102 protein-coding genes and 1 pseudogene (2 of these 103 only partly in view) are annotated in these 113,052 nt (G+C 73.3%); 46 read left to right on the top strand and 57 right to left on the bottom strand.

Annotated features, from left to right (window positions below):
- A protein-coding gene (ctaD, locus tag OIE12_RS02920; protein ID WP_329131365.1) for an aa3-type cytochrome oxidase subunit I crosses the window boundary here: on the bottom strand, positions 1-1,245 show its 5' portion. Its footprint begins 453 nt before the window's first position; the window shows 1,245 of its 1,698 coding nt (coding positions 1-1,245); it begins with the start codon at positions 1,243-1,245; its stop codon lies off the left edge, out of view.
- 196 nt (positions 1,246-1,441) lie between these two features.
- Positions 1,442-1,798: a hypothetical protein gene (locus OIE12_RS02915; RefSeq protein WP_030378065.1), complete on the bottom strand. Its 357-nt coding sequence runs from the start codon at positions 1,796-1,798 to the stop codon at positions 1,442-1,444.
- Positions 1,799-1,918: 120 nt separating this feature from the next.
- Here OIE12_RS02915 and OIE12_RS02910 point away from each other — a divergent pair, with 120 nt between their 5' ends.
- Both OIE12_RS02910 and OIE12_RS02905 read left to right on the top strand, forming a co-directional pair.
- Positions 1,919-3,097, top strand: a complete 1,179-nt coding sequence (locus tag OIE12_RS02910) for a spore photoproduct lyase family protein (RefSeq protein WP_329131361.1) — start codon at positions 1,919-1,921, stop codon at positions 3,095-3,097.
- A gap of 211 nt (positions 3,098-3,308) precedes the next feature.
- Positions 3,309-3,758, top strand: coding sequence for a flavin reductase family protein (locus OIE12_RS02905; protein WP_329141709.1), 450 nt, complete (start codon positions 3,309-3,311; stop codon positions 3,756-3,758).
- 109 nt (positions 3,759-3,867) lie between these two features.
- On the opposite strand, the pseudogene OIE12_RS02900 reads toward OIE12_RS02905, so the two are convergent.
- The 4 genes and pseudogenes from OIE12_RS02900 to OIE12_RS02885 all read right to left on the bottom strand — a co-directional run.
- A pseudogene (locus tag OIE12_RS02900) lies at positions 3,868-4,158 on the bottom strand (DUF1232 domain-containing protein); the annotation flags it as partial.
- A 117-nt stretch (positions 4,159-4,275) separates the two neighbouring features.
- On the bottom strand, positions 4,276-6,711 hold the full coding sequence (locus OIE12_RS02895; RefSeq protein ID WP_329131358.1) for a SpoIIE family protein phosphatase: 2,436 nt from the start codon (positions 6,709-6,711) through the stop codon (positions 4,276-4,278).
- Positions 6,712-6,832: 121 nt separating this feature from the next.
- Positions 6,833-7,213: a hypothetical protein gene (locus OIE12_RS02890; protein ID WP_329131357.1), complete on the bottom strand. Its 381-nt coding sequence runs from the start codon at positions 7,211-7,213 to the stop codon at positions 6,833-6,835.
- Positions 7,214-7,311: 98 nt separating this feature from the next.
- Positions 7,312-8,238, bottom strand: a complete 927-nt coding sequence (locus tag OIE12_RS02885) for a MurR/RpiR family transcriptional regulator (protein WP_329131356.1) — start codon at positions 8,236-8,238, stop codon at positions 7,312-7,314.
- Positions 8,239-8,451: 213 nt separating this feature from the next.
- Here OIE12_RS02885 and OIE12_RS02880 point away from each other — a divergent pair, with 213 nt between their 5' ends.
- The 5 genes from OIE12_RS02880 to OIE12_RS02860 all read left to right on the top strand — a co-directional run bounded on the left by OIE12_RS02880 (position 8,452) and on the right by OIE12_RS02860 (position 11,559).
- Entirely contained in the window at positions 8,452-8,613 is a 162-nt protein-coding gene (locus OIE12_RS02880; protein ID WP_329131353.1) for a hypothetical protein, read from the top strand.
- 15 nt (positions 8,614-8,628) lie between these two features.
- The gene (locus OIE12_RS02875; RefSeq protein ID WP_329131351.1) at positions 8,629-9,045 is read left to right on the top strand and encodes a DUF3662 domain-containing protein; all 417 of its coding nucleotides are present in this window, start codon (positions 8,629-8,631) and stop codon (positions 9,043-9,045) included.
- A gap of 66 nt (positions 9,046-9,111) precedes the next feature.
- Positions 9,112-9,498, top strand: a complete 387-nt coding sequence (locus OIE12_RS02870; protein WP_329131349.1) for a hypothetical protein — start codon at positions 9,112-9,114, stop codon at positions 9,496-9,498.
- A 176-nt stretch (positions 9,499-9,674) separates the two neighbouring features.
- Complete coding sequence (locus OIE12_RS02865; RefSeq protein ID WP_329131347.1) at positions 9,675-10,514, top strand: DUF1206 domain-containing protein; 840 nt, start codon at positions 9,675-9,677, stop codon at positions 10,512-10,514.
- Positions 10,515-10,575: 61 nt separating this feature from the next.
- The gene (locus tag OIE12_RS02860; protein ID WP_329131345.1) at positions 10,576-11,559 is read left to right on the top strand and encodes an aldo/keto reductase; all 984 of its coding nucleotides are present in this window, start codon (positions 10,576-10,578) and stop codon (positions 11,557-11,559) included.
- A gap of 119 nt (positions 11,560-11,678) precedes the next feature.
- Here the strand turns inward: OIE12_RS02860 and OIE12_RS02855 are convergent, their stop codons facing one another.
- The 7 genes from OIE12_RS02855 to OIE12_RS02825 form a co-directional block, all read right to left on the bottom strand.
- Positions 11,679-12,068: a hypothetical protein gene (locus tag OIE12_RS02855; protein ID WP_329131343.1), complete on the bottom strand. Its 390-nt coding sequence runs from the start codon at positions 12,066-12,068 to the stop codon at positions 11,679-11,681.
- A 140-nt stretch (positions 12,069-12,208) separates the two neighbouring features.
- Entirely contained in the window at positions 12,209-12,634 is a 426-nt protein-coding gene (locus OIE12_RS02850) for an SsgA family sporulation/cell division regulator (RefSeq protein ID WP_030378077.1), read from the bottom strand.
- Positions 12,635-12,743: 109 nt separating this feature from the next.
- Positions 12,744-14,423 (bottom strand): serine/threonine protein kinase, encoded by a 1,680-nt coding sequence (locus OIE12_RS02845; protein ID WP_329131341.1) that lies wholly within the window; start codon positions 14,421-14,423, stop codon positions 12,744-12,746.
- 146 nt (positions 14,424-14,569) lie between these two features.
- Positions 14,570-15,817, bottom strand: coding sequence for a 4-hydroxybenzoate 3-monooxygenase (locus OIE12_RS02840; protein WP_329131339.1), 1,248 nt, complete (start codon positions 15,815-15,817; stop codon positions 14,570-14,572).
- An 82-nt stretch (positions 15,818-15,899) separates the two neighbouring features.
- Entirely contained in the window at positions 15,900-16,871 is a 972-nt protein-coding gene (locus tag OIE12_RS02835; protein WP_329131337.1) for an LLM class F420-dependent oxidoreductase, read from the bottom strand.
- A gap of 38 nt (positions 16,872-16,909) precedes the next feature.
- Positions 16,910-18,349 carry an ATP-binding protein gene (locus OIE12_RS02830; protein ID WP_329131335.1) on the bottom strand — a complete coding sequence of 480 codons (1,440 nt, stop codon included), beginning with the start codon at positions 18,347-18,349 and terminating at the stop codon, positions 16,910-16,912.
- A gap of 31 nt (positions 18,350-18,380) precedes the next feature.
- Positions 18,381-20,057, bottom strand: coding sequence for an FAD-dependent oxidoreductase (locus OIE12_RS02825; RefSeq protein ID WP_329131333.1), 1,677 nt, complete (start codon positions 20,055-20,057; stop codon positions 18,381-18,383).
- A gap of 220 nt (positions 20,058-20,277) precedes the next feature.
- Here OIE12_RS02825 and OIE12_RS02820 point away from each other — a divergent pair, with 220 nt between their 5' ends.
- A complete protein-coding gene (locus tag OIE12_RS02820; RefSeq protein WP_329131331.1) occupies positions 20,278-21,150 on the top strand; it encodes a universal stress protein in 873 nt (290 codons plus the stop codon).
- 10 nt (positions 21,151-21,160) lie between these two features.
- On the opposite strand, the gene OIE12_RS02815 is transcribed toward OIE12_RS02820, so the two are convergent.
- From OIE12_RS02815 to OIE12_RS02790, 6 genes are all read right to left on the bottom strand, one after another.
- A complete protein-coding gene (locus tag OIE12_RS02815; protein WP_329131329.1) occupies positions 21,161-22,468 on the bottom strand; it encodes a DUF4032 domain-containing protein in 1,308 nt (435 codons plus the stop codon).
- A 74-nt stretch (positions 22,469-22,542) separates the two neighbouring features.
- On the bottom strand, positions 22,543-23,745 hold the full coding sequence (locus OIE12_RS02810) for a thiolase family protein (protein WP_329131327.1): 1,203 nt from the start codon (positions 23,743-23,745) through the stop codon (positions 22,543-22,545).
- A complete protein-coding gene (locus OIE12_RS02805; RefSeq protein ID WP_329131325.1) occupies positions 23,742-24,407 on the bottom strand; it encodes a CoA transferase subunit B in 666 nt (221 codons plus the stop codon). Before OIE12_RS02805 ends, OIE12_RS02810 begins: the two co-directional genes overlap by 4 nt.
- A complete protein-coding gene (locus OIE12_RS02800) occupies positions 24,407-25,162 on the bottom strand; it encodes a CoA transferase subunit A (protein ID WP_329131323.1) in 756 nt (251 codons plus the stop codon). The genes OIE12_RS02805 and OIE12_RS02800 overlap by 1 nt, the downstream gene beginning before the upstream one ends.
- A complete protein-coding gene (locus tag OIE12_RS02795) occupies positions 25,159-25,863 on the bottom strand; it encodes a carboxymuconolactone decarboxylase family protein (RefSeq protein WP_329131321.1) in 705 nt (234 codons plus the stop codon). The genes OIE12_RS02800 and OIE12_RS02795 overlap by 4 nt, the downstream gene beginning before the upstream one ends.
- Positions 25,860-27,212, bottom strand: coding sequence for a hypothetical protein (locus OIE12_RS02790; RefSeq protein ID WP_329131318.1), 1,353 nt, complete (start codon positions 27,210-27,212; stop codon positions 25,860-25,862). Before OIE12_RS02790 ends, OIE12_RS02795 begins: the two co-directional genes overlap by 4 nt.
- 215 nt (positions 27,213-27,427) lie before the next feature.
- Here OIE12_RS02790 and OIE12_RS02785 point away from each other — a divergent pair, with 215 nt between their 5' ends.
- The 9 genes from OIE12_RS02785 (at position 27,428) to OIE12_RS02745 (ending at position 36,130) form a co-directional block, all read left to right on the top strand.
- Complete coding sequence (locus OIE12_RS02785; RefSeq protein ID WP_329131316.1) at positions 27,428-28,252, top strand: SDR family NAD(P)-dependent oxidoreductase; 825 nt, start codon at positions 27,428-27,430, stop codon at positions 28,250-28,252.
- Positions 28,245-29,186, top strand: coding sequence for an amidohydrolase family protein (locus OIE12_RS02780; protein WP_329131314.1), 942 nt, complete (start codon positions 28,245-28,247; stop codon positions 29,184-29,186). Before OIE12_RS02785 ends, OIE12_RS02780 begins: the two co-directional genes overlap by 8 nt.
- Entirely contained in the window at positions 29,183-30,556 is a 1,374-nt protein-coding gene (locus OIE12_RS02775) for an FAD-binding oxidoreductase (protein WP_329131312.1), read from the top strand. The genes OIE12_RS02780 and OIE12_RS02775 overlap by 4 nt, the downstream gene beginning before the upstream one ends.
- A 185-nt stretch (positions 30,557-30,741) precedes the next feature.
- The gene (locus OIE12_RS02770; protein ID WP_329131311.1) at positions 30,742-32,094 is read left to right on the top strand and encodes an FAD-binding oxidoreductase; all 1,353 of its coding nucleotides are present in this window, start codon (positions 30,742-30,744) and stop codon (positions 32,092-32,094) included.
- Between the two features lie 103 nt (positions 32,095-32,197).
- Positions 32,198-33,220 carry an ABC transporter substrate-binding protein gene (locus OIE12_RS02765; protein ID WP_329131309.1) on the top strand — a complete coding sequence of 341 codons (1,023 nt, stop codon included), beginning with the start codon at positions 32,198-32,200 and terminating at the stop codon, positions 33,218-33,220.
- A 19-nt stretch (positions 33,221-33,239) separates the two neighbouring features.
- Positions 33,240-34,082: an ABC transporter permease gene (locus OIE12_RS02760; RefSeq protein ID WP_329131307.1), complete on the top strand. Its 843-nt coding sequence runs from the start codon at positions 33,240-33,242 to the stop codon at positions 34,080-34,082.
- A gap of 16 nt (positions 34,083-34,098) precedes the next feature.
- Positions 34,099-34,923, top strand: a complete 825-nt coding sequence (locus OIE12_RS02755; RefSeq protein WP_329131305.1) for an ABC transporter permease — start codon at positions 34,099-34,101, stop codon at positions 34,921-34,923.
- On the top strand, positions 34,920-35,723 hold the full coding sequence (locus OIE12_RS02750) for an ABC transporter ATP-binding protein (RefSeq protein ID WP_329131303.1): 804 nt from the start codon (positions 34,920-34,922) through the stop codon (positions 35,721-35,723). Before OIE12_RS02755 ends, OIE12_RS02750 begins: the two co-directional genes overlap by 4 nt.
- Positions 35,720-36,130: a VOC family protein gene (locus OIE12_RS02745; protein ID WP_329131301.1), complete on the top strand. Its 411-nt coding sequence runs from the start codon at positions 35,720-35,722 to the stop codon at positions 36,128-36,130. The genes OIE12_RS02750 and OIE12_RS02745 overlap by 4 nt, the downstream gene beginning before the upstream one ends.
- A 147-nt stretch (positions 36,131-36,277) precedes the next feature.
- Here the strand turns inward: OIE12_RS02745 and OIE12_RS02740 are convergent, their stop codons facing one another.
- Positions 36,278-37,057: an SDR family NAD(P)-dependent oxidoreductase gene (locus OIE12_RS02740; protein WP_329131298.1), complete on the bottom strand. Its 780-nt coding sequence runs from the start codon at positions 37,055-37,057 to the stop codon at positions 36,278-36,280.
- 74 nt (positions 37,058-37,131) lie between these two features.
- The gene (locus tag OIE12_RS02735; protein ID WP_329131296.1) at positions 37,132-37,893 is read right to left on the bottom strand and encodes an SDR family NAD(P)-dependent oxidoreductase; all 762 of its coding nucleotides are present in this window, start codon (positions 37,891-37,893) and stop codon (positions 37,132-37,134) included.
- A gap of 126 nt (positions 37,894-38,019) precedes the next feature.
- Between OIE12_RS02735 and OIE12_RS02730 the strand changes: the two genes are divergently transcribed.
- From OIE12_RS02730 to OIE12_RS02705, 6 genes are read left to right on the top strand one after another with little or no spacing between them, the layout of a single operon-like run.
- On the top strand, positions 38,020-38,904 hold the full coding sequence (locus OIE12_RS02730; protein WP_329131294.1) for a fumarylacetoacetate hydrolase family protein: 885 nt from the start codon (positions 38,020-38,022) through the stop codon (positions 38,902-38,904).
- Positions 38,905-38,908: 4 nt separating this feature from the next.
- On the top strand, positions 38,909-39,742 hold the full coding sequence (locus OIE12_RS02725; protein WP_329131292.1) for a fumarylacetoacetate hydrolase family protein: 834 nt from the start codon (positions 38,909-38,911) through the stop codon (positions 39,740-39,742).
- Positions 39,739-40,971, top strand: a complete 1,233-nt coding sequence (locus OIE12_RS02720) for an amidohydrolase family protein (protein ID WP_329131289.1) — start codon at positions 39,739-39,741, stop codon at positions 40,969-40,971. Before OIE12_RS02725 ends, OIE12_RS02720 begins: the two co-directional genes overlap by 4 nt.
- Complete coding sequence (locus OIE12_RS02715; RefSeq protein ID WP_329131287.1) at positions 40,968-42,329, top strand: carboxylesterase/lipase family protein; 1,362 nt, start codon at positions 40,968-40,970, stop codon at positions 42,327-42,329. Before OIE12_RS02720 ends, OIE12_RS02715 begins: the two co-directional genes overlap by 4 nt.
- A gap of 20 nt (positions 42,330-42,349) precedes the next feature.
- Complete coding sequence (locus OIE12_RS02710) at positions 42,350-42,910, top strand: carboxymuconolactone decarboxylase family protein (protein ID WP_329131285.1); 561 nt, start codon at positions 42,350-42,352, stop codon at positions 42,908-42,910.
- Positions 42,907-43,698: an SDR family NAD(P)-dependent oxidoreductase gene (locus OIE12_RS02705; RefSeq protein ID WP_329131281.1), complete on the top strand. Its 792-nt coding sequence runs from the start codon at positions 42,907-42,909 to the stop codon at positions 43,696-43,698. Before OIE12_RS02710 ends, OIE12_RS02705 begins: the two co-directional genes overlap by 4 nt.
- A gap of 59 nt (positions 43,699-43,757) precedes the next feature.
- Here the strand turns inward: OIE12_RS02705 and OIE12_RS02700 are convergent, their stop codons facing one another.
- The 10 genes from OIE12_RS02700 to OIE12_RS02655 form a co-directional block, all read right to left on the bottom strand.
- Complete coding sequence (locus OIE12_RS02700; RefSeq protein ID WP_329131278.1) at positions 43,758-44,498, bottom strand: GntR family transcriptional regulator; 741 nt, start codon at positions 44,496-44,498, stop codon at positions 43,758-43,760.
- Positions 44,499-44,724: 226 nt separating this feature from the next.
- A complete protein-coding gene (locus OIE12_RS02695; protein WP_329131276.1) occupies positions 44,725-46,767 on the bottom strand; it encodes a hypothetical protein in 2,043 nt (680 codons plus the stop codon).
- A gap of 242 nt (positions 46,768-47,009) precedes the next feature.
- A complete protein-coding gene (locus OIE12_RS02690) occupies positions 47,010-47,270 on the bottom strand; it encodes a WhiB family transcriptional regulator (RefSeq protein WP_329131274.1) in 261 nt (86 codons plus the stop codon).
- Between the two features lie 112 nt (positions 47,271-47,382).
- Complete coding sequence (locus tag OIE12_RS02685; protein WP_329131272.1) at positions 47,383-50,064, bottom strand: SpoIIE family protein phosphatase; 2,682 nt, start codon at positions 50,062-50,064, stop codon at positions 47,383-47,385.
- Between the two features lie 93 nt (positions 50,065-50,157).
- Positions 50,158-50,901, bottom strand: coding sequence for a metallophosphoesterase family protein (locus tag OIE12_RS02680; RefSeq protein WP_329131270.1), 744 nt, complete (start codon positions 50,899-50,901; stop codon positions 50,158-50,160).
- Positions 50,898-51,242 carry a BON domain-containing protein gene (locus OIE12_RS02675; protein ID WP_329131268.1) on the bottom strand — a complete coding sequence of 115 codons (345 nt, stop codon included), beginning with the start codon at positions 51,240-51,242 and terminating at the stop codon, positions 50,898-50,900. The genes OIE12_RS02680 and OIE12_RS02675 overlap by 4 nt, the downstream gene beginning before the upstream one ends.
- Positions 51,242-51,952, bottom strand: a complete 711-nt coding sequence (locus OIE12_RS02670; RefSeq protein ID WP_329131266.1) for a nucleotidyltransferase family protein — start codon at positions 51,950-51,952, stop codon at positions 51,242-51,244. Before OIE12_RS02670 ends, OIE12_RS02675 begins: the two co-directional genes overlap by 1 nt.
- A 79-nt stretch (positions 51,953-52,031) precedes the next feature.
- Positions 52,032-53,126 carry a winged helix DNA-binding domain-containing protein gene (locus tag OIE12_RS02665; protein ID WP_329131264.1) on the bottom strand — a complete coding sequence of 365 codons (1,095 nt, stop codon included), beginning with the start codon at positions 53,124-53,126 and terminating at the stop codon, positions 52,032-52,034.
- Positions 53,127-53,303: 177 nt separating this feature from the next.
- Positions 53,304-55,649 carry an FUSC family protein gene (locus tag OIE12_RS02660; RefSeq protein WP_329131263.1) on the bottom strand — a complete coding sequence of 782 codons (2,346 nt, stop codon included), beginning with the start codon at positions 55,647-55,649 and terminating at the stop codon, positions 53,304-53,306.
- A gap of 66 nt (positions 55,650-55,715) precedes the next feature.
- Positions 55,716-56,057 (bottom strand): hypothetical protein, encoded by a 342-nt coding sequence (locus OIE12_RS02655; RefSeq protein ID WP_329131261.1) that lies wholly within the window; start codon positions 56,055-56,057, stop codon positions 55,716-55,718.
- A gap of 261 nt (positions 56,058-56,318) precedes the next feature.
- Between OIE12_RS02655 and OIE12_RS02650 the strand changes: the two genes are divergently transcribed.
- Positions 56,319-57,962: a catalase gene (locus OIE12_RS02650; RefSeq protein ID WP_329131260.1), complete on the top strand. Its 1,644-nt coding sequence runs from the start codon at positions 56,319-56,321 to the stop codon at positions 57,960-57,962.
- A gap of 152 nt (positions 57,963-58,114) precedes the next feature.
- Here OIE12_RS02650 and OIE12_RS02645 read toward each other — a convergent pair whose 3' ends face one another.
- Positions 58,115-59,011: a Gfo/Idh/MocA family protein gene (locus OIE12_RS02645; protein WP_329131258.1), complete on the bottom strand. Its 897-nt coding sequence runs from the start codon at positions 59,009-59,011 to the stop codon at positions 58,115-58,117.
- Positions 59,012-59,320: 309 nt separating this feature from the next.
- On the opposite strand from OIE12_RS02645, the gene OIE12_RS02640 reads away from it, so the two are divergent.
- Positions 59,321-60,646: a PucR family transcriptional regulator gene (locus OIE12_RS02640; protein WP_329131256.1), complete on the top strand. Its 1,326-nt coding sequence runs from the start codon at positions 59,321-59,323 to the stop codon at positions 60,644-60,646.
- Between the two features lie 110 nt (positions 60,647-60,756).
- Here OIE12_RS02640 and OIE12_RS02635 read toward each other — a convergent pair whose 3' ends face one another.
- The gene (locus OIE12_RS02635; RefSeq protein WP_329131254.1) at positions 60,757-61,530 is read right to left on the bottom strand and encodes an NPP1 family protein; all 774 of its coding nucleotides are present in this window, start codon (positions 61,528-61,530) and stop codon (positions 60,757-60,759) included.
- Between the two features lie 245 nt (positions 61,531-61,775).
- On the opposite strand from OIE12_RS02635, the gene sthA reads away from it, so the two are divergent.
- From sthA to tgmB, 5 genes are all read left to right on the top strand, one after another.
- Complete coding sequence (gene sthA, locus OIE12_RS02630) at positions 61,776-63,164, top strand: Si-specific NAD(P)(+) transhydrogenase (protein ID WP_443054015.1); 1,389 nt, start codon at positions 61,776-61,778, stop codon at positions 63,162-63,164.
- A 79-nt stretch (positions 63,165-63,243) separates the two neighbouring features.
- Positions 63,244-64,263 carry a permease gene (locus tag OIE12_RS02625; protein WP_329131250.1) on the top strand — a complete coding sequence of 340 codons (1,020 nt, stop codon included), beginning with the start codon at positions 63,244-63,246 and terminating at the stop codon, positions 64,261-64,263.
- Complete coding sequence (locus OIE12_RS02620; RefSeq protein ID WP_329131248.1) at positions 64,260-64,997, top strand: TIGR03943 family putative permease subunit; 738 nt, start codon at positions 64,260-64,262, stop codon at positions 64,995-64,997. Before OIE12_RS02625 ends, OIE12_RS02620 begins: the two co-directional genes overlap by 4 nt.
- Positions 64,998-65,226: 229 nt before the next feature.
- Positions 65,227-65,418: a putative ATP-grasp-modified RiPP gene (gene tgmA / locus OIE12_RS02615; protein ID WP_030381134.1), complete on the top strand. Its 192-nt coding sequence runs from the start codon at positions 65,227-65,229 to the stop codon at positions 65,416-65,418.
- A gap of 15 nt (positions 65,419-65,433) precedes the next feature.
- Positions 65,434-66,429: an ATP-grasp ribosomal peptide maturase gene (gene tgmB, locus OIE12_RS02610; RefSeq protein ID WP_329131245.1), complete on the top strand. Its 996-nt coding sequence runs from the start codon at positions 65,434-65,436 to the stop codon at positions 66,427-66,429.
- 11 nt (positions 66,430-66,440) lie between these two features.
- Here tgmB and OIE12_RS02605 read toward each other — a convergent pair whose 3' ends face one another.
- The 5 genes from OIE12_RS02605 to OIE12_RS02585 are packed head-to-tail and all read right to left on the bottom strand — an operon-like array spanning position 66,441 to position 71,412.
- Positions 66,441-67,751: an ABC transporter substrate-binding protein gene (locus OIE12_RS02605; RefSeq protein ID WP_329131243.1), complete on the bottom strand. Its 1,311-nt coding sequence runs from the start codon at positions 67,749-67,751 to the stop codon at positions 66,441-66,443.
- Positions 67,748-68,905, bottom strand: a complete 1,158-nt coding sequence (locus OIE12_RS02600) for a branched-chain amino acid ABC transporter permease (RefSeq protein ID WP_443053750.1) — start codon at positions 68,903-68,905, stop codon at positions 67,748-67,750. Before OIE12_RS02600 ends, OIE12_RS02605 begins: the two co-directional genes overlap by 4 nt.
- Positions 68,898-69,794, bottom strand: a complete 897-nt coding sequence (locus OIE12_RS02595) for a branched-chain amino acid ABC transporter permease (RefSeq protein ID WP_329131241.1) — start codon at positions 69,792-69,794, stop codon at positions 68,898-68,900. The genes OIE12_RS02600 and OIE12_RS02595 overlap by 8 nt, the downstream gene beginning before the upstream one ends.
- Positions 69,791-70,615 (bottom strand): ABC transporter ATP-binding protein, encoded by an 825-nt coding sequence (locus OIE12_RS02590; RefSeq protein WP_443053749.1) that lies wholly within the window; start codon positions 70,613-70,615, stop codon positions 69,791-69,793. The genes OIE12_RS02595 and OIE12_RS02590 overlap by 4 nt, the downstream gene beginning before the upstream one ends.
- Complete coding sequence (locus OIE12_RS02585) at positions 70,612-71,412, bottom strand: ABC transporter ATP-binding protein (RefSeq protein ID WP_329131239.1); 801 nt, start codon at positions 71,410-71,412, stop codon at positions 70,612-70,614. Before OIE12_RS02585 ends, OIE12_RS02590 begins: the two co-directional genes overlap by 4 nt.
- A 218-nt stretch (positions 71,413-71,630) precedes the next feature.
- On the opposite strand from OIE12_RS02585, the gene OIE12_RS02580 reads away from it, so the two are divergent.
- The 3 genes from OIE12_RS02580 to OIE12_RS02570 all read left to right on the top strand — a co-directional run bounded on the left by OIE12_RS02580 (position 71,631) and on the right by OIE12_RS02570 (position 74,434).
- On the top strand, positions 71,631-72,116 hold the full coding sequence (locus OIE12_RS02580) for a DUF5709 domain-containing protein (RefSeq protein ID WP_329131236.1): 486 nt from the start codon (positions 71,631-71,633) through the stop codon (positions 72,114-72,116).
- A gap of 126 nt (positions 72,117-72,242) precedes the next feature.
- Complete coding sequence (locus OIE12_RS02575; RefSeq protein ID WP_329131234.1) at positions 72,243-73,361, top strand: right-handed parallel beta-helix repeat-containing protein; 1,119 nt, start codon at positions 72,243-72,245, stop codon at positions 73,359-73,361.
- Complete coding sequence (locus tag OIE12_RS02570) at positions 73,358-74,434, top strand: methyltransferase (RefSeq protein ID WP_329131231.1); 1,077 nt, start codon at positions 73,358-73,360, stop codon at positions 74,432-74,434. Before OIE12_RS02575 ends, OIE12_RS02570 begins: the two co-directional genes overlap by 4 nt.
- An 84-nt stretch (positions 74,435-74,518) precedes the next feature.
- Here OIE12_RS02570 and OIE12_RS02565 read toward each other — a convergent pair whose 3' ends face one another.
- Genes OIE12_RS02565 through OIE12_RS02535 form a run of 7 tightly spaced genes read right to left on the bottom strand, consistent with a single transcriptional unit; the run spans position 74,519 to position 79,815 of the window.
- Positions 74,519-74,875 (bottom strand): TcmI family type II polyketide cyclase, encoded by a 357-nt coding sequence (locus OIE12_RS02565; protein ID WP_329131229.1) that lies wholly within the window; start codon positions 74,873-74,875, stop codon positions 74,519-74,521.
- A gap of 38 nt (positions 74,876-74,913) precedes the next feature.
- Positions 74,914-75,393, bottom strand: a complete 480-nt coding sequence (locus tag OIE12_RS02560) for an SRPBCC family protein (protein WP_329131227.1) — start codon at positions 75,391-75,393, stop codon at positions 74,914-74,916.
- 1 nt (position 75,394) lies between these two features.
- Complete coding sequence (locus tag OIE12_RS02555) at positions 75,395-75,664, bottom strand: acyl carrier protein (protein WP_329131225.1); 270 nt, start codon at positions 75,662-75,664, stop codon at positions 75,395-75,397.
- A 14-nt stretch (positions 75,665-75,678) separates the two neighbouring features.
- Positions 75,679-76,929 carry a beta-ketoacyl synthase N-terminal-like domain-containing protein gene (locus OIE12_RS02550; RefSeq protein WP_329131223.1) on the bottom strand — a complete coding sequence of 417 codons (1,251 nt, stop codon included), beginning with the start codon at positions 76,927-76,929 and terminating at the stop codon, positions 75,679-75,681.
- Entirely contained in the window at positions 76,926-78,194 is a 1,269-nt protein-coding gene (locus tag OIE12_RS02545; protein WP_329131221.1) for a beta-ketoacyl-[acyl-carrier-protein] synthase family protein, read from the bottom strand. Before OIE12_RS02545 ends, OIE12_RS02550 begins: the two co-directional genes overlap by 4 nt.
- Positions 78,191-78,628 (bottom strand): cupin domain-containing protein, encoded by a 438-nt coding sequence (locus OIE12_RS02540; RefSeq protein WP_329131218.1) that lies wholly within the window; start codon positions 78,626-78,628, stop codon positions 78,191-78,193. The genes OIE12_RS02545 and OIE12_RS02540 overlap by 4 nt, the downstream gene beginning before the upstream one ends.
- Before the next feature lie 53 nt (positions 78,629-78,681).
- Positions 78,682-79,815, bottom strand: a complete 1,134-nt coding sequence (locus tag OIE12_RS02535; RefSeq protein ID WP_329131216.1) for a SchA/CurD-like domain-containing protein — start codon at positions 79,813-79,815, stop codon at positions 78,682-78,684.
- Positions 79,816-80,261: 446 nt separating this feature from the next.
- Between OIE12_RS02535 and OIE12_RS02530 the strand changes: the two genes are divergently transcribed.
- A complete protein-coding gene (locus tag OIE12_RS02530; RefSeq protein WP_329131214.1) occupies positions 80,262-81,899 on the top strand; it encodes an FAD-dependent oxidoreductase in 1,638 nt (545 codons plus the stop codon).
- Positions 81,900-81,920: 21 nt separating this feature from the next.
- Here the strand turns inward: OIE12_RS02530 and OIE12_RS02525 are convergent, their stop codons facing one another.
- The 5 genes from OIE12_RS02525 to OIE12_RS02505 all read right to left on the bottom strand — a co-directional run bounded on the left by OIE12_RS02525 (position 81,921) and on the right by OIE12_RS02505 (position 88,026).
- Positions 81,921-83,078: an ROK family transcriptional regulator gene (locus tag OIE12_RS02525; protein WP_329131212.1), complete on the bottom strand. Its 1,158-nt coding sequence runs from the start codon at positions 83,076-83,078 to the stop codon at positions 81,921-81,923.
- A gap of 115 nt (positions 83,079-83,193) precedes the next feature.
- The gene (locus tag OIE12_RS02520; RefSeq protein WP_329131210.1) at positions 83,194-84,693 is read right to left on the bottom strand and encodes a glycoside hydrolase family 36 protein; all 1,500 of its coding nucleotides are present in this window, start codon (positions 84,691-84,693) and stop codon (positions 83,194-83,196) included.
- Positions 84,694-84,770: 77 nt separating this feature from the next.
- Positions 84,771-86,114 carry an ABC transporter substrate-binding protein gene (locus OIE12_RS02515; RefSeq protein WP_329131208.1) on the bottom strand — a complete coding sequence of 448 codons (1,344 nt, stop codon included), beginning with the start codon at positions 86,112-86,114 and terminating at the stop codon, positions 84,771-84,773.
- Positions 86,115-86,166: 52 nt separating this feature from the next.
- Entirely contained in the window at positions 86,167-87,063 is an 897-nt protein-coding gene (locus OIE12_RS02510) for a carbohydrate ABC transporter permease (RefSeq protein ID WP_329131206.1), read from the bottom strand.
- A 9-nt stretch (positions 87,064-87,072) separates the two neighbouring features.
- Positions 87,073-88,026: a carbohydrate ABC transporter permease gene (locus OIE12_RS02505; RefSeq protein ID WP_329131204.1), complete on the bottom strand. Its 954-nt coding sequence runs from the start codon at positions 88,024-88,026 to the stop codon at positions 87,073-87,075.
- A 228-nt stretch (positions 88,027-88,254) separates the two neighbouring features.
- Between OIE12_RS02505 and OIE12_RS02500 the strand changes: the two genes are divergently transcribed.
- Complete coding sequence (locus OIE12_RS02500; RefSeq protein ID WP_329131202.1) at positions 88,255-90,267, top strand: DUF4832 domain-containing protein; 2,013 nt, start codon at positions 88,255-88,257, stop codon at positions 90,265-90,267.
- A 59-nt stretch (positions 90,268-90,326) separates the two neighbouring features.
- Positions 90,327-91,535, top strand: a complete 1,209-nt coding sequence (locus OIE12_RS02495) for a Gfo/Idh/MocA family protein (RefSeq protein WP_329131200.1) — start codon at positions 90,327-90,329, stop codon at positions 91,533-91,535.
- 26 nt (positions 91,536-91,561) lie between these two features.
- Here OIE12_RS02495 and OIE12_RS02490 read toward each other — a convergent pair whose 3' ends face one another.
- The 5 genes from OIE12_RS02490 to OIE12_RS02470 all read right to left on the bottom strand — a co-directional run bounded on the left by OIE12_RS02490 (position 91,562) and on the right by OIE12_RS02470 (position 100,865).
- A complete protein-coding gene (locus tag OIE12_RS02490; RefSeq protein WP_329141706.1) occupies positions 91,562-92,458 on the bottom strand; it encodes a DMT family transporter in 897 nt (298 codons plus the stop codon).
- Between the two features lie 92 nt (positions 92,459-92,550).
- The gene (locus OIE12_RS02485; RefSeq protein ID WP_329141705.1) at positions 92,551-94,083 is read right to left on the bottom strand and encodes an MFS transporter; all 1,533 of its coding nucleotides are present in this window, start codon (positions 94,081-94,083) and stop codon (positions 92,551-92,553) included.
- A 133-nt stretch (positions 94,084-94,216) separates the two neighbouring features.
- Complete coding sequence (locus OIE12_RS02480) at positions 94,217-97,405, bottom strand: amidohydrolase family protein (protein ID WP_329131198.1); 3,189 nt, start codon at positions 97,403-97,405, stop codon at positions 94,217-94,219.
- Between the two features lie 463 nt (positions 97,406-97,868).
- On the bottom strand, positions 97,869-99,359 hold the full coding sequence (locus OIE12_RS02475; RefSeq protein ID WP_329131196.1) for an AMP-binding protein: 1,491 nt from the start codon (positions 99,357-99,359) through the stop codon (positions 97,869-97,871).
- A gap of 87 nt (positions 99,360-99,446) precedes the next feature.
- Complete coding sequence (locus OIE12_RS02470) at positions 99,447-100,865, bottom strand: MFS transporter (protein WP_329131193.1); 1,419 nt, start codon at positions 100,863-100,865, stop codon at positions 99,447-99,449.
- A gap of 247 nt (positions 100,866-101,112) precedes the next feature.
- Between OIE12_RS02470 and OIE12_RS02465 the strand changes: the two genes are divergently transcribed.
- Positions 101,113-103,002, top strand: a complete 1,890-nt coding sequence (locus tag OIE12_RS02465) for a helix-turn-helix domain-containing protein (protein WP_329131191.1) — start codon at positions 101,113-101,115, stop codon at positions 103,000-103,002.
- Positions 103,003-103,011: 9 nt separating this feature from the next.
- Here the strand turns inward: OIE12_RS02465 and OIE12_RS02460 are convergent, their stop codons facing one another.
- Positions 103,012-103,920, bottom strand: a complete 909-nt coding sequence (locus tag OIE12_RS02460; protein ID WP_329131189.1) for a PDR/VanB family oxidoreductase — start codon at positions 103,918-103,920, stop codon at positions 103,012-103,014.
- Between the two features lie 74 nt (positions 103,921-103,994).
- A complete protein-coding gene (locus OIE12_RS02455; protein ID WP_329131187.1) occupies positions 103,995-104,624 on the bottom strand; it encodes an MSMEG_1061 family FMN-dependent PPOX-type flavoprotein in 630 nt (209 codons plus the stop codon).
- Between the two features lie 182 nt (positions 104,625-104,806).
- Between OIE12_RS02455 and OIE12_RS02450 the strand changes: the two genes are divergently transcribed.
- The 9 genes from OIE12_RS02450 to OIE12_RS02410 all read left to right on the top strand — a co-directional run.
- Complete coding sequence (locus OIE12_RS02450) at positions 104,807-105,535, top strand: TetR/AcrR family transcriptional regulator (RefSeq protein WP_329131185.1); 729 nt, start codon at positions 104,807-104,809, stop codon at positions 105,533-105,535.
- Position 105,536: 1 nt separating this feature from the next.
- The gene (locus OIE12_RS02445) at positions 105,537-106,121 is read left to right on the top strand and encodes a sigma-70 family RNA polymerase sigma factor (RefSeq protein WP_329131183.1); all 585 of its coding nucleotides are present in this window, start codon (positions 105,537-105,539) and stop codon (positions 106,119-106,121) included.
- The gene (locus tag OIE12_RS02440; protein WP_329131181.1) at positions 106,118-106,876 is read left to right on the top strand and encodes an anti-sigma factor; all 759 of its coding nucleotides are present in this window, start codon (positions 106,118-106,120) and stop codon (positions 106,874-106,876) included. Before OIE12_RS02445 ends, OIE12_RS02440 begins: the two co-directional genes overlap by 4 nt.
- Before the next feature lie 231 nt (positions 106,877-107,107).
- Positions 107,108-108,757, top strand: a complete 1,650-nt coding sequence (locus OIE12_RS02435; RefSeq protein WP_329131179.1) for a molybdopterin-dependent oxidoreductase — start codon at positions 107,108-107,110, stop codon at positions 108,755-108,757.
- 118 nt (positions 108,758-108,875) lie between these two features.
- Positions 108,876-109,535, top strand: a complete 660-nt coding sequence (locus OIE12_RS02430; RefSeq protein WP_329131177.1) for a fasciclin domain-containing protein — start codon at positions 108,876-108,878, stop codon at positions 109,533-109,535.
- 128 nt (positions 109,536-109,663) lie between these two features.
- A complete protein-coding gene (locus tag OIE12_RS02425) occupies positions 109,664-110,143 on the top strand; it encodes an ATP-binding protein (RefSeq protein WP_329131176.1) in 480 nt (159 codons plus the stop codon).
- A gap of 200 nt (positions 110,144-110,343) precedes the next feature.
- The gene (locus OIE12_RS02420) at positions 110,344-111,282 is read left to right on the top strand and encodes an ANTAR domain-containing protein (protein WP_329131174.1); all 939 of its coding nucleotides are present in this window, start codon (positions 110,344-110,346) and stop codon (positions 111,280-111,282) included.
- Positions 111,283-111,524: 242 nt separating this feature from the next.
- Positions 111,525-112,376 carry an SDR family NAD(P)-dependent oxidoreductase gene (locus OIE12_RS02415; RefSeq protein WP_329131172.1) on the top strand — a complete coding sequence of 284 codons (852 nt, stop codon included), beginning with the start codon at positions 111,525-111,527 and terminating at the stop codon, positions 112,374-112,376.
- Positions 112,377-112,498: 122 nt separating this feature from the next.
- On the top strand, positions 112,499-113,052 hold the 5' portion of the coding sequence (locus OIE12_RS02410) for an alpha/beta hydrolase (RefSeq protein ID WP_329141704.1). It continues 250 nt past the right edge of the window; 554 of the gene's 804 nt are visible here — the first part of the coding sequence; the start codon lies at positions 112,499-112,501; its stop codon lies beyond the right edge, outside the window.

The raw sequence follows: 113,052 nt of genomic DNA, 5'->3' as shown, positions 1-113,052 counted from the left end.
GAAGCCGGCGAACATCGCGAAGACGACGGTGCCGAAGACGACGTAGTGGAAGTGCGCGACGACGAAGTAGGAGTCCGACACCTCGAAGTCCAGCGGAGGAGAGGCGAGCAGGACGCCGGTCAGACCGCCGAAGAGGAAGGTGACGAGGAAGCCCGTCACCCACAGCATCGGTGTCTCGAAGGTGAGGGAGCCCTTCCACATCGTGCCGATCCAGTTGAAGAACTTCACCCCGGTCGGCACCGCGATCAGGAAGCTCATGAACGAGAAGAACGGCAGCAGTACCCCGCCGGTGACGAACATGTGGTGCGCCCACACGCTGACGGACAGCCCGGTGATGGAGATGGTCGCGCCGACCAGACCCATGTAGCCGAAGATCGGCTTGCGGGCGAAGACGGGGATCACCTCCGTCACGATGCCGAAGAACGGCAGCGCGATGATGTACACCTCCGGATGCCCGAAGAACCAGAACAGGTGCTGCCACAGCAGTGGTCCGCCGTTGGCGGCCTCGAAGACGTGCGCCCCGAACTTGCGGTCGACCTCCAGGGTGAGCAGTGCGGCGGCCAGCACCGGGAAGGCGAACAGCACCAGCACGCTGGTGAGCAGGACGTTCCAGGTGAAGATCGGCATCCGGAACATCGTCATGCCGGGGGCACGCATGCAGATGATCGTGGTGATGAAGTTGACCGCGCCGAGGATCGTGCCGAAGCCGGACAGTCCCAGGCCCAGGATCCACATGTCGTGGCCGACGCCCGGCGAGTGCACCATGTCGGTCAGCGGGCTGTAGGCGAACCAGCCGAACGAGGCGGCGCCGTCCGGGGTCAGAAAGCCGCCGACCGCGATGAGCGAACCGAACAGGTAGAACCAGTAGGCCAGCATGTTCAGCCGGGGGAACGCCACATCGGGCGCGCCGATCTGCAACGGCATGATCCAGTTGGTGAAGCCGGAGAACAGCGGGGTCGCGAACATCAGCAGCATCACGGTGCCGTGCATCGTGAATGCCTGGTTGTACTGCTCGTTGGAGAGGAGCTGCAACCCGGGGCGGGCCAGTTCGATGCGGAGGAAGAGGGCCATCACCCCGCCGAGCAGGAAGAACGCGAACGACGTGATCAGGTAGAGGGAGCCGATGGTCTTGTGGTCGGTCGTCGTCAGCCACTTCACCACCACCGCGCCGGGACGCGGACGCGGAGGGGGTGCGGACTCACCCGGGACAGACGTGACCTGCCCGGCTTGCTCGGTGTGTGTCATCGGCGGCTTGCTCTCGTGGGACGCCAGGGAGACCTGCGCGGGCGCCGGGGCGAGGCCCCGGGCACCACATGTCGCATCCTCTCCGTGCGTCCGGGGCGCCGGGGCGTTCATTGCCCCCAATGGGTGCCCCGCCGCCGCTAATCCACCCGAAAGGCCCAACGGGACGGGGCCCGGTACCTCCTGAGCCCGGTACCTCCTAGGACTCGTCCGTCGCGCGCGACAGCCGCAGCGCCAGATCCTGGAGCAGCGACGCCGTCGTGACGTCCGTCCGGCCCGCGTCATGGACCTCCGCCAGTTCGGAGAAGAGGAAGGCGAACGCTCCCACCAGGGAGATGGCCGCCGGCAGATACGCGTCCGCGACCGCCTGCCCGGCCTCCGTGGGCCCCGCGTCCGCGGGCACCTCCACCGTCGGGAAGACCTCCGTCACCAGCGAGCCGAGCTGGCTCTCCGCCGGGTCCAGCTCCGCGTCCTGGTCCTGGGCGATCCGGCGCGTCAGCGCGTTCGTCTCGGTCAGCACGCCGATGGCCCGCAGGATGATCTCCGTCTGCTTCATGGGGAGAGCGTAGGGGCAGGAAGCCGCACGGGGGACGGGGCCCCTCGTACCCTGGGGGCGAAGGGGTCGACATGTCGACCCCGTCCGTTCCCCCCGCCCACCTGGTCCCGGAGCCCGACGATGAGCACCCCCGCATCCCGGCGGCCCGCCGGAGAGGCCGACGCCCTGTTCGGCCTCGACGAGCTGCCGGCGCCTCCGGCGTCCCCGGCGGGCGCCGCCCCCTTCCGGGACTCGCCCGAGGCGCGCCGCATGCTCGCCGTCCGGGAGATCCACGCCGAACCCGCCGCGGCCGCCTCCCCGCGCGGCCGGCAGATCCTGGCCCGCTTCCCCGACGCCCGGGTGACCGAGGTCGACTCGCACTGGCGCATCCCTGACCTGCACGGCAACGCGGGCAACGTCGAGCGGTGGGTGCGCGTCAAGCGCGAGACGCTCGTCCTCGGCGTACGGAAGAAGCTGGTGACGCGCCCCAACGGCCGCTCCGCCGACTGGATCGCCCCCGGCCCGTCCAACGGCTGCGCCATGGCCTGCGCCTACTGCTACGTGCCGCGCCGCAAGGGCTACGCCAACCCCATCACCGTCTTCACCGACATCGAGCGGACCGTCGCCCACCTCGGCCGCCACGTCGCCGCGCAGGGCCGCAAGACGGAACCGAACCAGTGCGACCCCGAGGCGTGGGTCTACGACATCGGGGAGAACGGCGACTGCGCGGTCGACGCCCTCGTCTGCGACAACACCGCCGACCTCGTCGCCGCCTTCCGCCGCTGGCCCACCGCCAAGGCCTCCTTCGCCACCAAGTTCGTCAACCCCGACCTGCTGGCCCTGGACCCGCGCGGGCGGACCCGGATCCGCTTCTCGGTGATGCCGGCGGAGGACTCCCGGGTGCTCGACGTGCGCACCAGCCCCGTCGCCCGGCGGATCGCCGCCGCCGGGGACTTCCTCGACGCCGGGTACGAGGTCCACTTCAACCTCTCGCCGGTGGTGATCCGGCCCGGCTGGCGGCAGGCCTGGGCGGAGCTGCTCGAGCACATGGACGACGTCCTGCCGGCCCGGGTCAAGGAACAGGCCCGCGCCGAGGTGATCATGCTCACGCACAACGCGCCCCTGCACGAGGTCAACCTCGGCTGGCACCCGCGCGCCGAGGAACTGCTCTGGACGCCCGCCATCCAGCAGCCCAAGCGCTCCCAGAACGGCGACACCAACGTGCGGTACCGCAACGACGTCAAGCGCGACGCGGTGGACACGCTGCGCTCGCTCGTCGCCCGGCACGCGCCCTGGCTGGACGTCCGCTACGCGTTCTGAGCACGTTCCATGAGCGGGGTGCACGCTGCCGTGCCGGTCACGGGCGTGGGGTGACCGCTGGGCGCGCCGATGTCCGCGCCGGGCCTGCGGGGAGCGCCCCGGGTCCGGCCGACGACTGAGTTCGCGGGGGCGGTTCCCGGGCAGGGAGGGAGGTGAGAGGGAGGGGATCGTCGTGGACCTCGACGCGTTCATCGGCCGGCTGGACCCCGAGATGTACGTGGTGACCGCCGTCGCCGGCGGGGAACGGGCGGGGTGTCTGGTGGGGTTCGCCTCCCAGACCTCGATCGAACCGGTGCGGTTCATGGTCTGGCTGTCCAAGCGGAACCGCACCTGCCGTGTGGCCCGGTCGGCCGACCGGCTCGCCGTACACCTGCTCGGCCGGCACCAGCGCGCGCTCGCCGAACTGTTCGGGGGCGAAACCGGGGACGACACGGACAAGTTCGCCCGCACCGGCTGGGACCCCGGCCCGGACGGCACCGCCGTCCTGCGGGAGCCGGTCGCGTGGTGCGTCGGCGCCGTCGAGCGGCGCGTCGACGGGGGAGACCACGTCGGTCATCTGCTGACCCCGCTGTGGGGCGGCGGACGGCCGGCGGAGGAGGGGGAGCGGGTGTTCCGGCTGTCGGACGCGGCGGGCATCACGCCCGGGCATCCGGCGGACTGATCCGCTCGGTCGCCGCCCGCCCGGTCTCGCGTCCCGTCTCCCACTCGGTCCCAGGTCCGGTCTCCCGCCCGGCCCCGCGTCCGGGGAACCGCCCGGTGCTCCCCTGCCCGGGGAGCCGCCCGGTGCGCCGCGCCGCCCGCAGCGGCGCGCTCACCGAGCGCAGAGCGAGGAGCAGGACGCCGATGTCGTCCAGGTAGACCGGGTCCGGCAGCACGTCGGTCGGCAGGACCAGGTAGAGCACCGCGCCCCAGAAGACCCAGCGCGGCCCGGTCGGCAGCCCCGCCCGCCGCAGCTCGCGGCGCGTGCGCACAAGGCGCAGCAGCAGAGCGACGGCGACACCGAGAACGGCCGCGCAGACGAGCGCGACCACGACGATCAGCGTCCAGGTACTGGAATCCATGCGCCCTTCCCGGGGTCCGTCTCCTGCGGAGGACTTCCGCGGCCCGACCGTACGGCCCGCTCTCCTCGCGCCTTCCCCGCCGGGCGCCGGTTATCGCACGCGGGTGGGCCGCACGGGTCAGCCGGCGTCCGGTGGCAGGTGGACGTCCAGCACACAGACGTCGTCGCGCAGTTCGCCCTCCAGCATGGCGTCGAGCAGCGGCCGCAGCGGGCCGGGGCCCTCCGGGTGCAGGGCGGCGGCGGCCCGGGCGAGCCGGTCGAAGCCCACGTCCAGCCCCTCCGCGGGCCGCTCGACCAGACCGTCGGTGTAGAACAGCAGATGGTCGCCGGGCTCCAGACGGAACTCCGCCTCGGCGAACGACGGATCGTGCCGCGCGCCGAGCAGCACCCCGGCCGGCCGGTCCAGATAACCGGCCGCGCCCTGACGCAGCAGCAGCGGCGGTGGATGGCCCGCCTGCGCCCAGACCAGCCGGCGCCGCCCGGGTTCGTAGCGGGCCAGCACCAGCGTCGCCGTCGTCTTGGCGTCGCGTGTGTGCAGCAGCAGCGCGTTGAGCCGGATCAGCGCGCCCGTCAGCGTCGAACCGGTGATGATCATGCCCTTGGCGGTGAACCGCAGCTGGGCCATGGTGGCGACCGCGTCTATGCCGTGCCCGGCCACGTCACCGACCACGAACAGGGCGGAACCGTCGGGCAGTTCGATGGCGCTGAACCAGTCGCCGCCGACATGGATGCCGGACTGGGCCGGCCGGTACGCCACATCGACCCGCAGTCCGGCCAGGGACAGCGGCCGGCGCGGCAGCGGCAGCAGCGTGTGCTGCAGCCGGTCGGCGAGCGTGCGCTCCGCCAGCAGCGCGCCGTGCTGGGTCAGCATCGCGCGTTCGCTCTCCACCAGGGCGAGTTCGGCGCTGCGCTGCGCGGTGTGGTCCTGGAGGAAGCCGTGCACCTCCAGCGGGCTGCCGTCGGCGTCCGTCACCGGCTCGGCGACGAGCCGCAGGTGCCGTACACCCCGGACCGTGTGGACGCGGAACGGGATGTCGAGCGGCCGGCCCTTCGCCAGCAGCTCGCCCACCGCGTGCCGCAGGACGGGCGCGTCGTCGGGTGCGACGTGCTCCGGGAGGTCGGTGAGCGAGAGCGTGCCCCGGGCCGGCTCGCGGGCGAGGATGGTGAAGACCTGCGGGGACCAGGTGGCCCGCCCGCCGACCAGGTCCCAGTCCGCCCACCCCAGGTTGCCCAGCCGCTGCAACTCCGCCAGGCGCTGCTCCTCGCGGTCCGAGGAGTCGTGCCGGATCCAGGTCACCACCAGCGCGTCGCCGGAGCGGACGGCCCGCACGGAGTACGTCGAGCTCTCCGGGACGCCCGCCGCCACCTCCTGGTACACGAAGGGCTCGCCCTCGTACGGCTCCCCGGTGGCGAGCGCCCGGTGGTACCCCTCCCACAGCGGCTCGCCGACGACGGTGGGGTAGCACTCCAGGACCCGCAGCCCGACCAGCTGCCGCCCCCGCCGCCCGGCGACGTCGACCGCGCGCGGGGCCGCCGCGGCGATGCGGAAGTCCTCCACCTCGCCCGCCGCCGAGCGCAGCGGGACGAGGAGGACGGCCGGGCCGGGCAACGCGTCGAACACCGTCTGGACGGTGTCCCGCAGCGGGTCGGCGGCCACCAGGTCCGGCGCCGCGAGGAAGCCGCGCAGCCGGTCGGCGCAGAGCAGCGCCGTCGCCCGCAGCAGCGCCTTGGCGGCGGGGGTGAACGCCGACGGCGTGGCCCGCAGTATCCCCAGGGAGGCGGTGGTCCCGCCCTCGGTGAGCACCGGCAGCCAGGCGCGGGTCGGCCAGCGCTCCGGGGCGCCGATCAGCGACCAGCTCTTCTCGTCGCGCCCGGGGTCGTCCAGCCAGTAGGGCCGCCGGGTGCGTATCGCCTCCAGGGCCGCGATGCCGCTGAGCGGCGGCACGTGCCGCCACTGGGCGGCGACGGTCTCGGTGACGCCCGCGTGCGCGGCCAGCCGCAGCCCGCCCGCGGGCAGCCCGGCGTAGATCAGTACGCCGTCCGCCATCACGGCGCCGGCGAGGTGCTCGCGCAGCCGGTGCGCCAGCTCCTCGGGGCCGGACACCCCGACGAGGGCCTCGGCGATGCCCGCGAGAACGGCGGCCCCGGCGGAGTCGACGTCACCGGCCGGACCGGTTTCGGAGGTGGCCGCGGCCTCGATGGCGCTCGCGCCGTACTCGGCCGGGACGTGCACGGCCGGTTCCGTGCCGGGGCAGGGCGCGGGCTCCTGCTGTTCCGGTCCGCACCCCGCCGTGCCGCCGAGCGTGATCCAGCACTCCTCGACGAGCGTGCGGCCCGCGGCCTCGGCGCGGCGGAGCAGTTCCTCGTGGGCGGCGTCCGCGGAGCGGCCGGTGAGGGCCATCACCGCGCCCTTGGCCCGTTCGAGGACGGCCGCCAGCGTCGTCGCGCTCCGCAGCCGGTCCAGTTCGGCCCGCTGTACGGCCACCACCTTGGCCAACGCGACCACATCGGGTTCGGCGCTCGACTCCTCGGGGAGCGCGGACTCGCTCGTCACGCGACGAGCATGTCACACCCCGGGCGTTCCGATCACGGTCCTGCGCTCCGGATTTCTCCGCCGCGCGAGCCCTTCCCGGGACGGTGCCCCGGGGCGCCGGGGACGGGGGAGGGGCGAGGGCTCAGCGAGGGCCGCCGGAGGCGTCGGCCAGGGCCTGGCTGACCGCGCGGACGCTGCGGGCGATGTGCTGGAGCTGCAGTACCTCGGCCGCGTACAGCTTGATCGTGTGTTCGATCACCGATTCCGGCAGTCCCAGCGCCGGCAGCTCCGCCCGGGCCGTTTGCAACGCGGTACGGGCCACCCGGATCTCGTGCTGGACCTGGATCTGCGCATGGCGGGCGAGGAGCACCGGATGCCTCAGCAGCACCGGGTAGCTGCCGTAGCGGGCCGGGACCAGCTCGCGCAGCCACTTGACCGCCGAGCGCTCCCAGTCGTAGCTGCCCGGGGTCTTCACCTGGCACGGCCAGTCGGTGCTGAGCGGCGAGTAGGTCATCAGGGCCATGGGGAGGAGTATTTATATATACCGCTGGTTATGCAAGAACATGAAAAAATTCACACACGTCCATCGGTTCTTCGACACGCACAGTCCCTCGGGACGCCTCAGTCCCTCAGGAAGAACTGGTGCTCCTCCGCGACCTGCTCGTACTCCTCCAGACGGGCCTGGGTCCGCTCGGGGTCCGCGTCCGTCATGGCCTGCAGCAGTGCCGCCGCCACCATCCCGGGTGCGGCGTAGGAGTCGAACACCAGTCGCGAACCGGTGCCGGTGGCGAAGACGGCATCGGCCTCCTCGGCCAGCGGTCCGAGCGCCAGATCGGTCACGAGCGCCACCCGCAGCCCCGCGCCGCGCGCCACCCGCAGCGCGGTGAGCGTCTCCTGGGCGTGCCGGGGCAGCGAGAAGGCCAGCAGCCAGTCGCCGCCGGCCTCCCGCGACTGCAGCAGGGCGTCGTACGCGACGCTGCCGCCCCGGGTCACCAGCCGGACGTCGGGGTGGATCCGCCGGGCGGCGTAGGCGAAGTACTCCGCGAGCGAGACCGAGATGCGCAGACCGAGCACGGTCAGCGGGGCCGACCGCGACAGCGCCCGGCCGACCTCGATCACCCGTCCCGGGTCCGCGAGGTCGCGGCGCAGGTTCTCCAGGTTCTCGATCTCGGCGTCCACCGCCGCCTGCAACTCGTTGCCGCGCTGCTCGGCGGGCGCGCTCGGGGTGCCGCTGCCGAGGGAGCCGAGCGCGAGGGACTGCAACCGCTCGCGCAGCGCCGGGTAACCGCTGAAACCGACCGCGCCCGCGAACCGGGTCACCGAGGGCTGGCTCACCCCGACCCGCTCGGCGAGATCGGTGATCGACAGGAACGCCGCCTCCGTGAGGTGCTCGATGAGGTACTGCGCGATCCGGCGGTGCGCCGGTGACAGCCCCGGCCCCTCGAACAGTTCCCGCAGCCGCGAGGTCGGGGAGGCGTCCCCGGCCGGCGCCGTCCTGCCCGCAGTGATCGCGGATGCCTGAGCGCGAGCCTGCTGCGGCGATGGCACCGGTGCGCCTCCTTCACGTCCCACGGGTTCCCGTCCCACGGGCCCTCAACATAGCCCACCGCCGGTCCTGACCTGGGAGCTTGCGCCCACATACCGGACAGGGCGGGGGAGCGGCCGACGGCGCGCGCGAGGCGTCGAACGCCGTCATCAGGGAACCCGCCGCACCAAGACAGGAAAACGCACGCATACGACGACTGCGAGGAGCTGTACGCCATGACGGTCCCCGAGGAGAACCGGCCGAAGACCGACACCACCGACGAGGTGCTGGAGCGACGCCGCCAGGAGAACCGGCAGGAGGCGACCGAGGGACGCACCATGCGCGAGGCCCTGGAGGACGCCGATGTGCGTCCCGAGGACTACGAGGGCGAGCGGTAGGGCGGGGTGCGAGCGGTGAGCGGAGAACCGCGGGCCGGACTGACCGGCTGGGAGAGGGCCCTGGAACGGTTCCAGCGCACGCTGCTGGGACACGTCTTCCCCAGGGAACCCGTCGAACTGCTCGACGCGCTGCGCCGCGAGTGCGACAGCAACGTGGTCCGGTGCAGCGAGAACCGGATCCTGGCGCCCAACGCCTACGACATCGAACTCGACCCCGAGATCCACGAGGAACTCGCCGGGGCCGACGGCAAGGTGGGCATGCTGCTCACCGACCGGCTGGCGCGGCACGGCGAACGCAACGGCTACGAATGGGCGGGACCGCTCGCCGTGCACATCACGCGCGCCGAGAGCGTCCCCAACGGCCGCTACCGGGTGGCAGGCCGGGTCATGCCGCACGTCCGGGCCGACGGGTTCGCCCCCGTCACCGAGTAGCGGCCCGCCCCACGGGTACCCGCCCCCGCCCCAGCAGCCACCCAGCACAGAGGGAGACGAACGACCGTGAACGCGCCCGCCCAGTCCGCCCCGCAGGTCCAGGTGGTCCTCAGCGACTGCTCGGCCACGGACGCCGGACACCTGTTCACCGAGCTGTGCCGGCACTTCGATTCCGACCGCGGCGCCGACTCCGCGCCGCACGACACGGAGGGCGCCCGCCCCACCATGTGGACCGGCACCTTCGACACCTCGGCCCCCGCCGCCACCCCCGACGCCCCCCACGCGCCTCCGCTCTCGGGCCCGGTGCGGGCCGAACTCCAGGGTGAACCCAAGGCGGTGACCCGCCTGAGGGAAGCCCTGGAGGAAACCTTCAGCGTCCACGAACTGGGCTCGGCATCGGGCGACCAGGAGATAGAGCTGGAGCTGCGCCTGGACAACGCCGCTTCTTCTTGAGGGGCGCGAGGAACCGCGCAATCTTCAGGGGGGTCCGGGGGCGCAGCCCCCGGGGGACGGGAAGGGTAGGGGCGGCGGGGGCGAAAAACCACGCCGGAGGAAGACGGCGGGGGCACCCCCCGCCACCCGGGGTGTCGGACGCCCAACCCGGGGCATCCGACCCCCGGGAGGCCAAGATGAATGTCAGCACGCTCACCCGCCAGGGCGGACCCCGATCCGGCCGCGAGGCCACCGGCACGGTCACGGAAGGCGCGGCACGAGCCGGCCTGGCCGCCCGCGGAGTGATCTATCTGCTCGTCGGCACACTGGCCCTGCAGATCGCCTTCGGCGACGGCCACCGCCAGGCCGACCGGGGCGGAGCCCTCGCCGAGATAGCGGGCAAACCGTTCGGCGCGGTCGTCCTGTGGGCGCTGGCCGCCGGCCTCGTCGGCATGGCCCTGTGGCGCCTGTCCGAGGCGGTTCTCGGCGCGGCCGGCCCCGACGGCCGCAAGCCGCGCAAGCGGCTGACCTCCGCCGCCCGCTTCGTGTTCTACGGCTTCGTCGCTTCTTCGGTCCTGCTCTTCGCCGCGGGCTCGCACGGCGGTGGTGGCGGCTCCAGCGACAAGCAGTCCAAGGACATGACGGCCAAGGTGCTCCAGCTCCCCGGCGGCCAGTGGATCGTGGGCCTGGCGGGAGCCGGCATCGCGGTCGCCGGGGTGTGGATCGGGGTACGCGCGGTGCTGCGCAAGTACCACGACAAGCTCAAGCTGGGGCAGATGTCCCGGCGGGCGCGGCAGGCGGTGGACGTCACCGGCGTGGGCGGCGGCGCGGCTCGTGGCCTGGTCTTCGCGGCCGCCGGTGTCTTCGCCGTACGGGCCGCCGTCGAGTACGAGCCGGACAAGGCCAAGGGGCTCGACGACACCCTGCGCTCCTTCGCGCACACCCCGGCCGGGCCCTGGCTGCTGGTGTGCGTGGCGGCGGGGTTCGTGCTCTTCGGCCTCTTCTCATTCGCCATGGCCCGCTGGCGCAAGGTGTGAGCCGACGGGAAGAGGGAGACCACGGATGCCGCCCGCCCGGGGCTGATGCGAGACTGACCTCATGGACGAGCGTGAATTTCGCAGGTCGGGTCAGCACGCGTCGGTCGTCGGGCTGGGTACGTGGCAGCTCGGCGCCGACTGGGGCGACGTCGACGACAAGGACGCCCACGAGGTGCTGGAGGCCGCCGCCGAGTCGGGCGTGACCTTCTTCGACACGGCCGACGTGTACGGCGACGGGCGCAGCGAGCAGACGATCGCCGCGTTCCTGCTGGGGCGGCCCGATCTGCACGTGCTGGTGGCCACCAAGATGGGCCGCCGGGTGGACCAGATCCCCGAGAACTACGTGCTCGACAACTTCCGCGCCTGGAACGACCGTTCCCGCCGCAACCTCGGCGTCGACTGCGTCGACCTGGTGCAGCTGCACTGTCCGCCGACGCCCGTCTACTCCTCCGACGAGGTGTTCGACGCGCTGGACACCCTCGTGGACGAGGGCCGGATCGCCGCGTACGGGGTGAGCGTCGAGACGTGCGAGGAGGCGCTGGCGGCGATCGCCCGGCCGAACGTGGCGAGCGTGCAGATCATCCTCAATCCGTTCCGCATGAAGCCGCTGCGGCAGGTGCTGCCCGCGGCCCGGGAGGCCGGGGTCGGCATCATCGCCCGCGTTCCGCTCGCCTCCGGGCTGCTGTCCGGCCGGTACACGAAGGACACGGTCTTCGGCGAGAACGACCACCGGACGTTCAACCGGCACGGTGAGGCGTTCGACCAGGGCGAGACCTTCTCGGGCGTCGACTTCGCCACGGGCGTGGAGGCGGCGGCGGAGTTCGCGGCGCTGGCCCCCGAGGGGTACACGCCGGCGCAGACGGCGCTGGCGTGGATCATCCAGCAGCCCGGCGTGACGACGGTCATCCCCGGCGCGCGCTCGGCGGACCAGGCCCGTGCGAACGCGGCCGTCGGCCACCTCCCGGAGCTGTCCGCGGACACGCTCCGGGCGATCGGCGAACTGTACGACCGCCGCATCAAGGCCCAGGTCGAGCCCCGCTGGTAGAGGTGTCCCCGTGCCCCTGAGAGGGGCGCGGGGAACTGCGCAATCTCTTTACGGGGGTCCGGGGGCGGAGCCCCCCGGGGGGACGGGAAGGGTAGGGGCGGCGGGGGCGAGGAACGCCGTCAGGCCGTCAGCGCGGTGCGGCGCGGAGCCACCGCGGCCACCGCCGGAACCCTCGGCGGAGCCGGCATCGCCGGGACCGGGGGCGCCGCGTACCGTCGCGGCCGCTCCACCGCCCGCACGGGGTACACCGTGCGCGACCGGTCCGCCACCGGCTCGCCCAGCGCTATCCGCCCCGCCGCGAGCAACGCCTCGCACTCCTCCGTGGGCAGCGCCACCTGGCACCCACCCCGCCCCCCGGCATCCGTGACGGCACGCCAATACCCGTACCGTCGCCGCCCGTCCGCGTGCACGGTGAGCATGACGGGGGCGCGCTGCGTCGCTATCAGACGCAGGACGTCGGCGTCGCGAGGGCTGATCGGCGGGCGTGGACCGGGGACGACTCGGAGCATGATCACCATTCTGGCGGACGGCACTGACAACGGGGCCGCAAAGCTCCCCAGGGAAGGGTGTACCGCTCCGCCTACCCTGCTCTCCACCATTGACGCACGAATGTTCGTCACACCTCTGTGACAACGCTTCTGACGCCCCATCAGCTGTTGCCGATCACCTCGGCGAGGAAGTCGTCGACGCTCACCGTCTCGGAGCCGGGCTCCACCACCTCGTACGTCTCCTCCAGGAACGACGCCACGGCCGGCGCCCAGGCGAGGATCACCGCGTGGTGCCGGCCCCCGTCGGGGTGGGCGTCGCCGAAGAGTTCCAGGCGCAACTCGTGCCACACGCCCGTGGACTGCGGCCGCAGCCGGACGTCGCCCTCGCCGACCGGCCCGAGCAGCCCCTCGGCCAGCATCTGCCGGTCGAGTCTCCACTGGGCGAGCAGCCGGCCCTCGTGGCTGAACGACGCGGTCACGGCGAACGGGTCCGAGGCGTCGTATTCCAGATGGGTCAGCACCGGGAACCGGCCGGACATGCCGGACATGAGTTCCATGACCAGGGTCTTGTGCACCGACGAGATCATGAAGCGCTCCAGCGTCGAAAGGCGGTAGAGCGTCCTAGTACCCGCGATGGGCGGGAGATGCTCAACCAGACGAGTGATTCGGTGCACGCGCGGTTTCCCCGGCCGCCGGTCAGCCGTCGGGGAAGCGGAACGTGCGCAGGATCCGGTCCAGCGCACGCCTGTTGCCGGCCTTGTCGTACGCCGTGCGCGGCGTCGTCCAGCGCAGCGAGTAGCCGGAGTGGCCGTCGAGGAGGACGCCGCGGCCGAAGGTGCGGGTGCGGGCGGTGCCGTCCGTCGCCAGCCACTGCATGTCGGCGCCCGGCAGTCCCCGGTAGGTCACCGCCCAGATCGCGCCGAGCCGCCGGTAGCCCGCGTACGAGCGGCGCAGGCCGGGCTCCAGAGCGGCCCAGTTGGCCGCCGGGTCCGGATCGAGCCGCAGGCTGTGCGTGACCACCAGGGTGCGTGGGTCCCCGCTCGCGCCGAAGGCGACGCGGTACGAGCCGTCGGTGCGCCGGTCCTCGAACACCCGCCGCCAGCCCGACGGGAGGTCGACGGAGAACCCCTCGGGGGCGTTGTGGCGCGCGAACTCCCCGGCCGTGGCGCGCGGCGGGCGGGCCGGGGGAGCGGCCGGGCCGGCCGTGGCCGAGGGGGCGGCGGAGGACGGGCCGGCCGTGGCGCCCGGGGCGGACGGTGCGGGGGAGGTGGTGCGGCCGGCCTCCCCGCCCGGCGCCACCACCGACGGCCGGGAGGCGGTGGGCGTGGCCCGCGAGACGGCGGCCCCCTCGTCGCCGGAACCGCCCCGCGTGACGTACAGGGCGACGAAGAACGCGGCCACGGCGAGCACCGCGCCGAGCAGCGCCGGACGCCGCAGAGAGCGCCCGGCCCCGGTCCGCCGTGCGTCCCGCGCGCCGAGCCGCCGTGCCTCCGCCAGGGCGCCCCGCACGCCGGACGTCGGCCCCGCCGGGCCCGGCTCCCCCTCGTCGGCCTCGGCGTCGAGAACGCGCTTCAGGTTCTCGCGTACGACGTCCTCCGGCACCCGCTCCGACGGGCTGCGCCGCAGCAGTCCGGTGACCGCCGGGGCGAGCGGACCGGCCTGCGCCGGGGGGCGCAGCGGCAGCAGCTGCACCCCGCGCAGCGTCGCCGCCGCCTCGCCCCGGTCGCGGAAGAGCGGGCGGCCCTCCACCATCGCGTAGAGCAGCGCCCCCAGCGACCACTGGTCCGCCGACGGGCCCGCACACTCCCCGCGCGCCTGCTCCGGAGCCGCGTACGACGGCGCGGTGACCCGCGGGCCCGGTGCGGAGCCGATCAGTCCGAAGCCGGTCAGCACCACCCCGCCGTCCTCGCGCACGAACACCTGTCCGGGGCTCAGGTCCCCGTGGGTGAGGCCCCGCCGGTGCGCGGCCCGCAGGATGTCGAGGAGTGCGAGCCCGATCCGGGCGGCGCGCACGGGGTGCAACGACCCCCGGCCGAGCAGGTCCCCGAGCGGGACGCCGTCGACCGGCCGCAGCACCGTCCACAGGGCGCCGCCGAAGTCGTCCTCCCCGCCCCCGCCCCCCTCCTCCGCCTCGACGACGTCGATCACCTGGGCGATCCGGCCGGGGCAGGCCCGTGCCATCACCGCCGTCTCGCGCGCGATCCGGTCCGCCGTGCGGGGCGGGGTGTCGGCGCGCGGATGCGCCGCGGGGCGGGAGCGGACCAGCAGCACCTCGTGCCCGGTTCCCATGTCCTCGCCGCGCAGGACGAGGCGCCCCGCCTCGCGGTGGACGGCCTCGCCCCGCCGGTACCGCCCGGCGACCAACTCCTGTGCCAAGACCCGCTCGTGGCCCATCGCCATCCCTCACCGCACACCGGAGACCCGCGTCGCACGGTGGTACGGAGAGTGCGCCACCGGGTGTTCAAAGTGACCGGAAGTCAGGGGAATCGGAGGGAAGCGGAGGGAAGCCCGCTCCGGGCGCGTCAGGAAAGGTGCCGTTCCGAGGCGGCACCGATGTACGCCTCCGCGAACGAGGCCGCCGCCGCGGGGGAGTCGAACAGCCGGCTCAGCCGGGCCGCCGCCATCCCCGCCCGGAACGGGTCCCCCGACGAGGGACCGTGCAGCAGCTCGCAGAACCACTCCGAGAACTCCTGGTACTCCCACACCCGCCGCAGACACGTTTCCGCGTAGCGCCGCAGCCCGCCCGCGTCGCCCCGGTGCACATACGCCACCAGCGCCTCGGCGAGGACCAGCGCGTCGAACAACGCGAGGTTCATGCCCTTCGCGGCGATCGGCGCCACCAGGTGCGCGGCGTCCCCGGCCAGGAACAGCCGCCCGTACGACACCGCACGCGCCACGTGGTTGTGCATGTCCAGCACGCGCTTCTCGACCAGCGTCCCCTCGGTCAGCGGCGGGGCGCCGGCCGCGCCGAGCCGCTCGTGCAGTTCGGCCCAGACGCGGTCGTGCGTCCAGCCCTCCGGGTCGTCGCCCGGCGGGCACTGGAGGTAGTAGCGGGTCACCTCGGGGCTGCGCGCCATGTGGGCGGCGAAGCCGCGCGGGTGGATGCCGAAGACGACGGCGTCCGCGGACGGGGGTGCCTCGGCGAGGAGGGCGAGCCAGCCGACGCCGTAGTCGAGCCGGGCGGGCTCCCGGTACTCGGCGGGCAGGGCCGCCCGGCTCACGCCCCGGGCGCCGTCGCACCCGGCGATCACCGCGCACTCCAGGCGGACGCGCGCGCCGCCGTCCGGGTCGGTGTACGTCACGGCGGGCGCGTCGGTGTCGATGCCGTGCAGCTCCACGTCCCGCACCCCGAAGCGGATGTCGCCGCCCTGGGCGTCGGCGTACCGGTGGACGAGGTCGGTGACCAGCCGGGGCTGCGGATAGACCACGTGGTGGTGGCCGGAGAGGTCCGCGTAGCGGAAGCGGTGCCGTTCGCCGCCGACGCGGAACTCGCACTCGCCGTGCCGTTGCGCGTTCAGCAGACCGGGCCCGGCCAGTCCGCGCCGCCACAGCGCCCGTACCGCCCACTCCTCCAGGAACCCGGCGCGCGGCCGGGTCTCGATGAACCGCCTGCTCTCCGCCTCCAGGACGACGCAGTCGACACAGGCGTCCCGCAGCACGCAGGCGAGGGCGAGGCCCGCGGGGCCCGCGCCGACGATGACGACGGGGACGCGAGCGGGCGGGCCCGGAACAGGCGCGGGCGAGGAGGGCGAGGGGGTGTGCGCGGACATGCGGACATTATCGCCGGTGCCCGTCAACTCCCTTGTGCAGCAGTTGTGTTGATCGGACCCGGCGGGGGGTGTGTCCGGCTGGTCAGTCGAAGGCGTCGTGCAGTGCCGGCAGCAGCTTCTTCGCCGACCAGTCGAGGAACGCGGGCTGGGAGTCGCCGCCGATCTGTACGAGCGCGATCTCGGTGAACCCGGCCTCCGCGTACGGGCGGACGGCCTCCACGAACGCCTCCGGGTCGTCGCCGCACGGGATCGACTCGGCGACGTCCTCCTCGGTCACGAACTGCGTCGCCGCGGAGAAGGAGTCCGGGTGCGGCAGTTCGGCGTTGACCTTCCAGCCGCTGCCGAACCAGCGGAACTGCGCGTGCGCCCGCCGCACGGCCGCGTCGCGGTCGGTGTCGTAGCAGACGGGGAGCTGGCCCACCCGGGGCTTGCCCTCGCCGCCGTGCCGCTCGAAGCCCTCGATCAGCTCGGGCTTGGGTTCGGTGGCGATGACGAGGTCCGCGAGGTGGCCGGCGAGCTTGCAGGACTGCTCGCCGGAGACGGCGATACCGATCGGCGGGGGCTCGTCGGGGAGGTCCCACAGCTTGGCGGACTCCACGTCGAAGTGGGTGCCGTGGTGGGTGACGTGCTTGCCGCCGAAGAGGTCGCGGATGATGCCGACGGCCTCCTCCAGGCGTTCGTGGCGTACGTCGGCGGTGGGCCAGCCACCGCCGACGACGTGTTCGTTGAGGTTCTCGCCGGCGCCGAGGCCGAGGCGGAAGCGGCCCTCGGAGAGGAGCTGGAGGGTGGCCGCCTTCTGCGCCACCACGGCGGGGTGGTAGCGGAAGGTGGGGCAGGTCACGTACGTCATCAGGGGGATGCGGGAGGTGGCCTGGGCGGCGGCTCCGAGGACGGCCCACGCGTAGGGGGCGTGGCCCTGTTCGCGGAGCCAGGGGAAGTAGTGGTCGGAGGTCACGGAGAAGTCGAAGCCGATGTCTTCGGCCTGCGCGACGTGGTCGACGAGGGCGCGGGGGCCGGCCTGCTCGGTCATCATCGTGTAGCCGATTCTCACCATGCGCGGCGGGTTCCCCGGGGTGGGGTGGGGAAACGGGGCTAACGCCCCTGACGCGGCGCCGTCAGTGGTAGGTGGACCCGGAAGCTCGTGTTGCCGGGGGTGGACTCCACGTCCAGGCTGCCGTGGTGTTTGTGGACCACTATGCGCCAGGAGATGTCGAGGCCCAGGCCGGTGCCCTCGCCCACCGGCTTCGTGGTGAAGAAGGGTTCGAAGATGCGGTCGCGGATGCCGGGCGGGACGCCCGGGCCCGTGTCGTGGAACTCGACCAGGACCCGGTCGTGGTCCAGTGCCGTGCGTACGGTCAGTGTGCCGCCCGTCGTGCTCATCGCGGAGACCGCGTTGTCGATCAGGTTGGTCCACACCTGGTTCAGCTCGCCCGGGTAGGCGGGCACCTCCGGCACCGTACGGTCGTACTCCTTGACCAGGGAGATCCGCTCGCCGAACTTGTTCGACAGCATCAGCAGGGTGCTGTCCAGCAGCTCGTGCACGTCGACCGTGCGGAACGGGGCCCGGTCGAGCTGCGAGTACTGCCGGGCCGCGTTGACGAGCGTGGAGACCCGGGTGGTGGAGTCCTCGATCTCGTTCATCAGCAGCTCGGTCTCGACCGTGTAGTTCAGCCAGCGGATCGCGCCTTCGAGGGTCTCCTCGTCGACGGCCGCCGCCACCTGGTCCAGCCACTCGGTGTCCAGTCCGGCCTGGACGAAGACCGGCGCCAGCCGCCAGCCGTCGTCGATGCCGTGGTCGTCGAGCCAGTCGGAGAGCGCGTCCTCCCGGTCGGAGGCCTCCAGCGGGGAGAGCGGGGACGCCTTGGCGACCTGCTCGGCCGTGCGCTCCTGGATGTCGACGAGCGTCACCAGGGTGTCCCGCGAGTAGTGCCCGGCGGTGATCGCGCCCAGCTTGTGCCGCATCCCCGCGACCCGCTCGCGCAGCGCCGAGGTGGCCCGCACCGCGGCGGCCGCCGGGTTGTTCAGCTCGTGCGTCAGCCCCGCCGACAGCGAGCCCAGCGCCAGCAGCCGCTCGCGCTGGTTGATGATCTGGCGGCTGTTCTCCTGGCCGTAGAACAGTCCCTCCAGCAGATGCACCGCCATCGGGAACCAGTCCCGCATGATCTCGGCGAACGTGTCGGCGGGCAGCACGAAGAACCGCGACGGCTCGGTGACCCGCAGCGAGCCGTTGTAGCGGGCCACCCGCGCCCGGTCTCCCAGGTACGCCTGGAAGGCGCCCGCGTACACCCCGCGCTGCGAGGTCCGGTTGGTCTCCACGTCGTCCGCGCCGACCCGCCGGGAGAGCACCACCGTGCCTTCGAGGAGGACGTAGAAGCACGTCGCCGGGTCGCCCTCGGTGTAGACCGGGCCCGGTTCGAACCTCTCCACGCGACCCTCACGGCACAGCCGGGTGAGCTGCTCCTCGTCCAGCTTCTCGAACAGGAAGAGCGTGCTCAGCTCCGTCCAGTCGCACGGCTCCGGCTGTCCGCTCACGACCGCTCCCTCCGCCCGGCACCCCGGGGGCTCACGACTGCTCCAGATAGCGATGGACCAGCATGACCGCCATCGCGCCCTCGCCCACCGCCGAGGCGACCCGCTTGGCCGACTCGGCGCGCGCGTCGCCCGCCACGAACACGCCCGGGACGCTGGTCTCCAGGTGGTACGGCGGCCGGACCGGCTCCCAGCCCGGCGGCGGGGACCCGTCGTCGGTCATGTCGGGCCCGGCCATGATGAACCCGTGCTCGTTGCGCAGCACCGTGCCGTCCAGCCAGTCGGTCAGCGGGGCCGCGCCGATGAACACGAACAGCCACTGCGCGTCGACGAGTTCGTCCTCGCCCAAGTCCACGTCGCGCAGCGCCAGCTTCTCCAGCCGTCCGGTGCCGTGCGCCGCTTCCACCACCGTGCGGGTGCGCACCGAGATGTTCGGGGTGGCCTCGATCTGCTGGATCAGATAGTGCGACATGGACGCGGCAAGCGACTCGCCGCGCACCAGCAGCGTCACCGAACGCGAGTGGCGGGCGAGGTACATCGCCGCCTGCCCGGCCGAGTTCGCCCCGCCGACGACGTACACGTCCTGGCCCGAGCAGGACGGTGCCTGGGTCAGCGCCGAGCCGTAGAAGACCCCGCACCCGGTCAGCTCCGCCAGCCCCGGCGCGTCCAGCTGCCGGTACGACACGCCGGTCGCCAGGATCACGCTGTGCGCGGCCACCGCCGAGCCGTCGGAGAACCGTACGGTGCGCGCGGCCCCGTTCACCTCCAGGCCCGCCACCTCGCGGGCGGTGAGGATCTCCGCGCCGAACCTCGCCGCCTGGCGCCGTGCCCGCTCGGTGAGCTGGGCGCCGGACACGCCGTCCGGGAAGCCCAGGTAGTTCTCGATGCGGGAGCTCTGCCCGGCCTGGCCGCCGGTGGCCTGCCGCTCCACCAGCAGCGTCCGCAGACCTTCCGACGCCCCGTACACCGCCGCGCCCAGCCCCGCCGGGCCGCCGCCGATGACGACCAGGTCGTAGAACTCCTCGGCAGGTGTCGTCGCCAGACCCACCTGCCCGGCCAGTTCGGCGTCATCGGGCTCCACCAGCGGGGTGCCCTCCGGGGTGACGACGAGCGGCAGCCGCCGCCCGTCCTGCCCGGCCGCCGCGAGCAGCCGGCCGCCCTCCGGCTCGTCCGCCGAGTACCAGCGGTAGGGCACTTGGTTGCGGGCCAGGAACTCGCGCACCTCGGAGGAGCGCGCCGACCAGCGGTGGCCCACCACCTTGGTGACCGGCACCGGACGGTGGTCGGCGGCCCGCCAGGCGGCGAGCAGATCGTCCAGGACCGGGTACAGCTTCTCCTCGGGCGGGTCCCACGGCTTGAGCAGATAGTGGTCCAGGTCGATCACGTTGATCGCGTCGATGGCGGCGTTGGTGTCCGCGTACGCCGTCAGCAGCACCCGCCGCGCCCCCGGATGAATGTCCATCGCGCGTTCGAGGAACTCGATCCCGTTCATCCGGGGCATCCGGTAGTCGGCGAGGATCACGGCGACCTGGTCGCCGCGCAGCTTCAGCTCGTGCAGCGCGTCCAGCGCCGTCTCACCGGACTCGGCGCGCACCACGCGGTGCGACTCGCCGTACCGGCGCCGCAGGTCGCGGGCGACGGCACGGGAGACCCCGGGATCGTCGTCCACGGTCAGGATCACGGTCCGCGCCTGCGCTGCGGGCTGTGTCATCGGCTCTCCCACCCCGGGCCGGTCGGGTGCCGGCCCACGGCCATCGTATGTTCGATCGGTTCGTTTCGCCTTGGCCCGAAGGGGCAGGGCCCCGGTAGCGTTGCCGTACGGGGCCGGTCGGTTCCGTCGGCCCGTCGAGTCGTCGAGTCGTCGACCAGCCAGTGACCACCGAGGACAGCCGCCGCCGGCCCGGGCCGGCGGCCCAGGGAGGCAGAGCCGCATGACCCGCCCGATCACCGTGGGAGTGGACGGATCGCCCGAGAGCACGGCCGCGGCCCGCTGGGCGGCACGGGAGGCGGTCCGCCGCGACCTGCCGCTGCGAATCGTGCACGCCTGGCGCTGGGAGACGTACGACTTCGTCGCCGCCGACGACCAGCAGGCCCAGGCCAACGGCGCCGGCGCGGTGGTCCGCGAGGTCGAGCGGGCCGTCGCCGGGGAACACCCCCACCTCGACGTCACCGCCGAGGTGGTGGAGGACGCTTCGGTCGACGCGCTCGTCGCCGAGGCCGCCCGGTCCGAACTGCTGGCGCTCGGCACCCGGGGCCACGGCGCCGTCCTCGGCTTCCTGCTGGGCTCCATCGGCCAGCAGGTGCTCGGCGAGGCCGCGCGCCCCGTGGTGCTGGTCCGCTCCGAGGACCGGCCCGCGCAGGAGGCCGCCGGCCGCGAGGTCGTCGTGGGGCAGCACGGCGAGCCCGCCGACAGTGCCGCCGCGCTCGAGTTCGCCTTCGAGGCGGCCGCCGCCCGGGGCGCCGGACTGCGGGTCGTACGCGCCTGGAACCTGCCGCCGGTCTTCGCCTACAGCCCCGGCTCCATGCAGCTCCTCGACGACGCCGGCGGCCTGGAACCGTACGAGCGCAAGGCGCTGGACGAGGCGCTGCGGCCGTGGCGCGAGCGGTTCCCGGACGTGCCGGTGACCGAGCACGTGGAGATCGGCAGCGCGGGGCAGGTGCTGCTGTCGGTGGCCGACCGGGCCCAGCTCATGGTGGTCGGCCGGCGCGCCAGCCGGCTGGCCGTCGGGCCCCGCATCGGCTCGGTCGCGCACGCGCTGATCGCCCACGCGCCCTGCCCGGTGGCGGTGGTACCGCCGGCCTGAGCGGCGGACGTCACGCCCGCGGAGCCGGGGCGGTCTCCGGCTCCCCGGTCTCCTTTCCGGCTTCCTCCCCGGCCGGGCCCTCCTCCGCGTCCTCCGCATCCGGCACCGCGTCGCGCACCCGGGGCAGGACGTGGGCGACGTAGTCCGCGACCGCCGTGTCCAGGCCGATGTCGTGCTGCGCCCGCTCGGACAGGAACCAGCGGTGTTCGAGGAGCTGGTGGTACAGCTCGGCCGGGTCCATCGCCCCGCGCAGCTCCACCGGCACCGCCCGCACGGTGGGCCGGAACACGTCCCGCACCCAGCGGTGGGCGAGCACTTCCGGGCGGGCTGTGAGGGGATCGCCCGGGGTGTAGTCCTCCTGGGTGGCCATCCAGCTCTCCAGGTCGTTCAGGAGCCGGCGGGCCTGGTTCTCCTCGGTGTCCAGACCGGTCAGCCGCAGCAACTGCCGCTGGTGGTGCCCGGCGTCGACGACCTTCGGCACGAACGTCACCGTGTCGCCGGTGGAGGAGCTCTCGATCTGCATCTCGGCCACGTCGAAGCCGAGGTCGTTCAGCCGCCGGATGCGCCGGTCCATGTAGTGGTACTTGCCCGCCGGGTACACCGAGGTCCGGGTCAGCTCCCGCCACAGGTCCGAGTAGCGCGCGCAGATCTCCGTGCCGAACTCGATCGGGTCCACCGACGGGTGGAGCGCCCCGGACGCCTCCAGGTCGAGCAGCTCCCCGCTGATGTTGACCCGGGCCAGATCGAGGTCGTAGTCGCGCTGCCCCTCGCTCAGCCGCGGTTGCAGCTCACCCGTCTCGGCGTCCACCAGATACGCCGCGTAGGCGCCCGCGTCGCGCCGGAACAGGGTGTTGGACAGCGAGCAGTCGCCCCATGCGAACCCGGCCAGGTGCAGCCGGACCAGGAGCACGGCGAGCGCGTCCATCAGCCGGTGCATGGTGGCCGGGCGCATCGTCGTCTCGAACATCGAGCGGTACGGCATGGAACCGCGCAGATGCCGGGTGATCAGCACGGGCTCCAGGTAGCCGCCGGCGGCGTCCGTGCGGCCGGTGACGACGGCGAGCGCGTCCACGGCCGGGATGCCGAGCCGGTCCAGGTCCCGCAGCAGCTCGAACTCCCGCACCGCCGGCCGCTCGGCGAGCTCCTTGACGGCCACGACCTCGTCACCGGCCCGGGCGTAGCGCACCACGTGCCGGGAGATGCCGCGCGGCAGCGGCACCAGCACGTCCTCGGGCCACTGCTCCAACGGCAGCTGCCAGGGCAGGGACAGCAGCAGGCCGGGGTGCTCCGGATTGGTGGCGCTGATGTGCAAAGCCATCGCTCAGTCGTCCTCGTCTCAGGTGCGGTACGACCCCAGTATCAGGTCGTACCGCCTTCCCCGGGCCGCCCGGTTCAGCGTTCGAGGACGAGTGCGAGGCCCTGGCCGACGCCGATGCAGAGGGTGGCGACGCCGGTGCCGCTGCCTTTGCGGGCGAGTTGGTGGGCGACGGTGCCGGCGAGGCGGGCTCCGGAGGCGCCGAGGGGGTGGCCGAGGGCGATGGCGCCGCCCTGGGGGTTGAGGATCGCCGGGTCGAAGTCGGGCCATTCGGCGAGGCAGCCGAGTACCTGGGCGGCGAAGGCCTCGTTGAGTTCGAGTACGTCGAGGTCGGCGAAGGTCTTGCCCGCCTTGGTGAGTGCGCGGTTGACGGCTTCGACGGGGGCGAGGCCGAAGTAGTGCGGGTCGACGGCGTGCACGCCGGTGGCGGAGACACGGGCGAGGGGCTCGCGGCCGGTGGCCTTCAGGCCTTCCTCGTCGGTCAGGAGCAGGGCGGCGGCGCCGTCGTTCAACGGCGAGGCGTTCCCGGCGGTGACGGTCCCGCCGTCCTTGCGGAAGGACGGCTTGAGCTTGGCCATCGCGTCGAGGGAGGCGTTGCCGCGTACGGACTCGTCGGCGTCGAAGAGGACCTGCTCGCCCTTGCGCCGCGGGACCGGCACGGGAGTGATCTCCGCGTCGAACAGCCCTTCGGCCTGTGCCGCGGCGGCCTTCTGGTGGCTGTGGAGGGCGAACTCGTCCTGCTGCTCGCGGCTGATCTTGTGTTTGTCGGCGATGAGTTCGGCGGACTCGCCGAGGGGGATGGTCCACTGGGGGTTCATGTCGGGGTTGGCCATGCGCCAACCGAGGGTGGTGGAGTACAGCTCGGTGTGGGCGGCGGGGAAGGGCTTGTCGCTCTTGGGCAGGACGTAGGGGGCGCGGGTCATGGACTCGACGCCGCCTGCCACCGCGATGGAGGCGTCGCCGAGGGCGATGGCTCGGGCGGCCTGGATGACGGCTTCGAGCCCGGAGGCGCACAGGCGGTTGACGGTGACGCCGGGGACGGAGGTCGGGAGCCCGGCCAGTAGTCCCGCCATGCGGGCGACGTTGCGGTTCTCCTCGCCGGCGCCGTTGGCGTTGCCGTAGTAGACGTCCTCGATGCGGGAGGGGTCCAACTGCGGTGTACGGGCGAGGAGTGCGCGGAGGGTGTGGGCGGCGAGGTCGTCCGGGCGGACGGAGGCCAGGCCGCCGTTGTAGCGGCCGATCGGCGTGCGGACCGCGTCGACGAGATAGACGTCTCTCATGCCCGCACCTCCTGCGGGACCCGAACGTCCTGCGGAATGCGCACCGTCGCCTCGGTCTTCGTGGCGATCTCCTCGGGGGTGACACCGGGAGCCGTCTCGACGAGGACGAGCCCCTCCCCGGTGACGTCCAGGACACCCAGGTCGGTGATGACCCGGTCGACGCAGCCCTTGCCGGTCAGCGGCAGCGTGCACTCCGTGCGGATCTTCGGGGAGCCGTCCTTGGCGGTGTGCGTCATGACGACGATGACCGTACGGGCGCCGTGCACCAGGTCCATCGCCCCGCCCATGCCCTTGATCGTCCTGCCGGGCACGGCCCAGTTGGCCAGGTCGCCCTTCTCGGAGACTTGCATCGCGCCGAGTACGGCGACGTCGATGTGGCCGCCGCGGATCATGCCGAAGGAGAGCGCCGAGTCGAAGAAGGACGCGCCCGGCAGGACCGTGACCGTCTCCTTCCCGGCGTTGATCAGATCCGGGTCGACGGCGTCCTCGGTCGGATACGGGCCGGTGCCCAGGATGCCGTTCTCGCTGTGCAGGGTGACGTGCACGTCCGGCGGCAGATGGCCGGGGATCGTGGTGGGCAGGCCGATGCCCAGGTTGACGTACTGGCCGTCCCGAAGTTCGCGGGCCGCGCGGGCCGCCATCTGCTCGCGTGTCCAGGCCATCAGAAGCTCACCGTCCTCTTCTCGATCCTCTTGGCGGTCGCCTGCGCGCGGGTCAGCGGCACGACCCGCTGCACGAACACGCCGGGCAGATGCACCTGGTCGGGGTCGAGGGCGCCGGGCTCGACCAGTTCCTCGACCTCGGCGACGGTGATCCGGCCGGCCATCGCGGCCAGTGGGTTGAAGTTGGCGGCGGCCCGGCGGAAGACCAGGTTGCCGTGCCGGTCACCGCGCCAGGCGCGCACCAGGGCGAAGTCGGTGGTGATGCCGTGCTCCAGGACGTGTGCCCGGCCGGCGAAGGTCCGGCTCTCCTTGGCCGGGGAGGCGAGCGCGACGCCGCCGTCGGCGCCGTACCGCCAGGGCAGCCCGCCCTCGGCGATCTGGGTGCCGACGCCCGCCGGGGTGTAGAAGGCCGGGATGCCGCAGCCGCCGGCGCGCAGCCGCTCGGCCAGCGTGCCCTGCGGGACGAGTTCCACCTCCAGTTCGCCGGACAGGTACTGCCGGGCGAACTCCTTGTTCTCGCCGACGTACGAGCCGGTCACCCGGGTGATGCGGCGGGCGGCGAGCAGGACGCCGAGCCCGGCCCCGTCCACCCCGCAGTTGTTGGAGACGACCGAGAGACCGGTGGCCCCCTGCTCGTACAGTGCGTCGATCACGACCTCCGGCACTCCGCTGAGACCGAAGCCGCCGACGGCCAGCGAGGACCCGTCGGCGATGTCGCGGACCGCCTCGGCGGCACTCGCGCAGACCTTGTTCACGACCGGGGCTCCTTGTCCGGGTCCAGGGTGGCCGGGTTCGGTGCGGGGACACCGAACAGGCGCAGTTGCAGGGCGAGGGTGGCGTAGTAGCCGACAAGCGTGGACAGTTCGAAGAGGGTGCTCTCGCCGAGGGCGGCGCGGGCCTGCGCGTACCAGGTGTCGTCGAGGCGCTCGGGAGAGGCGGCGAGAGTGCGGGCGGCCGACCACGCGGCCCGCTCGAAGGGGTCGGTGAAGCCGGGGTCGGTGTCCTCGCGCAGCGCGCGCAGCTCGGCCTCGGTGAGTCCCGCGGCCCTGCCGACCGCCTCGTGGGCGTACCGCTCGAACGCGCTGTCCCACACGGCGGCAACGACCAGGATCGCGGTCTCGCGCACCCGGGGCGGCAGCCCGGTGGAGAAGCGGATCGCCGAGCCCAGGGCCTGAAGCGCGCCGCCCAGCCGGGGGCTGGTCAGCATGGCGTTGAAGGGGCCGTGGAGGTGCCCCTCGGCGTCGGTGAGGGCGAACAGTTGGGGTCCGGTGGCGCGGGGGCCGCCGGTGATCTCCTCGTACAGGGCCTGTTGGTCGGGGGAGAGCCGGTCGGGGTGGAGGAGGGGCAGCCGTCCGGCGGTGGGGGGCGTCGGTGTGTCGTCTTCGGTTCGCCGTCCGGCGGTGGGGGGCTTCGGTGTGTCGTCCCCGGGTCGCCGATCGGCAGCGCGGGCCGTCACCGTCCCGCCCCCGTCCCGCCGTCCGCCACGACCTCGCGTGCCAGTGCCGCCAGGTCCGCGTCGGTGAGCAGCCGGCCCTCGCGGGCCATGGCCGCGCGGGCCCGGCGCAGCACCTCGTCGACCTGTGCGGTGGTGGTGTCGACACCCAGCGCGGCCAGCTTGTCGGCGAGGGTGTAGGGGCCGCTGTCGGGGGTGAAGGGAACCGTGCGCGCGTTGCCGACGAGCGTGGGTTCCAGGCAGTTGTGCAGCAGCGGGTCGACGGCGGTCTCCTGGGTGATGAGGTCCATGCCGCCCCAGGAGAAGGCGTGGGTGCCGGTCACGGGGTGGTTCCAGGCGAGGCGGTAGCCGGTCAACTCCTCGCCCGCGCGGGCCAGTTCCGTCAGCCGTCGGGTCTCGAGGCCGGTGCGCACCCCGTACAGCGTCTCGAACGCCATGGCGGTGGCGGCGAGATCGGCGTTGCCGGGACCACCGCAGTAGCCGTTGACGGACAGTTCGACGACGTCGGCGCCGGCCCGGACGGCGGCGACCGCGCAGCCGACCGCGAGCCCGAACGTGTTGTGCGGGTGCAGACCGACCTGGACGCCGGGCGCCAACTCCTTGGTGCGCGCGACGAGATGACCGTACGCCTCGGGGCTCATGGCGCCGGGACCGTCGAACAGGGTGAGTTCGGTGGCGCCCGCGCCGGCGAGCACGGTGACCGTCTCCTCCAGGGTCTCGTCGGTGAGGTAGGACACCATCAGCATCGGGACGACGACGTCCAGGCCCCGGGAGCGGGCGTGCCGGATCAGGGTCACGGCCCGGGCGAGGACGCCGGCCCGGCCACGTGCGCTGTCCGGGGTGCGCCAGTCCTCGCCCTGCCACGCCTGCTGGTAGACGGCCGGGTTGTAGATGAGGGACGCCTCGCCCAAGCCCTGCACCCAGACCTGCACGGCGTCGTAGCCCGCGTCGGCAGCCCGGTCGATGTCGGCGGTGGTGCGCAGCAGCGGCAGCACGACCCGGCAGTCCGCCCTCTCGCCCTTGACCAGCTCGACCTCGGCGCGCAGCGCCTTGTCGTCCCGCCCGGCGAGACCGGCGGTGACGACCTCGCGGACGCCCGCGCCGACGAGCCGGCGCAGGTACGCCTCCTTCGCCGCGGTGGGGGCGACCACGCCCGGCAGGGTCTCGACCGAGCGCAGGGTGGCGTCGCGCAGCCGCACGGACTCCGGCATCGGCCCACGCACCTCGGGGCGGCGGTTGAACGGGCTCACCGACCAGCGGCCCGGTTCGTACGCGCCCGGCGCGCGGGCGGCGGCCAGTTCGGCACGGAAACGGGCGATCTCCTCGTCGGTGAACACGGCCGGCTTGTCCATGGGCCCTCCGGGTGGCTGTCCGGGAACGGTGCGCGGTCTTCCCCCGCTCCGTCATTGCCCCGTCATTCAAACATCGCACCCCGCTCCCTGTCGACACTAGAGTCGGAAGTGGCGGCTTCACCTGCAATCATCCTCTCACATATTTACTTTCTGTCGACACTAGGTGAAACTCCTCGGCAGATTGGAACGCAACACCCGAACCGAGGGAGACAACCGTGACCCACGACGTGCCCCCCGTGCGGTCCGGCCGCCTGGCCGGGCGGACCGCCGTCATCAGCGGCGCCGGCAGCGTCGGTCCCGGCTGGGGCAACGGCCGCGCCACCGCCGTGATCTTCGCCCGCGAGGGCGCCACCGTGTATCTGACCGACCGCGACAAGGACTCCCTGGCGGCCACCGCCGAGCAGATCCGCGAAGAGGGCGGGCAGGCGTACACCCACCTGCTGGACGTGACCGAACCGGACGCCGTCCGCGCCCACTTCGAGGAGGTCGAGAGGGCGGCGGGCCGCATCGACATCCTGGTCAACAACGTCGGCGGCTCCCGCGCCGGGGGAGTGGCCGAACTCTCCCTGGAGGACTGGGAGAGCCAGCTCCGCACCAACCTGACCAGCGCCTTCCTGGCCTGCAAGGAGGTCGTGCCGGTCATGCGGCGCGGCGGTGGGGGCGCGATCGTCAACACCGCCTCCGCCTCCGGGCTGCGCTGGACCGGCGCCGCCCAGGTCGGCTACGCGGCGGCCAAAGCGGCCGTGATCCAGCTCTCCCGGGTCACCGCCGTCCAGTACGCGCCCGACCGCATCCGGGTGAACACCGTCGTCCCCGGCCAGCTGCACACCCCGATGGTCGAGGCACGCCTCGCCCACCAGCGGGCGGGCGGCGACGTGGCGAAGCTGCTCGCCCAGCGGCAGGCCCGGATACCGCTGGGCTTCATGGGCGACGGTCGGGACACGGCGTACGCGGCGCTCTTCCTCGCCTCCGAGGAGGCCCGCTTCGTCACCGGCACCGAGATTGTCGTCGACGGCGGAATGACGGCCCGCTGTGACTGAGCCCGTACTCGACCAGGCCCGCTCGGCGCCCTCACCGGGCTGCCCGCCCCCGCACCCGGCACCGCGCAGCCCCGCCCTCGTCCTGCCGCCCGGCGCCTGCGACGCGCACTGCCACATCCTCGGCCCCGCCGCCGTCTTCCCGTACGCGCCCGAGCGCACCTTCACCCCGCACGACGCCCCCAAGGAGCAGGTCGCCGCGCTCCACGCGCACCTGGGCCTGTCCCGTGCCGTGGTCGTGCAGTCGTCCTGCAACGGCTCCGACCACCGGGTGCTGCTCGACGCCCTGGCCGCCGGCGCGGGCCGGCTGCGCGGGGTCGCCCTGATCGGCGAGAGGACCACCCGGGAGGAGATCGAGGAGCTGCACCGCGCGGGTGTGCGCGGCTTCCGGCTCAACTTCCTGCCGCATCTGCGCACCGCGCCCACCCGCGCCGAGATCGACTCCGTGCTGGAGCGCGTCGACGGCCTCGACTGGGTCACCGAACTTCACGTCACCGGGACCGAGGTCGCCGACCACGAGGCCCTCATCCGCTCCCTGCCCGGCCGCGTGGTGATCGACCACCTCGCCCGCGTCAACCTCGCCGACGGCCCCCGCGGCCCCGCCCTGCGCAGCCTGCGCGCCCTGCTCGACACCGGCGACGTCTGGCTCAAGGTGAGCGGCGTGGACCGGGTCTCGCGCCAGGGCCCGCCCTACCCGGACGCCGTCGCGCTGGCCGCCTCCTTCGTGGCGCAGGCACCCGAGCGCGTGGTGTGGGGCACCGACTACCCGCACGTCAACATCGAGGGCGCCGCCCCCGACGACGGACTCCTCGTCGACCTGCTCGCCGACATCGCCCCCGGCCCCGACCTCTTGCGCCGACTCCTGGTCGACAACCCCGCCCACCTCTTCGACTTCCCGCCGCTCCCGGCGGCCGGCCCAGCGACGGAGCAGCCATGACCGACTTCGACGGCACCTTCCTCGCCCGGGGCGCCCACGGCTACGAGGCGGCCCGGCTCGGCGCCGTGTGGAACGAGCGCAAGCCCGACCGCCACCCCGACGCCCTCCTGCTCGCCGCTTCCGACCGTGACGTCCAGGAGGGGGTGCGCTGGGCCGCCGCGCGCGGGCTGCGGGTCTCCGTCCGCTCTGGCGGGCACAGCTGGATCGGCAACGGGGTGCGCGACGGCGGCCTCCTCATCGACCTCTCCGCCCTGGACGAGGTCACCGTCGACGCCCCCAACCGCCGGGCCACCGTCCGCCCCGCCGTCCAGGGCACCCGTCTCAACGCCCTGCTCGGCGCCGAGGGCCTGGTCTTCCCCAGCGGCCACTGTCCCTCTGTGGGCGTGGGCGGCTTCCTGCTCGGTGGCGGCTACGGCTGGAACTCCCGCCGGCTCGGCCCCGCCTGCTTCAGCGTGGAGGCCGTCGACGCCGTCCTCGCCGACGGCACTCTCGTGCACGCCACCGACGAGACCCACCCGGACCTGATGTGGGCGGTGCGCGGCTCGGGACCCGGCTTCTTCGCTGTCGTCACCCGCTTCCATCTGCGGGTGCACCCGGCCTATACGCAGCTCCTGCGCAGTGCCTACGTCTTCTCGTCCGAACTGCGCGACGAGGTGCTGGCCTGGACCCACGACACCGTGCCGGGCATCTCCGCCTCGCTGGAGCTGTCGGCCAAGGTCGGCTTCACACCGGGGCAGGAACGGCAGGTCACGACGGTCACCGCGGCGGCCTTCTGCACCCCGGACGAGGGACCCGCCATGCTGGAACCGCTGGAGAAGGCACCCTTCCTGCATCACGCCCTGCGCCGGGTCGAACGCGCGCCCTCCACCCTGGACGACCTGTACGCCCTCTCCGACGGGCTCACCCCCAAGGGCAGGCGGTACGCGGTCGACGGCGTGTGGACCGACGCCCCCGCGGACCAGGTGCTCGACGCCGGCCGCGAGGTCCTGGACGGGCTGCCGGGCCGGGACAGCTTCCTGCTCTGGATGCTCTGGGGCGGACAGCCCACCCGGGAGAACGCCTGCTGGTCCACCCAGGCACGGCTGTACTTCTCGCCCAACGCCGTCTGGGACGACCCCGCCGACGACCTGCGCCACGAGAGCTGGGCGCACGAGACGCTGCGGGCCCTGGACCCGCTCGCCCACGGCACCCAGTTCGCCGACGCCAACCCGGCCGACCGGCCCGCCCGCGGACTGGAGCCGGAGCAGGCCGCACGCCTGGAGCGGCTGCGGCGCCGGTACGACCCGGAGGGGCGCTTTCGCACCTATCTCTCCCCGGCGGAGTCCACGACGGCGCTCGCCGCGCAAAGGCGCGCCCGCGCAGACGCCTAGTGTCGACAGATAAGCGAAACTAGGCCGTCGCGGACCCTTGACCCCCATTTTGTGTCGACAGTAACGTCGAGAGCATCTGCACCACTCAAGGAGTCACCTTGTCCCCCTCGTTCCCGATGTCCCCGCCCCCGTCGCTCCCGTCGCGCCCGTCGGTGAAGGCGTCCGACATCCATCCTGCCCCGGACATGCGCGGAACCGTCATCCGTCGTGGCGATGCGAGCTATGAGGAAGCCCGCCTCGACGCGGTGTGGAACGCGCGCAAGCCGGACCGTTTCCCCGACGTCATCGTCCTCGCCGAGGACGAGCAGGACGTCGTCCGGGCGGTGCGCCTGGCCCGCGCCGAAGGACTGCCGGTCTCCATCCGCTCCGGCGGCCACAGCTGGGTCGGCAACGGCGTACGGGACGGCGGTGTACTGGTCGACCTCTCCCGGCTGCGGGAGATCACCGTCGACGCCGGGGCCCGCACCGCCACCGTGCAGCCGGCCGCCAAGGGCCCGGCCGTCCAGGAGGCGCTCGCCGGGCACGGGCTGTTCTTCCCCACCGGGCACGCCCCGACCGTCGGCATCGGCGGCTTCATCCTCGGCGGCGGCTACGGCTGGAACTCCCGCCACCTCGGCCCGGCCTGCCTGAGCATCCGGGCGATCGATGTCGTCCTCGCCGACGGCACCCTCGTGCACGCCACCGACGAGACCCACCCGGATCTGATGTGGGCGGCCCGCGGCAGCGGCCCCGGCTTCTTCGGCATCGTGACCCGCTTCCACCTGGACGTGTACGACCGCCCCACGACGATCGTCCGCACGGTCCACAGCTACCCCCTCGACCTGCGCGACGAGGTCCTCGCCTGGTCCTACGACCTCCTCGACCAGCTGCCCACCACCGTGGAGTTCTCCGCCAAGATCGGCTTCACCCCCGGCCTGGACACCCGCACCGTCTCCCTGACCGCCACCGCCTTCTGCACCCCCGAACACGGACCCGAGGCGCTCGCACCCCTGGAACAGGCACCCTTCCGCGACCGGGCGCTGCGCGCGGTCGTCGGCCAGGAGACCACCATCGAGGAGCTGTACGACATCGCGGACCGCCTCAACCCCGAGGGCCTGCGCTGGGCCGTGGACGGCATCTGGGCCGAGGGGCCCGCCGAGGAACTCCTCACCGCCGCCGCCCCCGTCCTGGACACCATCCCCGACGGCACCAGCTTCGTGCTGTGGATGCTGTGGGGCCACTACCCGCCTCGCCCGAACGCCTGCTGGTCCGCCCAGGCCAGGGCCTACCTCTCGCCCAACGCCGGCTGGCACGACCCGGAGGCCGACCTCGCGCACGAGAACTGGGTGCACGGCTCCCTGGCCGCCGTGCAGCACTTGTCCAAGGGACTCCAGTTCTCGGACAACAACGTCGCCGACCGCTTCGACCTCGGCCTCAGCGCCGAGAACGCCGAACGCCTGGAGAAGATCCGCGGCGTCCACGACCCCGACGGCCTCTTCCGCACCTACATGGCCCCGGCCGAGTCCACCACGGCCTACGCCGTCTCCCGGCGCCCCTGAGACCTCCCACCGCCCGTAACGAACCCCGGGCAGCTCCCCCCACCCGACAACGCGCCACCCCTCTCCGCAGAGCCGCACCAGTGTTGCAAAGGAGCACACCCTCATGCCCCTCCTGCCGAAGCGCACGAGAAGCCGAAGCCCGTGGAGCCGCCTCCCGGTCGTCCTCGTGACGCTCGCCGTCGCCGCCCCGGTCGCCGCCTGCGGCTCCGGCGCCTCCTCCACCAGCGCGTCCAGCGACGGCACCCCGAAGATCACCGTGCTGCGCTCCAACGGCGCGCTCTTCGAGCCGCTGTACATCGCCCAGCAGCAGGGCTACTTCAAGGACGCCGGCCTCGACGTCACCATCAGGGCCGGCGCCCAGGACACCTCGCAGAACGCGCCCTCCGTCCTCAACGGCGAGGCCCAGTTCGCCATGACCGACAGCTCCGGCTTCCTCAAGGGCGCCGCGAAGAACATGCCGATCCGCATCGCCACCGGACTGGTCAACTCCACCGACAAGACCGACCCCACCGACGGCCTGCTGGTCAAGAAGGGCAGTTCCCTCAAGACCTTCGCCGACCTGGAGGGCAAGACCGTGGGCCTGTCCGCTCTCGGCGGCACCAGCCAGTTCATCGTCGAGTACCTCGTCGAGAAGGACGGCGGCGACCCCAGCAAGATCAAGTTCGTGGCCCTGCCCACCACCTCTCTCACCGACGCCGCCAAGAGTGGCAAGACCGACGCCGTCTTCTCCTTCGGCGCCTTCTACGCCGCCGCCCGCAAGGCCGGACTCCAGACCATCGGCAACGGCATGAACGACCTGCCCGGTATCACCCAGGGCGTGCTGTTCTCCACCGAGAAGTACCTCTCCGCCAACACGGAGACCGCCGAGAAGTTCACCGGTGCCGTCGCCAAGGCCATCACCTACGCCAACAAGCACCCCGACGCCGTCCGGGCGATCGACAAGAAGTACACCCAGCTCTCCGACGACTACATCGACAGCGCGCAGGTCTCCCTCTACGACGAGACCATCGACACCACCGTCATGCGCACCGTCATCACCAAGATGCACGAGTACGGCCTGCTCAGCAGCGCGCCGAAGGACGACGCCATCTACTGGGACAAGGCCCCGACCGTCACCGGCGGCTGACGACAGCAGAGGTAACACCATGGCCATCTCCACAACGGGCCGGCGTCCGGCCCCCGGCCGGGCGCGACCCCTCCGTCGCGCCCGGCCCGGGGGCCCCGGGCGGCGCGGGCTCCTCCTGCTCCAGCTCTCCGCCGTCGTGGCCGTCCTCGTCCTCTGGGCGGCCGGCGCGGCGGCCGGCTTCGTCAGCTCCACGGCACTGCCCGGACCCGCGGCGGTGGCCCGGGCGTTCCCCGAACTGCTCGGCAGCGGCACCTACTGGCAGGCGGTGGGCGACACCCTGAACGGGGCCGTCACCGGCTGCGTCCTGGCCGTCGTGATCGGGGTTCCCCTCGGCCTGGTGACCGGGACGTACGCCGCCGCCGAACAGTCCTCCCGGCTGCTCGTGGACGTGCTGCGCTCGTTCCCCGTCATCGCGCTGCTGCCGGTGTTCCTGCTGGTGCAGGGCTCGACACCGGCGATGAAGACCACCGTCGTCCTCCTCGCCTGCGTCTTCCCCGTCTTCCTCCAGGCCCAGTACGGCGCCCGGTCGGTGACCCCGATGATCGCCGAGACCGTGCACGGCTACCGGATCCCGAAGCTGCTGCGCTTCCGCAGGGTGATCCTGCCCAGTGCCACCCCCTCGATCATGACCGGGCTGCGGCTCGCGGCGACCACGTCCGTGCTCGTCGCCATCGGCGTCGAGGTGCTCACCACCCTGCCCGGCATCGGCCACGAGGTCGTGGGCGCGCAGCAGGGTGGGGCGTCGGCGCAGGCGTACGCCTACATCCTCACCGCGGGTGCGATCGGCTACGCGATCAACCTGCTGTCCCAGACCGCCGAACGGCGGCTGCTGCGCTGGCGGCCGCCCACGCACACCGAATGAGGCGGGGAGAGCCACCATGTCCCTGAAACCCCCGGGCACCTTCTGGACGTCCGCGCTCAAGCAGCTCTGGCTGCCCGTCCTGTGCGTCGCCGTCCTGCTGGTCGCCACCGCGGGCAGCACCAGCTTCTACTTCCCGCCGGCGACCGACGTCCTCGCCACCCTGTGGCGCGAACTCGCGCACGACGGGCTGGTGGACGACCTGCTGTTCTCCCTGCGCAACATCGTGGCCGGCCTCGCCGCCGCCACCGTCGTCGGGGTCGGCGCCGGACTCGTCATCGGCGAGACGAAGCTGCTGCGGCAGGCGACCGCCCCGCTGCTCGACTTCGCCCGCGCCACCCCGACGGTGGCCTTCGTGCCCGTCATCATCCTCACCCTCGGCATCGGCTCGGGCCCCAAGATCTTCCTGATCGCGCTGGGCTCCGTCTGGCCGATCCTGCTCAACACCATCAGCGGCGTGCACGGCATCAACCCGGCCGTCCACGAGAGCGCCCGCAGCTACCGCATCCCGCTGCGGCTGCGCCTGACCAAGGTCGTCCTGCCCGGGGCGCTGCCGCAGATCTTCGCCGGCATCCGCGTCGCGCTGTCGATCGCGGTGGTCCTCATGGTCGTCAGCGAGATCTACGGCTCGCCCATCGGCCTCGGCAACTTCATCCTCCAGTCCGGCTCCAGCTTCGCGGTCCCCGAGACCTGGGCCGGCACCGTTCTCATCGGCATCCTCGGCTACGGCCTGAGCGTGCTCCTTCTCGTGGCCGAGTACGCGCTGCTCGGCTGGTACCACCAGCGTCCGCCCCGCACCCGGCGGACCAAGCCCACGCCGTCCCGGAACGAGGTCGCATCGTGAACACACGCGGATCCAGCCTGGTCGTGGAGGACGTCAGCAAGACGTTCGGCCACGGCGCGGACGAGCACCGGGTGATCGAGGGGCTGTCGCTGCGGGTCGACCCCGGCGAGTTCGTCTGCGTCGTCGGCCCCTCCGGCGCGGGCAAGACCACCCTGCTGCGCTGTCTGTCCGGACTGACCGGGCCCACCTCGGGCACGGTCCGCTACGGCGACCGTCCGGTCAGCAAGCCGGTCGCCGACATCGCGGTGGTCTTCCAGGACTACCGCGGCTCCCTGCTGCCGTGGATGCGGGTACGGGACAACGTGGCCTTCCCGCTGGAGGGCATGGGCGTCAAGCGCGCCGCCCGCACCGCCCGCGCGGAGGAGTGCCTGGCCGCCGTCGGACTGGCCGGCGTCGGCGACAAGTACCCCTGGCAGCTCTCGGGCGGCATGCAGCAGCGGGTCGCCATCGCGCGCGGCCTCGCCTACGAGGCCCCCGTCCTGCTGATGGACGAACCCTTCGGCTCCGTGGACGCCCAGTCCCGGTTCGACCTGGAGGACCTCACGCTGTCGCTGCGTGCCAAGCTCGGCATCACCGTCATCGTCGTCACCCACGACATCGACGAGGCCGTCTACCTCGGCGACCGCGTCGTCGTCCTCGGCGGCTGGCCCACCACCGTCGTCGACAACCTCACCGTCGACCTGGGCGCCGACCGCGACCAGCTCACCACCCGTGCCGACCCCCGCTTCACCGACCTGCGCACGCGCGTCCTGACCCTGATCCGCGGCGAGCGGACGGACGCGGCGGTGTCCCCCCGATGACGACACGCTTCGACCACGTCGGCATCTCGGTCCCGGACCTGGAGGCCGCGACCGCCTGGTACCGCACGGCACTCGGTCTGACCGCCGCCCCGGTGTTCCGCATCCCCGATACCAACCTGCGCGGAGTGATGCTCCTGCACGAGAGCGGCTACCGCATAGAACTCCTCCACCGCCCCACCTCCCACCCCGGCCCCACCCCCGCCACCGCCCTGGAAGCCGCCAACACCCAGGGCTACGGCCACATCTGCCTGTGCGTGGACAACGTGGACGAGGAATACGCCCGCCTGGTGGCGGCGGGCGCCGGCATCAGCATGCCCCCCACTGCCGCTCCCCGCCCAGGCGCTCGGATGGCCTTCGTCAAGGACCCCTACGGCAACCTCATAGAACTGCTGGACCGCGCCCCCTAAGGGGCGCGGGGAACTGCGCGACCAGCCACACACAACCCGCACACGAAAACTCCGCCCCTTCCACCCCCCACGGGGTAGAAGGGGCGGAGCCCCTTAAGGACGGGAAGGGTAAGGGCGGCGGGGGCGAAAACCCCACCGCCCACCCCCCTACGCCCCGATCATGTTGTAACCCCCGTCCGCGATCAGGAACCCCCCGGTAATGTGCTGCGCATCCTCCGTCGCGAGGAACAACGCCGCCCCCGCCAGCTCCTCCGGCCCAGGAATCCGCCCCATCGGCGTCATCTCCCGCAACCGGTCCCCCCGCCCACCCTTCCAGTCCGCCCGCCCCAACGTCGCCGGCGTCTCGATGAACCCCGGCGCGAACACATTCACCCGCACCGCCGGCGCGAACGCGTGCGCGTAGGACTTGGTGAGCCCGATGATCCCGTACTTCGCGGCGGCGTACTGCGGCGCCCGCGCACTGCCCCGCGCCACCACCGTCGACCCGATGTTGACGATCGCCCCGCCGCCCTCCTGCTCCAGCATCCGCGCACCGAACTCGTGCGTGCACAGCAGCGTGCCCTTCACGTCGACGGCGAGGACGTGGTCGATGGACTCCTCGGTGATGTCCCGCCAGGACATCTGCTCGCGGGCCACGTCGCCGACGTTGTTGACCGCGACGTCCAGCCGGCCGAAGTGACCCCAGATCTCGTCGGCGAGGCGCGTGATCTGTGCGTGCTCGGCGATGTCGGCCTGGACGACGAGCGCCTTGCGGCCCAGCGCGGTGACGCGCTCGGCCGTGGCGTCGGCGCCCGCGCGGGAGGACCGGTAGTGGACGGCGACGTCGGCGCCCTCCTGGGCGGCGCGCACGGCTATCTCGGCACCGAACCCGGTACCGGCACCGGTGACCAGCACGGTCTTACCGGCGAATCGCTGGTGGAAGGTCATGAGAACTCCGTTCTTCGACAAGGCGTTGAAAGGTGTGGACGGCCCGAACGGGACGGCCCGAACGGCCCGGCCCGTCATACGAGGGTGCGCCCGCCGTCCGCGTACAGCACCTGACCGGTCACGAACGCGGACTCGGCGGAGGCGAGGAAGAGAGCCGGCCCGACCAGGTCCTCGGGGGTGCCGAGGCGCCCGGCCGGGACGAGCTCCTCCAGGGAGGCGCGCATCCCGGGGCGGGCCAGGTAGCCGCGGGTGAGGTCGGTCTCGGTGTAGCCGGGGGCGATGGCGTTGACGGTGACGCCGTGCGGCGCCCACTCGCGGGCCATCACCCGCAGAAGCTGGTTGATGCCACCCTTGGTGGCGGCGTACGGCGCGTGGTGGCGGTGGGCGAGCAGGCCCGACACAGAGGAGAGGTAGACGATCCGGCCGTGCCCGGCGGGCACCATCAGGGCGCCCACCGCCCGGCCCAGCCAGAAGCCGCTGCTCAGGTTGAGCGCGACGATCCGCTCCCACACCTCGTCGGGTGTCTCCAGTACGGGCCTGCGGTCGTTGGTGCCGACGGCGTGCACGAACACGTCGATCCCGCCGAGCCGTTCGGCGGCCCCGGCCACGGCCTCCCGGCAGGCGTCCGCCGAGGTCACATCGGCCGTCAGACCGGTGACCGCGCCGGAGGTGCCGTCGACCCGTTCGCGCGCGAGCTTGTCCAGTTGCCCGGTGTCGCGGTCCAGGACCACCACGTCGGCGCCGGCCTCGGCCAGGGCCGTGGTCACGGCGCCGCCGATGCCTCCGGCACCGGCGACGAGCGCGCGGGTGCCGGTGAAGTTCCACATCGTCCTCATGCCGGGGACGGTAGTCGACACCGAAGCAAGGTGTCCACACTTCGCGGACTGTTGACGCGAACAGCGGCTTCATGCAGGCTGAGTGTCGACAGTTATTAGTTGACCGGTGAGGCCATGGAGGTTCTGATGAAACTGGTGACGTTCGACGCGGGCCCCGAGACGGGACTCGTGGGCCGTCTGGACGGCGACACGGTCGTCGGACTCGACGTCCCGACGACCCGGGAGTTCTTCGCCCGGGACGGCCAAGTCGCCGAAACGGGGCGGACGTTCCCGCTCTCCGGGGTCCGGCTGCGCGCGCCGATCGTGCCGAAGAAGTTCTTCCACACGGCCGGCAACTTCCGCGAGCACCACGAGGACCTGGAACGCGTCGACTGGTCGCACCCGGTCAACAAGGGCATCGTGTTCTTCCAGAACGTGGACGCGGTCATCGGCCCCGACGAGGACATCGTCTACCCGGCCAACCTGACCCGCGAGCTGGACTACGAGCTCGAACTCGCCGTCGTCCTCGGCAAACCGGGCAAGTTCTTCACCGCCGAGCAGGCCGCCGAGCACATCGCCGGCTACCTGGTCTTCAACGACATCACCGCGCGCGACATCCAGCGCAAGGAGATGGAGTCCGGCGTCTTCTCCTTCTCCAAGGCCATCGACACCTTCTGTCCGATCGGCCCGTACATCGTCACCGCCGACGAGATCGACGACCCGCACGACCTGGACATGGAGCTGCGGGTCAACGGCGACGTACGGCAGAAGTCGAACACCTCGCGCATGTCGGTGTCGATCCCGCAGCTGGTCGCCTACCACTCCCCGCAGACCTACAGCGCGGGTGACCTCATCACCACCGGCACCATCGCGGGCGTCGCCGCGAGCACCGAGGACCCGTTCGCCCACTACCTCAAGCCCGGCGACGTCGTCGAGGCGGAGATCGAGCACCTGGGCGTGCTCCGCAACCGGGTCGTGAGCTGGCAGGACGCCTACGGCACCCCGGAGCCGCCCGCCGGCCAGTGGGCGTGACGGCATGCGCATCGCCAACCTCGCGGGCCGCAGCGTCCTGCTGACCGGTGACGGCGCCGTGGACGTGGCCACCGGCGGCTTCGACGCCGACCCGGCCGCGCTCTTCGGCCAGTGGGACGCCCTGCGCGACTGGTCCGCCGGGGTGGACCCGTCGGCGGCCGTGCCGTACAAGGAGTCCGACCTCCTCGCCCCCGTGCCCGAGCCCCGCCAGATCTTCGCCGTCGCCCTCAACTACCGCCCCCACACCGCCGAGGCGGGCTACGAGGAACCGGCCGAACCGCTGGTGTTCACCAAGTTCCCGAGCTGCCTGACCGGGCCGTACACGACCATCGACGTACCGCCCGGCCATGTCGACTGGGAGCTGGAGACGGTCGCCGTCATCGGCCACGAGGCCTACCGGGTCCCCGAGGAACACGGCTGGGACCCCGTCGTCGCGGTGACCGTGGGACAGGACCTCTCCGAGCGGATCACCCAGCTCGCCGGCCGCCCCGCCCAGTTCTCGCTCGGCAAGTCCTTCCCCGGCTTCGGCCCGGTCGGCCCCGCCCTGGTCAGCACCGACGAGCTCGCCGACCGGGACGACCTGGAGCTGACCTGCGAGCTGAACGGGGAGACCGTCCAGCACGACCGCACCTCGAACATGATCTTCCCGGTGCCCCGGCTCGTCGCCCACCTCAGCGCGATCTGCCCGCTGCGGCCCGGCGACCTGATCTTCACCGGCACCCCCGCGGGCGTCGGCAACCGACGCACCCCACAACGCTTCATAGGTCCCGGTGACACCCTGGTGAGCAGGATCGGGGGCCTGGGCGAGATGCGGCACACCTTCAGGAGCGCACCATGAGCAATTCCGGCGGAGCGACCGTCTTCACCGACGTCCGGGTCTTCGACGGCACCGGACGCGACCCCTACCCCGCCGAGGTCCTCGTCGAGGGCAATCGCATCACCGCGGTGGCCCCGCAGGTCCCGGCCGCCCGGCGGTCCGGCGCCCGGGTGATCGACGGGGGCGGCGGCACCCTGATCCCCGGCCTGATCGACTCCCACACCCACCTCGGCTTCGGCTCCACCACCGAACACCTCTCGCGGCGCCGCGACGAGTCGGACGAGGAGAAGGCACTGCTCGTCGCGCACGCCGGCCGGGTCCTCCTCGACCAGGGCTTCACCAGCGCCTACTCCGGCGGCAACCGGCTGCCGCGCACCGAGGTCGCCGCCCGCAAGGCCTTCGCCGAGGGCTGGATGCCCGGACCGCGCTTCAAGGCCGCCTCCTGGGAGGGCACCGCCGGCATGCGCGAGCCGGGCGTCTACGACTTCCCGGGCATCGACGGCCGGGCCTCCGACCCCGGCTCGGTGAGCCGCTTCGTCGGGGAGATGGCCGACGTCGGCGTCGACATCGTCAAGCTGTCGCTGTCCGGCGAGAGCGCGGTCGTCCAGGGCACCTCGCGGATCGTGCAGTTCACCGAGGAGGAGGTCGCCGCCGCGGCGGCCACCGCCAGGGAACGCGGGGTGTGGCTCACCGCCCACGCCCACGCCGCCGAGTCGGTCAAGATGGCCGTACGGCACGGCATCCGCGCCGTCTACCACTGCACCTTCGCCGACGAGGAGGCCCTCGACCTGCTTCAGGAGGCCCGCGACCGGTTGTTCGTCGCCCCCACCCCCGGCATCATTCACGCCAACCTGCACGAGGCCGACAGCGAGCCCGAGCCCGGCATGGAGGTCGAGGCCACCGCCAAGGCGGTCAAGGAGGTCGTCCCGGAACTCGTCCGGCGCGGCATCCGCGTCGTCACCGGCGGCGACTACGGCTTCGCCTGGAACCCCGTCGGCCGCAACGCCCGCGACCTGGAACTCTTCGTCGACTGGTTCGGCTTCACCCCCGCCGAGGCGCTGCGCGCCGCCACCCAGTACGGCGGCCAGGTGATGGACATGGGCGACGAACTCGGCCAGGTCAGGGAGGGGTACCTCGCCGACCTCGTGCTCGTCGACGGTGACCCGCTGGACGACATCCGCATCCTCCAGGACCGCGACCGGCTCGCGGCCATCATGAAGGACGGCCGGCTGCACAAGGCTCCCGCGTGAGCGCCCCACGGGCCCGGACCGTGGGCGGGCGGCTCGTGGGGGAGTGGGACGGCCCCGTCGCCGTCTTCCGCGGCATCCCCTTCGCCGCGCCCCCGGTCGGCGACCTGCGCTGGCGCCCGCCCCGCCCGGCCGCGCCCTGGGACGGCGAGCGACGTGCGCACGACTTCGGCCCCGCGCCCCTCCAGCCGCAGCCCCCGACCGACTCGGTCATGTACCACACCAACTTCGCCGACCGGCGTGCCCTGGTGATGAGCGAGGACTGCCTCTACCTGAACGTGTGGACACCCGAGCCCGCGCCGGGCACCGGACTGCCGGTCATGGTGTGGATACACGGCGGCGGCAACCGCTACGGACACGGCTCCCAGGACATCCACGACGGCCGCGCCCTGGCCGGACGGGGCCTGGTCGTCGTCACCCTCAACCACCGGCTCGGCGCCCTCGGCTTCCTCGCCCACCCAGAACTGGCCGCCGAGGACGACCTCGGGGCGTCCGGCAACTACGGACTGCTCGACCTCCTCGCCGCCCTGACCTGGGTGCGCGAGAACGCCGCGGCCTTCGGCGGCGATCCCGACCGGATCACCCTCGCGGGCAACTCCGCCGGAGCCGCCCACCTCTGCCACCTCATGGCGGCACCGGCGGCCCGCGGTCACTTCCACGCCGCCCTCGGCCAGAGCGCCTCGGGTGTCGGCCGCGCGGAGGGGCCCCTGCCGAGCCAGGAGGAGGCACAGAAACGGGGGCTCGCGTACGCCGACGAGTTCGGCGGGCGGGACATCGGCGCGCTGCGCCGGGTCTCCGGCGTCGAGCTGATCGTGCGCGGTCACTTCGGACCGGTCGTCGACGGCCGGGTCCTCACCGCACCGACCGACGATGTGTTCGCCGCCGGCCGCCAGCACCCCGTCCCGCTGCTGCTCGGCACCAACACCGACGAGGGCACCGTCTACGCCCGCCCCGGCGAGGACCCCGCCGCCGTCGGCGACGCCCGGTTCACCGGCCCGGTGTGGCAGTGGGCCCGCACCCACCGCGCCACCTGCGGCGCACCCGTGTGGATGTACCGCTTCGACCACCGGCCCCCGCTGCCACCCGGCCTGCCCGACCTCGGCGTCCACCACACCGCGGAACTGCCCTACGTCTTCGACAACCTGGCGCAGCGCCCCACCTGGGGCTGGCAGGACACCGACCGGCACCTGGCCACGGTCATGGCCGACGCCTGGGCGCGCTTCGTCACCACGGGTGACCCGGGCGGCGGGGGACTGCCGCCATGGCCCCACTTCACCGGCCCGGACACCACCCCCGCGATGGTCTTCGGTGACACCGTGCGCCGGGCCGAACTGCGGGCCCCCGCCGCCCCCACTTCCTGACGAACCAGAAAGGACCACCCGTGGCACGACTGACGGGTACCGACGGAGCCGGGGAGGTCGCGGAGCGCATCCGCGCACGGCGCGGCGGCACCCTGCGCCCCCTGGACCGCATGCTCCTGCACAGCCCCCCGCTCGCCGACGGCTGGAACAGCCTGCTCGGCGCGATCCGGCAGCGCACCGCCCTCCCCGCCGACCTCCGCGAACTGGTGATCCTGCGGATCGCCGTGCTCAACCGGGCCGACTACGAATGGGTCGCCCACGAGGCCGAGGCCCGCGCCGCGGGGCTCGGCCCGGCCCAGCTCGACGCACTCCGCGACGAGCACGCCGACGCCCACCCCGCCCTGGACGAGCGGCAGCGCCGCACCCTCGCCTACACCGACGCCATGACCCGTCACGTGCACGTCCCCGACGAGGTCTTCGACGCCCTGCACGACCACTTCACCCCGGCCGAACTCGTGGAACTCACCGCCACCGTCGCCGCGTACAGCATGGTGTCCCGGTTCCTGGTCGCCCTGCGGGTGGAACTGCCCACGCCGGCCGCCACCGGCACCCCCGACACCGCACACCGGAGGACGACATGAGCACCACCGACACCCGCACCGGACGGCTCACCGGCAAGGTGGCACTGGTCACCGGAGCCGGGGCCGGCATCGGCCAGGGCTGCGCGCTGCTCTTCGCCGAGCAGGGCGCGACCGTGCTCGGCTGCGACATCGACGTGGTGGCGGCCGAACGCACCCGCAAGCTCGCCGCCGAGCGGGGCCTGAACCTCGACGTGGTGGCCCCGCTCGACATGACCGACCCCACCGACGCCCGTCGCTTCGCCGACCTGGCCCAGGAACGGTACGGCCGGGTCGACGCGCTGGTGACCGCGGGCGCCGTCGCCCCGCACATGGCCACCGCCGCCGAGATGGACTTCCACCAGGAGTGGACCCCGACCATGCGGGGCGAGATCGACGTCGTCTTCCTGCCCGTCCAGGCCGCCTGGCCGCACCTGGCGGCCTCCGGCGGCGGCTCGATCGTCAACTTCGCCTCCGTCAACGCCTTCCGGGGCAGCGGCAACTTCGGCATGGTCGCGCACTGCGCGGGCAAGGCCGCGGTGCTCGGGCTCACCCGGCAGCTCGCGGTGGAGGGCGGCCCGCAGGGCATCCGGGCCAACACCATCTCGCCCGGCATGGTCCGCACCCCCGCCACCGAGTCGGCCGGCGCCCACCAGGGCGCCACCCAGCGCGCCCTGCTCGACCGCATCCCGCTGGGCCGCGTCGGCCGCCCCGAGGACATCGCCTGGTGTGCGGTCTACCTGGTCTCGGACGAGGCCACCTGGGTCACCGGCGGCAACTTCCCCGTCGATGGCGGAGTGCTGGCCAAGTAGGCCCGGAAGAAAGGCGGTTGGCCCGGGCGTCGCACCGACGCCCGGGCCAACCGCCACGTTCACGCATCGCTACGCCGCCGCCGCGCGGTTTTGCGGACGGTTCCGGTGTCCTGCGCGATCTGCTCCTCCACCGCGCGCAGCGCCCGGACGGTCGCGCCGGCGATCAGTGCGGAGGCCAGCTCCCCGTCCCGCTCCTCGCACGCCTGGATCAGCCGCTCCTGGTCGTCGACGCTGTAGGCGAGGCGGCCGGGGCGGGTCAGGCTCAGGTGCCGCAGCATCAGCGTGCGCAGCGCGAGGGAGTCCAGGATCTGCTTCAGGGTGCCGTTGCCGACGATCTCCGTCATCCGCTCCTGGAGCTGCACATGGCCCCAGAAGTACGCGTCCACGTCCCCGGCGTCGGCCAGTTCCCGCATCTTCTCCACGCGCATGCGCAGTTCGGCCAGTTCGGCGTCGCCGGCCCGCTGGACCAGCAGCCCGGCCAGCATCGACAGCAGGTTCCGGCGCACCTGGTAGGTGTCGCGGATGTCGGCGAGCGAGGGGGCGGCGACGCGCGGCCGGCGCCGGGCCTTCATCTCGACCAGGCCCTCCTGCTCGAGCAGCATCAGCGCCTCGCGCACGGGGGTGCGGCTGGTGTCGAACCGGCGCGACAGCTCGACGCTGTTGAGGTCCTGTCCCGGCTCCAGCCGGCCCTCGATGATGCCGGCCGCGACCCACCCCGCGATCTGCGCGACCAGCGGCTCGCGCCGGTCCTTCAGCCGCAGCAGCCGCTCCAGCACCAGGTCCATGTCCTGACCGGCCATGTGCCGTGTCCCCCTGATCGGTCGCTCGCTCCGAGCGGTTGGTGGGCAGGTCGGTTGGTGGAGTCGTCGGCCCGCATCCGGACCTCACAGGTTCCCCAACGGTGTCGACACTATCGTATGCCCACAGGGCTCAGCGCCGGAATCGGACCGCCGCTGTCGACAGCTCGCGCACAAGCCCGGCCCCCGGGACGGCATCGCGTCCCGGGGGCCGAAGCTCATCCGCGGATCATGCCACGCTGAGCGTGAGCGCGCCGGTGTACGTCGTACCCGGCTTGATCTCGGTGGCGGTGCCGTCGACCGTCAGCCGCACCTTACGGCCGCGCGGCCCCCGGACGGACGCCGTGTCGGCCAGGGTGAGCGAGCTGAGGTACGAGGTGCCGGTCACCGTCCAGGTGGAACGGCTGCCCAGGGTCACGACGACGCCGTTGTTGACGACCGCGCCCGGGGTGTTGGTGACCTCGCTGATCTCCCGGTACTCCGCCATGGTGATCGTGGAGACACGGTGCTTGGCGGTGCTGGCGGAGATGACGCCCGTGACGGTGGAGCGGGTGAAGTCCAGGACCAGGTTCTGGCCCTGGAGGCTCGCGTTGCCGCCGCCGAGGACGGAGTTGTAGAAGTCGCCGGACAGGTCGATGTCCGTGAACGAGGCGGTGGCGTCGGTGGCCTGGGCGGTGGTGGTGTCCCAGGTCGACGACTTGACGGCGGAGCCGGTGGGCTCGGTGTAGGTGCCGAGCATCTCGGTCTTCCACGGCTTGCCCGTGACCGTGACGCTGCTGGGCCGGTCGGTGTCCATCAGCTGGAAGATGACGCCGTTGCCGGGGTTGAGGCGGGCGCCGCCCGAGCCGTCGACGGTGACCGCCGCCGCGACCGCCTTGCACATGAAGGTGGTCTCGCCGGTGTTGACCTGCGTGCCGCCGTCGATGGCGACCGAGCCGGCGGCGTACCACAGGACCATGAACCGTCCGGCGTCGATCTTTGTCGACTTCACCGGCAGACCGCGCAACTCGCTCTTGGTGAGGCCCAGTTCGAGGGACTCGTTGAGCGCGGCGACGGCCTCGCGGGTGCTGTCGCCGTAGTGCGCCGAGGCGCCCCAGTGGATCAGGGCGTAGTCGCCGACGTCGTAGGTGCAGCCGAGGAAGTGCTCGGTCACACCGCCGATGGCGTAGGAACCGTAGCCCTCGCCACCGGTGTTGGCGATCCGGGTGTTGATCGCGGTGAGCGTGCAGTTGCTGCCGCCGTCGACCGAGAGGGCACCCCACTTCTCCGAGGAGACCGAGGAGTTGATGTACGTCGCCCGGGTGCTCGCGCCGAGCAGGTTGGTGGCGCGGACGTTGCCGGAGATGCCCAGCATCCACGGCACGGTGATCATGTACCGGGTGTCGCCGGAGCCGGTGTCCGGGTACTCGTCGGGCACGTGGTCGCCGTCGGCGCAGTGGATCGTGGAGTTCTTGACGATCACGTTGGCGGTGGCGTCGGCGATGACCGCGGTGCGCACCACGCCCTGGTTCTTGATGACGGCACCGTCCAGGACGAGGGTGGTGCCCTCTCCGGTGCCGACGACCGAGGCGCCGTAGCCGATGAAGTCGCAGCGGCCGTTGCCGTCGAAGGCGATCCTCGGCCGCTTCAGCTCGTAGGTGGCGCCGCCGGTGACGTAGACGCCGTTGAAGGACTCCCCGTCGGACAGCAGGGTGATGTCGTGGGCGCCGGTGTGGGCCACGCTGCCGCCGCGCACGTCGGACGGGACGGACTTGCTCTCGTCGACGCCGTTCGCGTCGACGTAGACGGCCTGCCGGAAGGGGAACGTCATGTCGCTGTACTCGACGTCGTTCGCCACCGCGACCGTCAGGATCACCTTGCCGCGGTAGGTGCCGGCGGCGATGGCGGTGGCCAGTCCGCCGTAACCGTCGGTGAGTTCGCTCAGCCGGGCCCCCGTCTCGGTGCCGTTGACGGTGAGGGTGAGGCGGTGGCCGTCGGGTGCGGCGATGACGCCGCCCTCGGCGATGGTGAGGGTGGTGACCGTGGTGGTTTTGGTGAGTTCGAGGGTTTCCCCGGACTTCACCGTGAGGGTCCTGCCACCGGCCCCGCCACTCCCGCCGCTCGCGCCCTTGTGCCCGGACTGGGCGGCGGCCGGGGTGACCAGCGCGGGCGCCGTCGCCAGACCGGCGACCGCGACCAGCAGCGCCCGGGACCTGGCCCGGTAGGTGACCTCGTGGTTCCACAAGGTTGTGCCGGCAGGACGGTCGGTGTCCGTGCGGCTCGTACGTACCACTGTGAACTCCCTTGTTCTCCAGCCCGTTCGGGCATGACCGACCGACACCGCGCGGTGGGGGACGACGGGGTGGAAGGCATGCCGAACAGCCGGCTGATGTCAGCTCGGTGAGGCTCGACAGGGACCTTACTGTCGACAGTTATCGCGCCTCAAGGGGGGCGACAAGGGCAGTATTGGGGAATCTGGCGACACTATGCGGTTGTAGGAGCGTCCATACGGCTGTGGGGGCGGCCGCCGCGGTGTCAGCCGGTGCCGCCGCGCCGGCTCGCGGTGGCCCGGCGGCGCTTGAGGGCGCGGCGTTCCATCTCCGTCGTGCCGCCCCAGACACCGATGTTCTGGCCGGTCTCCAGCGCCCACTCCAGGCACGCGTCGCGGACCGGGCAGCCGCGGCACACCGACTTCGCCTCCTCGATCTGGAGCAGCGCGGGGCCGGTCGTGCCGACGGGGAAGAACAGGTCGGGATCCTCGGTGCGGCAGGCGGCGCGCTCTCGCCAGTTGTCCATGACTCTCTCCTGTGTGCGGACGGGACGGATCGTCGAGTCCGGGTGACCTGTCGGTGTACCGCCGAAACGGGCCGGGAGCGAAAAGGCGGTGAGGAAGTGGTGAGGAGCCGGTTCAGCCGCAGGACCGCAACCGGGTGAGCAACAGCGCGATGTCGTCGGGGCGGTCGGCGGCGCGCCGGGCCCGGTCGGTGAGCAGCCCGGCCACCCGGGGCAGCGAGGGCTGCTGCGGGGGAGTGCCGCGGCCGCCCGCCAGGGTCAGGGCCGTGCGCAGCGCGCCGATGCCCTCGTCGATGTCGTGCCCCGCCCGCTCGACCAGCCCGTCGGTGAACAGGGCGAGCACCGCCCCCGGTTCCAGGCGCAGTTCGGTCACCGGGTACTCCGCCTTCGGGGCCACGCCGAGCACCACCCCGCCCGGCAGGTCGAGGACGTCGGTACGGCCGTCGGGATGGCGCAGCAGCGGCTGCGGATGACCGGCGCGCGCGGCCCGGGCGATGCCGGTGAGCGGGTCGAGCCGGATGTAGCAGCAACTCGCGAACTGCCCCGGGTCCAGATCGATCAGCAGCCGGTTGGTGCTGCTCATCACCTCGCCCGGCGGATGGTCGCCGAGCGCGAACGCCCGTACCGCGCTGCGCAGTTGCCCCATCGTCGCGGCGGCCTGCACCCCGTGCCCCTGGACGTCCCCGATCACCAGCGCGAGCCCTTCACCCGCGTCGACCACGTCGTACCAGTCGCCGCCCACCTCCATGCCCTGGGTGCCGGGCAGATAGCAGCCCGCCGTCTCCACCCGGGGGTGCGTCGACAGCCGGTGCGGCAGCAGCGCCTCCTGGAGCCCGCGGGCCAGGGCCGCCTCGTTCTCGTAGCGCCGGGCCCGCTCCAGGGCCTGCGCGATCAGTCCGGCGAGCGCGGTGAGCACCGTGCGCTCCTCGTCGCTGAAGCCGCGCTCGCGGTCGAAGCCGAGGATGCAGGAGCCGACCGGGCGGCCGGAGGCGATCAGCGGCAGGAACGCGCGGGCGCCCTCGGTGGCGTCCAGCGGGATGCCCGGGTAGGCGGCGGCGAGCTTGTGCATCGACTCGAAGAACAGCGGGCGGCCGCCGGTGAGCGTCTCCACGCCCGGCAGCCTCGCGTCCAGGGCCACGCCCTCGAACGGGCGCAGGAACTTCGGCGGGAAGCCGTGCTCCCAGGCCAGGTACAGATGCCGGTCCTCGTGCAGGAGGTAGATCGCGAGCCGGCCGCCCCCGAAGGCGGGCAGCAGCTCCCGCATCACCACCTCCGAGACCTGCCGGGCGGTCAGCGCCTCGGTCAGGGCGATGGCCAGCACGATGGGCCGGTACACCGGGGCCGTGGAGACGACGGCCGGGGGGAGACCGGACGGAGCCGCCTCGGTGGTGGGCGCGTGCGTCGGCGTGACGGTGTCCGCCGGGGCCGGGGCGGGTGCGCCCTCGGTCGTCTCGGCGACCCGGCCCAGTGGCACCACGCGGCAGGTGACGACGTCCGGCCCGGGGTACAGCGACAGCGTCAGCCAGTCGCCGTCCGACCGGCCCCGTTCCGTACCGGCGCCGGAGGCGGCGTCCGGCCGGGGGCGGCTGACCTGGAAGTGCACCGGCTCGACGGAGAGCAGCGAGGCCCGGATGTGGTCCTCGTACACCGGACGGTCCAGCCAGGGCACGGCCTCCCACAGCTGCCGGCCGAGCAGCAGCTCCCGCCGCTGCCCGAGGAGTTCGGCGGCCCGGGGGTTGACGTAGGTGAGCAGCCCGAGCCGGTCGAAGGCGAACACCCCGTCGGGCAGCAGATCGGCCGCGCCGTCCGCCGCCGCGCCCGGCTCCGGATCGATGACCAGACCACCGATCCGAGGGGCGGCCGGGGACGCCCCGTGCGGGCGTCCGGGCGAGGGCTCGTCCGCGGACGGCCGTCCGGGCGAAGGCTCGTCCGCGGACGGCCGCCCGTGCACCGGTTCGTGAAGGGCCGGGCTCGCGTGCGCCGGCTCGTGCGGCTGGAGTTCCAGGAGCCGCCGTGCGCCCTCGGCGGAGCGTACCCGCAGCAGCCCCGGCGGTGCCGGGCCGTCGGCCGCCTCGCGCAGTGCGGCCAGCACCAGGTGCGCGTCGTCCGGCGCCAGCGCCTCGGCGAGCGCCTCCGCGGACCGTACGCCGCCGTCCGCGCCCAGGCCCGCCAGCGCCCGCAGCGTGGCGTCCACGGTGACCTCGCCGCCCGCCGGGTCCCAGGTGAAGCGGCCGACCCGGCCCCCGGGCGTGCCGCCGCCGACCGCGGGCGGGCGCACGCACCGGGGCTCGCCGTCCCACGCCACCCGCACCCCGTCCCGCTCCAGCCCGCCGAGCGCGGCACCCAGCGCGTCCGCGATCGGGGCGAGCCGGTCCCGGGCGGGCATCGCCTCGGTGAGGTGGGATGCGCTCGGCCGCAGCACGGTCAGCACGCCGTAGGTCCGGGCGCCGTCGGTCACCGGCACGTACAGCGAGCCGAACCGGAACGGCAGCCCGGCCGCGAGCTGCGGATAGCGCCGCATCGTCTCCGTGGGGTCGGCGAGCACCACCGGAACCCGGGTGCGGAAGGCGTCCGCGGCGGGAAACGGACGGTCCACGGTCAGCCGCCACCAGGGCCGGAACAGCGGGCCCGGCAGTCCGGCGAGCACCGAGAGCCGCAGCTCCCCGGGTCTGCCGGAGCACAGATAGACCCCGCCGGCGAAGCCGGTGACCGCGCGCAGCGCGTCCGCGACGGCGCCGGTCAGCACCGCGCCCGGCGGTCCGGGCGCCGGGCCCTCGCGCTCGGCGCTCCCATGCATCGGTCTTCCTCGTCGGCTGGGTGACACAGCAAGGATGCGCCGCCCCGCCCCGTCCGCGCATCCCCGGAACGGCGGACGGGGCCGGCCCCGGCGTCAGACGGCGACGCCCGCCCCCTCCGTGTGCAGCTGGTACACGTTGAACGCCCGGCGGATCACCGGCTGCGCCACGTTGCGCACCCGGACGCCGCCCGCCGTCATACCGTGCTCGGTCCCCAGGTGCGCGTGACCGTGGACCGCCAGATCGGCGCCGGCCGTGTCGATCGCCTCCGCCAGCAGATAGCTGCCGAGGAACGGATGGATCTCCGCGGGCTCCCCGGCCAGCGTGTCGGCGACGGGGGAGTAGTGCGTGAGCGCCACCCGTACGTCGCAGCCCCGGCCGGCCAGCTCCTTCAGCGCCGCGCACAGCGAGTCGGCGCTGCGCCGGGTGGCCCGTACGAACTCCTTCATCAGCGGCTCGCCGAACTCCCCGGCGCTGCGGCCGACGAACCCGCCGCCGAACCCCTTGGTACCGGCCACACCGACCCGCGAGCCCGCGCACTCGACGACCGTCGACTCGCCCTCCAGCACCCGCACCCCGGCCTCGCGCAGGATCTCGGTGACCTTCTCGGGCTGCTCGTCGTGGTGGTCGTGGTTGCCGAGCACCGCGACCACCGGCACGGGCAGGTCCCGCACTTCGCGGGCCACCACCCGCATCTCCTCGGGCGTGCCGTGCCGGGTCAGGTCCCCGGCGAGCAGCAGCAGATCGGCACAGTCGGGCAGGGTCTCGAACGCGGGCCGGAGCAGGCCCTGGCTGTCGGACCCCATGTGGATGTCGCCGACGGCGGCGAGGCGGATCACGACAGTTCCTCCGCATGGTCGGGGGCGGCGTTCTCGGCCACCACGACGTCGCAGCGCACCTCGAGCCCCGCCAGTTCGTCACGGACGGTCCGCAGCAGCGTGTCCCGGCAGTGCGTGGACGGGACGGTGCCGGTGACCAGCACGGAACCCGAGCGCACCTCCGCCCGTACGCCCAGCTCGCCGAGCTCCTCCTCGGCGAGCCGGTCGCGCAGATGGGCGACGCGGTACTCGACGTTGTCCCCGGCGGAGGAGGAGGTGGGGGCGGGGCCCGTGCCGGACGTCCTGCCCGCGCCGTGCGCCGGGTTGAGGGGATCTTCAGGCCAATGGCTCGGCTGGCTCATCACTGCTCCCGAGAGGGTTCGTCGTGCGGCGGGGCGATGACCTCCAGGCGTTCCAGGAGGAAGAAGAACGCCGCGGGCATGGGCTGCGCACCGCAGTCCCGGCGCAGCAGCTCCCAGTCGACCCGCTCACGCAGGATGCGGGCGATCGGCAGCACCGCGCCGAAGTCGCAGTGGTGTTCGGAGAAGGAGGCCAGCAGTCCGCGCAGCAGATCGGTGGGGGAGAGCACCGGCATCCGCACCGAGTCCACCGACAGCTCCTGCGCCCGCTCCAGCAGCTCCGTGTCGACCGGGCGGTGCGCCAGCTCGAAGATCAGGTCGACCTGCTGCCCCAGGCAGCCCGCCTTCAGCAGCCAGTCCTCCGGCGGGGTGAAGACGGTCAGCCCGGCCGCGCGCAGCGTGCCGGCGACCGCGTCGGCGTCCTCCGGGCGGATGCAGAAGTCGACGTCGTGCTGGAGGTTGCCGGTGCCCCCGTGGGCGTACACCGCCACGCTGCCGGCCAGGGCGAACGGGTGGCCCTCGCGCTTGAGGATCGCGCCGACCTGCTTGGCCGCCTCCAGGATCGCCTGGTTGCGGTCGACGGGCAGGTTTCTTTCCTGGTCGTCCCGTGCGTCCATGTCCTCACCCCGGGCGGTGGAACCCCCCGTGGCCAGCCGGAGCCCGGGAACGCCGGCGCGGTCCTCGACAGCGGCGTCGTCGGCGTGCGGCGTCATGTGCTGCCCCCTTTTCCGAGAAGTCCTTTGCAGGTACCCGGCGGCCGGGGATCGACACGGGGGCGCCCGCCGGGGCGCGTCACCCGGCCGGGACGTCGTCCATCGCCGCGTCCAGGAAGGCGGCCAGCTCCCGGCCCTCGGCGGTGACGGCCTCCCGCTCCGGCGCGGTGAGCGGGCGCAGCGGACGCACGTCCAGCCGCTCCTCGCGCACCGTCCAGGTGGCGGCGACCCGCCCGTCGACGAGGACCGCGCGGTGCCCCGCCACGGACAGCCCGAGGTGGGCGTCGTCGACGATCCGGCCGCGGTCCTGGTAGCCGAGGATCGCGTTGTCGAACGCGGGCAGGAACCGTACGGGGGCGGGCGTGTCCGGGTCCGGGCGCGGGGCGCCCGGCAGGTCGAGGAGCTCCCGGCCGCGCGCGTCGCGGAAGGAGACCAGCTCCTCGCGCACGGCCTTGACCGCGGCGGGCAGCCCCGCCAGCCCGCACCAGGCGCGCAGATCGGCGGTCGCTGCGGGCCCGTAGGCGGCGAGATAGCGGCGGACCAGCCGCTGCCCGACGGGGTCGCCGGCTGCGTCGGGCAGCGGCTCGACGTCCCGGCCCAGCCACGCCGCCAGCGGCAGGTTCCGTACGCCCGCCCTGGCCCGCCACAGACCGCGCGGCGGGAGCTGCGCCATCGGCACCAGGGCCGCGATCAGCAGCTCACCGAGCGCCCGGCGCGGCCGGCCGGGCCAGCGGTCCTCGACGCCCGCCACGAGCTCGGCCATGGTGCGCGCCCGCCCGTCGGCCATCACGGCACGGCCGGCCGCCGCCAGCTCGTCCAGGTCGACACCGGCCAGCTCCCGCCGGTACGCGCCCTGCGCCCGCTGGCGCAGCATGGCGTCGTGGCGGGAGCGCCAGGCCAGCGCGTCGTCGGCGGTCACCAGGTGCACGGTGCGGCGCATGAGGTGCGTGCGCACCACCGTGCGGCCGGTCAGCGCGGCGTCCAGTTCCGCGGGGTCGAAGCGGGCCAGCCGGGACCACAGGCCGATGAACGGCTCCTGCGGCTCCTGCGCCTGCAGCCCGCACAGGTGCGCGACCGTGTCGGCGACGCCGGCGTCGGCGCGGTCCAGCAGGCGCTGGCGGGCGAGGGTCGCGCGGTTGAGGGCGCGTATGTCCAGGACGGTGGCGGTGGTCATCAAGGTCTCCGGTCGTGGGCCCCGCGTGCGGGGCCGTCGTGGTGCGGCGACGTCCAGGACATCGTCCGCACCCCTTCTCGAAGGTGACCGGGGCCCGTGCGGCCCCGGCGGCTCGACAGGAACCCTCGCATCGGTGGCGGACAGGTGGTGTCCTCTATGATCCTCCGCGCCGGAGGATCAGCGGCGTGCCCCGCGCTCCGCCGTCGTCGGGCCCGGCACGCCCAGGGGGCGGGCCAGCCCCAGCACCCCCTCGTCCAACCGCTGCAGGTGCCGCAGCACCCGGTGCGTGACGCTGCCCGGGCGTGGTGCCCGGGTCTCGCCCGGGTCCAGCAGGGACGCCAGGCTCGGCCCGGACTCCATCTCCCTCGGCGCACCGCCGCCGCCCTCACCGCCCACCGCCCGCTCGTCCCGCACCTGCGCGAGCAGCACGTCGATGTTGTGCGAGATCCGCCGCCCCGCCAGCTTCAGCCGGGGATCCGCCGCGATCGTGCGGCTGAACGGCACCAGCTCCGCCGTCGCCGCCAGCGACCGCGCGTGGTACGCGCACGTCTCCAGCAGCGCCACCAGATAGCGGGCCGTCTGCCGCCGTCCGCGCAGCGGGGTGATCGGATGCGTCAGCGGCTTCGTCGAGGCGCGCAGGTCGTCCAGCGCCTTGTCGAGATCGCGCGCCTGGTCCAACAGGTCCACCGCGGGGCCGCCGCTGAGCTGCTCGACGGCCGCCTCGCTGACGTCGGCCAGCCGCACCAGCACCGTCGCGAGCAGCTCGTCCGTACGCCGGTCGGTCTGCACCGGCAGCACCAGCGCCGCCGCGACGATCCCGCACACCGCGCCCAGCACCGTCTCCTCGATGCGCAGCACCAGCACCGACAGGCTGTAGGTGTGCAGCAGCGTGTACAGCAGGCCCAGCATCGCGGTCACGAAGAACGACATCAGCGCGTACGACAGCGGCGCGGTGTAGAACATCGCGAAGATGAACAGCAGCACCAGGGCGAACGCGGTCCACGTGTGGTTGCCGACCAGCCCCGCGAGCCCCGCCCCGGCGACCACCCCGCACACCGTGCCCAGCACCCGCCGGTAGCCCTTGACCAGGATCTCGCCCGTGGACGCGGTGTTGAGGAAGACGACCCAGCAGGTCAGCACCGCCCAGTACCAGCGCTGGCTGGAGAGGAACTCGCCGCCCGCGATGGCCAGCGCCGAGCCCACCGCCACCTGGACGGCGGCCCGCGTGGTGGGCCGCTTCAGCCCCCGCGCCTCTTCCTCCTCGTCCTCCGCCTCGCGCTCGGCACCGGCGATGGCCGCGTCCTCGGCGTCCAGTTCCTCCCGGGAGCGGGTGGTCGCGGCGGTGTCGTCGGACTCGTCCTGCGGCCCGTCCAGCGCCAGCCGCAGACCGAGCACGGCCTTGGCGGCCTCGCCGATCCCCCGGAAGACGTCCTGCACGGCGGGCGGACCGGCGGGCACGTTGTCCTCGTCGCGGTAGCCGAGCAGCCGGTTGCGCACATGCGCCACGGAACTGTGCCGGTCCGCCGCGACCGGCCGGGCCATCAGCAGTCGCAGCGCCCGCAGGTCCCGGCGCAGGGTCTGCGTGACGTCGCCCCGGGCCGGCAGCCGGTTGCCGGGCGCGGGCGCCGGGGCGTTCGGCAGGTGCAGGGCGAGCGTGTCGGCCCGCTCGGCGCTGCGCGCGCTGAGCAGCAGCACGCCGAGCCGCTCGGCGGCGATTTCCGCCTCGGCGATGCGCCGCTGCACCAGCGCGGCCGTGGCCTGGTCGTCGGTGCCCTGCTCCAGCCGCCCCTGGACGAGCATCGCGCTCTCGTGCAGCCGGGCGGTGTGCCGCCGTACGTCGTCCAGGGCGGCGTCCAGCTCGTCGGGCGCCGCGTCGAGCAGGTCCAGCTGGGCCGCGATCAGCTGGGCGAGCCGCGCCCGGAAGGCCCCGCGCAGCCGCCGCAGCACCTGCTCGGGCGTGTCCCGTACGACGCCGAACCGCACCACCGCGCTGCACGCGAACGCCGTGGCCACCGCCGCGTACAGCGAGGGCAGGGCCGTCGGCGTGGCCCCGACGAACAGGGAGACGAAGTACAGCTGGAAGCCGATCAGCCCCAGCGCCGTGCCCCGGTCCCCGAACCGGCGGCTGTAGACCGCCGCGAAGATCAGCAGCAGGAAGAACAGGTCCCCGGCGACGACGTATCTCTGCAGCAGCGAGGCCAGGGTGACCGCGGCGAGCGCCACGGGCAGACCGAGCGCCAGGGTGATCGCCTGCGGCCGGCGCTCCTTCTCGCGGATCGCGAACGTGGACACCATGGCGGCCATCGCCCCGCCCACGAGATGCGGGACCGTGGCGCCGAACGAGGCGAGGACGGCGAGGGTGAGCCCGATCGAGCCCACCGTCCGCAGCCCGGCCATCAGCCGCAGCAGCCCCGGGTCGGACGCCGAGAGCCGATCCAGGACCCGGCTCCAGACGGGTCGTGCCGCATCCCTCACGCCGCCGTACTTCCTCCCGTTGCCGACCAAGATCCGCACGTCAAGCATGTCATGCCGGTCGCGGTCGGCGTAGTGGCGGGGCGGCCCGGACTCAGCTCGGGGCCGGGCGGGCGGTCACCGCTCCCGGTCGCCGCTCCCGCCGGGCTCCGGCTCGCCGCCGGCCACGGTGTCCGCGGCGTCCGACGGGTCGAGCCCCTCCTCGGGGTCCGGGCTCGTGCCGCTGCTGCCGCCGGGCTGCCCACCGCCGGTGGAGCCGTAGCCGCCGGGCGCACCGGGGACGCTGTCCGCGTCGGCCTCCTCCCGGCTGATGTGCCGGGTCGCCCGGACGTTGGCGCGCCGCTCGGGGTACGGATAACTGAACGGACGTGCCGCCGCACGCTCCTCATCGGCGGCCTCCGCGGAACGGGCGGCGGCGTCGGGATCGGAATCGGAACCGGGGTCACGTTGGTTGGTCATGCGCCCGCGAGTACCCGGGGGGTGGTGGCACATGCGGGACTTCGTCCCTATCAGGGGCGCGGGGAACTGCGCGATCTTTCAGCGGGGTCCGGGGGCGCAGCCCCCGGGGGTCGGGACGGGAAGGGGCGGCGGGGGCGAAACAACCAATCGCGACGTGCCGCATACGGACGCACTGCACGTGCCGCCTCGCGCGCGCGGCGCGATGGTGGACGGGGCGGCAGCCCCGAGCCCACTCCCCGCCGACCGAAGGAGCCGCCGCGCATGCCGGACCGCAAGGACCGCAAGGACCGCAAGGTACTCACCAACCGCCAGGGCCACCCCGTCCACGACAACCAGAACCAGCGCACGGTGGGCGCCCGCGGCCCCGCGACGCTCGAGAACTACCAGTTCCTGGAGAAGATCAGCCACTTCGACCGCGAACGCATCCCCGAGCGCGTCGTCCACGCCCGCGGCGTCACCGCGTACGGCTACTTCGAGGCGTACGGCGCCTGGGGCGACGAACCCATCGCCCGCCACACCCGCGCCAAACTCTTCCAGGAGCGCGGCAAACGCACCGACGTCGCCGTCCGCTTCTCCACCGTCATCGGCGGCCGGGACTCCTCCGAGACCGCCCGCGACCCCCGCGGCTTCGCCGTGAAGTTCTACACCGAGGACGGAAACTGGGACCTCGTCGGCAACAACCTCGGCGTCTTCTTCATCCGTGACGCCATCAAGTTCCCCGACGTCATCCACGCCCTCAAGCCGGACCCGGTGACCTTCGAGCAGCAGCCCCGCCGCATCTTCGACTTCATGTCGCAGACCCCGGAGACCATGCACATGCTGGTCAACGTGTTCAGTCCGCGCGGCATCCCCGCCGACTACCGCCACATGCAGGGCTTCGGCGTCAACACGTACAAGTGGGTCAACGACGAGGGCCGCACCGTCCTGGTCAAGTACCACTGGCTGCCCAAGCAGGACGTCCGCAGCATGACCGCCGAGGACGCCGCCGCCGTACAGGCCGAGTCCCTCGGCCACGCCACCAAGGACCTGTACGACGCGATCGCGCGCGGCGACTTCCCGGAGTGGGAACTGCACGTCCAGATGATGGACGACCACGACCACCCGGAGCTGGACTTCGACCCGCTGGACGACACCAAGACCTGGCCCGAGCAGGAGTTCCCGCCCCGGCCGGTGGGCCGGATGGTGCTGGACCGGATGCCGGAGAACTTCTTCGCGGAGAACGAGCAGATCTCCTTCGGCACCGGTGTCCTCGTGGACGGCCTGGACTTCTCCGACGACAAGATGCTCGTCGGGCGGACCTTCTCCTACAGCGACACCCAGCGCTACCGGGTCGGCCCCAACTACCTCCAGCTCCCCGTCAACCAGGCGAAGAACGCGGAGGTGCGCACCAACCAGCGCGACGGGCAGATGGCGTACCACGTGGACGGCGGCGGGGAGGATCCGATCATCAACTACGAGCCCTCCCTCATGGGCGGCCTGCGCGAGGACGAGTACCCGGCCCACGACGAGCAGGGCCCCGAGATCCGCGGCCGGCTCACCCGCAAGCGGATCCCGCGCGCCAACGACTACCTCCAGGCGGGCCAGCGGTACCTGCTGATGGAGGAGTGGGAGCGCGACGACCTGGTGAAGAACTTCATCGGCCAGCTCTCCCAGTGCGACCGCCCGGTCCAGGAACGCATGGTCTGGCACTTCCTCCTGGTCGAGAACGACCTCGGCCTCCGCGTCGGCGAGGCCCTGGGCATCACCCCCGACGACGTCAGCGCCCTCACCCCCCTCCCCGGCCAGGACCTCACGGACGAGGACCGGCAACGCCTGGCCAACCTGGGCAAGAACCCACCCCGGGACGTACAGGGCCTCACGATGACCCACTGCGTCCCGAACACCCGCGACGAAGCGTCACGCTGAGCGCCCCGTCAGGGGCGCGGGGAACTGCGCGAGAAGCCCCCACCCACCCGCACCCGACAACGCACCCCCCCCGGGGTCCAAGGGGCGGAGCCCCTTGAAGGGAAGGGAAGGGAAGGGTAGGGGCGGCGGGGGCGAGAAAACTTCCCCGAGGTTCACCCCCGCGCCCCCAACACTCCCTCCACCTCCGCCAGCACCTCCGTCACCCGCACCCCGAACCCCACATCACACGCACCCGCACCCCCACCGACCACCCCCGAGCCCACCGCACCCACCAACGCGTCGACCGCCCGCCCGAACGCCCCCACCGCCCCCTCCGAAGCCGCGGGCAACCCCACCACCCCCGCCTCCCCCCGCAACTCCACCGAGACCCCCGCCGCAGCCACCGGCGCCGTCAGACTCAGCGTCACCGCACTCGACGCGCCCCCCACATGCCGCAACACCGCATGCACCGTGTCCCCGGCCCCCCGCCCCGCCGCCTCCACCCGCTCGACATCCCCCAGCACCGGCATCAGCACGGACAACGCATGCGGCCCCACGTCCCACAACGCCCCCTTCTCCCGCCGCCACGGCGAGGCGGCATACGGACTGTCCCCGGTGAACACCGCCCCGAGCCACTCCGCCCGCGCCGTGAACCACCCACCCCGCGCGGCCTGCTCGGCGATCCACGCCTCGGTCGCCGACTGGAAGCGGGTGGTGAAGAACACCACCGACGCCACCCCCGCCGCGCGCACCGCCTCCGCGACCGCCCGCGCCTCGGCCACGGTGGTCGCGACGGGCTTGTCCAGCAGCAGATGCCGCCCGGCCCGCGCGGCCCGGACCGCGAGTTCCGCCTGCACGGACGGGGGCAGGGCGACGGCCACCGCGTCCACGTCCGCGAGGAGCGCGTCGACGTCGTCGTACGCGCGCGCGCCGTGCGGGGCGGCCAGCTCCGCGGCCGCCTCGGGGCGCCGGCCCCACACCCCGGTGAACTCCACCTCCGGGTGCGCCGCGAGCGCGGGCGCGTGCGCCGCGCGCGCCCAGGGTCCCGTGCCGAGCAGTCCGATCCGCATACGTGCCGCCGCCTTCCCTCGTGCCGACGGGCGTCCCTCGCCGAGGCCACGCCCACGTTCCGAGAGGGTGCCACGCGAAGCGCCCACCACACACCCCGCCCCACACCACACGACTGTGCGCACGCACAGTCCGCCGCTCCGCGGACGGGGCACGGGCACAGGGCGCGGCCCGGCGGCCCCGTCGAGCCGCAGCCGCCCCCACCCGCACCCGTACGGAAATGGCCCCTGCACACCCCTGGGGACCGACCGGACGGTATGTCATTCTTCGGGGCAGGACTGCCCGTCAGCCCGGCCCGGGGGAGGACCGTCATGCAGGACGCACTGCCGCACGCACTGCCGCACGCACTGCCGCACGCCCTGCCGTACGCACGGCCACGCGGGGCGGCGCGCCCGCAGCCGCCGGCCGGACCGGCCGCGCGGGGGCCGCGCGTGCGCTCGCTCATCGACGCCGACGCCCTCGGCGTCCTGCACCGGGCCGCCCGGACCCTCCTGGACGACCTGCCCGACCTCACCGACCGGCTGCTCGTCGCGCTGCGCGAGCAGGAGACCGCGTACCGGGCCGCCCTGGAGCGCGACCCCACCGGCATCCGGCAGGAGGCGCACCGCTCGCTGCGGCACAGCGTCGCCTCCCTGCTCGACCCGCGCGGCACCCGCGAGGCCGCCCGGCGCTGCACCTGGCGGATCGGCGCCGTCCGCGCGGAGCAGGGGCTGCCGCTCGACGCGCTGCTGCACGCCTTCCGGCTCGGCGGCTCCCTGGTCTGGCAGGCCCTCGTGGACGAGACCTCCCGCACCGCGCCCGAGGACACCCGGCTGCTCATCCACGTCGCCGCCGACGTGTGGAACTTCGTCGACGAGCACTGCACGCTCGTCGCCGAGGCGTACCGGCAGACCGAGCGGGAGCTGCTGTGGCGGCGCGAGAACCGGCAGCGGGTGCTGGCCGCCGCGCTGCTCGACGGCGTCTGCCGCATCGCCGACCTGCCCGAGACCGCGCGGGCGCTCGGCCTGCCGGAGGACGGGCGGTACGTCGTCGTCGCCGTGACCGGCGGAATCCGCCCCGGGGCGGGGGAAGTCGGCACCGTTCGTGCCGCGGTCGTGCCCGCCGGGGCCGACGTGCACTGGCACGCCGGTGCGGAGGCGGACCACGGCATCGTCCTCCTGCCGGACGGTGACCCGGACGCACTGCCGCGGCCGGGTGCGGAACTGCTCGCGGGGGCGCGGGTCGGAATCAGCGCGGTGGTCGACGGGCTGGCCGCGGTGGGGGACGCGCGGGCGCAGGCCGGCACCGCGCTCGGGATCTGCCCGGCGGGTGGTGGGTGGGTGCGGCTGGACGAGCATCTGCCGGAGGCACTGCTGCTGGCCAGTCCGGAGCTGGGGGTGGCGTTGGTGGAGCGGGTGCTCGGGAGGTTGCTGGAGGTGGAGCCGGGGGAGCGGGAGGTGTTGCTGGCGACGCTGTGGGCGTGGTTCGAATGCGGGGGGTCCGCGCGGGGGGTGGGAGAGCGGTTGTTCTGTCACCGGAACACGGTGCTGAACCGGTTGCGGAGGTGTGAGCGGTTGACGGGGCGGGTGCTGGGGCGTCCCGCCGATGCGGCGGAACTCAACCTGGCCCTGACGGCCCACCGCCTGCGCCCCACGTAGTCCTTTCGCCCCCGCCGCCCCCGGGGACGATGGGGGTTCCCCCTGCTCGAACGAAGTTGAGAGCTTGGGGGAGGGTGGGGGCGGCGGGGGCGAGGAAGGCCGCCCGGCCCTCAGGCGCTCGGGTCGAAGGGGACGCCTGCCGGGAGGGCCTTCTCCAGGTGGGGGACGAAGTTGCCGTCCTTCAGGCCGAAGTTCGCGCTGCCGAAGTCCGCCGCACTCAGCTTCTCCCGCAACCCCGCCGGATAACCGTCCCACCCCACCAGCGCCGGATACTGCCACACATGCTCATGGTTCTCCGGCGGCTCGTCGTTCGCCGTCGCCGGCCGGAAGCAGTGCGTCCCGATCCCGTCCTTGTGGTACACCACCTTCGGATGCGTCCCCTCCCACCGCATCTGATCGGCCGCGTAGATGTCGAAGTCCCCGTGCGCCGACGTCGCCACGTACTTCGCCTCACCCCCCTGCACCCACACCACCACGTGCTCCCAGTCGTGCCGGTGCCCCCCGAGCGAGATCCCCGGCAGCGCCTGGTCCTTCTCGAAGTAGCTCCCGTACAGAATCGCGCACCACCCGTTGTCGCACTTCTCCCGGGAGTACCCGTTGGTGTTCTCCAGGTCGGAGGCGTCCCGGCAGTTCCCGTTCAGCGCCCCGGTCGGCTTCAGACCGGGATTGAGCGTGCCGTCCGGCCCGATCGCGGGCGTGGCGTAGCAGCCGTCGGTGTCGTAGTCGTAGGCCGGCTGGAAGGTCCGCTCCAGCGTGTCCGCGTGGGCGGGCAGCGCGGCCGGCGGGGCGGCGAACGCGACGCCGGACGCCGCCACGACCAGCGTGACGGCGGCGCCGAGGGTGAGGAATGCTCTGCGGATCCGGATGCGCGAGCGGGTCTTCACGTCTCCTCCTGGGAGCCGGGCGCACGGCAGGGGCCATGGGCACACGACTTGGGTACGCGGCACGGACATGCGGCACGGATTGACATGCCCAAGTCACCCTCCCGGTACGCGCGGAACGGGAAGCGGAACGTGAACGGGGCGCGGACGACGCCCCGGTGAAGCCTCGGCGAACCCGGCGGCAGCCGGACACCCCCTTCCGGCGGCGGGCCCCGGCTGACAGACTTCCGAGGGTGTTCGACTTCGACATGATCGTCATCGGATCCGGCCCCGGCGGCCAGAAGGCCGCCATCGCCGCGGCCAAACTGGGCCGCACGGTCGCCGTGATCGACCGCCCCGACCGGCTCGGCGGGGTCTCCCTGCACACCGGCACCATCCCCTCCAAGACCCTGCGCGAGGCCGTCCTCTACCTCACCGGCCTCACCCAGCGCGATCTGTACGGCCAGAGCTACCGGCTCAAGGAGAACATCACCGTCGCCGACCTCACCGCCCGCACCGAGCACGTCGTGGGCCGCGAAGTCGACGTCATCCGCAGCCAGTTGTCCCGCAACCACGTCTCCCTGCTGGCCGGCACCGCCCGGTTCGAGGACGAGCACACCGTCGCCCTGGAGGAGCCCGACGGCGACGGACGGATGCTCACCGCCGAGCACATCGTCATCGCCACCGGCACCCGCCCGGCCCGCCCCGCGAGCGTCGAGTTCGACGGGAGGACGATCCTGGACTCCGACAACGTGCTGCATCTGGAGCGGGTGCCGCGGTCCATGGTCATCGTGGGTGCGGGCGTGATCGGCATGGAGTACGCCTCCATGTTCGCCGCGCTCGGCAGCAAGGTCACCGTCGTCGAACAGCGTCCCGGCATGCTGGACTTCTGCGACGCGGAGGTCGTGGAGTCGCTCAAGTACCACCTGCGGGACCTCGCGGTCACCTTCCGCTTCGGGGAGACCGTGAGCGCGGTCGAGCGCCACACGGGCGGCACGCTCACGGTGCTGGCGAGCGGCAAGAAGATCCCCGCCGACGCGGTGATGTACTCCGCCGGGCGGCAGGGGCTGACCGACGGACTGGCTCTGGACAAGGCGGGGTTGACAGCCGACAGGCGCGGCCGGATCACCGTCGACGAGCACTACCGCACCTCGGTGCCGCACATCTACGCCGTCGGGGACGTCATCGGCTTCCCCGCGCTCGCGGCGACCTCCATGGAGCAGGGCCGGGCGGCGGCGTACCACGCCTGCGGGGAGCCGGTGCACCCGATGCACGACCTCCAGCCCATCGGCATCTACACCATCCCCGAGATCAGCTTCATCGGGCGCACCGAGGCCCAGCTCACCGAGGACTGCGTGCCGTTCGAGGTGGGCATGTCCCGCTACCGGGAGCTGGCCCGGGGGCAGATCATCGGTGACTCGCACGGCATGCTCAAGCTGCTCGTCTCCCCGCAGGACCGCAAGCTGCTCGGGGTGCACTGCTTCGGCACCGGCGCCACCGAACTCATCCACATCGGGCAGACGGTGATGGGCTGCGGCGGCACGGTGGACTATCTCGTCGACGCCGTCTTCAACTACCCGACGCTCGCCGAGTCGTACAAGGTGGCCGCGCTGGACGCCACCAACCGGATCCGGCAGATCGACCGCCTGCAGGGCTGAGCGGCGGCGGCCCCGGCGACGTAAGGGAGGGTGCGGGCAGGCCGCCCGCACCCCGCCCGCCGCCGGAGGTACCGCGTCCGTGACGACCCTCGACCCCGCCGCCCCGCCCGGGACCCGGCGGCGCGACCCGCAACCGCCGCCGGAGAGCCGGGGCCCGCGGCTCGACTCCTCCCTCGGCCTGGCGCTGCTGCTGTTGCCGGCGGTCGTCCTCCAGGGCCCGATCCGGCGGGCGCTGGGCGCGCCGGTGATGCAGAGCTGGATGACCGTGTTCGTGGCGGTGGTGGTCCAGGCGCTGCCCTTCCTCGTCCTCGGGGTGCTGCTGTCGGCCGCGCTCGCGGTGTTCGTGCCGCCGTCGTTCTTCGCCCGCGCGCTGCCGTCCCGGCCGGCCCTCGCGGTGCCGGTGGCCGGAATGGCGGGGGCGGTGCTGCCCGGTTGCGAGTGCGCCTCCGTGCCGGTGGCCGGGGCGCTGGTGCGGCGCGGGGTGGCGCCGTCGGCGGCGCTGGCGTTCCTGCTGTCGGCGCCGGCCGTCAACCCGATCGTGCTGACCGCCACCGCGGTCGCCTTCCCCGGCCACCCGGAGATGGTGGCCGCCAGGTTCGGGGCGAGTCTGCTGGTGGCGTGCGCGATGGGCTGGCTGTGGCAGCGGCTGGGCCGCGCGGACTGGCTGCGCCCGCCCCGTCCGCCGGCCGGTGACCGGAGCAGGGGCGAAGCGTTCTGGGACTCGGTACGGCACGACGTGGTGCACGCCGGCGGGTTCCTGGTGCTGGGCGCGACGGCCGCCGCGACCCTGAAGGCGGTGGTGCCGGCCGGGTGGCTGGAGGGCGCGGCCGGTGAGCCCGCGGCGGCGGTGCTCGCGCTCGCCGTGCTGGCGGTGCTGCTGTCGATCTGCTCGGAGGCGGACGCCTTCGTGGCCGCCTCGCTGTCCCAGTTCTCGCTCACCGCGCGGCTGGTGTTCCTGGTCGTCGGGCCGATGATCGACCTGAAGCTGTTCGCCATGCAGGCGGGCACGTTCGGCCGCGGGTTCGCGCTGCGCTTCGCGCCGGCGACGTTCGTCCTGGCCGTGGTGGTGCCGGCGGCGGTGGGGACGGTGCTCTGGTGAACCGGCACGCACAGGCGGTCGTCCTGTTCCTGACCGGCACGGCCCTGCTGCACGCCGGGCTGACGGACCTGTATCTGCGGTACGTCAAGGCCGGGCTGCGGCCGCTGCTGCTCGCGGCCGGTGCCGTCCTGATCGTCACCGCGGCGGCCACCGCCTGGTACGACCTGCGGCGGGCCCGGGCCGCCCGCCGGGACCGCGCGGAGCAGCGGGAGGCGGGACACGTCCACCGCGAGCCGTGGGTCTCCTGGCTGCTGGTGCTGCCGCTGCTCGCGCTGATCCTTCTCGCCCCGCCCGCCCTCGGCTCCTACAGCGCGATGCGCACCGGTACGGCCCTGCAGGCGCCGTTCGGTTATCCCCCGCTGCCCGCCGGGAACCCGGTCCCGCTGGACCTCGTCGACTACGCGGGCCGGGCGGCGTACGGGCACGGCCGCGGCCTGGGCGACCGGAAGGTCCGGATCACCGGATTCGTCGCACTCGACGGCGCCGGACGGCCGTATCTGGTGCGGATGGCGCTGAGTTGCTGCGCCGCCGACGCCCAGCCGGTGAAGGTCGGACTGACCGGGCGGGTGCCCCCCGTGCTCCAGCCCGACAGCTGGCTGACGGTGGTCGGCACCTACACGCCGGAGCACGCCGAGGATCCCGTCAACGGCCGGAGAATCCCCTATCTGGACGTGAGCCTCGCCACAGTCGTGCCGGTGCCGCACGATCCGTACGACGAGAGCTGGAACACCTGAGAAGGGGTCCACAACGCGTTCCGCCCACGTCCCGAGCGTGCCCCGGGCGTCCCTCGGACGCGCTCGCGTCGGGCCCCGCCCTAACTGCCCCACTGGTCACGGAGCGTGAGGCAACCATTCACTCGTTCGATTCGTATATCCACGTGGAAGCGGCGCCGACCCCCGGTCACGGGGGGCGTCCGGAGCACCACCGACCGCTTCCGCGAGGATCACCGAGCGAGGAGAAACGATGCAGCTGTTCGCCCTCAACTATGCCGTCCCTGTGAAGGAGTTCGAGGTCAGCGCTCCGTACACCTACGACTCCGCACTGCAGTTGAACGTGTTGGCCAACGGCCGGATCGCCGCCCACGACGCCGCGCTGATGCGCGAACTGGGGGCGACGACCTCGACCGCCGGGTCCAAGACCCACTTCGACGACTGAACACGGGGCGCGACGATGACGGTGCTGATCCTCACCGGCGAGGAGGACGTGACGGCGGATCTGGTGGTGGCCGAACTCCATGCCGCGGGTGCTCCGGTGGTCCGGCTCGATCCGGCCGATCTGCCGGGGACGGTGGCCCTCTCGGGCGAGTACGTGCACGGCGGTTTCCGCGCGCATCTCTCCGTCGGCGGGCGGCTGGTGAGCATGGACGGGCTGAGATCGGTCTGGGTGCGCAGACCGGGGACGCCCGGGGCCCGGTCCGGCTGGCCGTCCGACTGGCTGAGCGAGGAGTCCGGGCAGGCCCTGTACGGCATGCTGCGCAGCGCCGACGTCCGCTGGATGAACCATCCGGACGCGGCCCGCCGCGCCCGGTACAAGCCCTGGCAGTTGCGGCTGGCCCAGCGCGGCGGACTGCCGGTGCCGGCCACGCTGATCACCACGTTCCCGCAGGCCGCCCGTGACTTCGCCACGCGCTACCCGGACCTGGTGGTCAAGCCGGTCTCGGGCACGCATCCCCAGCACCCGCCCCGCGCGGTGCCCACCAGCAGGGTCGCCCCGGGCACGGACTTCGCGGCGGTCGCCCACGGGCCGACGCTGCTGCAGCGGCGCGTCGCCAAGCGCGCCGACATCCGGCTGACCGCCGTCGGCGACCGGATACTCGCCGCCCGCAAGGAGGTTCCCCCCGACGCCGACCCGGACGAGGTCGACGTCCGCTTCGCCCGCTCCGACACGCCGTGGAAGCCGGTGGAGACCCCGCCGAGGGTCGCCGGGGCCGTGCACGCCTATCTGCGCGAGGCGGAACTCGCCTACGGCGCCTTCGACTTCGCCGAGGACGCCGACGGCATCTGGTGGTTCCTGGAGTGCAACCAGTCCGGCCAGTTCGGCTTCGTCGAGGCGGAGACGGGGCAGCCGGTCGCCCGTACGGTGGCCCGGTGGCTGGCCTGCCAGGACGGCACCGGCCCGGAGGACGGGGGCGGCGGCCGCTCCGCCGCCCCGCGCCCCGCTCGGTGACCGGACGTCACTCAGTGACGGGAGGACAGATACGCCTCCACGCCGGGCGCCTCGTGCGCGTCCTCCTCGTTCACCAGACCGCCCACCGCGTCCGCGTCCGGCTCGAGCACATACGTCTGCAGGCTCGCGGGGCGCGTCTCGTCGGAGAAGTCCTGCGGGGTGCCGAGCCCGGTGTCGAGGTGCTTCTGCGTGTGGTGCGCCGCCACCACGTCCGCCCGGTCCAGACTGCCCGCCTCGCACGCCTTCTTCAGGTCCGCGCCCAGAAGCTGGGCGGCGTTGTAGCCGGAGAGCACGCCCGAGTCGACGACGGACCCCGGGTACTTCTTCCCGTACGCCTTCACCATGCGCTCGACCCCGGGGATGTCCGCGCTGACGGCGGGGGCCGCGCTGACGACGTGCAGCATGCCCTCCAGCGCCTTCGCGGCGGGGGTCTTGAGGAGCTGGGGCGCGAAGCCGGGGGCGCTGCTGACGATCGGCACCTTCAGGCCGCGGGCGGCGGCGACCCCCGCGAGCGAGGCGGTCTGGGCCGGGCCCGCGCTGATCAGCACGGCCTTGACGCCCTCCTTGCGCAGGGCGGTGACCTGGGCGGACAGATCGGTGTCGGTGGCCTTGATCTTCTGCCCGACCACCTTCATCCCGGCCCGCTTCGCCGCCCAGGTGGAGCCCTCCAGGGCGTTGGCGCCGTAGTCGCCCTCGAAGTAGACGTGGCCGATCGTGTCGCCCTTGCCGAGCTTCTTGGTGCGGGTGAGGTAGTCGACGGCGGCGAGCATGTCGACGTCGTAGGTGGTGCCGAAGACCTGGACGGCGTCGTTGCCGAGCAGGGCGGCCGACCAGGCCTGCGGGAAGGTGAGCATGTGGTCGCGCTGGAGGTCGTCGAGCAGGGCGGCGACCACCGGGGAGCCGACCACCTGCGGCAGCGCGACGACGGAGGAGGAGAGGTCGGCGTAGGCGCTGACGGCCTTCTGGACGTCGTAGCCGTGGTCCTTGACGGTGATGCGGACCTTGCGGCCGCAGATGCCGCCGTCGGCGTTGGTCTCGTCCGCCCACAACTGCTGGGCCTGCACGATGCTCTTGCCGAGGGTGGCGTACGGGCCGGACAGGTCGGTGAGGGCGCCGAGCCGGATGACGGTGTCGCTGACGCCGGGTCCGGTGCGGACGCCGTCGGCGCCGTCACCGTCCCCGCCCGACGAACCGGCCGACTTCGAGCTGCACGCGGTGCCGGCCAGCAGGACGGCCGCCAGCGCGGCCGCGAGGGCGAGCCGGCGGCTGCGCCGCGGGGTGTGCGGGGCGCGCCGGGTGCGCGGGGTGTACGGGGCGTTCACGAGGTGGGCTCCTTGGTTCGGGCGGCGGAGGTCGGCGGACGGGGGACCGGCGGGCCGGTGTCCGCGCGGGTGCGGCGGGACCGGAGCCGGGCGGTGGCACGGCGCAGCCGGGCGACGGGCCCGTGCGGGCCCTCGGGGGCGTACAGCAGGACGAGGACGACGGCGGCGCCGTAGAGATAGCGGGAGGCCTCGGTGGGGCCGACGGCTCCCTCCGTGGCGCCGGGGGTGGCGACGAACGGGATGTGGTCGGCGTACCGGGCCATCAGCAGTGGCAGCGCGGTCACGAAGCAGGCCCCGGCGGTGGCGCCCGCCACCGAGCCGAGGCCGCCGATGACGATCATGGCGAGGTAGTCGACGGAGAGCGCGAGCCCGAAGTAGTCGGGCACGACCCGGCGGAACGCGAGCGCGAGCAGTACCCCGGCGAGGCCCGCGTACATCGAGGAGACGACGAAGGCCGCCGAGCGGTGCCGGGCAACGGCCACCCCGAGTACCGCCGCCGCCCGCTCGCTGTCGCGCAGCGCCACCAGCGCCCGGCCCGGGCGGCCGCGCAGCAGGTTCCGCGCGCTCCACCAGGTGCCGGCGAACAGCGCGAGCCCCAGGTACCACAGCCGCTCCTCCGCGCCGAACGGCACGCCGAGGACGACGAGTTCGGGGTCGTAGGCGGTGAACGCGAACCCGCCGACGGCCATCGGCGGCACCGAGCGGCCGTTGAAGCCGCCGGTGACGGTGTCGGCGGCGAGCAGCAGATGGTGGCCGAGGAAGACCAGCGCGAGGGTGGCGACGCCGAGGTAGATCCCGCGCACCCGCCCCGCCACGGGGCTGAACAGCAGCCCGGCGAGCCCGGCGAGCAGGACGGCGAGGACGAGGGCGAGCAGCGGCGGCAGCCCGGGCCCGGGTTCGCCGGCCAGCCAGACGTAGCCGTAGGCGCCGACGGCGAGGAAGAAGGCGTGCCCCAGGGACAGTTGACCGGCGGTGCCGGTGAGCAGGGACAGTCCGACGGCGCCGATGGCGGCCGCCATGCAGAACAGTCCGGTGCGCAGCCAGAAGGCGTCCAGGTAGAAGGGGAGCGCGCAGAGCAACAGGGGCGCGGCGACGAGGAGGACGGTGCGGGACGGGAGCGGACGGCGGCCCCGCGGTGCGGAGGGCTCAGACACGGGCGGCCCCCTTCCCGCCGAACAGCCCGGTGGGCCGTATCAGGAGGACGACGACCATCACCGCGTACGGCGCCACGTCGGCGAACCCCTCGCCGAGGACGTGCAGTTGGCTCTGGTAACCGGCGACGAGGGCCTCGGTCAGCCCGATCAGGGCGCTGCCGGCGAGGGCGCCGCCCGGGGAGGCCATGCCGCCGAGGACCGCGGCCGGGAACGCCGTCAGCGCGATCTGCCCGGTGGTGCGCTCCAGGCCGGGTGCCGGGAAGGCGGCGAGGAAGACGGCGGCGAGCGCGGCGAGCGCGCCGGCCAGGCACCAGGCGAGGGTACGGACGCGGGCGAGCCGGATGCCCATGAGGGCGGCCGCCTCGGTGTCCTCGGCCGCCGCGCGCAGCGAGAGGCCCCAGGGGGTGAAGCGGAACAGGGCGAACACCGCGCCGATGACGAGCGCCGACACCGCGAGGGCGGCGAGCCGGCTGTCGGCGACGGTGACCGGTCCGAGGGTGGTGACGGCGTCGCCCCAGGGGTCGCCGAGGGAGAGCAGATCGCCGCCGATGCGCCGGGTCAGCTCGGTGGCCAGCAGGATGTCGACGCCGAGGGTGGCGATGGTGCGCACATGGGCGGTGTGCGGATCGGCGCCCTCCTGGCGCGGCAGCAGCCGGTCGACGGCGCCGGCCGCCAGGGCGGTCGCGAGGACGGCGACCGCGAGGGCGCCGGCGAAGCCGAGGGAGGTGTGGAGCACGGCGGTGAGATAGCCGCCGAGCAGCAGCAGCGAGCCGTGGGCGAAGTTGAGGACTCCGGAGGCCTTGAAGACGATGACGAAGCCGAGGGCGACCAGGGCGTGGACGGCACCGAGGGCGAGTCCGCCGAGCGCGATGTCGAGCAGTTCGGTCATGCCGCCTCCTCCCCCGCGCCGCCGAGGTAGGCGCGGAGCACCTCGGGGTGGCGGCGGACCTCGTCGGGGGTGCCGTGGGCGAGGGGCCGGCCGAAGTCGAGGACGGTGACCTCGTCGGCGAGCCGCATCACCAGGCCCATGTCGTGCTCGACGAGCAGGACGGACAGGCCCAGCGCGGCCCGGACCGCGGCGACGACGTCGGCGGTGCGGGCTCGTTCGGCGGGGTTCATGCCGGCCACGGGTTCGTCGAGGAGCAGTACGCGGGGCTCCAGGCAGAGGGCGCGGGCGAGTTCGACGCGTTTGCGGTCGCCGTAGGAGAGGTGGGCGACAGGGGCGTCGAAGTGCGGCCCCAGGCCCACGAGTTCGGCGAGTTCCCGGGCCCGTTCCCGGTGCGCGCGCTCCTCGCGCCGGGCGGCGGGCAGCCGCAGCGCGGTGGCGGTGTACCCGGTGCGGGTCAGCGCGTGCCGGCCGAGCATGAGGTTGTCGGCGACGGTGGTCCCGGTGGTGACGAGGTTCTGGAACGTACGCGCCAGACCGAGCGCGGCGATCCGGTGCGGGGCGAGCCGGGTGAGTTCCGTGTCGCCGAGCAGCACCCGCCCGGCGGCCGGCCGGCACAGTCCCGACAGGACGTTGAAGCAGGTCGACTTCCCGGCCCCGTTGGGCCCGATCAGCGCGTGCACGGTACCCGGCGCGACGGTGAGGGAGACCCCGTCGAGCGCGGTCAGCCCGGCGAACCGCACGGTGACGTCGCTCAGGCGGAGCGGCGGGGGCGGGCCGGGAATCCGGGTGGCCGCCGGCCGGCCGCGGTGCTGGACGCTCACGCGGCCCCCTGCCCGCCGGCCGCGGCGCCGGGGGTTGTGTCCGCCGGCTCCCCCAGGTAGAGGCGGCGTACGGCGTCGGTGCGGGCCAGCTCGTCGGCGGAGCCGGAGAGGCGGACCTCGCCCACCTCCAGGACGTACGCGTGGTCGGCGAGGGCCAGCGCCATGCCGACGTTCTGCTCGACCAGCAGCACGGCGGTGCCCTGGTCGTGGATGGTGCGCAGGACCTCGGCGATGCGTTCCACCATCCGGGGGGCGAGGCCGAGCGAGGGTTCGTCGAGCAGCAGCAGACGGGGGCGGGCCATCAGGGCGCGGCCGATGGCGAGCATCTGCTGCTCGCCGCCGGAGAGGAGGCCGGCGGCCTGTCCGCCGCGTTCGGCCAGCCGGGGGAAGAGGGTGAGGACGCGGTCGCGGGTGGCGCGGGTCGCGGTGGTGCTTCGGCGGCCGAGGGCGCCGGCGCGGAGGTTCTCGTCCACGGTGAGCCCGGCGAACACCCGCCGCCCTTCGGGTACCTGGACGACTCCGGCGCGGACGGCGGCGACCGGGTCGCGGCCGTCGAGCACGGTCTCGCCGTAGCGGATGCGGCCGCTGGTGAGGGCGCCGCGGTGGTGGCGGAGCGTGCCGGAGACCGCGCGCAGCAGGGTCGTCTTGCCGGCGCCGTTGGCGCCGAGGAGGGCGACGATGCCGTGCGGCGGGACGGTCAGGGTGACCGCCCGCAGGGCGGAGACGGTGCGGCCGTAGGTGACGTCCAGGTTCTCGATGTGCAGCGCGGGTGCGGATGACGGGGGTGGTGCGGGCATCGCGGCTCCTCGGGTGGGGAGCGTTCACGACAGCACGGGTGGAGTGGGGTGGACAGGGCGGTGCGGGGGGTCTGGGCGGGGGCCCAGGAGGTGGGGGGCGGGGTTGGGCGTGGGCCCAGGGGGCGGGGGGCGAGGAAGAGCCTGGTCCGCGCCCGGAGGGTTACCGTTCCCGATCACGGAAACACGGGTCACAACGCACCCCGGGAGAGGAGGCCCCGATGACCGCCGACCGTATGGGAGACGACGTCTACCAGCCCACCGGCAGCAATGAGGAGCAGGAGGACGCCAGCCCCCTGGACATGGAGGACGCCGTCGGCGAGCGCACGTACGACGACACGCTCGACGAGGGCTACTCACCCCCCGAGAAACCCCTCGGCGTCACCAAGACCGGCACGACCGCCGAGGAACAGCGCGAGGGCGAGACGCTCGACGAGCGCCTCTCCCAGGAGGTCCCCGACGTGACACCCCCGCCCGGCGACGGCATCGGCGACACCGCCGACACCGACGGCGAACCCGTCGACCCCGAGGCGGGCGACACCCGCTCCGGCCGCCTCGTCGCCCCCGACCAGGGCGCCCACACGGACACCACCAAGGAACTCGTCGCCGAGGACGAGGGCATCGACGGCGGCGCCGCCGGCGCCGAGGAGGCGGCGATGCACACGATCGAGGACGACACCGCCCTCCCGGAGGACCGGCAGGACTGACGGGGCCGACAGGGGCGGCAGGGCTGACCAGCGGGTATCACACACGGTGACGGACGCGGCACGTGCGGGTGACACGAACGCGCGCCTATATGGCGAAACCGGTCATACCGACCATAACTTCGTCCTATGACGAAACCTCAACTGCGCGTTCTCGCGCTGTCCGCCGCCACCTCCGCCGTCCTCGGCCTCACCTGGGGGGCGCCCCAGGCCCACGCCGCCGGCGCCGTCCTCCGGGTGGACGCGGGGGAGTCCGTCCAGCGGGCCCTCGACGCCGCCCAGCCGGGTGACACCGTGTACCTCGGCCCCGGCACCTACCGGGAGAGCATCCAGGTCAAGAAGTCCGGCGTCACCGTGCGCGGCGCCGGCGACCGTACCGTCCTCGTCCCCGCCACCACCAAGGCCCGCGCCGCGAACGCCTGCGCCGCCGCGGGCAACGGCATCTGCGTCCAGGGCACCGCCGCCCACCCGCTCGAGGACGTCCGGATCAGCGACCTGACGGTGCGCGGGTTCAAGAAGAACGGCGTGTGGGCCAGCCGCACCGACGAGCTGGTCGTCCACCACGTGACCGCCGAGAAGAACGGCACGTGGGGCATCGCCCAGGAGCGCTCCACCGAGGGCCGCTTCGTCAACAACACCGCCCGCGCCAACGGCGACGCCGGGATCTTCCTGGCCAACACCGTGGACACCGAGGGCGGCGCCACCGACGCCGAGGGCGCGCTGGTCCGCGGCAACGACCTGGTCGGCAACCGCATCGGCCTCACCGTCCGGCGGCTGCGCAACCTGATGGTCGAGGCCAACGACATGACCGCCAACTGCGCCGGCATGTTCGTCGTCGGCGACGAGAACAAGCCCCGCGTCGGCGACCTCACCGTCCGGCTCAACCACGTCCACCACAACAACAAGCGCTGCGCCGCCACCGACCGGCTGCCGGTCCTCCAGGGCTCCGGCATCGTCCTGACCGGCGCCGAGAAGGTCCACGTCGTCCGCAACACCGTCGAGGACAACAAGGGCACCTCCCCGATGTCCGGCGGCATCGTGCTGTTCAAGAGCTTCGTGGGCGCCCTCAACGAGAACAACCTCATCGAGGACAACAAGCTGCGCGACAACGGCCCCGCCGACCTCGCCAACCGGGACACCCCGAAGAACAACACCTTCCGCGGCAACACCTGCGGGACCTCCGAGCCCGCCGCCCTGTGCGGCAACCGCACGCTGCCCGCCGAGGGGCCCGCGGGAGGCCGTCGATGACGACCGTCGAGACCGGCTCCGCCACGCCGGTCACCGGCACCGGCGACGAGCCCGCGAAGAACGGTGCCCCCGCCCCGATGCGCCTGCGCGGCCTCGCCTTCGGCGCCGCCCGCTCCGCCGCGCTGCGCGCCGCCGTCCGGCTCGGCGTGGCCGACGCGCTCGGCCCCGCCCCCGCCACCGCCGAGGAGCTGGCCCGCTCCGTCGGCGCCGAACCCGGGCCGCTGCGACGGCTGTTGCGCGCCCTGGCCTGCCAGGACGTCTTCGCCGAACGCGTCGACGGCACCTTCGCCCACACGGAGCTGTCGCTGCTGCTGCGGGAGGACGACGAGCACAGCCTGAAGGACGTCGTCCTGTGGTGCACCGAGCCCTGGACCTGGGAGGTGTGGCCGCTGCTCGACGAGGCCGTCCGCACCGGCGGCAACGTCGTCGAGGGCCTCTACGGCAAGGGCTTCTTCCAGTACCTCAACGAGGACGCGCCGGCCTCCGCCGCCGTCTTCAACCGTGCCATGACCCGCTCCAGCGAGCAGTCCGCGCGGGACGTGGCGGCCGCCCTGGACCTCACCGGCGCCGAGTCGGTCGTCGACATCGGCGGCGGCCAGGGCCATGTGCTGGCCTGTCTGCTGGAGAAGTACCCGGACGTGCGCGGCGTCCTGCTGGACCTGCCCAAGGTCGTGGAGCGGGCCGACGCCCGGCTGCGCCCCGGCGGCGCGCTCGCCGACCGGGCCCGCACCGTGCCCGGCGACTGCCGCGAGGACATCCCCGTCCACGCCGACGTCTACGTCATCAAGAACGTCCTGGAGTGGGACGACGACAGCACCCGCCGCACCCTGGCCAACATCCGCGCGGTGGCCCGGCCCGGCGCCCGGGTGGTGGCGATCGAGAACCTCGTCGACGACACCCAGTCGATGCCGTTCACCAGCGCCATGGATTTGCTGCTCCTGCTCAACGTGGGCGGCGCCAAGCACACCGAGCGGAGCCTGACCGAGCGGCTGGACGCGGCGGGCCTGATCATCGACACCGTCCGCCCCGTCAACCCGTATCTGCACGCCTTCGAGTGCCGCGTTCCCGAGTGAGTCCGGGCCCACGGCACACCAAGGCCGCCGGCCCCCGCCTCGACGAGGCGGGGGCCGGCGGCCTTCGTGGGGGGTGCGGGTCCGTCAGCCGGTGATGGCCGCCGCCGTGTCCCGCTCCGCGTCGCGCTCCCAGTGGTAGAACCGCTGGGCCATCGCGTCCTTGGGGCCGCGCCACGTCTCGGGGTCGTACGGCATGACGTACGCCTCGAGGCGGTCGCTGATGCCCCGGAACTCCGGGTGCTCGGCGAGCTCGGCGATCGCCGGGCCCGGGTCCCGCTCGCTCTCGATGAGGTGCAGGTACACGTCACCGAACTGGAACAGGCTGCGGCTCTTGACGCCCACCAGGTGCGGCAGTTCGCCCCGGTCGGACTCGGCGAACACCTTCGCGATGTCCGGGGCCGCGCCCGGCTTCATCCTCGCGACGATCATCGTGTGGTGCACAGGACTTCTCTTCCCTTTCCGGTGTGCGTTCGGCCGTGTCACTCGGCCCGTACGGCGGCGGGCTGCCGCGAGCGGGCGGCCTGCTCGATCCGGTCGCGGATCAGGTCCAGCTGGATGCGCGAGTTGGTGTTGATCCGGGCGGTCATCCCCGCGTCGTCCACCGGCGCCTCGGGCTTCATGGCGAAGTCCTGCGTCCAGTGCATCCGGGTGCCGTCCGGCGTCTCCTCGTACTCCCAGCGGATGTCCATGTACTGGAACGGGCCGGGCTCGACGCGGCGGGCCCGCACCGTGCGCGCGGCGCGGTCGACGGTACGCTCGGAGACCCAGCTCCACACCGTGCCGTTCTCGTCCGGGTGCATGGTGAGCCGGAACCGCGTCCGGTCGCCGTCGCGCTCCATGATCTCCACGGCCGCGTACTCGCTGAACAGGTCCGGCCAGTTCGCCAGGTCGTTGGTCATGTCCCAGACCAGGTCGAACGGCGCCGCGATCGTCACCTCGTTCTCGGTGTGCCCGGCCATGTCACACCCCCGCCGCGAGCGAGCCGTTGACCATCTTCAGGAAGTCCGCCGGGGACTTGCACTTCTCGGCGTCCTCCGGCAGCGCGAGGCCGTAGCGCTTCTCCAGCTCGCCCACGATGCCCAGCAGGCCCAGGGAGTCCAGGCCGAAGGCGTCGAAGCCGGCGTCGACGCGCCGCTCCAGCTCGGCCGCGTCGACCGCGACGCCGGCGGTCTGCTTCATCAGCGCCGCCAGTTCCCCCACGGTCACCTTCAGTGTCGTCTGTTCGGTCATGCTGTCTGACTCCTTCACTCGTCGGAACCGGTGGCGCCGTGCCGCAGCACGAGCGCCGAGTTGGACCCCATCAGTCCCCGGCTGAGCACCAGCGCGGTGCGCAGCTCGGCCGGCCGGGCACGGCCGGCGACGAGGTCCAGGTCGTGGCAGACGTCGAAGACGTTCGGGGTGGGCGGGACCAGGCCGTGCTCCATGGCGAGCACGGCCGCCGCCGCGTCCAGCACCGCCGAGCCGCAGTAGGCCCGTCCGGTACCGGTCTTGGGGGCGGTCACCGGCACCCGGCGGGCGTGCGGGCCGAGCGCGTCGGCCAGCGCCAGCGCCTCCGCCCGGTCCGCCTCCGGGGTGCCGAGCGCGTCGGCGAAGACGACGTCCACGTCCTGCGGTCGGCAGCCCGCCTGGGCGAGGGCGCCCTCGATGGCGTGCGCGAGCCCCTCGCGGGACTTCTCCCACTGGGAGGCCCCGGTGAAGGTGGCCGCGTGCCCGGCGACCGTCGCCCGCAGGTCCGCGCCGCGCGCCCGGGCGGTGCCCGCCTCCTCCAGGAGCAGCACGGCACCGCCCTCGGCGGGCACGAAACCGCAGGCGGAGGGGGTGAACGGCCGGTAGGCGCGGTCGGGTTCGCTCTCCCGGCTCAGCTCGGCGTACCCGAGCTGGCAGGCCATCGAGTACGGGGCGAGCGGTGCCTCGGCCGCCCCGACGACCAGTGTGTCGGTGCCCCGGCGCACCTCTCGGTCGCCGTGCGCCAGCGCGTCCAGACCGCCCGCCTCGTCGCTCGCGACGACCCCGCAGGGGCCCTTGAAGCCGCCGCGGATGGAGATCTGGCCGGTGCTGGCCGCGTAGAACCAGGCGATCGACTGGTACGGGCCCACGTGCTTGGGCCCGTTGCCCCACAGTTTCTGCAACTCGCGCTGGCCGAACTCGCCGCCGCCGGAGCCGGCCGCGGTGACCACGCCCACCGAGAACGGGTCGGTGAGGTCGCCGCGGCCCAGGCGGGCGTCGGCCAGGGCCAGTTGGGCGGCGGCCATCGCGAAGTGGCTGAACCGGTCGGTCTGCACCAGGAAGGTGTCCTCGACCATGGCCTGCGGATCGAAGCCGCGGACCTCGCCGGCCACCCGCAGGGGGAAGTCCTCGCAGCCCTCCCGGGAGATCGCGTCGAGCGCACAGGCGCCCTCGGCGGTCGCCTTCCAGTAGGCCTCGACGCCGACGCCCGTGGGGGCGACGACCCCGATGCCGGTGACGACGGCACGTCGCTTGTCGCCTGCTGTCATGGTGTCCTCCCGGTCGGTCGGGTCAGTACGACCGCGGACTGGAAGCCGCCGAAGCCGCTGCCGACGGACAGCACCCCCCGCAGCCGCCGCTCGCGGGCCTCGCGCGGCACGTAGTCCAGGTCGCACTCGGGGTCCGGGGTGGTGTAGTTCGCGGTGGGCGGCACGACCTGGTGGGCCATGGCCAGCACGCACGCGGCGACCTCGATCGAGCCGATCGCGCCCAGCGAGTGGCCCACCATCGACTTGATGGAGCTCATCGGGGTGGCGTACGCGTGCGCGCCCAGGGAGCGCTTGACGGCGGCGGTCTCGTGCCGGTCGTTCTGCTTGGTGCCCGAGCCGTGCGCGTTGACGTAGTCGATGTCCGCCGGGTCCAGCCGGGCCTGGGCCAGCGCGGTGTCGATGGCCCGGGACATCTCCAGGCCCTCCTTGGTCAGGCCCGTCATGTGGTAGGCGTTGCCGTAGGTGGCGTAGCCGGAGATCTCGCAGTACACCTCCGCCCCGCGCGCCCGGGCCGACTCCAGCTCCTCCAGGACCAGCACCGCGCAGCCCTCGCCCATCACGAAGCCGTCCCGGTCGGCGTCGAAGGGGCGGGAGGCGTGCGCCGGGTCGTCGTTGTTCGGGGAGGTGGCCTTGATGGCGTCGAAGCAGGCCATGGTGATGGGGGAGATCGGCGAGTCGGAGGCCCCGGCCAGGCAGGCGTCCATCCGGCCCTCGGCTATCGCGTGCACCGCGTAGCCCACCGCGTCCAGACCGGAGGTGCAGCCCGTCGACACGGTCTGCACCGGACCCCGGGCCCCGAACACCTCGGCCACCGCGGAGGCCAGCGTGCTGGGTGCGAACGCGCGGTGCAGCTGCGGCTCGGCCCGCCGGTGGTCGACGTCCCAGCGGGCGCCCTTCTCGCTGACCAGCACGTAGTCGTGCTCCAGCCGGGTGGTGCCGCCCACCGCGGTGCCCAGGCTCACGCCGAAGCGCCACGGGTCGTCCGGCGGTCCGTCGAGCCCCGCGTCCCGCACCGCCTCCGCGCTCGCCGCAAGCGCGAACTGCACATAGCGGTCGTTGCGTTCGACGGTGCGCGGGTCCAGGCCGTGCGCGGCCGGGTCGAAGTCGCACTCGGCGGCGATCCGGGAGCGCAGCCCGGCGGGGTCGAAGAAGGTGATGCCCCGCGTGGCCGTGCGCCCGTTCGACAGCAGGTCCCAGAAGGCCGGGACCCCGATACCGCCGGGGGCGACGACGCCTATGCCGGTGACCGCGACCCGGCGGCTCATGAGGCCGCCCCCACGGGCCGCTCGTGCTCCCCGGCGGCCGTGGCCTGCGGAGTCTCCTCGGTGTCGACGTGTCCCAGCTCCGGGCTCGGCGCCAGCGGACCCAGGTGGAACACCAGACGCGCCTCGACGCCGCCCACGTTGCGGAAGCGGTGACGCATGTACGCCGGGATCATCAGGCCCTGGTCCGGGCGGAGCGGGTGCGGCTCGCCGTCCAGGTCCACCTCCAGCTCCCCGGCGACGACGTACACGAACTCCTCGGAGTACGGGTGGTAGTGCTCGCCGATCCTCTCGCCCGGCGCGACGGTGGCCAGCCCCATGAAACCGCTGGTCGCGCCGACCGCGGTGGGGGTGAGCATGGCGCGCAGGTCACCTCCCCGCCGGGTGTTGTGCGGGGTCTCGGCCAGGTCGACGATGCGGACGTGCTGTTGGCTCATGTGGTGCTCCGTGGTCTCGCGGAAGGGATCGGGTGCGGGTCCGGGCGGCGCGGTCAGCGGGGCTCGGAGGTGCGGTCGGTCAGCGGCCGCATCCGGGCCCGGGTCAGCAGCTCGGCCAGGGCCCGGTCGTCGCCGAGGGCGTCCGGCGCGTCCAGCGCGGCGGTGTCCAGGAGCTGGAGCACCTCCGCCCGGACCGACGGCTCGGCCAGGCCCAGCACCGCGGCCGGCTCGGCGTCCGGGTCGCCGGCCACGTCCACCACCCGTACGACGATGTCGTCGCGCTGGTAGACGGCGACGCCCAGCACCGGGCTGCGCGGGTCGTCGGCGGCCCGCTGGTCCTGCTCCGCCAGCAGCTGCGCGAGCCGCATGCCGCAGCCCGGGCGGGCCGGCAGGAACAGGCCCTCGCGCCGCGCCGAGCCCGCGTCGGGACCGGCGGCGACGTGGTGGACGGCGGGCAGCGCGGCACGGGTGAAGAAGATCCGCGCCGACTGCGGGTCCTTCATGTCGCGTTCCTGCTCCAGGTACGGGTTGATGGCCTCCTCCACCGCGCGCACCTCCGGCTGCCGGGACACGTGGCGCAGCGCGGCCATCAGGTCGCCCTCCACCTCCACCGCCCGCACGATCCGGTTGCCGTGCATGAACAGGGAGGTGCGGTGCAGCCGCGTCTTCTCGTCCACCTGGGGGCTGGGGGAGGCGTACTCCGACAGGTGCCGGGCCACCTCCGGCTCGCTGCCCGGCTTCACGGTGAACGTCAGCGCGTGCCGTACGACGCCGTCGCCTACCCGGGGGGCGGCCTGGAGGGTCTCCACGCGGATGCCGGAGCCGTCGTGCGTGGTCTCGCGCAGGATGCTGTAGCGCATCGACCGCGTGTCCCGTACGCAGCTGTGCAGCGGCTTCACCGTCTCGATGTGCTCCTCGCTGTTGACCCAGGCCAGGAACGGCGGGGCGCTCTCCCACTCGCTGGTGATCAGCCACTGGGAGGGGTTCTCGATGGACTGGCAGAGCTGGTCGCTGATGTGCCCCGAGACCGACGCGACCGCGTCGCACATGCGCTCGTAGGCGTCGAGGAACTCCTGCTGGGCGCCGTCGTGGATGTCGAGCATCAGCACGACCCGCAGCCGGGAGCCGTCGAACGCCGACGTGCTGACCCGGTTCGGAGCCGTGGACACGGCGGGGGAGGCTGTCATCGGAGGAACACCCTTTCTTCGGGGGCAGCGGTGTGTGCCACGCCCCGCGGCCGTACGCGGCCGGCGGGCCGCCGCGCGGCAGGGGCGGATACGGAGGCTGTGCGCTCGATCGTGTGCCGCGCGCCGCCCGCGCGCGATTCCGGCCGATCAACCGAGTGAATCCCCGCCGACGAGCCCACGGCCGGGGCATGCATGCAGAGCCGGGTCCCGCCCCGGTCGGCCCGGTCCCGCACCGGACCACCCGGGTGGCACCCGGCCCCCACAGACCTCCCCGCCACCGGCGGTCGCCGGTGCGGTGCCTCGGTACGGCGCCGGATCTGTCCGGTCGTCGCCGGCTCGGGCCTCGCCGCCTGCGGGCGGCGCCGGCAGCCGTCGGTTGCCGCGGGACGTGTTGTCACGTACGGCGGCCGCGCGAGCCGCGCGGCCGCCCGACAGGAAAGGCAGACATGCGCAAAGGCGCTGACACCGAAGTGCCGGTCCTTGTGGTCGGCGGCTCCCTGGTCGGGCTGTCGGCCTCGGTCTTCCTGGGCCGGCTGGGGGTGCCGCACCTCCTCGTCGAGAAGCACAAGCACACCTCGACCCACCCCAAGGGCCGCGGCAACAACGTCCGCACGATGGAACTCTTCCGGGTCGCCCGCGTGGAGCGGGCGATCCAGGACGCGGCCTCCGTCCTCGCCGGCAACCACGGCATCCTCCAGGCGCCCACCCTCGTCGGCGACGCCGGCGAGTGGCTGTTCCGGGAGATCGACCCCGGCGGCGGCCTGGCCCGGTTCAGCCCCAGCGGCTGGTGTCTGTGCAGCCAGAACGACCTCGAACCGGTCCTGCTGGAACACGCCAGGCAACTTCCCGGCGCCGACCTGAGGTTCGCCACCGAACTCATGTCGTACGAGCAGGACGCGGACGGCGTCACCGCGCTGGTCAAGAGCCGCGACACCGGCGAGCACACCACCGTCCGCGCCGAGTACCTGATCGCCGCCGACGGCCCCCGCAGCCCGATCCGGGAGTCCCTCGGCATCACCCAGTCGGGCCCCGGCGACCTGTTCCACAACGTGAGCATCACGTTCCGCTCCCGCGGGCTCGCCGAGATCGTCGGCGACCGGCACTTCATCGTCTGCTACCTGACCTCGCCCGAGGCCGACGGGGCACTGCTCCCCGTGGACAACCGCACCCAGTGGGTCTTCCACGCGCCCTGGCACCCCGAGCGCGGCGAGACCCTGGAGTCCTTCACCGACGAGCGCTGCGCCGACCACATCCGCCGCGCGGTCGGCGACCCCGGCCTCGACGTGCAGGTCACCGGCCGGGCACCCTGGCACGCCGCCCAGCGGGTCGCCCGCGCCTACGCCTCCGGCCGGGTCCTCCTGGCCGGGGACTCCGCGCACGAGATGTCACCGACCGGCGCCTTCGGCTCCAACACCGGTATCCAGGACGCGCACAACCTCGCCTGGAAGCTCGCCGCCGTCCTCAACGGCTGGGCCGGCCCCGGCCTGCTGGACAGCTACGACGCCGAGCGCCGCCCCGTCGCCGAGGCGACCGCCGCCCGCGCCGCCGACCGCTCCGGCGAGCACAGCCACCCCGGCTACGACGCACCGCCCCCGGCCGCCGGCGGCGGCCCCAGGCAGGGCGGCATCCTCAACGTCGTCCTCGGCCACCGCTACCCGCGCGGCGCGGTGATCGGCGCCGCACCCGACGGCCCCGCCGTCCCCGAGGGGCTGCGGCTGACCGGCGAACCGGGCAGCCGCGCCCCGCACCTGTGGCTGCGGCGCGGCCCCGAACGGCTCTCCACGCTCGACCTGTACGAGCGCACCCCGGTGCTCCTTTGCGACGCCACCACACCCGCCTGGCACGAGGCCGCGCAGCAGGTCGCCGCGATCCTGTCGATCCCGCTGCGCGCCTACCGCCTGGGCACCGCACCGGGCGCCGACATGCAGCCCGAGGACGACTGGGCCGAGGCCCACGGCGTCACTCCGAAGGGCGCGGTCCTCGTCCGCCCCGACGGCTTCGTGGCCTGGCGCTCCCCGGACCTGCCCGAGGACCCCGGCGGCCTGCTCCACCAGACGCTGTCCGTCCTGCTGGACCTGGCCTGAGCGGAGGGGACGAGCGCGGGTCTAGACCCGCGGGGCGGTGGGGGCCGCGAGCTGGCCGCTGAGCAGCCGGTCGTCGACCTCGTCGAGGGCCAGCCGCAACGCCCCCAGCGCCACGCTCTCGTCGCCCAGCGTCGAGGTGCGCAGCTCCGGAAGGCGCAGGCAGTGCTTGGTCAGCTCCTGCCGCAGCGGCGGCAGGACGACGTCCGCGGACCGGGAGAAGCCGCCGCCGTAGACGACGACCTGCGGATCGAGCGTGAGGGTCAGCGCGGCCACGCCGACGGCGAGGTCGCGGGCGTAGCGCCGGACCGCCGACCTGGCGGCCCGGTCGCCCGTGCGCGCCGCCTGGAACACCCAGGCGGCGGCCTCGCCCTGCGCGGCCGTCGCGGGCACTCCGGGGCAGTTGGCGAGGTGGCCCGGCGCGTCGAGCCAGCGCACGGCCTTCAACGCGCCGATCTCGCCCGCCGCGCCGCCGTGCCCGCGACGCAGCGTCCCGTCGATGATCAGACCGGCGCCGGTGCGGATGCCGGCCAGGATGTACACGATGTCGTCGGCGTCCTGCGCCACGCCCTTCCAGCGCTCGGCGACCGCGGCGAGCTTGCAGTCGTTCTCGACCTGGACGGGGCAGCCGAAGCGGTCCCTGAGATGGGTCACCGGATCGGCCTCGTCCCAGCCCGGCAGGGGGGTGAACAGCGACGTACGCCCGCTCGCGTCGACCGGCCCGGTCACGCCGACGGTGACCGCCCAGATGTCGGCCGCCGTCATCCCGGCGCGTTCCAGCACCTCGTCGATGGACCGGTCGACCGTCGCCATCCGCTCGTCGGGCCCGGCCTCCGGATCGGCCGGGCGGCGCAGCGTCTGGACGAGATTGCCCTCCAGATCGCTGAGCATGACGAGGATCTTGTGCACGCCGATGTCGATGCCGAGCACATGCCCGGCATCGGCGCGGAAGCAGTACCGTCGGGCGGGCCGCCCGACGGTACTGCTGGCCCCGGGCTCCTCGACCTCGGCCCAGCCGTCGGCCACCAGCTGCTGCACCAGCACGTCCACAGCGGGCCGGGACAGCCCCGTCCGGCCGGCGAGCTCGGTGACCGTCGAGGGCGGGTTGCCGCGCAGGGCCCACACGATGGTCAACTGGTTCATCTCGCGCATCCGGGCCGGATCCGTACCGGTCGTCGCCATGTGCTGCTCCCTGCAGTGGGTCGCGGTCCTCACCGCTGGATAATGCTAGACAGTTTACTAACTCCGGTTCCTCCGCGTCCGGACTTCGGCGTTCGCCGGACGTCCTCGGCGGAGGTCAGGCGATGGGGTAGCGCTGCTCCTGACCCGGGTTCACCACCGGGGCGAAGTCCACCTCCCGTCCGTCGAGCAGGAACCGGTAACGGTCCACCTTCCGGATCTCCGGGCGGGCCCGCAAGTACCGTGTCATGGCCTGCAGTTCGTCCGGACGGAGCCACCCCGGCGGGTCGGAGACGGCCCGGAAACCGCAGATGTCCGCGAGGTCGCGCAGCAGGCCCTGCTGCTGGTCGGTGAGGAGGTTCAGCCGGCTGCGGAAGTAGACGACGTCCGGGTCCACCTCCAGCAGCGGCGACTGCCACAGCCGGTGCACCGTATTGACGACGGCGTTGCGCGCCAGGGCGTCCGAGGGGTCCTGGGTGGCGTAGTGCTCCCACAGCGGAGCGACGTCGGGGCCGCTGCGCAGCCCGTCCGCCAGCCCGAGCGAGGGCAGCAGCGGCGCCCCGCTGGCCAGGAGGTACGCGTCCGGGCCCGCCTCCTCGCGGATGATCCGCAGTCCGGTGCGGTAGACCTCCTCGCGGCCCATGGGGTGCGCGTGCCGCCCCGGCGTGGTGGCGCCCTGGAGGAAGTCCAGCTTGAGGTAGGTGTACCCCCACTCCCTGACGACGCGGCGGATGATGCCGCGCAGGTGGTCCTGGGCGGCGGGCAGCGTCAGGTCGAGGGCCCAGTAGGGGCTGCCCCAGTTGTGGCCGGCCACCGCGGGCCGCCCGTCCTCGTCCCGCAGCAGCAGGTCGGGGTGCTCGCGGGCGGTGCGGGAGTCGGGGAGCACGATGAAGGGCGCGATCCACAGCCCCGGGCGCAGCCCCGCGCCGGTGATGCGCTCCGCCAGGCCCCGCATCCCGGAGGGGAACTTGTCGTTGGCCTCCCAGTCGCCCACCCTCCGCTCCCAGCCGTCGTCGACCTGGACGACGTCGAAGGGGAGGCCGCGCAGGGCGGCGATGTCCTTGGTGAGCTGTTCCTCGGTGATGTTCTCGTAGTAGGCGTACCAGCTGCACCACACGTTGCCCGCGCGCCGGGTGCTGTGCCCCAGCCGGGCGCCCAGGTGGCGGGCGTAGGCGGCGAAGACGTCGTCCTCGGCGCCGTACGCCAGGAACCAGGGGGCCGTGGCGTGCTCGTACCAGCCGGCGAGGGTGTCGCGGTCGGCGGTGAGCCGTGGCACGTCCAGGCCGAGGGCGCCCAGCAGCAGCACTTGCCCGTCGGCGCCCTGGAGGGCGGCGACGGCGGAGGAGTGGTGCCGGGTGGGGTCGTCCCAGGTGGTGTCGTCGGCGGTCAGCCGGCGCTGGGCGCTCTCGATGCGCAGCGGCGCCTCCGAGAGCCGCCGCCAGCCGCAGGGGCTCCAGGAGTTGTGTCCGTGCCGGTAGAAGAGGGCGTCGCCGAGTCCGTGCAGGACGGCGGCGCGTCCGGGAGGCAGCAGCAGGCCGCCGTCGACGGCCTGCGGCGGGGCGTCGTCCTCCAGTTCGACGGCGAAGGTGCGCGCGCCGAGGGTGAGGAGCTGGGCCATGGATCTCCTTGCGTGAGCCGGGTGGGAAGTGAGCCGGGCGGAACGTGGACCGGGCGGGAGGCGCGGTGCCGGATCGGCTACTTGAAGAGGGCGTTGACCTTGTCGTTGGCGTCCTTCAGCGCCTTCCGCGGCTGGGCCTGGCCGAGGATGACGGACTGGATGGCGTCCTGTACCAGCGGGTTGATCTCGGTGCCGTGCTCGGTGACGGGCAGCGGGAAGGTCTCCTTCGCGGCCGTGACGTCGGTGAACACGCTGACGTCGTGCCCCTTGGCCTTGTGCGCGGCCAGCGCCTTCTGGGTGGCGGACTTCAGCGCGGGGAAGACCACGGCGTGCTCGGCCACGCGGTCCTGGCAGTCGGCGGAGCCCAGGTACTTGACCCATTGCCAGGCCTGCTCCTGGTGCTTGGTGCCGGCCCAGATGGAGTCGGCCAGCCCGTTGATGGCGCTCTTGCGCCCGGCGGGCCCGACCGGCAGCGGGGCGAAGGCCAGCTTCTCCTTGACCTTGGGGTCGGTGAAGGTGGAGATGGTCCACGAGCCGGTGACCATGATGGCTCCCTTGCCCGCCGAGAGCAGCTCGGAGTTGGCGACCGTGGACTGCTTGTCGAAGCGGGGCGCGTACCCCTTGTCGATCAGGTGCTTGAACCAGGCGATGGTCTCGGCGAGCTTGGGGTCGTCGTAGTTGTAGTGGGTGCCCCAGGGGTTCTTGTCGAGGTAGCTGAACCCGTTGGCGGCGGCCAGGTCGCCCCAGCCGTTCTGCCCCTGCGAGCCGTCGGCCCACTCGGGCAGGAACCCGTAGACCTTGATGTGGTTCTTGTCGAAGTCGGGGTCGAGTCCGTTGCGGCCCTTGGTGTCGACGGTGGACTTGGCGATCGCCTGCTCCAGCGTGCCGCCGTCGGACGGGTTCCAGGTGAGCTTGTCCAGCTCGGCCTTGGTGAGGCCCTGCTTCTTCAGCATCGTGGTGTTGTAGACCAGCGCCATGGTGTCCCAGTCCTTGGGCAGCCCGTAGCGCTTGCCGTCCTTGGCCCAGACGTCGGCCAGGCCGCTCTGGTAGGCGGAGAGGTCCACCTTGTCCCGCTCGATCAGCGGCTGCAGGTCCAGGAGCTGGTTGCTGGTGGCGAACTGCGGATAGTACGAGCTCTGGTTGGTCCACACGTCCGGGGCGTCGCCGGAGGTGAGCTGGGTGGTGAGGTTCTGCCAGTACTGGGCCCACGCCGTCTGGGTGATCTTGACGGTGATGTCCGGGTTGGCCTTGTGGAACGCGGTCGCGCACTCCTGGTAGGCGGGGAGCTGCTTGTCGTCCCACAGCCAGTAGTTGAGCGTGGTGCCGCCGGAGCCCTCGTCGGAGCTGCCGCAGGAGACGAAGGTGGAGGTCGCGGCCAGGCACAGCAGGGCCGCGGCGGCGCGCCGGTGGGTGGATCGCATGTCGGATGCCTCTCTCAGGAGCGTGCGGTGACGAAGGAGGGGGAGTGCCGGCTCACTTGATGCCGGTGAAGTTCAGCGACTCGACCAGACGGCGGCCGAGGAGGATGAGGATCACGAGGACAGGCAGCACGGAGAGGGTGGAGCCGGCCATCAGACCGGTCCAGTCCGGCTGGGTGTTGGGGGACTGCTGCTGGAAGATGCCGAGCGCCACCGTCAGCACGCGGGTCTCCTCCTCGCGGCCGGTCAGCAGCGGCCACAGATAGTCCTTCCAGGCCCACACCGCGGTCGTCAGTCCGATGGTGAGCAGGGGGCCCCGGCTCATCGGCATCACCACACGCCAGAAGACGCCCCAGGCGCCGACCCCGTCCAGGACGGCTGCCTCCTCCACCTCACGCGGGATGGACAGGAAGAACTGGCGCAGGAAGAACACGGCGAACGGCGTCATCAGCACGCTCGGCGCGACCATGCCGGCGAAGGTGTTGAGCCAGCCGAGGTTCTTCACGAGCACGAAGTTGGGCAGCACGGTGAAGATCGGCGGCACCATCAGCGCGGCGATCAGCACCCCGAAGACCGCGTCCCGGCCGGGGAAGCGCAGCCGGGCGAAGGCGTAGCCGGCCATCGCGCAGAACAGCGTCTGAAGGGAGGCGATCAGCCCGCTGTAGACGACGGAGTTGAGCAGATAGCGCAGGAAGTCGACCTGCGCCCCGGAGCCGCCGGCGGCCCTGGCCTCCTCCTGGCTGGTCAGGCCGAGCACCCGCCAGAAGTTGATCATCGTGGGGTGCTGGGGGAAGGGGCCCGTGGAGTCGGAGTAGAGATCGGCCGCGGGGGTCAGGGCGGTGCGGACCATCCAGTAGAACGGGAAGAGCGTCGCCACCAGTGCGGCGATCATCAGCGCCCAGGCGAGGACGCGGCCCGGCGTCGGCCGGTTGCGGGTGCGCGTGCGTGTCATGGTCGCTCCTCAGGCCAGGTCCGAACGGGACGCGCGCAGCAGCCGCATCTGCACGGCGGTCAGCACACCGAGGAGCAGTGCGAGGATCACGGCGACGGCGGAGGCGTACCCCATGTGGAAGTACGTGAAGGCCTGTTCGTAGATGTAGAAGTAGATGACCCGCGTGGCGCCGACCGGGCCGCCCTTGGTGGTCACGGCGATCGTGTCGAAGATCTGGAACGAGCCGATCAGGGAGACCACCAGGACCAGTGCCAGGACCGGGCGCAGCAGCGGCAGGGTGATGCGGGTGAACATGCGCCACTCGCCCGCGCCGTCCAACGAGGCGCTCTCGTACAGGTGTTGCGGGATCTGGAGCATGCCCGCGTAGAGCAGCAGCGCCGTGTAGCCGGTGTAGGCCCAGGCGTTGATGCCGGCGACGGTGGGCATCGCCCAGGTCGGTGAGGTGAAGAAGCCGGTGGGGCCCACGCCGAAGGCGCCCAGGAGGTGGTTGACGAAGCCGAGGTTGGCGTCGAGCATCCACATCCACAGCAGGCCCACGGTCACGTTGGGCACCAGCCAGGGCACGAGCAGCATCGCGCGCAGCGCCACCGAGCGGGTCAGCCGGTGCATCAGCGTCGCGAGCCCCAGGGCGAGGATCATCTGCGAGCCGATGTTCAGCACGACGTAGTAGCCGGTGACCTTGAGCGCGTTCCAGAACTGGTCGTCGCCGATCAGCTGCCGGTAGTTCGCCGTGCCGGTGAAGTGCGGGTCGGTGAGCAGACTGTAGTCGGTGAGCGAGTAGTAGATGCCCCGGGCGGTCGGATAGGCGTAGAACAGCGCGAATCCCGCCAGGGCCGGGGCGAGGAACAGCCAGGCCGCCTTCCTGTCGTCGCGCGCCTTCCGGGGCCGCCCCGGGCTCGCGCCCTTGCCCGTGCGGCCCCCGCCGCGCTGCCGGGGCGGCGCAACTGCCGTGCTGGCGCCCATACTCACGCCTCCGAAGAAGATCTGCGCCGCACCTCTTGCCAGTGGAGCGCTGTGCCCACATATTGATGAGCAACAGCGAAACTTTGTCAATGGTGGCGCATAACTGATCGGGATTCAGCCACGCTCGCCGGACCTCGCGCCGGACCCCGGACCGGACCTCGCACCGGTCCGGACCTGCGGCCGGGCCACCGGCCACCCCCACCGCAACCGAACCCCCGGAGGCCGACCATGCGCACGTTCTCGCCCGGACGCCGCAGAGGGCTGTGGGCCGCTCTCTGCTCGGCGGCCCTCGCCCTCGCCCTCACGGCACTGCCCGGCACCACCGCCCACGCCGCTCCCGTCACCGCCGGCACCGCGTCCGGTGCCGCCGCGGCCGCGGGCGGTGTCCCCGACCGGCCGGCACCCGGCCCGGACCCCGACCCCACGCTCCCGGTCCACGCCCTGGCCGCCGCCGACGCGCCACTGGACAACCCGCTCAAGGGATTCGCCCGCTTCTACCAGGCGGGCAGCGACCAGAACACGGGCTATCCGCACTCGCTGACCTGGTCCTACTTCGGTCTGTCGGAGGTCATGAACGACGCCTCCGACTGCGCCCACTACGACTGGGGGGTCCTGGACGACGCCCTGGACGCCATCGCCGCGGCCGGCAACCAGGCCGCCGTCCGCTTCTACATCGAGTATCCGCACAGCACCGGCAGCCACCCCACCAACGCCATCCCGCCCTGCTTCGCCGGGCACGTGGACAACCGCGACAACGCCTACTGGGGCACCACCAGCCCCGACTACGACAGCCCCTACCTGCTGGACGCCCTCAAGCAGTTCATCGCCGCCTTCGGCGCCCGCTACGACGGCGACCCGCGCCTGGGCTTCATCCACCTGGGGCTGATCGGCCTGTGGGGCGAATGGCACACCTGGCCCTACGACACCGACACCTCCGGCGACGCGTACCCGAACTACATGCCCACCGACGCCCACGCCGCCGGGATCGTCGACGCGTACGCCAAGGCGTTCACCCACACCAGGATCGAGCTGCGCTACCCCGACTCCGCGGGCGGCGCCGCCGACAGCCGGCCCTCCGTGGGCTACCACGACGACTCCTTCTGCTACCGGGAGGGCTCGCCCGCGCAGGGCCTCACCCTGCCCGAGTCGATGGGCGGCGCCCCCTGGGCCCAGTTGCAGAAGGCCGTCGAACACGGCGTCGAGAACCGCTGGACCACCGCCTCGATGGGCGGCGAGGTACGGCCCGAGATCCAGCCCACCGCCTTCGCGAACTGGCCCGGCGGGTCCGGCGACGTGGACAACATGAAGGCGTGCCTCGAGCTGGAGCACACCACCTGGAAGATCAACGAGGGCAGCGCGAACTACTCCGCCACCGACCCGAACGTGGCCGCCGCGGTCCGGCTGATGGGCTACAACCTGGGTGTCACCGACGCCTACTTCCACGACACCGCCCAGGGCACCACCAAGGTCGGCGTACGGATCACCAACACCGGCGTCGCGCCCTTCTACTACCCCTGGAAGGTCCGCCTCGGCCTCAAGAACGCCTCCGGCGACGTCGTCAAGGACTGGGACACCTCCTGGGACCTGCGCACGGTCATGCCCACCCGGATCAGGGCCTTCCCGGACTGGAAAGTGGGCTCCGACCCCACCTACCTCGACTTCGGCAGTCCGCGCTACTTCGACACCTCCGTCGACCTCAGCGGCGTCGGCCAGGGCGGCTACCGGCTCGTGATGAAGGCCGACAACCCCCTGGAGAAGGTCAGCTCCCGCGCCAAGAAGCTGCGCTTCGCCAACGCCGGCCAGAACAGCGACGGCTGGCTCGACCTCGGCGCGATGACCGTCGGCCCGGGCCAGGACACCGGCACGGCGAGCTACGAGGCCGAGGCGTCCGGCAACACCCTGACCGGCGGGGCGCTCGTGGCCGACTGCGGCGGCTGCTCCGGCGGAGCCAAGGTGGGATACGTCGGCAACGGCGCCACCCTCACCTTCCGCCACGTCGACGGCGGCACCGGAGGCACCCGCACCGTCACCGTGCACTACGCCACCCAGACCGCCCGCACGGCCACCGTCCAGGCGGGCGACGGCACCCCCCGGACCCTCTCCTTCGCCCCGACCGCCGACTGGAACACCACAGCCAGCACCACGGTGCGACTGGACCTGCGCGCGGGTACGGACAACACCGTCACCCTCGCCAACCCCGACGGCTGGGCACCCGACATCGACAGGATCACCGTGAGCTGACACCCGCCCGCCACCACCACGACACACCACGCACCACCCACCAGAAAGGCGCACCTGTCATGACCGACGCCCCCCGCGAACTCCGCCTCGGTGTCCTCGGCTTCGGACTGCGCGGCTCGCTCGCGCGCACCGCCCACCGACCGGGCAACGGGGCACGGATCGCCGCGCTCGCCGACCCCGACGGCGCGGCCCGCAAGGAGGCGGAAGCGGCGTTCCCCGGGGCGCGCCTGACCGACGACCACAGGGAGGTGATCCACGCCCCCGACATCGACGCGGTCCTCGTCCTCACCCCCGACCACACCCACGCCGACCTCGCCCGCGAGGCGCTGGAGGCGGGCAAGCCGGTCTTCGTCGAGAAACCCCTCGACATCACCGTCGAGCGCTGCGACGCGATCCTGCGCACGGCGTACGAGACCGGCACCCGCCTCTACGTCGGACACAACATGCGGCACATGCCGGTGATCCGGCTGATGCGCGACATCATCGCGCGCGGCGAGATCGGCGAGGTCAAGACCATCTGGGTGCGGCACTTCGTGGGGTACGGCGGTGACTGGTACTTCAAGGACTGGCACGCGGAACGGCGCCACACCACCGGGCTGCTGCTCCAGAAGGCCGCCCACGACATCGACGTACTGCACTGGCTCGCCGGCGGCTACGCACGGCGGGTGCAGGCCCTCGGCGACCTGATGGTCTACGGGGACAACCCGCACCGCCGGGCCCCCGGCGAGCCCAAGTACGCCGACTGGCACACCGAGGACGGCCACTGGCCCCCGGCCACCCAGCGCGGACTCAACCCGGTCATCGACGTCGAGGACGTGTCGCTGCTCAACATGCGCCTGGACAACGGGGTCCTCGCCGCCTACCAGCAGTGCCACTTCACCCCCGACTACTGGCGCAACTACACCGTCATCGGCGACGCCGGCCGGCTGGAGAACTTCGGCGACGAGGAAGGAGCGGTGGTCCGGGTGTGGAACTCCCGCCGCTCCACCTACCGGGCGCAGGCCGACGCGGAGTACGCCGTACCGGTCACCGAGGAGGGCGACGACGGGGAGGAGGGGCACGGCGGCGCCGACCCGCTGCTGATCGACGAGTTCCTCCGGTTCGTGCGCGAGGGCGGCGCCACGGACACCTCGCCCGTCGCCGCGCGGATGGCCGTCGCCGCCGGGGTACGGGCCACCGCGTCGCTGCGGGACGGCGGCACACCCCGCGAGGTGCCGGAGCTGGACCCGGAACTGGTCGCCTACTTCGAACGGGGGCAGACGCGGTAGCGAGGGCGGAGGCCGCTCAGGCGGCCTCAGGAGGCCGGGGCCGTCCGGCCCTCGGCCTCCCGCGCCTCGTTGCGCAGATCCGTCCCCCGGTGCGCCAGCACCAGCACACCCGTGACGATCAGGCCCACGCCCAGCAGCTGCGGCAGCAGCCACCACCCCGTGCGGATGTGTTCCTGGTACAGCGCCACCCCGAGCAGCAGGCTCACCGTCGCGTCGCCGAGGGTGAGCGCCGGTTGGGAGGCGACCAGCGGCCCGCCCTGCATCGCGTGCTCGAGGAGCAGCACCGCGCACACACCGGCCGCCGCGAACGCGTACGTCTGCCACGCGGTGAGGAAGGCGACGATTCCGGAGCCGTCCAGGACCGCCATGGCGGACTTCATCAGCCCGGCGGTCAGCGCGTAGCAGACGGCGGTGGCCGCGCCCAGACAGCCGGCCCGCGCCTTGCCGTTCGGCCGTCTGAACCCGGCAACCACCAGCAGCACCACGAACCCGGCGCAGGCCACCAGCGCCGGGATCCACCGGTCGGGGGTCACGTGCTCCTGGTGCCCGGAGGGCGACGCGGCCGCCAGGGCGAGCCCGAGCCCGGCGACCACCGAGGCCACGGCCACCCACAGCACGCCCGGCAGCCGGCTCCGTGTCACCAGGGAGGCGATCAGCAGGGCCAGCGGCAGTTCCAGCACGAACAGCGGCTGGACGAGCGAGAGCGGGCCGGTGGCCAGCGCCGCCGCCTGCCCGATCCCGGCCACCACCACCGCGAGCATCCCGGCCATCCACACCGGCCGGTGCAGCAGGTCCACGACGAGCCCGAGGCGGAACCCCCGCGACTCGGGCACGCTCAGCGCGGCCCGCCGCTGCAACACGGTGGCCAGCGCGTTGCTGAACGCCGCGCACAGCGCGAAGACGACCGACAGCACGAGACCCACTCCCACGCCCATTCACCGATCCTCGCGCGCCTCCGGCCCGCCCGCCCGTCGTCACCGGGGGACGTCACCATGTCAGGGGTCTCCGGATCCTCTCAGGAGACCGGTGCCTTCGGCCGCGCGGGCTCCGCCACCGGGGCCGTCACCCGGTCGCCCGGGTGGCGCAGCGCGCACAGGTAGGCGAGGCCGAGGCAGATGGCCATGCCGTAGAACACCCACTGGTTGGCCTCGGCGAAGTCCATCCGTACGGCGGCCATCGCCTCCCGTGCCGCCGAGGACGCCTGCCCGGAGCCCTGGGGGACGTGGGCGTCCCCGTTGCCCGTGACGGACTCGGCGATCTCGCGGGCCGCCCCGTGCGCCGTGCCCGGCGGCAGACCACGCGCGCGCAGGGTGCCGGCCACGTTCTCGGCCGTGACATGGGTGAGCAGCGCGCCGAAGACGGCCAGGCCCACGCTGGCCGCGTAGTTGCGCACGGTCTGGGTGACGCCGGTGACCTCGCCGTACGAGGCGCCGATCGCCCGGTTGACGGCATCCGTGGAGGCGGGGGCGAGCAGGAACCCGATGCCGGCGCCGGCCATGGCGGCGTACGGCCACTGGTCGTGCATCGACAGGTCGGTCAGCCGGTTCGCCCACAGTGCGAAGCCGAGGGCGCCCAGCGCCGTGCCGAGCTTCAGCGCCGGGCGGGCGCCGCGCTTGTCGAGGATGCGGCCGCCCCACTGGGAGGCGAGCGCGAAGCCCGCGAAGAAGTACAGCAGGAAGAGCGCCGCCTGGGTGGGCGAGGCGCTCAGGCACACCTGCGCGTACACGGAGGCGAAGAAGAACAGCGGGACGAACGCGAGCATCGCGAAGAACAGCACCAGCGTGTCCGCCCGGAACGCCGGGTCCCGGAACACCCGCAGCCTGATCAGCGGCTGGCGCACCCCGCGCTCGTACCGCCGGAACAGCACGAGGAGCGCGGCGCCACCCGCGATGCACCCCCAGGTCGCCCCGCTGTCCCAGCCCCAGGTCGCGGCCTGCTGGAAGCCGAGGACGCTCAGGCCCATTCCGGCCACGATCAGCGCGGCGCCGCGCAGGTCCAGGGACTCGGCGCGCGGCCGGTCCTCCAGCCGGGCCAGATACGTCAGCACCAGGGCCACGAGCGCCACCGGCACGTTGACCCAGAAGACGGCGCGCCAGGTCCACGAGGTGAGCCAGCCGCCGAGCAGCGGACCGAGGACGGTCAGCGCCCCGGACAGCCCGAAGAACAGCGCCAGCGCCCGGCCCCGGCGCTCCACCGGGAACACCGAGACCACCACCGCGAGCGCCGCCGGGAACAGCAGCGCCGCGCCGATACCCTGCGTCACCCGGAACGCGATCAACCACGTCTGCGCGATCCCGCCCACCGGGACGCACCCGCACAGCACCGAGGAGACCACGAACAGCAGCGTGCCGACGACGACCACCCGCCGGGCCCCGAGCAGATCCGCGAGCCGGCCACCCAGTGCGAAGAACGCCGCGAGCGCCAGCAGATACGCGTTCACCACCCACTGCATCCCGGACGCCGACAGCCCCAGCTCCCGGACGATGTCGGGGGCCGCGATGGCGACGATGGTCTGGTCGATGAACGTCATCGCGACGGCGAACAGCATCGCCGCCAGCGCGAGGGTCTGACGGTCGGTCCGGCGGGTCGTGGGGGCGCCGGTACCCCGGAAGGCATAGGTACGGCTCACCGGTCCAGGATGCGTCCGGACGGGTGACCTCGCATCCGCGGGCGCCCGCCGGCTACCGCTCGCCGGGATGGCAGCAGTGCCCCGCCCGCAGGGCCCGGCCCACCGTCCGCCAGTCGGTGCCCTCCGGCGGTGCGGGCGTCGGGCCGTCCGCGAACGTGGCGGTGAGGTCGCTCTGCCGGTACGGCACGCCGTCGCGCAGGACCAGCGGGGTGTCGACGAGGGTGGCGAAATCGGTGAACGGATCGCCCCGGACGACGGTGAGGTCGGCGATCCGCCCCTCCTGGACCGTGCCGAGCTCCCCGTCGAGGCCGAACAGCCGGGAGGGCACGCTGGTGGCCAGGTGCAGGGCCTCGGCCGCGGTGAACCCGTGCGCGTGCAGGGCGCGCAGCCCGAGGTGCAGGGACAGGCCGACGGGGACCAGCGGGGAGTCGGTGCCGAGAGCGAGGACCGCGCCCCGGTCGGCAAGACGCCGGTAGTCGGCCGTCTCGGTGGCCAGCGCCCGCAACTGCGGCGCGGTGGGCGCGGTCCCCGCGCGTTCCCGTACGGCGGCGACGTCCCACGGCGGCATCAGGGCGCTCACCCGGGGGTCGTCGGCGAGGGCGGGGTCGGCGCCGAGGAGGTACTGCGCGCCGAACGGCGTGATGATCATGCGGAAGTCGTCGTCGCCGTACTGGGCGAGCAGGTCCTGGTGGAGACGGCCCAGCGGCGTGGTGGCGTGGCCGTGGGGCAGGCGCTGGGTGGCCTGCAGATGCGTGGTCAGATCCTGGCCCGCCGCGCGGCCGGGGGAGCAGAGGTGGCTGCCGCTCGGCACGCCCAGCCGGTGCGCCGCCTCGGCGGCCCGCGCCATGACCTCGCCCGGGGCGCGCACGTAGGTCTTGACGAAGTCCACGTCCAGTGCGGCGGCCCGGCGCAGGGTGCGCTCGACGCCCTCCGGGGTGCGGTGGGCGCGGCCCATGCTGTACGCGGTACGGGCGCCGTCGAGCAGTTCGGCGCAGGCCAGTTGACGCGGGCCGGGGGCGCGCCCGGCGTCGGCGGACTCCCGCAGCCGCACCGTCTCGTACAGGGGCCCGCCCATGCAGGCGGTGGTGGTGATGCCGTAGGCGAGGGCGGTGAGGGCCTGCCGGGCGCCGTAGGTCGCGGTGTACGGGTGGGTGTGGCTGTCGAACAGGCCGGGCAGCACGGTCCGGTCGGACAGGTCGAGGGTGCGGTGGGCCGGGCGGTGCCGGCGGTGGGGTTCGACGGCGGTGATCCGGTTGCCGTCGACGAGGATGTCCACGTCGTGGCGCGGGGCGCTGCCGGTGGCGTCCCACAACTGCCCGGCGTGCACGCGCAGTTTCCCGGCGCGCGGGGGGACCGTGCGCCGGGCGGTGAGGCGGAGGGGCAGGGTGCGGGTGCGGCCGGGGGAGCCGTCCGCGTCCAGGGAGAGCAGGCGCAGCCGGCCGTTGGAGAGGTACAGCAGGGTGCGTGCGTCGCCGGACCAGCTCGGGTGGTCGGCCGGTTCGTCGGTGAGCCGGCGGGCGGACCCCGCGGGAATGCCGTCGGCGGTGACGGGCAGCAGCCACAGCACGGACTCCGCGACCAGCGCCATCCAGCGGCCGTCCGGGGACCAGACGGGCCCGGCGGCGTACCGGTCGGAGAGCGACTGGTGCGCGGCCGGCAGGTGGCTGCGGGCGGTGCCCGTGCGGGTGTCGACGACGCGGACGAGGTGGTAGCCCTCGCGGAAGCGCTGGTTGAGCCGGTTGCGGTCGCAGTAGGCGAGATACCGGCCGTCCGGTGACCAACTGGGGGCGCCCGGCGGGCCGTCGGCCGCGAGCGGCCGGGCCACTACCCGCTCCTCGCCGGTGGCCAGGTCGCGCACGAGGAGGTTCCCGGTGACGTCCTGGCAGGCCAGCCGGGAGCCGTCCGGCGACAGCGCGGGGTAGAGGCGGCCGCCCTCCGTGAGCGCGGTGTCGCCCGTGCCGTCGAGGCCGACGCGGTGCACGGCGGTCAGCCCGTCCCGGTCGGTGCAGTACAGCAGCGTGCGCCCGTCGGGCGCCCACGCCGGGGACTGGAGGTAGTGGCCGGGCGCGGCCCGCAGCACCCTGCGGGGCGCCCGGCCGGCGCGCAGCAGCCACAGCGCGTCGAGCGCGACGAAGGCGGCGGTGTGCCCGTCCGGGGAGAGGACGGGCCGGTGGATGCCGCGCACGGGGAAGGACGAACCGGCCTCCAGATTCCGGGACTTGGGGTGCCAGGAGGGGCGGGGCATGGCGGTGCGGGCGGTGAAGGGGAGGTCGCGGACGGCGGGTTTTGTGCCGTGCTTCGCGCCGGGCGCGCCGACGGTACGGATACGGATGCGGCCGTCCGCCACGTACAGCAGTCGGTCCTCGTCGAGCCAGCAGGGTGGGGCGGCCGCCAGGTCCTCGTCCGCGGTCACCGTCTCCCCGTCCACCGTCAGCAGCGTCCTGGCGGGCGGCAGGGGAGAGGCGGCGGGCGCGCCGGACAGGTGGACGCACGCGATCCGGCCGTCAGGGGAGACGGACGGGCCCACCAGCCGGCCCTCCGGCACGGTACGGACGACCTCCGCCGTACCGCCCGCGAGCGGGACCCGCACCAGGGCGCGGCCGCCGTCGCCGCCGCCGGGCAGATGGGCGGCGCGCACGCACACCAGGGAATCGCCGTCCGGCCACCAGACCGGGTCGTAGTCGTCGAAGCCGGCGTCGGCTCCGCCGGTCACCTGTCGCAGACGGCCGTCGGCCGTGTCGTACACCCACAGTCCGAAGGAGGCGCCGGTGACCGGGTCGCCGCCGCGCTCGGAGGAGAAGGCGATCCGCCGTCCGTCGGGTGACCAGGCGGCGCCCCGGTCGTCCCACGGCCCGTCGGTGAGCCGGCGAGGCTCGCCGCCGTCGGTGCGCAGCAGCCACAGGTGGAAGGTGCCGCCGCGGTAGCCGCAGACGGCGATCCGCTCGCCGTCGGGGGAGAGGGCGGGCCGGGTGGCCTCCAGGGTCCAGTCGGTGAGCGGCTCGGCCGTGCCGCCGCCGGGCGGTACGCGCCACAGGACGCCCTGCACCTCCGCGACGACGGTACGCCCGGCGCGGTCTGCGGTGACCGAACCGCCCGTCAGCTCGTGGTAGCTGACCGTGCGGCGTCCGACCCGGTCGGGCGCGGTGAGCGCCCCGGCCGGTGCCGTCGTCGTCGCGACGCCCGCGGCACCCGCCGCGGAGACCGTCAGGAACCGTCGACGGTTCAGGTGTTGTGGGGTCATGTCCCTGCCCCTGCCTCTCGTACGCGTGTCCCCGCCCGGCGCGGGTCCACCGTTCTCCCGGGGCAACGTGCACCGTGCCCGGCGGTCACGGCACCGCGGTGCCCGGTGCGCCTACGATCGGCCGTATGGATCAGCCGCACGACCCCCCGGGACCGGTCGTCGCCGCCTACGCCGCCACGTTCGAAGCGCTGGCCGGCGTCACCGGGCGCACCCGCCGCGCGCCCGACGGGACCGTGCCGCGCTCAGCGGGGCGCCGGCCGCTCATGGTCCGGCGCCCCGAACCGGGACCGCCGGACGCCCCGGCCGTCGGCTCCCCGCGCATCCGGACCGTCCCACCCGCCCCCCTCGTTCGGGCCTGTACAGCGCATCCGCCGGGCCACCCGAGGCGCACCGTGCGTCCGCGCGGGCCCACGCGGCGGAGCCGCACGTCGATACAGCCCCGCGCCCCTTCGGGGCTCCGCCCCTAATGGGGTGCGGCCTCGTGCAGGCGTTGCGCGCGGAGCGCCGAGCGCCTGACCTTGCCCGCCGCGCTGCGCAACGGCGTGTCGACGAGTTCGATCGACCGGGGGCGCTTGTGCGGGGAGAGCCGGCCGGCGAGGAACGCGCCGATCTCGTCCGCCGTCGTCGTGCACCCCTCCTCCACCTGCACGATCGCGTGGATCCGGTTGCCGCGGTCCGCGTCCGGCAGTCCGATCACCGCGCTGGAGAGCACGTCCGGGTGCTCGGCGAGCGCGCCCTCGATCTCGGCGGGGTAGACGTTCACCCCGCCCACCAGCAGCATGTCCGACCGGCGGTCGTGCAGGTACAGATAGCCGTCCGCGTCGAACTCGCCGATGTCCCCCAGAGTCGACCACCCGTCGATCTCCCTCACCTCCGCGCCCAGGTAGCGGAAGGCGGGCGGATTGCCCGGCGGGACCCGCATGAAGACCTCGCCGCTGTGGCCGGACTCGGTGACCGGGGTCCCGTCCAGCCCCACGATCTTGATCTCGCCCCACGTCGTACGGCCCACCGAGCCGCGGTGCTCGAGCCATTCGGGGCCCGAGATGGTGCACCCGGCCTGCGCCTCCGTCCCGGCGTAGAGTTCGAAGATCCGCTCGGCGCCGAGCCAGTCGATCCACGCCTGCTTGATCGCCGGCGGGCACGGCTCCGCGCAGTGCCACACCGACACCAGCGAGGAGAGGTCGTAGCGGTGCCGGGTCTCCTCGGGCAGGGCCAGGATGCGCCGCATCATCGTCGGCACCAGGTACATCCAGGTGACCGCGTGCCGCTCCACCTCGGCCAGCACCCGCTCGGCGTCGAACCGGCCGAGCAGGGTGACCGTGCCGCCGTTGAACAGGACCGTCATGGCCGTGGAGAAGGGCGCGTTGTGGTGGACGGGTGCCGTGATGAGCGCCCGCTCCCGGCTGCCGATGCCCCAGGCCTCGCTGTCGAAGGCGTGGAACGTGCCCGACGAGCCCGAGAGGATGATCTTCGGGCGGCCGGTGGAGCCGCCCGAGGTGGGCGCCTTCCACGAGGGGCCGACCTCCGTCGGCAGGTCGTCGTCCGTGCCGCCGAGCCGGCGCAAGGCCGCCACCGTGGTGGCCCGCAGCCGGCCGTCGCCCACGGGCGCGCCCTCCTCCCGGCCCACGACGGCCACCGGGTCGGACAGTTCGAGGATGGCCTGCTCCTCGGGGGCGGCCAGCCGCGTCGAGAGCGGCTGCGGCACGGCGCCGATCTTCAGACAGGCGAAGGCCGCCACGACCACGTCGACACCGTTGGGCAGCATCAGCGGGACGATGCGTCCGGGCCCGACGCCGGAGAGTTGCAGACCGCGTGCGACCGCGTTGCTCGCCCGGTACAGCCCGTCCCAGGTCAGCTCCTCGTCCTCCGCCCGCACCGCGACCGCGTCCGGGCGCTCCGCCGCGTACTCCTTGGGGATGTCGCCGAGCGGGAACTCGGGTTCAGGGGTGAACATATGTGCGCTCTCCTCGTCGTTCGGGAAGTGGCCGGGAAGCCGTGGGGGAAAGGCCGGACACCGCGGTTCCCGGTGCCCGGCCGTGCGTCAGAGGTACAGGTGCGCCCCGGGGAGCGCCTCGGGGTCCCGGCGCACCTCGGCGGTGTTGGTCTCCGGCAGGAACCAGGCGCAGACGAAGGTGACCGCGCCCATCAGGGCGATGAAGGCCGCGACCAGGACGGTGCTGTCCGTCTCGGCGATCAGCGCGGTCATCAGGACCGGCGTGCTGCCGCTGACGACGATCGCCGAGAGCTGGTAGGCCAGCGAGGCGCCGGAATAGCGGACGTTGGGCGCGAACAGCTCACCGAAGTAGGCGGCCATCGGCCCGTAGGTCAGGCCCTGGAAGACGAAGCCGACGGCGACCGCGATGAAGATCATCGGCGCCGACGCCGTCCCCACCAGCGCGAAGTAGGGGAACGCCCAGGCCACCACGCCGGCTCCGCCGATGAGGATGAGGGTGCGCCGGCCGTAGCGGTCCGAGAGCTTCCCGGTGTAGGGGAGGATCGCCGTCATCAGCACCGCGGCCAGCAGCGTGGCCGTCAGCAGCGAGTTGCGGTTCATGTCCAGCGTCTTGGTGCCGTAGCTCAGCAGGCCGGTGATGCTGACGTAGAACAGGCTGTTGGTGGCGGACAGGGTGCCGCAGGCGAGCAGGATCGTGCGCCAGTTGCGGCGCACGGCCTCGGCCAGCGGCGCCCGCACCACGACCGCGTCCTGCTTGCGTGCCGCCGCCTCCTGGAGCCTGCGGAAGTCCGGGGTGTCCTCGACCTTGCGCTGGATGTACAGCACCACCGGGAACATCACCGCGCTGAGCAGGAACGGGATGCGCCAGCCCCAGTCGGTCAGGGCCTCGTCCGACATAGAGGCGCTGACCGTGGTGAAGATCAGGGTGGAGATGATGACGGCGACCGGCACGCTGGTCTGGCCGAACGTGCCCGCGAACCCGCGGCGCTTGGGCCCGGCCGACTCCGTGAGCAGCAGCGCGATCCCGCCCCACTGCCCGCCGGCCGCGATGCCCTGCACGAAGCGCAGCAGCACCAGCAGGGTCGGGGCGAGCGCGCCGACCGTTCCGGCGCTGGGCAGACAGCCGATCAGGAACGTGGCGAGGGCCATGCCGATGAGACAGACCACGACCGTGGGCTTGCGGCCGTACTTGTCGCCGAAGTGACCGGCGAGGAGTCCGCCGAGCGGACGGGCCACGAAGCCGGCCCAGAACGTGCTGAAGGAGAGCAGGGTGCCGGTCAGGGCGGAGGAGTGGGGGAAGAAGACGTCCGGGAAGACGAGCGCCGCCGCCGTGCCGTACAGGAAGAAGTCGTACCACTCGATCGAACTGCCAAGGAGCCCGGCCGCGAGCAGCTTGCGGTGCGCGGCGCGGTCGGCGACGGGCGGGGGAGCGGCGGTGCCGGGGTCGGTGCCGCCGTCGGTGCCGCTGTCGCTGTCGGGGAGGTGCGCGTGAGCGGAGGAAGTCATGGGTGGTGCCCCCTGGGGTGTGGAAGAGGGTGAGCGAGGGACGTTCGCCCGCCGGCCGTCGGGCGCCGCTACTGTGACGGGCGGCTGCGACCCGCATCACAACCGTCCGCGTTGGGGTGAGAGTAGGGCTGAGCGGGGGCTCCGTAGGATGGAACGTACGTACACTTGTCGCCGCCCTGGGGTGTGAGGGACGTCCACCCCTGATCCGACCCACCCCCGCCCCGCGGGCACATCGACAGGGACCCTGATGCCGCAGAGCGATTCCGGCGCCGACGGCGCCCACGACCGGGGCCCCCGCGACCACGGCCCGCACGACCCGGGCCCCCGCGACCACGGCTTCCGCGACCAAGGCTCCCGCGACCACGGCGAACTGGTCTCCTACCGGCTGCGGCGCGAACGCGAACTCAGCAGCCTGTACGCGACGGCCCGCTCGCTGGCCGCGCTCGGCGAGGTGGGCGAGGTGCTCTCCTCGATCGTCCGGCACGCCCACGAACTGATCGGCAGCGACATCGCCTACCTCTCGCTGCTGGACGCGGAGGGCAACCTCAAGCTGAGTGCCTCGGCCGGCACGATCTCGCACGAGTTCTCCTCGGCGTGGATGCCCCCCGGGGGCGGACTCGGCGCCCGGGTGATCGAGTCCCGGGCCCCGTTCTGGGTGAGCAACTACCGCGAGGCGCAGGTCCTCAGCCACCGTTCCGTGTTCGACTCGCTCGTGCCCGACGAGGGGCTCGTGGCGCTGCTGGGCGTGCCGCTCCTGGTGGGCGAGCGGGTGGTCGGCGTCCTCTTCGCCGCCGACCGCACCGAACGTCCCTTCGAGAAGGACGAGGTGGCCCTCCTCAGCGCCTTCGCCGACCACGCCGCGATCGCCCTCAACAACGCCCGGCTGTACGAGCAGAGCCGTGTCTCCCTGCAACGGCTGCAGGAGGCGTACCGCACCATCGAGGAGCAGGTCACGTCGGTCGAGCGGGCCGCCGCCGTGCACGAGGCGCTCACCCACGTCGTCCTCACGGGCGGCGGCCCCGGCGACATCGCGCGGCTGCTCGTCGAGCATCTGAGCGGCACGGTCACCGTCCTGGACCGCGACGACCGGATCGTCGCCGTCCGGTGCGCCGCGGGCCGGCCGGCCGACGAGGACCGGGAACCGGTGCGGGCACTGCTGGAGGAGGCGCGCAGCACCGGACGGTGCGCCTCCGCGCGCGGCGCGGACGGGGTCGTGCGCAGCGTCGCGGCCGTCCACGCCGGCGGCAGCCACCTCGGCGCGCTGTCCCTGGCGCGCGGGGCGGCGCCGGAACCGGCGGACATCCGCATGCTGGAACGTTCCGCCCAGATCATGGGACTGCTGGTCCTCATGCGTGACGCCCGGGTCGAGGCGGAGGAGCGGGTGCGCGGCGAACTCCTCACCGAACTGCTGTCCCGTGCGCCCCTGCACCCGGCCCACCGCGACCGGGCGCTCGCCCGGGGCGTCGACGTCGACCACCTCGACGTCCTCGTCGTGGCCGACTGCCCCGGCAAACCCGCCAGCGACGTCGTCCGCCGGCTGAACTCCGTCTCCCCCGAGTGGTCGGGGCTGGCGGGCGAGTACCTCGGCCGGGCGACGATGCTCTTGCGCGCCGACGACGTCGAGGAGGCGGCGCGCACCCTCCACCAGGGGCTGCGCCGCACGCTGGGCGCGCCGCTGCTGCTGGTCGCCGACCGGGTCGCGGGGCAGGAACGCGCGCGCTCGTTCTCGCTGGCCCAGCGCTGTGTGGAGGTGATGCGCGCACTGGGGGAGGACGACCGGGGGGCGACCACCCGCCAGTACGCGATGTACGCGCTCGTCTTCGACCCCCAGCGCACCCATGACCTCGACCGGTTCCTCACCGACGAGCTCGGCGCGCTCCTCGACTACGACCGGCGGCGCGCCACCGACCTCGTCGCCACCACGGCCGCCTACTTCGCCCACTCCGGCAATCTGCGCCAGACCGCCACCGCGCTGCACGTGCACATGAACACGCTGCTCAAGCGGCTGCACCGGATCGGTGTGCTGCTCGGCGAGGACTGGCGCTCCCCGGACTCCGCGCTCCGCCTCCATCTCGCGGTCCGGCTCCACCAGTTGCGGGCCTCGCTCGACCGGTCCGCCTCGGCCCCGGCCGACTGAACGGGTCCGTCAGAGGTCCACGACGAGCCGGGGCGACAGCGACCGGGACACGCACGGGTACATGCGCCCGGCGGGGGCGCCGATCTCGTCGCGGTGCTCGGGCTCGCCGTCCACGACGGTGAGTTCGCAGCTTCCGCAGACGCCCTCGCGGCAGCCGGACGGCAGCGGGTGCCCGGCGTGCTGGAGCACGCTCAGCAGCGACTCGTCCGCCGGCACCTGGAGCGTCTGCCCGGAGCGGGCGCAGACCGCCTCGAACGGTGCGTCGGGCGCGAACTCCCGGACGGCGGGCCGGAACCGCTCCGCGTGCAGCCGGCCGGCCGGGAACACCGCCTCGGCCGCGCGCAGCATCGCTTCGGGACCGCAGCAGTAGACCAGGGCCTCGGGGCCCAGCGCGGCGGCGTGCGCGGCGAGGTCGGGCCTGCCGTGCTCCCCGGTGTCGACGACGTGCACCCGCTCGCCGCCCCGGGAGCGCACCTCGTCGAGGAACGGCATGGACGCGGCCGAGCTGCCCACGTACACGAGCGAGGCCGGCACCCCCGCGTCGACGGCCGCCCGCAGCATCGGCAGCAGCGGGGTGATGCCGATGCCCCCGGCGAGGAAGAGGTACTCCGGCGCGGGCAGCAGCGGGAAGTTGTTCCGCGGCAGCGACACCCGCAGCGGCCGGCCCGGGCGCAGGAAGCGGTGGACGTACTCCGAGCCGCCCCGGCTGAGCCGCTCGTGCCGCACCGCGACACGGTAGGTGTCCCGGTCCGCCGGGTCCCCGCACAGCGAGTACTGCCGGGTCAGCCAGTTCGGCAGCAGGAGGTCGAGGTGCGCCCCCGGCTCCCACGGGGCGAGCGGGCCGCCGGACCCGCGCAGGACGAGGGAGACGACGTCCCGCGCGAGCGGCTCCACGCGCTCCACAAGGGTCTGCTGCATCGGTGCTCCGCCTTGTCGGCCGGTAGGTGGGGGAACGGGGGAGGACGGGGTCGGTGATGTGGTCGGCGGCATGGTCAGTACAGCTTCCGGTAGGCCTCTTCGAGGCCGTCGTCGAGCACCTTCGGGTCGATGTCCAGGCCGAGCTGGGCGGTGAACATCTCGCCGGCCGTCGGCATCTCGTCGGCCAGCGCCCGGCTCGCCGGGTCCCACAGCCGGGACCGGATGAGCGCGCGGCCGCAGTGCCCGTACGCCTGCTCCACCCGCACGACGATCGCCAGCTGCGGCGTCCGGCCCTCGGCCTGCAGCCGGGCCAGCACCTCCGGCTCGTCGGTCGGGTAGGCGCGGCCGTTGACCCGCAGGGTCTCCCGCATACCGGGGATGAGGAACAGCAGTCCGATGCCGTCGTTCTCGGCGAGGTTGCGGAAGGAGTCGGCGATCCTGTTGCCGGGCCGGTCCGGAAGGGCGAGCGTGTGCTCGTCCAGGACCTTCACGAAGCCCGGGTAGTCGCCGCGGGGCGAGCAGTCGGCGTTGCCCGCCGCGTCCGCCGTGGCCATCGTCAGGAAGGGCGAGTGCGCGATGAAACGACGGAACTGCTCGTCGATGTGATCGATGATCTTGCTCGTGGCCATGGGGTCGCGGTCCCCGATCAGGGCGAGGACCTTTTCCGGCGAGAGCGGCCGGGGGCGGGTGCGGGTGTGCGCCATGAGGGCTCCTTCCACAGCGGGCGGCAGCGGCGGGTGCCCGGGGCCCTGCCGTGCCGCCCCGCCCATCCGCCGACGGCGGCGCGAAACGGTGACGCACCGCTGCGCCGCAGGTCATGGCACTATTGTGAGCAATTATTCAGGTCGTCCGCCACTCGCATTCCCCACCCCGCCCAGGAGGTGCCGTGACCTCGGAGCGACGCCGGCTTCAGCCACGTAAACAGCCCCGCCAGGCCCGGGCCGAACTCACCCGGCAGCGCATCCTCGACGCCGCTGCTCACGTTTTCGCCGAGCAGGGCTATGCCGCGGGGACCACCAACCGGATCGCCGAACGGGCCCGGATCTCCATCGGCTCGCTCTACCAGTACTACCCGAACAAGGACGCCATCCTGCTGGAGCTGGTGACCCGTCACCTCGACGACGGGCGGGAGGCGCTCCTGCGTCTCCAGGACGGGGCGCTGCCCGGCACCCTGGAGGGCATCTTCCGCGCCCATGTGCGCATCGTCATCGAGAACCACCGCCACGACCCGCACCTGCTCCAGGTCATGGCCGAACAGGCGCCCCGCTCCGCCGAACTGTTCGAGCGCGTCTCCGGCTACGAGCAGGAACGCGTCCGCTACGTCGAGGACCTCCTCGTCCGCCACCCCGACGCCCACGTGGAGGACACATACGTCGCCGCCCGGCTGATCGTCGCCACGGTCGAACTCCTCGTCCACCAGCTCATCGCCGCCCCCGACCCGCTCGACGCCACCCGGCTCGAGAACGAACTCGTCGCCATGGTCACGCGCTATGCCACCGCCGACCAAACCGCCGGGCCCTCGGCTACGGATCACCCATGTGCCCGCACCACCGCCGGGTACCCGCCCGAGCAGGCACCCGCCGTCCGCCCGCCCCGAAGGACCGAAGGACCATGACGTGAGAGAGCCCGTACGGATTGGGCCCCACCCCTCCGCCCAGCCCGACCTGCAAGAACTGCTGCGCGGCGTCGCCCAGGGCGACCAGGAGGCCTTCGCCTCCGTCTACGACGCCGTCGTCGGCTCCGTACTGGGCATCGCCCGCAGCGTGCTGCGCGACAGGGCGCAGTCCGAGGAGGTCGCCCAGGAGGTGCTGGTGGAGGTCTGGCGCACCGCCGCCAACTACCGCCCCGAGCGCGGCAGCGTCCGGAACTGGATCCTGACCCTCGCCCACCGCCGCGCCGTCGACCGGGTCCGCTCGGTCGACGCCTCCGCCGCCCGCGAGCACAGGGCCGCCCTGCTGGAGCGCACCCCCGAGTACGACGAGGTCACCGAAGAGGTCGAGGCGAGCCTGGAGCGCGAACAGGTACGCCGCTGTGTGCGCACCCTCACCGAGGTGCAGCGCCAGGCGGTCGACCTCGCCTACTACCGGGGGCTGACCTACCGCGAGGTCGCCGAACTGCTGACGCTGCCGCTCGGCACCGTCAAGACCCGGCTGCGGGACGGACTCATCCGGCTGCGCGACTGCCTGGGGGTGACCGCATGACCGCCGACACGGCCGACCTGCACACGCTGACCGGCGCCTACGCCCTGCACGCCCTCGACGAGCGGGAACGGGACGCCTTCGCACGGCATCTGTCCCTCTGCGCGCCGTGCGCCGCGGAGGTCCGCGAACTGACCGCGACCGCCGCCCGGCTGGGCGGCGCCGCCGCCACGCCGCCCCGCCCGCAGCTCAAGGAAGAGGTGCTGCGGCGCATCACCACCGTCCGCCAGGAGCCCCCGCACACCACCCCCGCGGCACGCCCCGCGGGCACCGGCGGTGCCCGGACGCGGCGGCTGTTCCGGTGGGCACTGGCCGCCTGCCTCGCCGCCGCGGCCGCCCTCGGCGGCACCGCGGTGTGGCAGCACCAACAGGCCGACGACGCCCAGGAACAGGCGCGGCGGGCCGAGCACCGGGTGGACGAGATCGCGGCCGTCCTGGCCGCACCCGACGCCAGGACCCGCACCGCCGACCTCAAGGGCGCCACCGGCACCGTCGTGGTCTCCAAGAGCGAGAACCGGGCGGTGTTCGTGGTCGCCGGGATGGACCGGCCCCCCGAGGGCAAGGTCTACCAGCTCTGGTTCGACGACGGCGGCAGCATGCGGCCGGCCGGTCTGATGGACCCCGACCGCTCCACGGAGGCCGTCCTGCTGAAGGGCGCCCTCGACGGCGCGTCCGGCATGGGCGTCACCCTCGAACCCGCCGGGGGCTCGCCCCGGCCGACGTCCACACCGCTCGCCCTGGTGCCGTTCTCGGCCTGAGAACCGAATTCGTCACCGCGTCTCGGTATTTTCCCCACGAGCGTCGGTCGCCGCTTTCCGCGGCGGCCGGCGCTTTTTCCGTATCTCACGGACAGCCCGCTGAGCTGGTCTTCTTCGCAGGGTTCCCCGTATTGATCCGTAACCGGAAGCGCCCCGGATTGGTCCGGAAAATAATTCCCCCCAATTGAGTGATCGGCCAATCCGCGCAGCCGCCGGCGCCGGATTCCCCACGTGAGCGACGAAGGAAAGACACAGCACCGGCCGGCCACCCGGACGCGGCATGCGCTCGCCGCGGCGAGCGGGCTCCTCGCGGGGTACGCGGCACTCGCCGTGGCCGAGCTGGTGTCGGCCGCCGTCCGCCCCGAGGCGGGTCCGGTGGTCGCGGTGGGCTCCGCCGTCATCGACCGCACACCCGCCGCCGTGAAGGACTGGGCGATCCGGCACTTCGGCACCGACGACAAACTGGTGCTGCAACTCGGGATCGTCGCGATCCTCGCCGTGATCGCGCTGCTGCTCGGCACGGCCGCGCTGCACCGGCGCCGCACCGGCTCGGCGGGCGTGCTCCTCTTCGGTCTCGTCGGCGCCGTCGCCGCCACCGGCCGCCCCGACTCGGAGGGCTGGACCGACGCCGTGCCCTCCCTGGTCGGGGGCGCCGCCGGGGCCGTCCTGCTGTACGTCCTGGTGGGCCGGCTCCTCCCGAAGCCGCCCGCGCCGGACTCCCCGCCGAGCGGGGACCGGCCCGCGGCCACCGCGGGGTCCGCGCCCGCGGCCGCCGCCGGAAGGGACGCCGGCTGGGACCGGCGCGGGTTCCTCGTCGCCGCGGGCGCCGCGGCCGCCGCCTCCACCGCGGTGGGCGCCGGCGGCCGGTACCTGAACCGGGCGAGCGGCCGGGGCGCCGTCGCCTCCCGCGACGCCGTGGTGCTTCCCGCGCCCGGCTCGACGGCCGACCCGATACCCAAGGCCGCCCGGCTGAGGATCCCCGGCCTCAGCCCCTTCGTGACGCCGAACGAGGACTTCTACCGCGTCGACACCGCCCTGGTGGTGCCGAAGGTGGACGCCGGCGCCTGGCGGCTGCGGATCCACGGCAAGGGCGTCGCCCGCAGCCGCACGTTCACCTACGACGACCTGCTCCACCGGGACCTGGTCGAACGGGACATCACCCTGACCTGCGTCTCCAACGAGGTCGGCGGCCCGTACGTGGGCAACGCCCGCTGGATCGGCGTCCGCCTGGCCGACCTGCTGGCCGACTGCGGGGTGAGGCCGCCCTCCCACGGCGGTCCCGCCGACCAGCTCATCGCCCGGTCCGTGGACGGCATGACCCTCGGCGCCCCCGTCGAAGACGTCATGGACGGACGGGACGCGCTGCTCGCCGTCGGCATGAACGGCGAACCGCTGCCCTTCGTCCACGGCTTCCCCGTCCGCATGGTCGTCCCCGGCCTGTACGGCTTCGTCTCGGCCTGCAAATGGATCGAGGACATCGAACTCACCACGTTCGACTCCTACGACCCCTACTGGGTCAAGCGCGGCTGGGCCCGGAAGGCGTCCGTCAAGACCGGGTCCCGCATCGACACCCCCAAGCCCTTCGCCCGCCCCGAGGCCGGCACCGTCATGGTCGCCGGGGTGGCGTGGGCACAGCACCGGGGCATCGAGCGGGTCGAGGTCCGCGTCGACGACGGCCCCTGGCGGACCGCCGACCTCGCCGCGCAGGACACGGCCGACACCTGGCGGCAGTGGTCGCTGCCGTGGCGGGCGGCCCCCGGCGGCCACACCCTGACCGTCCGGGCCACGGACCGGACCGGCGAGGTCCAGCCGGAGAAGCGCACCCGCACCGTCCCCGACGGGGCGAGCGGATGGCACTCGGTGGTGGTCACCGTGGACTGACGACACCCGGGCGCCACCGACAGGCCCTTCCCCCCAGCCGCAGTGCCCGCACTGCCTTCCCCCGCCGTGCGGCGTCCGAGCCGCACGACACCGCACCACCACACTCAGGAGACCCTTCATGAAGCGCGTGATCCGTCGTACCGCCGTGGCCGTCGCCACCGCCGCCCTGCTGCCGCTGGCGCTGACCGCCTGCTCCGACGACGGCAAGAGCGACAGCGCCTCCTCCGACTCGGGCAAGGCGTCGGCGACCGCCACCGACAAGGCGACGGGCTCGGACGACGCCGGGAAGACGGACACGATGGACGAGCCGTTCGGCCCGGCCTGTTCCTCCGTGCCGAGGTCCGGCGCCGGTTCCTTCGACGGCATGGCCCAGGACCCGGTGGCCACCGCCGCCTCGAACAACCCGGCGCTGTCCACCCTCGTCTCGGCGGTGAAGAAGGCCGGCCTCGTCGACACCCTGAACAACGCCAAGGACATCACCGTCTTCGCGCCCACCAACGACGCGTTCGCGAAGATCCCGAAGGCGACCCTGGACAAGGTCCTGGCCGACAAGGCCCGGCTGACGAAGATCCTCACCTACCACGTCGTCGGCCGGAGGCTCACGCCGAAGGACCTGGAGAAGGGCTCCTTCACCACCCTGGAGAAGGAGAAGCTCACCACCTCCGGCTCCGGCGAGTCGTACACCGTGAACGACTCCTCGAAGGTGGTCTGCGGCAACGTCAAGACGGCCAACGCCAATGTGTACATCGTCGACACCGTGCTGATGCCCGGCAAGTGACCCGGACACCCGGCGACGGCTCCGCCGGCCCTTCGGGGCCGGCGGAGCCATGTGGTGTTTCACAGGCGTGTGAAGCGGGTTTCGGGGGTATGTGCGAGCGCGTGATGGGGGCAACGAAGGCGGCCTGTATGGAAGCGGTACCCGGCGACGAGGACGGTACGGCGTCGGACGGCGGTCTCCCACGGACCTCCGCCGCGCTGGACGGCGACTCGGCCTCCATCGCGGACGCCCGGCGCCTCGCCGTCGACTTCCTCACCTCCGCCCGCACGGAGTACGCGCTGCCGGTCGCCGAGCGGGCGCTGGAGATCACCCAGCTCGTGGTCAGCGAACTGGTCACCAACGCCAGGAAGTACGCCCCCGGACCGGTCCTGCTCAGTCTGCGGATCGTCGGGGACACCGTCGAGGTGGCCGTCTGGGACAGCGACCCGCTACTGCCCACGGCCAGGACGGCGGACCCCGGGCGGGTGGGCCAGCACGGTCTGGAGATCGTCAGCGCGCTCGCGCAGGACTTCCAGATCCGCCGCGAGGCCGTCGGCAAACGGGTCACCGCCCGGATCGCCTACGCCGACGAGTCGCCCGGGGCGGGACCGTACGGCGCGTTCTGGTGACGGGGTGCCGGGGTGCGGGTGAGAGTGCGCGGGTGTGGGCGCGTGCCGTCCGGGGTGGGCGGCACGGCGTGGCGGGGTAGGCTCGCGGCAGGTGCTTGGGAAGCAGGCACGCCCGTGGTGTCCGCGGTACCGGCCGAGCCGGTCGCGGTGCCGCGTGGTCATGTCACCGCCTGCTGCCCCCACCACAGGAGCACCCCTTCATGAGCCAGGAACCGGAGTACCCGCCGCTGCGCGACATGGGCGGCCGGGACACCGGCGCACCCGGCACCGGCGAGGCACCCGGATCCGGTCCGGGCGAGGCATCCGGCCTCGAGGCCCTGCGGCGCGAGAACGCCGCACTGCGGGAGCACACCGCGGAACTGGAGCGGCGCACCACGGAACTGCGCAACCGGCTGCACGCCCACCCCGGCATCTCCCTGGCCCAGGGCGTCCTGATGGAGCGTTACCGGCTGCCCGACCCCGCCACGGCGTTCGCGCTGCTGCGGGAGGCCTCGCAGCGCCGCAACATCAGGCTGCACACCCTCGCCGACGCGGTGGTCCGCACCCCGGCCCCCGCCGCCGACGCCGCCACCTGGTTCCCGGGCCGCGCCCGCTACAGCCCGCCCCCGCTGCCGGGTGTGCCCGTGGCCCCCGGTGACCGCGACAGCCACGGCGCGGTCCTCTCCGGGGTGCTGCGCCGGGTGCTGAACATCACCCAGGCCGGCATGGGCAACGTCCAGCTGGTCGAGGGCGGTGTGCTGCGCATGGAGAAGCACATCGGCCTGAACCGGCGGTTCACCGACTACTTCGCCTTCGTCGAGGGGCCGACCACGTCCTGTCATGAGGCCGCGGAGCAGCGCCGCCAGGTGACGGTGCCGGACGTCGCCACCGCGGACGTCTTCGACGAGGAGTCCCGCACGACGATCCTCCAGGCCGGCAGCCGTGCCTGCCACAGCGTGCCGATGGTGAACAGGGCCGGGGCGGTGCTCGGCGTGATCTCCTCCCACCACACCCGTCCGCTCGCCGGGTTCACGGCCGCGCAGCTGCGGGCGCTGGAGGAGACCGGCGCGGCGGCGGGCCGCTGGCTGTCCTGGCACCGCCGGACCGTCGTCCTCGACGCCCTCGAACACCTCCACACCGCGGCCCGCACCGCCCACTGACCGCCCGCCCCCGGCCGTACGGCTGCCGCGGCTCACCCGTTTGCCGGGTCCGCCGTACGGGCGGGGCGCCGTGCGTGCGCGGGCCGGGTACCCGCGGGAGCGGAGTGTCGACCGGCGCGGCGGCGCAAGCGCGGGATACCAAGGGGCGGGGCGGGGACACGGCAGGTCGGCGGGAGGGGGGAACACACGGACACGTACGACACACGGACACGTACGACACACGGACACGTACGGACGCATCAGTGGGTACGGCGAAGGGCGAGGCGATGGGTGGACAGGTGAGCGGGAGCGGCGACGGGCGGCGCGGTACGGCGCTGGTGACGGGTGCCTCCTCCGGCATCGGCGCGGCCTACGCGGCACGGCTGGCGGCCGACGGCTGGGACACCGTCCTGGTGGCCCGGCGCGCCGACCGTCTCGACGACCTGGCGGCCCGGCTCCGCGCGGAGACCGGCACCGCGGCCGGACCCCTGGTCGCCGACCTCGCCCGGCCGGACGACCTGGCCCGGGTGGCCGACCGCGTGGCACGCGGGGACATCGGCTTCCTGCTCAACAACGCGGGGATCAACGGCTACGGCCCGTTCGCCGAGCTGGAACCGGCCCTGATGGCCAAGGTGCTGCACGTCAACGTCCTCGCCGTCACCGCCCTGACCCGCGCGGCGGTCCCCGCCATGCTGGAGCGGGGCCGCGGCACGGTGGTGAACGTCTCCTCCCAGCTCGCCTTCGCCGGCGCCCTGCCGCCGCATCCGCTGCCCGAGCGGGCGGTGTACGGCGGTTCGAAGGGGTACGTGGTCACCTTCACGCGCACGCTGGCGGCGGAGCTCGCGAAGACGCCGTTGCGGATCCAGGTGCTGTGCCCCGGCCTGACGGCCACCGAGTTCCACCTCTCCCGGGGCGAGGCACCGGTGCCCGGGCGCGAGCAGGGGGTGCACGAGGAGGGCGGGATGCCCGTGGGCCAGGTGATCGACGCCTCGCTGCGTGACCTGGAGAAGGGCACGGTGGTCTGCGTACCGGGGCTGGCGGGCACGTCCCCGCTCGTCACCCTGGAGGCCGCCGAACTGGCCATCCGCTCGACGGCCCGCGGGGCACGGGACTGACCCGGCCCCCGGCCGAACCGCGGGGCGGGCGGCAACGGATCATTGAGAGGCGCGTGCGCACGGCACGCGCCGACCGATGGCCCGGCGGGCCGGGACGAGTGGGGAGCGACACGGTGACAGAGATGCCGGAGACGTCGGAGACGGCGGGCAGTGCGGGGGCTTCGGGGCCGGCCGCGGAGACCGGGGCCGGGAACCCGCCGCCACACCCGTCCGGCGGGCCGGCGGCGGCCCCGGGCACGCCCTCGGCACCACTGCCGTCGGCACTGCGACTGACCCGGGACGTGGCGGACCCGCGGGCCGCCGTGCTGTTACTGCACGGCGGCCGCGCCGACGGCCTCGAACCGGTCCCCACGTGGGACCCGGCCGCCCTGCGTATGTGGCCCTTCGCCCGGGCGATCAGGCGCGCGACCCCTGCGGACGCACGGGTGCTGCTCGGCAGCGTCGTCTACCGGCACCGCGGCTGGAACGGCACCCGGGCCGACCCGGCGCGGGACGCCGAGCGCGCCCTGGCGGAACTGAACCGGCTCCACCCCGAGGTGCCCGTCGTCCTCGTCGGCCACTCGATGGGCGGCCGCGCGGCGCTCCGGGCGGCGGAACACCCGCGGGTGTCGGGCGTGCTGGCACTGGCCCCGTGGTGCCCGCCGGGGGAACCGGTCGCCCAGCTGCGCGAGCGGAC

Origin of the sequence: Streptomyces sp. NBC_00670, assembly GCF_036226765.1 — a bacterium.
Taxonomy (GTDB): Bacteria; Actinomycetota; Actinomycetes; order Streptomycetales; family Streptomycetaceae; genus Streptomyces.
This window is presented reverse-complemented; position numbering and strand designations above follow the sequence as displayed.

What these genes read in the sequence shown, in the direction of transcription:
- OIE12_RS02485 (WP_329141705.1), bottom strand. Translation starts at nt 94,083, where the DNA reads ATGCTGTTCGCCGTCGCGATGACGTTCATCGACCAGACCATCGTCGCC.
- OIE12_RS02515 (WP_329131208.1), bottom strand. Translation starts at nt 86,114, where the DNA reads ATGCGATCCACCCACCGGCGCGCCGCCGCGGCCCTGCTGTGCCTGGCC.
- OIE12_RS02580 (WP_329131236.1), top strand. Translation starts at nt 71,631, where the DNA reads ATGACCGCCGACCGTATGGGAGACGACGTCTACCAGCCCACCGGCAGC.
- OIE12_RS02560 (WP_329131227.1), bottom strand. Translation starts at nt 75,393, where the DNA reads ATGGCCGGGCACACCGAGAACGAGGTGACGATCGCGGCGCCGTTCGAC.
- OIE12_RS02425 (WP_329131176.1), top strand. Translation starts at nt 109,664, where the DNA reads ATGGAAGCGGTACCCGGCGACGAGGACGGTACGGCGTCGGACGGCGGT.
- OIE12_RS02790 (WP_329131318.1), bottom strand. Translation starts at nt 27,212, where the DNA reads ATGGACAAGCCGGCCGTGTTCACCGACGAGGAGATCGCCCGTTTCCGT.
- OIE12_RS02820 (WP_329131331.1), top strand. Translation starts at nt 20,278, where the DNA reads ATGACCCGCCCGATCACCGTGGGAGTGGACGGATCGCCCGAGAGCACG.
- OIE12_RS02505 (WP_329131204.1), bottom strand. Translation starts at nt 88,026, where the DNA reads ATGGGCGCCAGCACGGCAGTTGCGCCGCCCCGGCAGCGCGGCGGGGGC.
- OIE12_RS02720 (WP_329131289.1), top strand. Translation starts at nt 39,739, where the DNA reads ATGAGCAATTCCGGCGGAGCGACCGTCTTCACCGACGTCCGGGTCTTC.
- OIE12_RS02525 (WP_329131212.1), bottom strand. Translation starts at nt 83,078, where the DNA reads ATGGCGACGACCGGTACGGATCCGGCCCGGATGCGCGAGATGAACCAG.
- OIE12_RS02865 (WP_329131347.1), top strand. Translation starts at nt 9,675, where the DNA reads ATGAATGTCAGCACGCTCACCCGCCAGGGCGGACCCCGATCCGGCCGC.
- OIE12_RS02815 (WP_329131329.1), bottom strand. Translation starts at nt 22,468, where the DNA reads ATGGCTTTGCACATCAGCGCCACCAATCCGGAGCACCCCGGCCTGCTG.
- OIE12_RS02570 (WP_329131231.1), top strand. Translation starts at nt 73,358, where the DNA reads ATGACGACCGTCGAGACCGGCTCCGCCACGCCGGTCACCGGCACCGGC.
- OIE12_RS02440 (WP_329131181.1), top strand. Translation starts at nt 106,118, where the DNA reads ATGACCGCCGACACGGCCGACCTGCACACGCTGACCGGCGCCTACGCC.
- OIE12_RS02725 (WP_329131292.1), top strand. Translation starts at nt 38,909, where the DNA reads ATGCGCATCGCCAACCTCGCGGGCCGCAGCGTCCTGCTGACCGGTGAC.
- OIE12_RS02700 (WP_329131278.1), bottom strand. Translation starts at nt 44,498, where the DNA reads ATGGCCGGTCAGGACATGGACCTGGTGCTGGAGCGGCTGCTGCGGCTG.
- OIE12_RS02555 (WP_329131225.1), bottom strand. Translation starts at nt 75,664, where the DNA reads ATGACCGAACAGACGACACTGAAGGTGACCGTGGGGGAACTGGCGGCG.
- OIE12_RS02470 (WP_329131193.1), bottom strand. Translation starts at nt 100,865, where the DNA reads ATGACTTCCTCCGCTCACGCGCACCTCCCCGACAGCGACAGCGGCACC.
- tgmA (WP_030381134.1), top strand. Translation starts at nt 65,227, where the DNA reads ATGCAGCTGTTCGCCCTCAACTATGCCGTCCCTGTGAAGGAGTTCGAG.
- OIE12_RS02430 (WP_329131177.1), top strand. Translation starts at nt 108,876, where the DNA reads ATGAAGCGCGTGATCCGTCGTACCGCCGTGGCCGTCGCCACCGCCGCC.
- OIE12_RS02860 (WP_329131345.1), top strand. Translation starts at nt 10,576, where the DNA reads ATGGACGAGCGTGAATTTCGCAGGTCGGGTCAGCACGCGTCGGTCGTC.
- OIE12_RS02690 (WP_329131274.1), bottom strand. Translation starts at nt 47,270, where the DNA reads ATGGACAACTGGCGAGAGCGCGCCGCCTGCCGCACCGAGGATCCCGAC.
- OIE12_RS02550 (WP_329131223.1), bottom strand. Translation starts at nt 76,929, where the DNA reads ATGACAGCAGGCGACAAGCGACGTGCCGTCGTCACCGGCATCGGGGTC.
- OIE12_RS02585 (WP_329131239.1), bottom strand. Translation starts at nt 71,412, where the DNA reads ATGCCCGCACCACCCCCGTCATCCGCACCCGCGCTGCACATCGAGAAC.
- OIE12_RS02740 (WP_329131298.1), bottom strand. Translation starts at nt 37,057, where the DNA reads ATGACCTTCCACCAGCGATTCGCCGGTAAGACCGTGCTGGTCACCGGT.
- OIE12_RS02645 (WP_329131258.1), bottom strand. Translation starts at nt 59,011, where the DNA reads ATGCGGATCGGACTGCTCGGCACGGGACCCTGGGCGCGCGCGGCGCAC.
- OIE12_RS02455 (WP_329131187.1), bottom strand. Translation starts at nt 104,624, where the DNA reads ATGGCGCACACCCGCACCCGCCCCCGGCCGCTCTCGCCGGAAAAGGTC.
- OIE12_RS02660 (WP_329131263.1), bottom strand. Translation starts at nt 55,649, where the DNA reads ATGCTTGACGTGCGGATCTTGGTCGGCAACGGGAGGAAGTACGGCGGC.
- OIE12_RS02840 (WP_329131339.1), bottom strand. Translation starts at nt 15,817, where the DNA reads ATGTCCGCGCACACCCCCTCGCCCTCCTCGCCCGCGCCTGTTCCGGGC.
- OIE12_RS02655 (WP_329131261.1), bottom strand. Translation starts at nt 56,057, where the DNA reads ATGACCAACCAACGTGACCCCGGTTCCGATTCCGATCCCGACGCCGCC.
- OIE12_RS02855 (WP_329131343.1), bottom strand. Translation starts at nt 12,068, where the DNA reads ATGCTCCGAGTCGTCCCCGGTCCACGCCCGCCGATCAGCCCTCGCGAC.
- OIE12_RS02520 (WP_329131210.1), bottom strand. Translation starts at nt 84,693, where the DNA reads ATGGCCCAGCTCCTCACCCTCGGCGCGCGCACCTTCGCCGTCGAACTG.
- OIE12_RS02460 (WP_329131189.1), bottom strand. Translation starts at nt 103,920, where the DNA reads ATGCAGCAGACCCTTGTGGAGCGCGTGGAGCCGCTCGCGCGGGACGTC.
- tgmB (WP_329131245.1), top strand. Translation starts at nt 65,434, where the DNA reads ATGACGGTGCTGATCCTCACCGGCGAGGAGGACGTGACGGCGGATCTG.
- OIE12_RS02640 (WP_329131256.1), top strand. Translation starts at nt 59,321, where the DNA reads ATGCAGGACGCACTGCCGCACGCACTGCCGCACGCACTGCCGCACGCC.
- OIE12_RS02835 (WP_329131337.1), bottom strand. Translation starts at nt 16,871, where the DNA reads ATGGTGAGAATCGGCTACACGATGATGACCGAGCAGGCCGGCCCCCGC.
- OIE12_RS02810 (WP_329131327.1), bottom strand. Translation starts at nt 23,745, where the DNA reads ATGAGAGACGTCTATCTCGTCGACGCGGTCCGCACGCCGATCGGCCGC.
- OIE12_RS02805 (WP_329131325.1), bottom strand. Translation starts at nt 24,407, where the DNA reads ATGGCCTGGACACGCGAGCAGATGGCGGCCCGCGCGGCCCGCGAACTT.
- OIE12_RS02480 (WP_329131198.1), bottom strand. Translation starts at nt 97,405, where the DNA reads ATGACCCCACAACACCTGAACCGTCGACGGTTCCTGACGGTCTCCGCG.
- OIE12_RS02535 (WP_329131216.1), bottom strand. Translation starts at nt 79,815, where the DNA reads ATGACAGCCTCCCCCGCCGTGTCCACGGCTCCGAACCGGGTCAGCACG.
- OIE12_RS02915 (WP_030378065.1), bottom strand. Translation starts at nt 1,798, where the DNA reads ATGAAGCAGACGGAGATCATCCTGCGGGCCATCGGCGTGCTGACCGAG.
- OIE12_RS02475 (WP_329131196.1), bottom strand. Translation starts at nt 99,359, where the DNA reads ATGTTCACCCCTGAACCCGAGTTCCCGCTCGGCGACATCCCCAAGGAG.
- OIE12_RS02595 (WP_329131241.1), bottom strand. Translation starts at nt 69,794, where the DNA reads ATGACCGAACTGCTCGACATCGCGCTCGGCGGACTCGCCCTCGGTGCC.
- OIE12_RS02770 (WP_329131311.1), top strand. Translation starts at nt 30,742, where the DNA reads ATGCGCGGAACCGTCATCCGTCGTGGCGATGCGAGCTATGAGGAAGCC.
- OIE12_RS02670 (WP_329131266.1), bottom strand. Translation starts at nt 51,952, where the DNA reads ATGACGCCGCACGCCGACGACGCCGCTGTCGAGGACCGCGCCGGCGTT.
- sthA (WP_443054015.1), top strand. Translation starts at nt 61,776, where the DNA reads ATGATCGTCATCGGATCCGGCCCCGGCGGCCAGAAGGCCGCCATCGCC.
- OIE12_RS02755 (WP_329131305.1), top strand. Translation starts at nt 34,099, where the DNA reads ATGTCCCTGAAACCCCCGGGCACCTTCTGGACGTCCGCGCTCAAGCAG.
- OIE12_RS02745 (WP_329131301.1), top strand. Translation starts at nt 35,720, where the DNA reads ATGACGACACGCTTCGACCACGTCGGCATCTCGGTCCCGGACCTGGAG.
- OIE12_RS02760 (WP_329131307.1), top strand. Translation starts at nt 33,240, where the DNA reads ATGGCCATCTCCACAACGGGCCGGCGTCCGGCCCCCGGCCGGGCGCGA.
- OIE12_RS02495 (WP_329131200.1), top strand. Translation starts at nt 90,327, where the DNA reads ATGACCGACGCCCCCCGCGAACTCCGCCTCGGTGTCCTCGGCTTCGGA.
- OIE12_RS02575 (WP_329131234.1), top strand. Translation starts at nt 72,243, where the DNA reads ATGACGAAACCTCAACTGCGCGTTCTCGCGCTGTCCGCCGCCACCTCC.
- OIE12_RS02705 (WP_329131281.1), top strand. Translation starts at nt 42,907, where the DNA reads ATGAGCACCACCGACACCCGCACCGGACGGCTCACCGGCAAGGTGGCA.
- OIE12_RS02465 (WP_329131191.1), top strand. Translation starts at nt 101,113, where the DNA reads ATGCCGCAGAGCGATTCCGGCGCCGACGGCGCCCACGACCGGGGCCCC.
- OIE12_RS02530 (WP_329131214.1), top strand. Translation starts at nt 80,262, where the DNA reads ATGCGCAAAGGCGCTGACACCGAAGTGCCGGTCCTTGTGGTCGGCGGC.
- OIE12_RS02540 (WP_329131218.1), bottom strand. Translation starts at nt 78,628, where the DNA reads ATGAGCCAACAGCACGTCCGCATCGTCGACCTGGCCGAGACCCCGCAC.
- OIE12_RS02880 (WP_329131353.1), top strand. Translation starts at nt 8,452, where the DNA reads ATGACGGTCCCCGAGGAGAACCGGCCGAAGACCGACACCACCGACGAG.
- OIE12_RS02420 (WP_329131174.1), top strand. Translation starts at nt 110,344, where the DNA reads ATGAGCCAGGAACCGGAGTACCCGCCGCTGCGCGACATGGGCGGCCGG.
- OIE12_RS02685 (WP_329131272.1), bottom strand. Translation starts at nt 50,064, where the DNA reads ATGCATGGGAGCGCCGAGCGCGAGGGCCCGGCGCCCGGACCGCCGGGC.
- OIE12_RS02775 (WP_329131312.1), top strand. Translation starts at nt 29,183, where the DNA reads ATGACCGACTTCGACGGCACCTTCCTCGCCCGGGGCGCCCACGGCTAC.
- OIE12_RS02735 (WP_329131296.1), bottom strand. Translation starts at nt 37,893, where the DNA reads ATGAGGACGATGTGGAACTTCACCGGCACCCGCGCGCTCGTCGCCGGT.
- OIE12_RS02850 (WP_030378077.1), bottom strand. Translation starts at nt 12,634, where the DNA reads ATGATCTCGTCGGTGCACAAGACCCTGGTCATGGAACTCATGTCCGGC.
- OIE12_RS02765 (WP_329131309.1), top strand. Translation starts at nt 32,198, where the DNA reads ATGCCCCTCCTGCCGAAGCGCACGAGAAGCCGAAGCCCGTGGAGCCGC.
- OIE12_RS02890 (WP_329131357.1), bottom strand. Translation starts at nt 7,213, where the DNA reads ATGGCCCTGATGACCTACTCGCCGCTCAGCACCGACTGGCCGTGCCAG.
- OIE12_RS02730 (WP_329131294.1), top strand. Translation starts at nt 38,020, where the DNA reads ATGAAACTGGTGACGTTCGACGCGGGCCCCGAGACGGGACTCGTGGGC.
- OIE12_RS02910 (WP_329131361.1), top strand. Translation starts at nt 1,919, where the DNA reads ATGAGCACCCCCGCATCCCGGCGGCCCGCCGGAGAGGCCGACGCCCTG.
- OIE12_RS02905 (WP_329141709.1), top strand. Translation starts at nt 3,309, where the DNA reads ATGTACGTGGTGACCGCCGTCGCCGGCGGGGAACGGGCGGGGTGTCTG.
- OIE12_RS02665 (WP_329131264.1), bottom strand. Translation starts at nt 53,126, where the DNA reads ATGACCACCGCCACCGTCCTGGACATACGCGCCCTCAACCGCGCGACC.
- OIE12_RS02500 (WP_329131202.1), top strand. Translation starts at nt 88,255, where the DNA reads ATGCGCACGTTCTCGCCCGGACGCCGCAGAGGGCTGTGGGCCGCTCTC.
- OIE12_RS02675 (WP_329131268.1), bottom strand. Translation starts at nt 51,242, where the DNA reads ATGAGCCAGCCGAGCCATTGGCCTGAAGATCCCCTCAACCCGGCGCAC.
- OIE12_RS02650 (WP_329131260.1), top strand. Translation starts at nt 56,319, where the DNA reads ATGCCGGACCGCAAGGACCGCAAGGACCGCAAGGTACTCACCAACCGC.
- OIE12_RS02545 (WP_329131221.1), bottom strand. Translation starts at nt 78,194, where the DNA reads ATGAGCCGCCGGGTCGCGGTCACCGGCATAGGCGTCGTCGCCCCCGGC.
- OIE12_RS02510 (WP_329131206.1), bottom strand. Translation starts at nt 87,063, where the DNA reads ATGACACGCACGCGCACCCGCAACCGGCCGACGCCGGGCCGCGTCCTC.
- OIE12_RS02825 (WP_329131333.1), bottom strand. Translation starts at nt 20,057, where the DNA reads ATGACACAGCCCGCAGCGCAGGCGCGGACCGTGATCCTGACCGTGGAC.